This is a genomic window from Salipiger sp. D13, assembly GCF_003703915.1.
GTDB classification, from domain to species: domain Bacteria; phylum Pseudomonadota; class Alphaproteobacteria; order Rhodobacterales; family Rhodobacteraceae; genus Salipiger; species Salipiger profundus.
Window position 1 is genome coordinate 56,154 of the sequence record NZ_ML112590.1, and the last position, 113,437, is coordinate 169,590.

General features: G+C 66.2%; 104 protein-coding genes, 1 tRNA gene and 1 pseudogene (2 of these 106 only partly in view). 53 read left to right on the top strand and 53 right to left on the bottom strand.

The features are described 5' to 3' along the window. The 5 genes from D6860_RS00255 to D6860_RS00275 all read left to right on the top strand — a co-directional run. Nucleotides 1-70, top strand: partial view of an acyl-CoA dehydrogenase family protein gene (locus tag D6860_RS00255; RefSeq protein ID WP_017468924.1) — the 3' end only. Its footprint begins 1,118 nt before the window's first position; only the last 70 of its 1,188 coding nucleotides appear in the window; its start codon lies beyond the left edge, outside the window; the stop codon is at nt 68-70. Nucleotides 71-80: 10 nt separating this feature from the next. Beyond that, a complete protein-coding gene (locus D6860_RS00260) occupies nt 81-824 on the top strand; it encodes an SDR family NAD(P)-dependent oxidoreductase (RefSeq protein WP_076624649.1) in 744 nt (247 codons plus the stop codon). A gap of 12 nt (nt 825-836) precedes the next feature. Then, nucleotides 837-2,045, top strand: coding sequence for an acyl-CoA dehydrogenase family protein (locus D6860_RS00265; RefSeq protein WP_076624648.1), 1,209 nt, complete (start codon nt 837-839; stop codon nt 2,043-2,045). Beyond that, nucleotides 2,042-3,073 carry a phosphotransferase family protein gene (locus tag D6860_RS00270; RefSeq protein ID WP_076624647.1) on the top strand — a complete coding sequence of 344 codons (1,032 nt, stop codon included), beginning with the start codon at nt 2,042-2,044 and terminating at the stop codon, nt 3,071-3,073. The genes D6860_RS00265 and D6860_RS00270 overlap by 4 nt, the downstream gene beginning before the upstream one ends. Nucleotides 3,074-3,149: 76 nt before the next feature. Beyond that, nucleotides 3,150-3,788 (top strand): TetR/AcrR family transcriptional regulator, encoded by a 639-nt coding sequence (locus D6860_RS00275; protein ID WP_017469298.1) that lies wholly within the window; start codon nt 3,150-3,152, stop codon nt 3,786-3,788. Nucleotides 3,789-4,127: 339 nt separating this feature from the next. Here D6860_RS00275 and D6860_RS00280 read toward each other — a convergent pair whose 3' ends face one another. The 7 genes and pseudogenes from D6860_RS00280 to D6860_RS00305 all read right to left on the bottom strand — a co-directional run bounded on the left by D6860_RS00280 (nt 4,128) and on the right by D6860_RS00305 (nt 12,178). Continuing rightward, nucleotides 4,128-5,675 (bottom strand): sugar ABC transporter ATP-binding protein, encoded by a 1,548-nt coding sequence (locus D6860_RS00280; RefSeq protein WP_017466897.1) that lies wholly within the window; start codon nt 5,673-5,675, stop codon nt 4,128-4,130. Beyond that, nucleotides 5,672-6,754, bottom strand: coding sequence for an SMP-30/gluconolactonase/LRE family protein (locus D6860_RS00285; protein ID WP_017466898.1), 1,083 nt, complete (start codon nt 6,752-6,754; stop codon nt 5,672-5,674). The genes D6860_RS00280 and D6860_RS00285 overlap by 4 nt, the downstream gene beginning before the upstream one ends. Further along, nucleotides 6,754-8,862 (bottom strand): ABC transporter permease, encoded by a 2,109-nt coding sequence (locus D6860_RS00290; protein WP_017466899.1) that lies wholly within the window; start codon nt 8,860-8,862, stop codon nt 6,754-6,756. Before D6860_RS00290 ends, D6860_RS00285 begins: the two co-directional genes overlap by 1 nt. Before the next feature lie 15 nt (nt 8,863-8,877). Next, complete coding sequence (locus D6860_RS00295) at nt 8,878-9,876, bottom strand: sugar ABC transporter substrate-binding protein (protein WP_076624646.1); 999 nt, start codon at nt 9,874-9,876, stop codon at nt 8,878-8,880. 112 nt (nt 9,877-9,988) lie between these two features. Further along, nucleotides 9,989-10,480 (bottom strand): sugar ABC transporter substrate-binding protein, encoded by a 492-nt coding sequence (locus tag D6860_RS25935; protein WP_371683184.1) that lies wholly within the window; start codon nt 10,478-10,480, stop codon nt 9,989-9,991. 24 nt (nt 10,481-10,504) lie between these two features. Then, nucleotides 10,505-11,119, bottom strand: a pseudogene (locus D6860_RS25940) (sugar ABC transporter substrate-binding protein); the annotation flags it as partial. Nucleotides 11,120-11,170: 51 nt separating this feature from the next. Further along, complete coding sequence (locus tag D6860_RS00305; protein ID WP_076624644.1) at nt 11,171-12,178, bottom strand: ABC transporter permease; 1,008 nt, start codon at nt 12,176-12,178, stop codon at nt 11,171-11,173. Between the two features lie 202 nt (nt 12,179-12,380). Between D6860_RS00305 and D6860_RS00310 the strand changes: the two genes are divergently transcribed. The 3 genes from D6860_RS00310 to D6860_RS00320 are packed head-to-tail and all read left to right on the top strand — an operon-like array spanning nt 12,381 to nt 14,786. Further along, nucleotides 12,381-13,169, top strand: a complete 789-nt coding sequence (locus D6860_RS00310; RefSeq protein WP_076624643.1) for an SDR family NAD(P)-dependent oxidoreductase — start codon at nt 12,381-12,383, stop codon at nt 13,167-13,169. Beyond that, entirely contained in the window at nt 13,156-13,980 is an 825-nt protein-coding gene (locus tag D6860_RS00315) for a hotdog family protein (RefSeq protein WP_076624642.1), read from the top strand. The genes D6860_RS00310 and D6860_RS00315 overlap by 14 nt, the downstream gene beginning before the upstream one ends. Further along, nucleotides 13,977-14,786, top strand: coding sequence for a shikimate dehydrogenase family protein (locus tag D6860_RS00320; protein WP_076624641.1), 810 nt, complete (start codon nt 13,977-13,979; stop codon nt 14,784-14,786). Before D6860_RS00315 ends, D6860_RS00320 begins: the two co-directional genes overlap by 4 nt. Before the next feature lie 18 nt (nt 14,787-14,804). On the opposite strand, the gene D6860_RS00325 is transcribed toward D6860_RS00320, so the two are convergent. The 3 genes from D6860_RS00325 to D6860_RS00335 form a co-directional block, all read right to left on the bottom strand. Then, nucleotides 14,805-15,935 (bottom strand): zinc-binding dehydrogenase, encoded by a 1,131-nt coding sequence (locus tag D6860_RS00325; protein WP_017468283.1) that lies wholly within the window; start codon nt 15,933-15,935, stop codon nt 14,805-14,807. 65 nt (nt 15,936-16,000) lie between these two features. Then, entirely contained in the window at nt 16,001-16,768 is a 768-nt protein-coding gene (locus D6860_RS00330) for an SDR family NAD(P)-dependent oxidoreductase (protein WP_076624640.1), read from the bottom strand. 52 nt (nt 16,769-16,820) lie between these two features. Then, complete coding sequence (locus D6860_RS00335) at nt 16,821-17,951, bottom strand: C4-dicarboxylate TRAP transporter substrate-binding protein (protein WP_076624639.1); 1,131 nt, start codon at nt 17,949-17,951, stop codon at nt 16,821-16,823. Between the two features lie 418 nt (nt 17,952-18,369). Here D6860_RS00335 and D6860_RS00340 point away from each other — a divergent pair, with 418 nt between their 5' ends. The 5 genes from D6860_RS00340 (at nt 18,370) to D6860_RS00360 (ending at nt 23,565) form a co-directional block, all read left to right on the top strand. Further along, nucleotides 18,370-19,767, top strand: a complete 1,398-nt coding sequence (locus tag D6860_RS00340) for an MmgE/PrpD family protein (protein WP_076624638.1) — start codon at nt 18,370-18,372, stop codon at nt 19,765-19,767. Between the two features lie 32 nt (nt 19,768-19,799). Continuing rightward, entirely contained in the window at nt 19,800-20,966 is a 1,167-nt protein-coding gene (locus tag D6860_RS00345) for an NADH:flavin oxidoreductase/NADH oxidase (RefSeq protein ID WP_076624637.1), read from the top strand. A 12-nt stretch (nt 20,967-20,978) separates the two neighbouring features. After that, nucleotides 20,979-21,770: an SDR family NAD(P)-dependent oxidoreductase gene (locus D6860_RS00350; RefSeq protein ID WP_017467798.1), complete on the top strand. Its 792-nt coding sequence runs from the start codon at nt 20,979-20,981 to the stop codon at nt 21,768-21,770. 25 nt (nt 21,771-21,795) lie between these two features. Continuing rightward, nucleotides 21,796-22,521: an SDR family NAD(P)-dependent oxidoreductase gene (locus D6860_RS00355; RefSeq protein ID WP_076624636.1), complete on the top strand. Its 726-nt coding sequence runs from the start codon at nt 21,796-21,798 to the stop codon at nt 22,519-22,521. 99 nt (nt 22,522-22,620) lie between these two features. Further along, on the top strand, nt 22,621-23,565 hold the full coding sequence (locus tag D6860_RS00360) for an NADP-dependent oxidoreductase (protein WP_076624635.1): 945 nt from the start codon (nt 22,621-22,623) through the stop codon (nt 23,563-23,565). 74 nt (nt 23,566-23,639) lie between these two features. Here the strand turns inward: D6860_RS00360 and D6860_RS00365 are convergent, their stop codons facing one another. The 4 genes from D6860_RS00365 to D6860_RS00380 form a co-directional block, all read right to left on the bottom strand. Continuing rightward, entirely contained in the window at nt 23,640-25,019 is a 1,380-nt protein-coding gene (locus D6860_RS00365; RefSeq protein WP_083697874.1) for a hypothetical protein, read from the bottom strand. Further along, on the bottom strand, nt 25,016-25,750 hold the full coding sequence (locus tag D6860_RS00370) for an SDR family NAD(P)-dependent oxidoreductase (protein ID WP_076624634.1): 735 nt from the start codon (nt 25,748-25,750) through the stop codon (nt 25,016-25,018). Before D6860_RS00370 ends, D6860_RS00365 begins: the two co-directional genes overlap by 4 nt. Further along, nucleotides 25,747-26,505 (bottom strand): SDR family oxidoreductase, encoded by a 759-nt coding sequence (locus D6860_RS00375; RefSeq protein WP_076624633.1) that lies wholly within the window; start codon nt 26,503-26,505, stop codon nt 25,747-25,749. Before D6860_RS00375 ends, D6860_RS00370 begins: the two co-directional genes overlap by 4 nt. Nucleotides 26,506-26,620: 115 nt before the next feature. Beyond that, nucleotides 26,621-27,670, bottom strand: a complete 1,050-nt coding sequence (locus tag D6860_RS00380) for a LysR family transcriptional regulator (protein ID WP_017467939.1) — start codon at nt 27,668-27,670, stop codon at nt 26,621-26,623. Between the two features lie 463 nt (nt 27,671-28,133). Here D6860_RS00380 and dctP (D6860_RS00385) point away from each other — a divergent pair, with 463 nt between their 5' ends. The 9 genes from dctP (D6860_RS00385) (at nt 28,134) to D6860_RS00425 (ending at nt 37,463) form a co-directional block, all read left to right on the top strand. Continuing rightward, on the top strand, nt 28,134-29,162 hold the full coding sequence (gene dctP / locus D6860_RS00385) for a TRAP transporter substrate-binding protein (protein ID WP_076624632.1): 1,029 nt from the start codon (nt 28,134-28,136) through the stop codon (nt 29,160-29,162). A gap of 106 nt (nt 29,163-29,268) precedes the next feature. Beyond that, nucleotides 29,269-29,784 carry a TRAP transporter small permease gene (locus tag D6860_RS00390; RefSeq protein WP_017468836.1) on the top strand — a complete coding sequence of 172 codons (516 nt, stop codon included), beginning with the start codon at nt 29,269-29,271 and terminating at the stop codon, nt 29,782-29,784. Then, nucleotides 29,781-31,067: a TRAP transporter large permease gene (locus tag D6860_RS00395; RefSeq protein WP_076624631.1), complete on the top strand. Its 1,287-nt coding sequence runs from the start codon at nt 29,781-29,783 to the stop codon at nt 31,065-31,067. The genes D6860_RS00390 and D6860_RS00395 overlap by 4 nt, the downstream gene beginning before the upstream one ends. A gap of 178 nt (nt 31,068-31,245) precedes the next feature. After that, nucleotides 31,246-31,623, top strand: coding sequence for a DUF2255 family protein (locus D6860_RS00400; RefSeq protein WP_076624630.1), 378 nt, complete (start codon nt 31,246-31,248; stop codon nt 31,621-31,623). A gap of 51 nt (nt 31,624-31,674) precedes the next feature. Beyond that, entirely contained in the window at nt 31,675-32,445 is a 771-nt protein-coding gene (locus D6860_RS00405; RefSeq protein ID WP_076624629.1) for an SDR family NAD(P)-dependent oxidoreductase, read from the top strand. 224 nt (nt 32,446-32,669) lie between these two features. After that, on the top strand, nt 32,670-33,254 hold the full coding sequence (locus D6860_RS00410; protein WP_076624628.1) for a 2Fe-2S iron-sulfur cluster-binding protein: 585 nt from the start codon (nt 32,670-32,672) through the stop codon (nt 33,252-33,254). Next, complete coding sequence (locus tag D6860_RS00415; RefSeq protein ID WP_076624627.1) at nt 33,251-34,201, top strand: FAD binding domain-containing protein; 951 nt, start codon at nt 33,251-33,253, stop codon at nt 34,199-34,201. Before D6860_RS00410 ends, D6860_RS00415 begins: the two co-directional genes overlap by 4 nt. 1 nt (nt 34,202) lies before the next feature. After that, nucleotides 34,203-36,383, top strand: coding sequence for a xanthine dehydrogenase family protein molybdopterin-binding subunit (locus tag D6860_RS00420; protein ID WP_076624626.1), 2,181 nt, complete (start codon nt 34,203-34,205; stop codon nt 36,381-36,383). A gap of 219 nt (nt 36,384-36,602) precedes the next feature. Beyond that, nucleotides 36,603-37,463: an aldo/keto reductase gene (locus D6860_RS00425; RefSeq protein WP_076624625.1), complete on the top strand. Its 861-nt coding sequence runs from the start codon at nt 36,603-36,605 to the stop codon at nt 37,461-37,463. Nucleotides 37,464-37,548: 85 nt separating this feature from the next. Here D6860_RS00425 and D6860_RS00430 read toward each other — a convergent pair whose 3' ends face one another. The 9 genes from D6860_RS00430 to D6860_RS00470 all read right to left on the bottom strand — a co-directional run bounded on the left by D6860_RS00430 (nt 37,549) and on the right by D6860_RS00470 (nt 46,123). After that, the gene (locus D6860_RS00430) at nt 37,549-38,499 is read right to left on the bottom strand and encodes an SMP-30/gluconolactonase/LRE family protein (protein ID WP_076624624.1); all 951 of its coding nucleotides are present in this window, start codon (nt 38,497-38,499) and stop codon (nt 37,549-37,551) included. After that, on the bottom strand, nt 38,496-39,788 hold the full coding sequence (locus D6860_RS00435) for a TRAP transporter large permease (RefSeq protein WP_076624623.1): 1,293 nt from the start codon (nt 39,786-39,788) through the stop codon (nt 38,496-38,498). The genes D6860_RS00430 and D6860_RS00435 overlap by 4 nt, the downstream gene beginning before the upstream one ends. Further along, nucleotides 39,788-40,303 carry a TRAP transporter small permease gene (locus D6860_RS00440; protein WP_017467541.1) on the bottom strand — a complete coding sequence of 172 codons (516 nt, stop codon included), beginning with the start codon at nt 40,301-40,303 and terminating at the stop codon, nt 39,788-39,790. The genes D6860_RS00435 and D6860_RS00440 overlap by 1 nt, the downstream gene beginning before the upstream one ends. An 8-nt stretch (nt 40,304-40,311) precedes the next feature. After that, nucleotides 40,312-41,286 carry a TRAP transporter substrate-binding protein DctP gene (dctP, locus tag D6860_RS00445; RefSeq protein ID WP_017467542.1) on the bottom strand — a complete coding sequence of 325 codons (975 nt, stop codon included), beginning with the start codon at nt 41,284-41,286 and terminating at the stop codon, nt 40,312-40,314. 134 nt (nt 41,287-41,420) lie between these two features. Then, a complete protein-coding gene (locus D6860_RS00450; protein WP_076624622.1) occupies nt 41,421-42,926 on the bottom strand; it encodes a tripartite tricarboxylate transporter permease in 1,506 nt (501 codons plus the stop codon). A 7-nt stretch (nt 42,927-42,933) separates the two neighbouring features. After that, nucleotides 42,934-43,383, bottom strand: a complete 450-nt coding sequence (locus D6860_RS00455; RefSeq protein WP_076624621.1) for a tripartite tricarboxylate transporter TctB family protein — start codon at nt 43,381-43,383, stop codon at nt 42,934-42,936. A 61-nt stretch (nt 43,384-43,444) separates the two neighbouring features. Next, nucleotides 43,445-44,401, bottom strand: a complete 957-nt coding sequence (locus tag D6860_RS00460; protein WP_076624620.1) for a tripartite tricarboxylate transporter substrate binding protein — start codon at nt 44,399-44,401, stop codon at nt 43,445-43,447. A gap of 31 nt (nt 44,402-44,432) precedes the next feature. After that, entirely contained in the window at nt 44,433-45,119 is a 687-nt protein-coding gene (locus tag D6860_RS00465) for an RraA family protein (protein ID WP_017468839.1), read from the bottom strand. Next, nucleotides 45,116-46,123 carry a hydroxyacid dehydrogenase gene (locus D6860_RS00470; protein WP_076624619.1) on the bottom strand — a complete coding sequence of 336 codons (1,008 nt, stop codon included), beginning with the start codon at nt 46,121-46,123 and terminating at the stop codon, nt 45,116-45,118. The genes D6860_RS00465 and D6860_RS00470 overlap by 4 nt, the downstream gene beginning before the upstream one ends. A 189-nt stretch (nt 46,124-46,312) precedes the next feature. On the opposite strand from D6860_RS00470, the gene D6860_RS00475 reads away from it, so the two are divergent. Beyond that, nucleotides 46,313-47,200 (top strand): LysR family transcriptional regulator, encoded by an 888-nt coding sequence (locus tag D6860_RS00475; RefSeq protein WP_017468119.1) that lies wholly within the window; start codon nt 46,313-46,315, stop codon nt 47,198-47,200. Nucleotides 47,201-47,319: 119 nt separating this feature from the next. Here the strand turns inward: D6860_RS00475 and D6860_RS00480 are convergent, their stop codons facing one another. After that, nucleotides 47,320-48,504: a PQQ-dependent sugar dehydrogenase gene (locus D6860_RS00480; RefSeq protein WP_076624618.1), complete on the bottom strand. Its 1,185-nt coding sequence runs from the start codon at nt 48,502-48,504 to the stop codon at nt 47,320-47,322. Nucleotides 48,505-48,825: 321 nt separating this feature from the next. Between D6860_RS00480 and D6860_RS00485 the strand changes: the two genes are divergently transcribed. Further along, entirely contained in the window at nt 48,826-49,989 is a 1,164-nt protein-coding gene (locus D6860_RS00485; RefSeq protein WP_017468792.1) for a metallophosphoesterase, read from the top strand. Nucleotides 49,990-50,010: 21 nt separating this feature from the next. Here D6860_RS00485 and D6860_RS00490 read toward each other — a convergent pair whose 3' ends face one another. Beyond that, entirely contained in the window at nt 50,011-51,000 is a 990-nt protein-coding gene (locus D6860_RS00490; protein WP_076624617.1) for an NAD-dependent epimerase/dehydratase family protein, read from the bottom strand. A 249-nt stretch (nt 51,001-51,249) separates the two neighbouring features. On the opposite strand from D6860_RS00490, the gene D6860_RS25115 reads away from it, so the two are divergent. From D6860_RS25115 to D6860_RS00505, 4 genes are all read left to right on the top strand, one after another. Continuing rightward, nucleotides 51,250-51,588 (top strand): hypothetical protein, encoded by a 339-nt coding sequence (locus D6860_RS25115; protein WP_017467172.1) that lies wholly within the window; start codon nt 51,250-51,252, stop codon nt 51,586-51,588. Beyond that, a complete protein-coding gene (locus D6860_RS00495) occupies nt 51,588-52,169 on the top strand; it encodes a DedA family protein (protein WP_017467171.1) in 582 nt (193 codons plus the stop codon). The genes D6860_RS25115 and D6860_RS00495 overlap by 1 nt, the downstream gene beginning before the upstream one ends. A gap of 72 nt (nt 52,170-52,241) precedes the next feature. Further along, on the top strand, nt 52,242-52,679 hold the full coding sequence (gene aroQ, locus D6860_RS00500) for a type II 3-dehydroquinate dehydratase (protein WP_017467170.1): 438 nt from the start codon (nt 52,242-52,244) through the stop codon (nt 52,677-52,679). Nucleotides 52,680-52,682: 3 nt separating this feature from the next. After that, a complete protein-coding gene (locus D6860_RS00505) occupies nt 52,683-53,450 on the top strand; it encodes a helix-turn-helix transcriptional regulator (RefSeq protein WP_017467169.1) in 768 nt (255 codons plus the stop codon). Between the two features lie 485 nt (nt 53,451-53,935). Here the strand turns inward: D6860_RS00505 and tsf are convergent, their stop codons facing one another. Both tsf and rpsB read right to left on the bottom strand, forming a co-directional pair. Further along, nucleotides 53,936-54,811 carry a translation elongation factor Ts gene (gene tsf, locus D6860_RS00510; RefSeq protein WP_076624616.1) on the bottom strand — a complete coding sequence of 292 codons (876 nt, stop codon included), beginning with the start codon at nt 54,809-54,811 and terminating at the stop codon, nt 53,936-53,938. 96 nt (nt 54,812-54,907) lie between these two features. After that, nucleotides 54,908-55,675, bottom strand: a complete 768-nt coding sequence (rpsB, locus tag D6860_RS00515; RefSeq protein ID WP_076624615.1) for a 30S ribosomal protein S2 — start codon at nt 55,673-55,675, stop codon at nt 54,908-54,910. Between the two features lie 250 nt (nt 55,676-55,925). Here rpsB and D6860_RS00520 point away from each other — a divergent pair, with 250 nt between their 5' ends. After that, nucleotides 55,926-56,570, top strand: a complete 645-nt coding sequence (locus D6860_RS00520; RefSeq protein ID WP_076624614.1) for a helix-hairpin-helix domain-containing protein — start codon at nt 55,926-55,928, stop codon at nt 56,568-56,570. 82 nt (nt 56,571-56,652) lie between these two features. Here the strand turns inward: D6860_RS00520 and phoB are convergent, their stop codons facing one another. The 6 genes from phoB to D6860_RS00550 all read right to left on the bottom strand — a co-directional run bounded on the left by phoB (nt 56,653) and on the right by D6860_RS00550 (nt 62,862). After that, the gene (gene phoB, locus D6860_RS00525) at nt 56,653-57,342 is read right to left on the bottom strand and encodes a phosphate regulon transcriptional regulator PhoB (protein ID WP_076624613.1); all 690 of its coding nucleotides are present in this window, start codon (nt 57,340-57,342) and stop codon (nt 56,653-56,655) included. A 4-nt stretch (nt 57,343-57,346) separates the two neighbouring features. Beyond that, complete coding sequence (phoU, locus tag D6860_RS00530; RefSeq protein WP_076624612.1) at nt 57,347-58,081, bottom strand: phosphate signaling complex protein PhoU; 735 nt, start codon at nt 58,079-58,081, stop codon at nt 57,347-57,349. 5 nt (nt 58,082-58,086) lie between these two features. Beyond that, a complete protein-coding gene (gene pstB, locus D6860_RS00535; RefSeq protein ID WP_076624611.1) occupies nt 58,087-58,884 on the bottom strand; it encodes a phosphate ABC transporter ATP-binding protein PstB in 798 nt (265 codons plus the stop codon). A 37-nt stretch (nt 58,885-58,921) separates the two neighbouring features. Further along, nucleotides 58,922-60,253, bottom strand: a complete 1,332-nt coding sequence (gene pstA, locus D6860_RS00540) for a phosphate ABC transporter permease PstA (protein WP_017467232.1) — start codon at nt 60,251-60,253, stop codon at nt 58,922-58,924. After that, on the bottom strand, nt 60,250-61,722 hold the full coding sequence (gene pstC, locus D6860_RS00545; protein WP_076624610.1) for a phosphate ABC transporter permease subunit PstC: 1,473 nt from the start codon (nt 61,720-61,722) through the stop codon (nt 60,250-60,252). The genes pstA and pstC overlap by 4 nt, the downstream gene beginning before the upstream one ends. 90 nt (nt 61,723-61,812) lie before the next feature. Further along, nucleotides 61,813-62,862 carry a substrate-binding domain-containing protein gene (locus D6860_RS00550; RefSeq protein WP_076624609.1) on the bottom strand — a complete coding sequence of 350 codons (1,050 nt, stop codon included), beginning with the start codon at nt 62,860-62,862 and terminating at the stop codon, nt 61,813-61,815. Nucleotides 62,863-63,139: 277 nt separating this feature from the next. On the opposite strand from D6860_RS00550, the gene D6860_RS00555 reads away from it, so the two are divergent. Then, a complete protein-coding gene (locus D6860_RS00555; protein ID WP_017469197.1) occupies nt 63,140-63,799 on the top strand; it encodes a hypothetical protein in 660 nt (219 codons plus the stop codon). Nucleotides 63,800-63,808: 9 nt separating this feature from the next. Here the strand turns inward: D6860_RS00555 and D6860_RS00560 are convergent, their stop codons facing one another. The 4 genes from D6860_RS00560 to D6860_RS00575 all read right to left on the bottom strand — a co-directional run bounded on the left by D6860_RS00560 (nt 63,809) and on the right by D6860_RS00575 (nt 67,019). Then, a complete protein-coding gene (locus D6860_RS00560; RefSeq protein ID WP_076625433.1) occupies nt 63,809-64,849 on the bottom strand; it encodes a sensor histidine kinase in 1,041 nt (346 codons plus the stop codon). Between the two features lie 115 nt (nt 64,850-64,964). Beyond that, nucleotides 64,965-65,486, bottom strand: a complete 522-nt coding sequence (locus tag D6860_RS00565; protein ID WP_076624608.1) for a gamma carbonic anhydrase family protein — start codon at nt 65,484-65,486, stop codon at nt 64,965-64,967. Continuing rightward, complete coding sequence (gene gmk / locus D6860_RS00570; protein WP_076624607.1) at nt 65,483-66,124, bottom strand: guanylate kinase; 642 nt, start codon at nt 66,122-66,124, stop codon at nt 65,483-65,485. Before gmk ends, D6860_RS00565 begins: the two co-directional genes overlap by 4 nt. Before the next feature lie 4 nt (nt 66,125-66,128). Next, complete coding sequence (locus D6860_RS00575; RefSeq protein ID WP_076624606.1) at nt 66,129-67,019, bottom strand: YicC/YloC family endoribonuclease; 891 nt, start codon at nt 67,017-67,019, stop codon at nt 66,129-66,131. Nucleotides 67,020-67,261: 242 nt separating this feature from the next. Here D6860_RS00575 and D6860_RS00580 point away from each other — a divergent pair, with 242 nt between their 5' ends. After that, complete coding sequence (locus D6860_RS00580) at nt 67,262-67,969, top strand: PAS domain-containing protein (RefSeq protein ID WP_076624605.1); 708 nt, start codon at nt 67,262-67,264, stop codon at nt 67,967-67,969. 129 nt (nt 67,970-68,098) lie between these two features. Here the strand turns inward: D6860_RS00580 and D6860_RS00585 are convergent, their stop codons facing one another. Further along, complete coding sequence (locus D6860_RS00585) at nt 68,099-69,010, bottom strand: UTP--glucose-1-phosphate uridylyltransferase (protein WP_076624604.1); 912 nt, start codon at nt 69,008-69,010, stop codon at nt 68,099-68,101. 435 nt (nt 69,011-69,445) lie between these two features. On the opposite strand from D6860_RS00585, the gene D6860_RS00590 reads away from it, so the two are divergent. From D6860_RS00590 to ggpS, 3 genes are read left to right on the top strand one after another with little or no spacing between them, the layout of a single operon-like run. Beyond that, nucleotides 69,446-70,579, top strand: a complete 1,134-nt coding sequence (locus tag D6860_RS00590) for an NAD(P)H-dependent glycerol-3-phosphate dehydrogenase (protein WP_076624603.1) — start codon at nt 69,446-69,448, stop codon at nt 70,577-70,579. Next, the gene (locus D6860_RS00595; RefSeq protein WP_076624602.1) at nt 70,576-71,352 is read left to right on the top strand and encodes an HAD-IIB family hydrolase; all 777 of its coding nucleotides are present in this window, start codon (nt 70,576-70,578) and stop codon (nt 71,350-71,352) included. Before D6860_RS00590 ends, D6860_RS00595 begins: the two co-directional genes overlap by 4 nt. A 3-nt stretch (nt 71,353-71,355) precedes the next feature. Then, complete coding sequence (gene ggpS, locus D6860_RS00600; protein ID WP_076624601.1) at nt 71,356-72,858, top strand: glucosylglycerol-phosphate synthase; 1,503 nt, start codon at nt 71,356-71,358, stop codon at nt 72,856-72,858. A gap of 88 nt (nt 72,859-72,946) precedes the next feature. Here ggpS and D6860_RS00605 read toward each other — a convergent pair whose 3' ends face one another. Together D6860_RS00605 and D6860_RS00610 are read right to left on the bottom strand one after the other, a co-directional pair. After that, nucleotides 72,947-73,384, bottom strand: a complete 438-nt coding sequence (locus tag D6860_RS00605; RefSeq protein ID WP_017467596.1) for a DUF4174 domain-containing protein — start codon at nt 73,382-73,384, stop codon at nt 72,947-72,949. A 136-nt stretch (nt 73,385-73,520) separates the two neighbouring features. Further along, complete coding sequence (locus D6860_RS00610) at nt 73,521-74,891, bottom strand: class II 3-deoxy-7-phosphoheptulonate synthase (protein ID WP_076624600.1); 1,371 nt, start codon at nt 74,889-74,891, stop codon at nt 73,521-73,523. A gap of 210 nt (nt 74,892-75,101) precedes the next feature. Here D6860_RS00610 and D6860_RS00615 point away from each other — a divergent pair, with 210 nt between their 5' ends. The 7 genes from D6860_RS00615 (at nt 75,102) to D6860_RS00645 (ending at nt 81,976) form a co-directional block, all read left to right on the top strand. Further along, nucleotides 75,102-76,112 carry a GlxA family transcriptional regulator gene (locus D6860_RS00615; protein ID WP_188503335.1) on the top strand — a complete coding sequence of 337 codons (1,011 nt, stop codon included), beginning with the start codon at nt 75,102-75,104 and terminating at the stop codon, nt 76,110-76,112. Between the two features lie 127 nt (nt 76,113-76,239). Next, the gene (locus D6860_RS00620) at nt 76,240-77,427 is read left to right on the top strand and encodes an ABC transporter substrate-binding protein (protein ID WP_017467680.1); all 1,188 of its coding nucleotides are present in this window, start codon (nt 76,240-76,242) and stop codon (nt 77,425-77,427) included. A 99-nt stretch (nt 77,428-77,526) separates the two neighbouring features. Further along, nucleotides 77,527-78,306 (top strand): ABC transporter ATP-binding protein, encoded by a 780-nt coding sequence (locus tag D6860_RS00625; RefSeq protein WP_017467679.1) that lies wholly within the window; start codon nt 77,527-77,529, stop codon nt 78,304-78,306. A gap of 73 nt (nt 78,307-78,379) precedes the next feature. Next, nucleotides 78,380-79,204: an ABC transporter ATP-binding protein gene (locus D6860_RS00630; protein WP_076624599.1), complete on the top strand. Its 825-nt coding sequence runs from the start codon at nt 78,380-78,382 to the stop codon at nt 79,202-79,204. Between the two features lie 111 nt (nt 79,205-79,315). Next, nucleotides 79,316-80,326, top strand: coding sequence for a branched-chain amino acid ABC transporter permease (locus D6860_RS00635; RefSeq protein WP_076624598.1), 1,011 nt, complete (start codon nt 79,316-79,318; stop codon nt 80,324-80,326). Then, entirely contained in the window at nt 80,323-81,612 is a 1,290-nt protein-coding gene (locus tag D6860_RS00640) for a branched-chain amino acid ABC transporter permease (protein ID WP_076624597.1), read from the top strand. The genes D6860_RS00635 and D6860_RS00640 overlap by 4 nt, the downstream gene beginning before the upstream one ends. A 124-nt stretch (nt 81,613-81,736) precedes the next feature. Next, nucleotides 81,737-81,976, top strand: coding sequence for a hypothetical protein (locus tag D6860_RS00645; protein ID WP_076624596.1), 240 nt, complete (start codon nt 81,737-81,739; stop codon nt 81,974-81,976). A gap of 9 nt (nt 81,977-81,985) precedes the next feature. Here the strand turns inward: D6860_RS00645 and D6860_RS00650 are convergent, their stop codons facing one another. Further along, nucleotides 81,986-82,606 (bottom strand): helix-turn-helix domain-containing protein, encoded by a 621-nt coding sequence (locus tag D6860_RS00650; RefSeq protein ID WP_076624595.1) that lies wholly within the window; start codon nt 82,604-82,606, stop codon nt 81,986-81,988. Between the two features lie 65 nt (nt 82,607-82,671). Between D6860_RS00650 and D6860_RS00655 the strand changes: the two genes are divergently transcribed. Both D6860_RS00655 and D6860_RS00660 read left to right on the top strand, forming a co-directional pair. Continuing rightward, on the top strand, nt 82,672-84,183 hold the full coding sequence (locus tag D6860_RS00655) for a class I adenylate-forming enzyme family protein (RefSeq protein ID WP_017466985.1): 1,512 nt from the start codon (nt 82,672-82,674) through the stop codon (nt 84,181-84,183). 117 nt (nt 84,184-84,300) lie between these two features. After that, entirely contained in the window at nt 84,301-84,642 is a 342-nt protein-coding gene (locus tag D6860_RS00660) for a hypothetical protein (protein ID WP_017466984.1), read from the top strand. Nucleotides 84,643-84,695: 53 nt separating this feature from the next. Here the strand turns inward: D6860_RS00660 and D6860_RS00665 are convergent, their stop codons facing one another. The 5 genes from D6860_RS00665 to pdxH all read right to left on the bottom strand — a co-directional run bounded on the left by D6860_RS00665 (nt 84,696) and on the right by pdxH (nt 90,679). Continuing rightward, entirely contained in the window at nt 84,696-88,337 is a 3,642-nt protein-coding gene (locus D6860_RS00665) for a vitamin B12-dependent ribonucleotide reductase (protein ID WP_083697869.1), read from the bottom strand. A 522-nt stretch (nt 88,338-88,859) separates the two neighbouring features. Continuing rightward, nucleotides 88,860-88,936: transfer RNA gene (locus tag D6860_RS00670), tRNA-Pro, on the bottom strand. A 46-nt stretch (nt 88,937-88,982) separates the two neighbouring features. Then, nucleotides 88,983-89,450, bottom strand: a complete 468-nt coding sequence (locus tag D6860_RS00675) for a DUF192 domain-containing protein (protein ID WP_076624594.1) — start codon at nt 89,448-89,450, stop codon at nt 88,983-88,985. Then, nucleotides 89,423-89,965 carry a cold-shock protein gene (locus tag D6860_RS00680; RefSeq protein ID WP_017469226.1) on the bottom strand — a complete coding sequence of 181 codons (543 nt, stop codon included), beginning with the start codon at nt 89,963-89,965 and terminating at the stop codon, nt 89,423-89,425. The genes D6860_RS00675 and D6860_RS00680 overlap by 28 nt, the downstream gene beginning before the upstream one ends. Nucleotides 89,966-90,073: 108 nt before the next feature. Beyond that, nucleotides 90,074-90,679, bottom strand: coding sequence for a pyridoxamine 5'-phosphate oxidase (pdxH, locus tag D6860_RS00685; protein ID WP_076624593.1), 606 nt, complete (start codon nt 90,677-90,679; stop codon nt 90,074-90,076). 127 nt (nt 90,680-90,806) lie between these two features. Here pdxH and fabI point away from each other — a divergent pair, with 127 nt between their 5' ends. Together fabI and gpt are read left to right on the top strand one after the other, a co-directional pair. Beyond that, nucleotides 90,807-91,613, top strand: a complete 807-nt coding sequence (gene fabI, locus D6860_RS00690; protein ID WP_076624592.1) for an enoyl-ACP reductase FabI — start codon at nt 90,807-90,809, stop codon at nt 91,611-91,613. 18 nt (nt 91,614-91,631) lie between these two features. Continuing rightward, nucleotides 91,632-92,135: a xanthine phosphoribosyltransferase gene (gene gpt, locus D6860_RS00695; protein ID WP_017468222.1), complete on the top strand. Its 504-nt coding sequence runs from the start codon at nt 91,632-91,634 to the stop codon at nt 92,133-92,135. An 85-nt stretch (nt 92,136-92,220) separates the two neighbouring features. On the opposite strand, the gene D6860_RS00700 is transcribed toward gpt, so the two are convergent. Further along, entirely contained in the window at nt 92,221-93,084 is an 864-nt protein-coding gene (locus D6860_RS00700; RefSeq protein ID WP_076624591.1) for an SDR family oxidoreductase, read from the bottom strand. Between the two features lie 97 nt (nt 93,085-93,181). Here D6860_RS00700 and D6860_RS00705 point away from each other — a divergent pair, with 97 nt between their 5' ends. From D6860_RS00705 to trpE, 4 genes are read left to right on the top strand one after another with little or no spacing between them, the layout of a single operon-like run. Then, entirely contained in the window at nt 93,182-93,637 is a 456-nt protein-coding gene (locus D6860_RS00705) for a winged helix-turn-helix transcriptional regulator (protein WP_110688238.1), read from the top strand. 33 nt (nt 93,638-93,670) lie between these two features. Then, the gene (locus tag D6860_RS00710; RefSeq protein WP_076624590.1) at nt 93,671-94,873 is read left to right on the top strand and encodes an aminotransferase; all 1,203 of its coding nucleotides are present in this window, start codon (nt 93,671-93,673) and stop codon (nt 94,871-94,873) included. 37 nt (nt 94,874-94,910) lie between these two features. Next, nucleotides 94,911-96,758 (top strand): SurA N-terminal domain-containing protein, encoded by a 1,848-nt coding sequence (locus D6860_RS00715; RefSeq protein WP_076624589.1) that lies wholly within the window; start codon nt 94,911-94,913, stop codon nt 96,756-96,758. Between the two features lie 10 nt (nt 96,759-96,768). After that, entirely contained in the window at nt 96,769-98,283 is a 1,515-nt protein-coding gene (trpE, locus tag D6860_RS00720; protein WP_076624588.1) for an anthranilate synthase component I, read from the top strand. A gap of 210 nt (nt 98,284-98,493) precedes the next feature. On the opposite strand, the gene D6860_RS00725 is transcribed toward trpE, so the two are convergent. The 5 genes from D6860_RS00725 to D6860_RS00745 all read right to left on the bottom strand — a co-directional run bounded on the left by D6860_RS00725 (nt 98,494) and on the right by D6860_RS00745 (nt 108,188). Further along, nucleotides 98,494-100,587 (bottom strand): Ig-like domain-containing protein, encoded by a 2,094-nt coding sequence (locus D6860_RS00725; protein ID WP_076624587.1) that lies wholly within the window; start codon nt 100,585-100,587, stop codon nt 98,494-98,496. Nucleotides 100,588-101,282: 695 nt separating this feature from the next. Beyond that, nucleotides 101,283-103,016, bottom strand: coding sequence for a sugar phosphorylase (locus tag D6860_RS00730; RefSeq protein ID WP_076624586.1), 1,734 nt, complete (start codon nt 103,014-103,016; stop codon nt 101,283-101,285). Nucleotides 103,017-103,225: 209 nt separating this feature from the next. Beyond that, a complete protein-coding gene (locus D6860_RS00735) occupies nt 103,226-104,119 on the bottom strand; it encodes an endonuclease/exonuclease/phosphatase family protein (protein ID WP_076624585.1) in 894 nt (297 codons plus the stop codon). Nucleotides 104,120-104,137: 18 nt separating this feature from the next. After that, nucleotides 104,138-107,614 (bottom strand): transcription-repair coupling factor, encoded by a 3,477-nt coding sequence (gene mfd, locus D6860_RS00740; RefSeq protein ID WP_076624584.1) that lies wholly within the window; start codon nt 107,612-107,614, stop codon nt 104,138-104,140. A 46-nt stretch (nt 107,615-107,660) separates the two neighbouring features. Next, nucleotides 107,661-108,188, bottom strand: coding sequence for a hypothetical protein (locus D6860_RS00745; RefSeq protein ID WP_017466891.1), 528 nt, complete (start codon nt 108,186-108,188; stop codon nt 107,661-107,663). 216 nt (nt 108,189-108,404) lie between these two features. Here D6860_RS00745 and thpD point away from each other — a divergent pair, with 216 nt between their 5' ends. From thpD to D6860_RS00760, 3 genes are all read left to right on the top strand, one after another. Next, nucleotides 108,405-109,352, top strand: coding sequence for an ectoine hydroxylase (thpD, locus tag D6860_RS00750; RefSeq protein WP_017466890.1), 948 nt, complete (start codon nt 108,405-108,407; stop codon nt 109,350-109,352). Nucleotides 109,353-109,462: 110 nt separating this feature from the next. Then, on the top strand, nt 109,463-110,461 hold the full coding sequence (hemB, locus tag D6860_RS00755) for a porphobilinogen synthase (RefSeq protein ID WP_017466889.1): 999 nt from the start codon (nt 109,463-109,465) through the stop codon (nt 110,459-110,461). 122 nt (nt 110,462-110,583) lie between these two features. After that, nucleotides 110,584-111,138: a lipid-binding SYLF domain-containing protein gene (locus tag D6860_RS00760; RefSeq protein WP_017466888.1), complete on the top strand. Its 555-nt coding sequence runs from the start codon at nt 110,584-110,586 to the stop codon at nt 111,136-111,138. A 329-nt stretch (nt 111,139-111,467) separates the two neighbouring features. Here the strand turns inward: D6860_RS00760 and D6860_RS00765 are convergent, their stop codons facing one another. Further along, nucleotides 111,468-111,737, bottom strand: a complete 270-nt coding sequence (locus tag D6860_RS00765) for an usg protein (RefSeq protein ID WP_017466887.1) — start codon at nt 111,735-111,737, stop codon at nt 111,468-111,470. Nucleotides 111,738-111,968: 231 nt separating this feature from the next. Between D6860_RS00765 and gyrA the strand changes: the two genes are divergently transcribed. Further along, a protein-coding gene (gene gyrA, locus D6860_RS00770) for a DNA gyrase subunit A (protein WP_229743221.1) crosses the window boundary here: on the top strand, nt 111,969-113,437 show its 5' portion. It continues 1,243 nt past the right edge of the window; only the first 1,469 of its 2,712 coding nucleotides appear in the window; its start codon is at nt 111,969-111,971; the stop codon falls past the right edge of the window.

Here is a 113,437-nt window from a genome sequence, read left to right on the forward strand (position 1 = left end):
GCCGGTGACCCGCGAGATGATCATGTCCTTCATCGCCGAGCGCGTGCTCGAGCTTCCGAAATCCTACTGAGGAGGCGCCCATGACCGACCTGACCGGCAAGCGTGCCATCGTCACCGGGGCGTCCGGTGGCCTTGGCCTCCACTTCGCGAAGATCCTCGCGGCGGCGGGCGCTGAGGTGACCCTCGCCGCGCGGCGCAAGGAAAAGCTCGAGGCCGCCGTGGCCGAGATCGAGGGCGCGGGCGGAAAGGCCCATGCCGTCTCGCTCGACGTGACCGACCACGAGAGCGTTGCCGCGGCCTTTGGCGCCGAAGCCTACGACATCGTCATCAACAACGCCGGCGTGACCGTCGACGGGCCGGCCCTGAAGACCTCGGAAGAGGACTGGGGCCGCGTGATCGACACCGACCTGACCGGCGTCTTCCGGGTCGCGCAAGCCGCGGCGCGTGCGTTGACCGCTGCCGGCAAGGGTGGCAGCATCGTCAACATCGCCTCGATCCTAGGGCTGCGGGTGGCAGGCAACCTGGCCGCCTATGCCACCGCCAAGGCGGGCGTCGTGCAGATGTCGAAGAGCCTCGCTCTGGAGTGGGCGCGGCACGGCATCCGGGTCAACGCGCTGTGTCCCGGCTACATCGAGACCGACCTCAACCGCGACTTCTTCGCCTCCGACGCGGGACAGGCGCTCATCAAGCGCGTGCCGCAGCGGCGCCTCGGGCAGATGTCGGAACTCGACGGACCGCTGCTGCTGCTCGCCTCGGACGCCGGCAGCTTCATGACCGGCTCCGAGATCGCCGTCGACGGCGGCCATCTCGTTTCCTCGCTTTAAGGACAAAGACCCATGGACTTCACCATATCCCCGAAGATCGAGGACTACCGCGCCCGCATCGCGCGCTTCGTCGAGGACGAGCTTCTGCCACTCGAGGCGGACCGCGCGAACTACGACCCGCACGAGAACATCCGCAAGGACGTGCTGAACGAGATGCGGGCCAAGGCGAAAGCGCAGGGCCTGTGGTGCCTCCAGCTGAAAGAAGAGACCGGCGGGCAGGAACTCGGCATCCAGGGCATGGCCGTCTGCTACGAGGAGATGAACCGTTCGATCTTCGGCCCGGTCGTCTTCAACGCCGCGGCGCCCGATGACGGCAACATGCAGGTGCTCGAGAAGGTCGGCACGGAAAAGCAGAAGGAAGAGTGGCTGCAGCCCATCGTGCGCGGTGACGTGCAGTCGGCCTTCGTGATGACCGAACCGGCGCCGGGCTCGGGCTCGGACCCGGGCGGCATGATGCTGACCACCGCGAAGAAGGACGGCGACAAGTACGTCGTGCGCGGCCGCAAGTGGTTCATCACCGGGGCAGAGGAGTCCGAGCACTTCATCCTCATCGCGCGCACCTCGGACGATCCGCGCAAGGGGCTCTCGGCCTTTCTGCACAAGAAGGACACGCCCGGTTTCCGGATCGAGCGCCGCATCCCGATCATGGGCCCCGAGGAACACGGCGGTCACTGCGAGGTGGTCTACGAAGACATGGAAATCCCCGCCGAGAACCTGCTGATGAACGAGGGCGACGGGCTGAAGCTCACGCAGATCCGCCTTGGACCCGCGCGCCTGACGCACTGCATGCGCTGGCTGGGCCTGTCGAAGCGCTGCGTCGAGATCGCGAGCGAATACGCCCACAACCGTTTTGCCTTCGGCGAGCGGCTGTCGAAGCGCGAGAGCGTGCAGATGATGATGGGCGACATCGCGATGCAGATCGAGATCGGTCGCATGCTGGTGATGAAGGCCGCCTGGGCGCTCGACCAGGGCAGCTTCGCCCGCAAGGAAGTGTCGATGGCCAAGGTCCATGTCGCCAACGTGCTGCACAAGGCCGCCGACACCGCCATCCAGATCAACGGCGCCCGCGGCTACTCCAAGGACGCGCCGCTGGAATGGATCTACCGTTACGCCCGGCAGGCGCGTCTCGTGGACGGCGCCGACGAGGTTCACAAGATGGTCCTTCACCGCAACGTCGAGAAGGAAGGCCGCGACTTCTGGAAATGGGACGTGGGCGCATGAGTGGCGACATCGATTTCGACGCCGGGGCGCTGCGCCGGTTCCTCGACGACCGCTTCGGCCCGCAGGACAGCTTCGCGCTCGACCGGATCTCGGGCGGGCAGTCGAACCCGACCTACTTCGTGACCCACGGTTCGCGCGACATGGTGCTGCGCAAGCAGCCCAACGGTCCGATCCTGCGCGGTGCCCACGCGGTCGACCGCGAGTACCGGGTCCTCGACGCGCTGCACCCGACCGGTGTCCCGGTGCCGAAGCCGGTGCTCTATCACGAGGATGCGGCACTGCTCGGCACACCCTTCTACCTGATGGAGCGGGTCGAGGGCCGGGTCTTCGCCGATGGGGCTTTGCAGGATGCCGACCCCTCGGAGCGCCAAGCGCTCTGGATGGCGCTCGCCGATGCCATGGCACAGATGCACCAGGTGCGGCCCGACGCGGTGGGGCTCGGCGACTTCGGCAAGCCGGGCAACTACTTCGAACGGCAGATCGGTCGCTGGGGCCGCCAGTGGGAGGCCAGCGAGACCGGCGACATCCCCGAACTCGACCGCCTGCTCGCCTGGCTCAAGGACAACCTGCCGGAAGACGACGGCGCGGTGAGCCTCGCGCATGGCGACTACCGCATGGGCAACGTGCTGTTCCATCCGACCGAGCCGCGCGTGGTCGCGATCCTCGACTGGGAGCTGTCGACCCTCGGCCATCCGCTGGCGGACCTCGGCTACTGCTGCATGGCCTGGCACACCGCGCCCGAGGAATACGGCGGCATTCTTGGCCTCGACCTCGCCGCCGAGGGCCTTCCGGACGAGGAGACCTTCGTCGCCCGCTACATGGATAAGATGCCGGACAGCGCGCCGCTGCTGACCTTCCACAAGGCGTTCTCTCTCTTCCGCTTCGCGGTCATCTGGGTCGGCATCGCCGACAGGGCCCGCCAGGGCAACGCGGCCGGCAGCAGCGGGACCGACGCGGCCGCGCTCGCGCGCCGTTTCGCCATTCGCGGCGTCGAAGTGATCGAAGGGTCTCACGCCGCGTCGGCGTGACCCTGCAACGGAGGAGCGGGCGTTGACGAAAGCGCAGCCGGTGGCACAAATGGTTTCCGGGACGGGAGATCACTGCATGGAAGAACTCGAACGGCGCGTCGCGCGCATCCGGACCTCGATCTCCAAGGGGCGCGACGACCTTGTCGCGGACAACCGCCTGAAGATCGTCGAGACGGCGACGCGCCTGTTCCGCGCCGACGGCTATCACCGCACCGCCATCGGCGACATCGCCCGCGCCCTCGGCGTCAGCCAGGGCAACATCTACCAGTACGTCGAGAAGAAGGACGATATCCTCATCCTGATCCTCTACAGTGCGGTGGAGGACTACAAGAGCCAGCTCTTCGTGCTCGAGACCGAGCCGCTCGCGCCGCTCGACATGCTGCGGCGCGCCATCGAGACCTACTACGCGATCCTCGACCGGCACCACGAGAAGACCACGGTGATCTACCACCAGATCTTCCACCTCACCCGGGAGGACCGCAAGCTCTTCGGCCAGGTCGAGGCCGAGGTCACCGCGCTGTTCCAGCGGCTGCTGGACGCGGTCGTAGCCAGCGAGGATTGCATCGAGACAGATACCTTCGTGCTGGCCTACGACATCGTCTCGCTCGGCCACATGTGGGCCCTGAAATACCGGCGGTTCGATGGCCACACGACGCTGGAAGGCTACACGCGCACCCAGACCGATTTCATGCTCCGCATCCTCGGGCTGCACTGACTCCCGGCCGCCAGGCCTCTGCCTTGCAGGCCCGTCGCCGCGGCAACCGCGCCACGCCCGGCCCTTCTTCTCTTTGAAAATACCGCGGGGGAGCCGCAGGCGGGGGCAGAGCCCCCACCTCTGCCCTTGCCAGCAGCCGAAACGGTAGAACGCGTTGCTCGAGGGGGCCACACCCGCTGCCCGAACCTCCCGAAAAGGAAAACCGCCGGTCGGGCCCGCTCTCCGGAGGAGAGCCCGCGCGAGGGAGAAGACGCGCGGAGGGAGCGGGCCGTTCCGGCGGCCGACCCCGGCGCCCGGAGGAGTAGAGCGCGCCGGGGGTATCGCCGTGTACGTCGCCGCCTAGTGGACGGCGGCGTACATGATCTTGGCCTCGGTGGCGTCCGCGGCGCGCATCTCCTCGACGATCTGACCCTGCCGCGCGACGAGGATGCGATCAGAGACCGAGAGAATCTCGGGCAGGTAGCTCGAGATCATCGCCACGGTGATGCCGCTGTCGGCGAGCTGGTTGATGAAACCATGGATCTCGGCGATCGAGCCCACGTCGACCCCGCGCGTCGGCTCGTCCAGGATCACGAGGCGCGGCTTCTGCACGAGGCTCTTGGCGATCACCACCTTCTGCTGGTTGCCGCCCGACAGTTCGTTGACCTGCGCACCGGTGTCGATGGCGCGGATGTTGAGCGACGTCGTCCACTCCTCCGCGAGCTTGCGCATCCGGGACATCGACATGACGGTGAAGGGGTTGCGGCCCATCGCCAGGTCCCCGAGGTAGATGTTCTCGGCGATCGACATCGTGTCGAAGAAGCCGTCGGCCTTGCGATCCTCGGTGACGTAGACGATCCCGTCCATGACCGCCTGCCGCGGCACCCGGTAGCGCACCGGGCGACCTTCGAACTTGATCTCGCCGCCGTGGAAGATGTTGCGCTTGAAGGCGCCGGCGACGACCTTCATCATTTCCGTCCGACCGGCACCGACCAGGCCGAAAATTCCGGTCACCTGGCCCTCGTAGAGCGTGAACGACGTGTTGCGCACGGCCTCGCCCATCGACAGGTTCGACACGCTCAGGAGCTTGCGCCCGGCGTGACGGTTGTTCTCGGGTTTCGCGTGCTCGCCGCCGTAGAGTTCTTCGCTGAGACTGCGGCCGACCATGGCGTTCACGATGCTCTCGCGGGTGAAATCCGCGGCGGGGCCGTTCGCCACGAGCTCGCCGTCGCGCAGGACAGTGATCGTGTCGGCGTATTCCAGCGCCTCTTCCAGCGCGTGGCTGATGAAGAAGATCGCCGTGCCCTGCGCCTTGAGCCGCTCGAGCAGGCCGAAGAAATGGTGCTTCTCCTCGGGAGTCAGCGTCGCGGTCGGCTCGTCGAAGATGATGATCTTGGCCTTGTGGTGAACCGCGCGGGCGACCTCGACCATCTGTCGCTGCGCCGCGTTGAGCGAGCTGACGACCGCGCGCGGATCGATGCGGAAGTTCATCGACAGCAGGAACTGCTGCGCCTCGATGTAGAAGCCGCGCAGCCGGTTGAGCAGCTTTTCCTGCCCGAGGTAGATGTTCTGCGCCACGGTCATCGAGTTCACGAGGCTGGTTTCCTGGAACACCATGGCGATGCCCGCATCGAGCGCGTCGGCGGGCGAGTGCAGCACGATTTCCTCGCCGTCGAGGATGATCTTGCCGGAGGTGTAGGTGTGCACGCCTGCCAGCGCCTTCATCAACGTCGACTTGCCTGCGCCGTTCTCGCCCAGCAGCGCGTGAACCTGGCCACGGTCGATCGACAGGCTGACGTCACGGTTGGCCGGAACGCCCTTGAACTCCTTGGTCGCGTTGCGGATTTCCAGAAGGACCGGGTCCTTGCCCTTGTTCTCGGGCACCTTGATCTCGCTGAATTCGGTCATGCGAACATGTCTCCTTCCTCTGCGGGCAGGACAAGCGCCGCGCCGCCGCCGCGCGCGCCGACCAGCAGCGCGCCGTTCCATTGCGCCACCGAGGTGGTGCCGTGCATCTGCCCGTTGGCGCGGCTGTGCCACGAGAAGGCCGGAACGAGCTCGGGGCTCAGATGCGCCACGAGACCGTAGCTGCGGGCGGGCGACCAGGGCTTGAGGATGCCCATCTGGATCACGCCGCCACCCTGAAGCGGTTCGAGGAAGGACTGTCGGCTGCGCAGGCTCGGCGCCATCCAGTGCTCGGGGTCGATCTCGTTCATCATGCGTTTGCGGAAGCGGTTCTCCTGAAGGATGAACTCGAGCAGCTGGTTGCGCGGAGCGAAGAGCGACAGCAGGAAATCGCCCGATGCCATCCGCCGGATGCGGCAGGGATAGGCCGACAGGTCTGCAAGGGCCTCTGTTGGCGTGCCGCCCTCCGCCGGGATCGTGACCAGCCGGCACTTCCATGCCTCGCTGACCACCAGCGTGCCGTCTTCCTTGACCGCGACACCGGCGGGCCAGGCGAGTCCCGAGGCGAGGCACGCGCTCTTGCCCGAGACCACGTCGATGCGCCAGACACTGCCCGAGCGCCCCTTGCCGACAAGATCGTGCTTCCAGTCCGACGGCAGCCGGCTGTCGGATCCGACGGTCACCACCAGCGTCGTCGCGTCGGTGAAGACCGCGTCGGTCGGGCAGGCGAGCTCGCCGAAGGTCTTGCCGTGGTGGCTGCCGCCGACCAGTTCGATGCCCTTGCCCTCGAGCCCGACCGCGAGCGTGCCATCCGCCGCCGCCGCGAGGCAGGTGACGGGGGCGCTCATCTCGTGGGCGGGCAGGGGGCCCGTGTCCGATACGCGGTAGACCGTGCTGCCCGACGAGCAGTAGAGCCCGTCCGGCGCGGCACAGAGATTGTCGAGGTCCTCGAGCCGGAACCGGACCTCGGCTGTCTCGAGCAGCTCGTTCGGGTGCCAGGGTCCGTCCATCGACGGGACGGAGGTGCTGTACTGGTTGCGCCCGAAGAAGGCGTCCATCCTGTTGCGTACGAAGCCGAGCATCACGCGTTCCCCCAGTAGTCCTTCATCGCGGTCCAGTCGGGGTCGGCCCCCGGGATGCGATACTTGCCGATGCGGTTGTTGTGCACGCCACCGAGGTAGAGATACCCCTTGTGTTCGCGCATCGAGGTGATCGATGAGTGGTTGCGCCCCTCGGCGTCCCAGATCGTGTCCAGCACCTCGCCCTTCTCGTTGATCTTGATGACGCAGCCGACGTTGATGTTGGCGTAGAGGTAGTTGGCGGGCGACACCCGGAGTGTCATGCGGCGGCGCCACGCCGGTTCGGTCATCGCCATGTCGAGAAGCGGCGTGCGCATCCCGAAGAGCGCGACCCAGTAGTTGCCGTCGCTCGCGCGGTTGATGTTGTCGGGGTATCCCGGCAGGTTCTCGCAGACCGGCTCGACCGTGCCCTTCTTGGGGCCGTCGTAGTAGTAGCGCGAGATGCGGCAGGCCCAGGTCTCGTTGAAGAGCAGCGACTCCCCGTCCTTGAGACAGACGATGCCGTTCGGAAAGATGCGGTTGCGCAGAACGGTCTTCGTGGTCTTCGTCTTCGGGTCGTAGCAGATCAGGCGCCCGTTGCCGCGGCTCTCGATGGCATCCTGCGCCCAGCTGTCCATGCCGTAGCGCACCGTCGCCTCCGAGAAGAAGATCCTCCCGTCGGGGGCGATGTCCATGTCGTCGGGCAGGCGCAGATGGCTGTCGTCGATGATCGACAGCGGGTTGCGCGGCGTCTCGTCGGTCAGTTTCACGACCTCGCGCTCAGGCGTGACCATGTAGAGCCCCATGCCGCCCACGCAGCCGATGAGGTTGCCGTGCCGGTCAAAGTTGCAGCCGAGGAAATGCCCGCCGGTATGGGCGTAGACCTCCCAGGTCTTGTGATCCGGCCCGTGGAACTTGATGACGTCGCCGAAGCGGTTGCCCGCGTAGAGGTTGCCGTCGGCATCGAGGACCACGTCTTCCGGACCCTCGATCTCGCCCAGCCCGATGACCTCGACGTCCTTGAGCTTGTCGTTGATCTCGAAGGGCGAACCGGGTCCGACCTGGGGGCGCTTGCCCAGCTCGAACCAGGTGGGCGAGATGTAGGAGCTCTGCAGCAGCTTGTGGCGGTTCTTGACCCAGCGCACGTCGAGGAAGGCCGCAAGCAGCAGGATCAGGCCGAGGATCATCGCCGCGGTCGGGCCCTGCACGCCGCGCAGCAGCAGACCGTTCTGGACGATCAGCACGACGATGGCGCCCATCAGGGCCTTCGACACCGAGCCGCGCCCGCCGCCGAGCGTCACGCCGCCCATGATCGCCGCCGTGACGACGCCGAGTTCGAGCCCGACGCCGGTGTCGGAACCGACGGAGTTCATCCGGGCCCCGTAGAGCACCGCCGCGAGACCGGTCAGCACGCCCGAGGACACGTAGGCCAGGAACACCACGGTGCGCACCTTGATGCCGGCGTTGAAGGCCGAGCGGCGCCCGCCGCCCACCGCGGAAAGCTGCCAGCCGAAGCGCGAGCGCGACAGCACCACGTGCACGCCCAGCATGATGATGCCGGCGATCCAGATGGCGTAGGGCAGGCCGAGGAACGTGTTGAAGCTCAGCGCGTCCCAGATCGCGCTATCGGACATGCCCATGACGATGGCGGTGCCCAGCTGGGGAAAGATCAGCTCGTAGATCGAGCGGAAGATGATGAGGGTGACCAGCGTGGTCAGGAAGGCGCGCAGCCGCAGGAAGCCGATGAGCACCCCGTTGATGGCGCCGCAAAAGGCCCCGACGCCGGCGGTGGCCAGCACCGACGTGCCGAGTGGCCAGCCCAGCACGTTGAGGCAGGTCATGATCGTGAGGATGCACAGGGCGAAGATCGACCCGATCGCGAGGTCGATCCCGCCCGAGATCATCACGACCGTCAGAGCGACGACGAGCAGCCCGAACTCGGCCAGCTGCCGCGACAGGTCCACGAGCCCATAGGCCGAGAACATCGAGGGCTGGAGCGCCATGAAGGTGCCGAGGGTCGCGATAAGCGCGATGAAGGGCACCGCGTTGTCGATCCACGGCTTGGACAGCACCTCGCCGAAAAGGTGATCGGGGACATGCCGGTAACGGAGTTTGGTAAGACTGTTCGCCATCACTACTTCAATCGGTCAGAGGATGTCTTCGGGTTCCCAGCAGGAACCTTCGGTCATGTTTTCGCGGGTGATGATGCGGTTCGGCGTGAAGAACCGACGGGTCTCGGCGCCCGCCTCCATCGGCGACTGCAACGCGTCCGAGATCACGACGTTGAGCGCGGTGCCCTGAAGCCGTGCGTCCCAGGCGATTTCCATGTCCCAGATGCCTTCGCGGATCTTCTCGCAGGCGGTCGAGGCGCCGGCCCCGGAGGTCACCACGAAGACCTGGTCGGACTTGCCCGCTTCCTTGATCGCGGCGCCGGTGCCGGTGTCCATGCTGTCCCAGACGCCGAAGCTGCCGCAGAGGTCGGGGTGCTGCTGCAGCACCGAGGCGGTGATCGACCGCGCCTTGGTCGGGTCGTAGGCCGCCGCCTGCTGCGAGACGATCTCGATGCCGCCGACCTCGTCGAGTGCCTGCTTGAAGCCGTTGATGAGATACATGTCGAGCGCACTCGTCGGCACACCCATGACGAACTGCACCTTGTTCGACGGGCCTTCGCCCGGCTTGCAGCGTTTCGCGATCTCGCGCCCGGCGATGTAGCCGATGCCGATCCAGTCCGCGCCGACGTAGTAGTCGGACGGCGTCATCGACTCCATGTTCAGCTGCACGACCTTGATGCCCTGCGACGTCGCCTGCCTGATGAGCCGGGCGTAGGATTGCACGTCGGGGTTCTGCAGCACGATCAGGTCGGGCCGCTCCGAGATCGCCGCCGAGATCGCGCGGGCGCCCACCTCGGTGTTGTAGGCCGGATCGCGGGTCTCGACGCTGTAGCCGAGCTCCTCGGCCTGGTTCTCGATCGCCCGGGCCCAGGCCAGCGTCGCGTCGGAGGTCATGTTCATCGGAACGTAGACCACCTTCTTGCCTTCGAGTTCGCCGCGATACTCGTTGCGCGAGGGGTTCTCGACCCCGCCTTCCTGCGCCATCGCGGGCAGCGCGAGGAGCGCGGCACATGCCGCGGTCATCAGTCTGTTCATCAATCGTCCTCCCTGGTGTCCGGCATCCTCCCGCCGGACGGTTGCTCGCCGGCACCTGCGGCCGGCCAGTCCTCGATCCGGGCCCGTCACCGGGCCCGGAGGGTCATCTGGCTCAGAGGATGTCCTCGGGCTGCCAGCAGGAGCCCTCGGTCATGTTCTCGCGGGTGATGATCCGGTTCGGCGTGAAGAAGCGCCGGGTCTCGGCGCCCGCCTCGGTCTCGGACTGCAGCGCGTCCGAGATCACCACGTTCAGTGCGGTGCCCTGAAGCCGTGCATCCCAGGCGATCTCCATGTCCCACAGGCCCTCGCGGATCTTCTCGCAGGCCGTGGCCGCGCCAGCGCCGGACGTCACCACGAACACCTGATCTTCCTTGCCGGCTTCCTTGATCGCGGCACCGGTGCCGGTGTCCATGCTGTCCCAGACGCCGAAGCTGCCGCAGAGGTCGGGGTGCTGCTGAAGCACCGATGCGGTGATCGACCGCGCCTTGGTCGGGTCGTAGGCCGCCGCCTGCTGCGAGACGATCTCGATGCCGCCGACCTCGTCAAGCGCCTGCTTGAAGCCGTTGATCATGTAGAGGTCGAGAGCCGAGGTCGGCACACCCATGACGAACTGCACCTTGTTCGACGNCGCCGCCTGCTGCGAGACGATCTCGATGCCGCCGACCTCGTCAAGCGCCTGCTTGAAGCCGTTGATCATGTAGAGGTCGAGAGCCGAGGTCGGCACACCCATGACGAACTGCACCTTGTTCGACGGGCCTTCGCCCGGCTTGCAGCGCTTGGCGATCTCCTGGCCGGCGCGGTAGCCGATGCCCACCCAGTCGGCCCCGACGTAGTAATCCGACGGCGTCATCGACTCCATGTTGAGCTGCACGACCTTGATGCCGCGGGAATTGGCCTGCTTGATGAGCCGGGCATAGGACTGCACGTCGGGGTTCTGCAGCACGATCAGGTCGGGCTGCTCGGGAATGGCCGCGGTCAGCGCCCGGGCGCCCACCTCGGTGTTGAAGCCAGCGTCGCGGATGTCGACGGTATACCCCAGATCCTCGGCCTGGTTGCGGATGGCCGTCGCCCAGGCGATGTTGGCGTCCGCGGTCATCGTCATCGGCACGAAGACCACGCGCTTGCCCTCGAGGGTGCTGCGATACTCGTTGCGCGAGGGGTTCTCGACGCCGCCCTCCTGCGCCGTTGCCGAGGCGGCCAGGCCGGCGAGTGCGAGACCTGCTGCGATCAGTGTTTTCTTCATGATGTCCTCCCTTGAAACATGGTGCCCCGCCCCCCGCGAGGCCGGCGCGGATCAGATGTCGCCTTGCTGCGAGGTCTGCTCGTCGCGCGGGTTGATGAGCGTGTCGGCGATCAGGGCCGCCAGAAGCACCAGGCCCTTGACGAGGTTCTGCTGCGTGTAGGTCAGGTTCATGATGGTCATGCCGGTGAACAGCGTTCCGACCAGCAGCACCCCGAAGATCACGTTGCGCACGCCGCCCTTGCCGCCCGACAGGCCGATGCCGCCAAGCACCACGACGAGCAGAAGTTCGTAGACCAGCGTCGAGTTGTAGAGGCGGATGTTGATGCCCGAGTTCGACGCCACGATGGCAAGCCCGGCGAGATAGGCGATGAGCGCGCTGATCACGTATTGCGCCACGATGACCGGGCGTACCGGCAGGCCCGCGAGCCGTGCCGCCGCAGGGTTCTCGCCGATGGCGTAGACGGTGCGGCCGAAACGGGTCTTCTTCAGCAGCAGGTGCAGCGCCAGCGCCATCGCTCCGAAGAAGTAGATGACATTCGGAACGCCGAAGGTCGCTCCGTAGCCAAGTGCCTCGAGCCAGGTGTTGTCGGCCGGCGCGAGGTGCAGGTCGTTGGTGAACAGGTAGGTGTTGCCGAAACCGAAGATCACCGCGGCCATCGCCAGCGTGGTAAAGATCGCCGGAATCTCCGCAAAGGCGATGATCGCCCCGATCGCCAGCCCCGAGGCCAGCGCGAAGCCAAGGCCCATCAGCCAGGCCCAGCCAAAGGAAATATCGGTCTGGGATGTGATCCTAAGCGCCCAGGAGGCCCCCACCACAAGCGTCGCCACCATCGCGAGGTCGACGCCGCGCCCGATGACCACGAGGCACATGCCGAGCGAGAGCATCCCCAGCACGGCCACGCTGCGCAGCAGGTTGATCATGTTCCCCGTCGACAGGAAATTGTCGAGGATCACCGAAAAGAACACCAGCAGAAGCGCTGTCAGTGCCAGCACGATCTGCTCCTGAACGGTCAGGCCGAGCCTCTGCCAACGGCTCTTGATAAACGAATTCTGGGTCATGTCTCCTCCACCTTGAGAGGAGCATCGTCGCTGAATGGTCATTCAGTCAACGCCACTCTGCCCAAGGCGCGGCCTCCATAGGGCACGCCCGATGCCGGTCATAGGACAAAGCCCATAGCGCCGGGGGCAGGGGCCGCGCAGGTCTATCGGGCGTGCCGGAAACATGGCTTTTCCGCGGACGGGAAAGACGGGAGGACTTCACATGGACGATAGCGGCGACCTGCACGGCAAGGTGGCGCTGGTGCTGGGCAGCACCGCGGGCGTGGGGCTCCGGACGGCCGAGCGCCTCGCCCGGGGCGGCGCCCATGTCATGCTCAACGGGCGCTCGGCTGCGCGCGGCGCCGAGGCGCTCGCCGGCCTGCGCGCGACCGGGGCCGACTGCGACTTCGCCGCCGGTGACCTGACCGATCCGGCCGCCCTGCAGGAGGTCATCGACGCGGCGCAGACCCGCTTCGGCGGCATCGACATGCTGGTCAGCGCCGGTGCGGAAAGCCGCATCGGTGTCCGGCCGTTCTCCGAGATCGCGCCCGAGGACATCGGGCCGGGGCTGCTCGACCGCTTCCTGCCGCGCATCCTGCCGGTCCGCCTCGCGCTGCCCGCGCTGAAGGCCCGGGGCGCGGGCAGCGTGGTGCTTCTGACCTCGGACGCGGCGCGGCATCCCACGCCGGGGGAAAGCATCGTCGGCGCGGCGGCGGCCGGGGTGCTGCTGGCAACGAAAGTGCTCGCGCGGGAGCTGTCGCGCGACCGAATCCGGGTCAACGCCGTGGCGATGACGATCACCTCGGACACGCCGACATGGGACCGCATCTTCTCTGGGGACGACTTCACCCGGAAGCTGTTCGAAAAGGCGGTGGGGCGGTTCCCCTCGGGCGCAGCCCCGACCGCATCGGAGGTGGCAGAGGTCGCGGCGTTTCTTGCCTCGCCCGCGTCCGGTCAGGTCACGGGACAGACGATCAGCGTGAACGGAGGGCTGAGCTTTGGCGGATGGTGACCTGAGCACGACCCATGGCACGGCGACCCTGCACGGGCGCGCCGAGTCCTGGGAATGCGACTTCAACGGGCACTGGAACACCCGGTTCTACTGCCGGTCCTTCGACATTGCCGCGGGGGTGGGCGCCGCGCTCGGCGGACGGAGCTCCGCGCCGGTCCGGCAGCGCCACATCCGCTTTCACGGCGAAATGCACGCGGCCGACCCGTTCGAGATTCGCTCGGGCGAGATCGCGGGGGACAGGACCGGCCACGTGATGCGCACCCATGGAGGCCGCATAGCGGCAACCGCACTGGATGACGTGCCGGGCACCGGGCTGGGCGCTCTGGCCGAAACGGTGGCGGCGCAGGTGCTGCCGCGCGGCCTTGCTGCGCCGCCCGCCGCCTGGCGTCCGGATCCGGCCCGCGACGTGATCGTCGAGCTCGGCCCGGTCGCGGCCGACGAGATGGACGGCGACGCGCTGGCCTTCGAGCCCTGCGTGGCGCGCCTCGCGGCGGCGTCGCACCACCACGCGATGTCCATCGGCTATACGCATGATTTCACGCAGGAAAGCGGTATCGGCAGGATGCTCGTCGAGATGAGCTACCTCGCCCTGGGCCCGACCGCGCCGGGCACCCTGCTGCGCGGCTCGTCGCGACTGACCCGGGCGCAGGGAAAATCCTATGTCACCGCGCACCTGATCCACGACCACCGGGGAACTCCGGTGGCACTCTTCGAGCTTTGTACGCTGGCGGTCGACATGTCCGCCCGCCGCGCCACCACCCTGCCGGATTTCGTCCTGCAGGCCGTCATTGAAGGGGAGCAAACACCATGACCATCAATCTCAACGGCCGGACGCGGCTCTATCCGCTGCTCGGCGATCCGATCATCTACGCCCGTTCGCCGGACTGGCTGAGCCATCACATGGCCAAGCGCGGGATGAACATGATCTCGCTGCCGATGCAGGTGCCCGAGGGTCAGCTCAAGACCGTGCTCGACGGGCTGGCCGCGACGGGCAACGTCGACGGGCTGAGCCTGACGATGCCGCACAAGGTCACCGGTTTCCAGTATTGCGCCACGGTGACCGAGACCTCGCGGATGCTCGGCGTGGTCGCCGCGATCCGTCGCAACAAGGACGGGTCCTGGCACGGGCACACGACCGACGGCGATGCCTTCGTGAAGGCGCAGATCGACAACGGCGCCACCATCGACGGCGCGAAGGTTCTGGTGCTGGGGGCCGGTGGCGCAGGCAGTGCCATCGTCATCTCGATGCTCGAACAGGGCGCCGCCGAGGTCGGGGTGTGCGATACCGACGGCAGCCGGTCGGAGAAGATCGTGGGCCTGCTCAAGGACAAGTGGGGCGAAAAGGTCTACGTGGCCGACAACGACCCCACCGGCTTCGACGTGATCAGCAACGCCACGCCGATGGGCATGGAAGAGGGAGACCCGTTGCCGCTCGACACCTCCAGGCTGACCCCGGAAATGTTCGTGGGCGACGTGGTGGCGGGCCATGGGGAAACCGCCTGGATCGCTGCCGCCGAGGCCGCCGGGTGCCGCACCGCAGACGGCGATGCGATGGTGGTCGCGGTCCTCGACGTGATGTGCGACTTCCTTGAGGATGCCTGGCAGGCCCAGGGGTAGGCCCCCGGGCCGGCGGGGTCAGCCGTGCGGCAGCAGGATCTGCCGGATGACCTCGCCCCGGTCCAGCCGGTCGAAGCCCTCGTTGATCTGGTCGAAGCCGAACTCCGCGCTCTTCAGGCGGTTCAGCTGCAGCGCGCCGTCGAGATACATGCGCTCGTAGACAGGGATGTCGCGCATCGCGATCCCGCCGCCCATGATCGAGCCGCGGATGGTCTTCTCGGTGAAGATCATGGCGGTCGGATCGAGCGGCCAGGTCTGCCCGCCCTTGGGGAGGCCGACGACGATCACCTCGCCGGTCTTGGCGGTCAGGGACCACGCGGAGGTCAGCGCCGGCATCGCGCCGGACACCTCGATCGCGACATCTACGCCACCACCGGTCAGGTCCATGACCTTCTGCACCAGCTCGGGATCGTCTGCACGCAGGCAGTCGGTGCAGCCGAGTTCCCTGGCGAGGTCGAACTTGGAGTCCAGCAGGTCGATCCCGATGATGCGCGAGGCACCCGAGGCCTTCGCGCCCATCACCGCGCTGAGGCCGACACCGCCAAGCCCGAAGACCGCCACATGCTGGCCCGGTCGGACCTGCGCCGTGTTGAGCACCGCGCCCACCCCGGTCGCCACCGCGCAGCCGAAGATCGCGGCCACGTCCCAGGGCACTGCCTTGTCGATCTTCACGAGGCAGTCGGGTGTCAGCACCGCGTATTGCGCAAAGGCCGAGATGCCGAAGTAATGCTTCACCGGTTCCCCGTTCAGGCGCATCTTCATGGCACCGTTAGGCAAGCGCCCCTCGGCGCGGGTCTGGGTCGCCGCATCGCAGAGTTGCGGCTTGCCCTTCAGACAGAACCGGCACACGCCGCAGCTTCCGCCGATGGTCATCACCACGTGGTCGCCGGGTTTCAGGTGCTGGACACCGGCGCCCACCTCCTGAACGATGCCCGCGCCCTCGTGTCCACCGACAAAGGGCAGGGGCCGGGCACGCTCACCCGCCATCGTGGTCAGGTCGGAATGGCACAGGCCCGCCGAGCGGATCTCGACCAGGACCTCGCCGGGACCGGGCCCTTCGAGGTCCACCTCTTCGATCACGTAGGGGGTGCTTTCGGCATAGGGCTTCGGCAGCCCCTGCGCGTGCAGCACGGCGGCTTTCATCTTCATGGCATGTCTCCGGATAGCATTGGGCCCCGGCCGTCCGCGCGGCCGGGGCAGGTGCAGGGCTGGCCTCAGAACGAGGCGGCGCCTGCGGTGATGCCGCCGTCCACGGGCATCATGATGCCGGTGACGTAGCTCGCATCGTCACTGAGCAGGAAGGAAATCACCGCGGCGATCTCCTCGGGCTGACCCTCGCGGCCGATGGGATGGGCCTTGCGGATCTTCTCGAGATTCTCGGGATCGGCGCGCATGCCGGCTGTCATCGCCGTGGCGATCATGCCCGGCGCGATGCCGTTGCAGCGGATGCCGTGCTGCGCCATCTCGATGGCCACGCCACGCGTCAGACCCACCACGCCGTGCTTCGAGGTGACATAGGCGAGGCGGTTCGGAACGGCCTCGACACCTGCCTGGGACGAGATATTGACGATCGAACCGGGGCGGTTGTGTTCGCGGGCGTAGCGGCAGAACGCCTGGCTGGTGTTGAACGAGCCCTCGATGTTCACGTCCATGTTGAGGTCCCAGACACCGTGCTCGGTGTCGAGGATGTTGCCGACACCGCGCACGCCGGCGCAGTTCACGACACCGTCGAGCCCGCCGAAGGTGGCAACCCCCTGCGCGGTCATCTCGTCGACCTTCGACTCGTCCGACACGTCGACCCCGACGGCAATCGCCCGGCCCTTGTCGACTCCGAGGTCGTCCAGCGTCTTCTGTGCCGCGTCGGCATCCAGGTCGACGGCCACCACGTTGGCGCCATCCTCGATCAGGCGGGCGACGGTGGCGGCACCGATGCCGCTTCCGGCGCCGGTGACGATGTAACTGCGTCCTGCAAGCTTGCTCACTTTGGTCTCCTTGGTCTGCACCCCCGGGCCGGGATGGCCCGGGGGATCTCGGTCACTCGACGGCGTATTCGGCCGGATCGAGCGTGTTGTAGATGTTGTCCATAAGCATCGCCGTGAGGGCATCCTCGTCGAACTTGTCGTCCATGCCGCCGATCAGCTCCTCCCACTTGGTGACGTAGGGCTGGAAGCGGGCAAAGAGCGCCTCGGGGTCCTCGATGCCGTAGGTGTCGCGTGCGACGCCGGCCATGTCGCCGACGCCGTTCTCGACCCACTCGGTAACCGCGGTCTGGATGCTTTCACCGGGCTGAACGACGGTATGGCCGTGTTCGGCAACCGCCTGGTCGAAGGAAAGCTGCTGCTGGTCCTCGTAGAGGATCTGCAGCCGCGCCTGCGCGCGGGCAGCCAGTTCGAAGACGGTGGCGCGGTCCTCGGTGTCGAGATCGGACCAGAACTCCCGGTTGATGAGGAAGAGCGGCGAGTTGTAGCTGCCGGTCCATTTCATGTCGGTGCTGAACTTGGCGACCTCGGCAAGGCTGTTGTCGACCGTCAGGTAGGACGGGAAGATGCCGGCGCAGTCGATCTGACCGGTCTGCAGCGCCTGGTAGATCTCGGGGGCGGGAATGTTCACCGCTACGCCGCCGAGGTCCGAGACGAGCTTGCCGATCAGCCCGAGCGAGCGGACCTTGAGCCCTTCCATCTGCGACAGCTCGGTGATCGGCTCCTTGGTGTTGCAGATGATCGGATAGGTCGGCGTCGAGAAGCCGCCCATGGGCACCACGCCGTGCTCGAGGAATTCTTCCTTCTGTGCGTCGTCGTGCATGACGAAATCGGTCCAGGCCGCCCCGATGGTCACAGGGTCGGACGAGATGAAGCCGAAACCCGCCAGCGCATTGGCGATCGGCACGTCCGAGGGCGTGTAGCCCGAGGTGTGGAAGCCCAGCTGCACCACGCCGTCGCCGATGCCGGTCAGATGCGACTTCGGCGGCATCAGCGCACCCGAGGAAAACACCTCGAACGTGATGTCGCCGTCGGTCTTCTGTTCCAGCTGGTCGGTGAACCAGCGCATCACCACCACAGTGGACTCGTTGTCCGGCAGCCAGGACGAGGCGCGGTAGGTCTCGGCCATGGCCGCGCCGGGAAGCGCCAGCACGCCTGCCATGAGCAGGCCCTTTAGGGTGTTCATTGTCGTCTCCTCCCTGATCGCCGCCCCGTAATGGGACAGCCCCTTGCAAGCGGTATGGCAGGCGGGGTCGTCTCCACTCGATCCGGTGTCCTGCCACGCACGGGCCGTCTCGCCGTTCGTCCTCCTCCGACGTCGGGCGCGGGCCGAATGTGCCGCGGCGGGACGGGCCAGCCGTCACTCGCGTCCAAAGCGTAAGCCGCAACGATGGATTTCAGAAAGCGTCCGCGACGGAGCATCGCCGCAGGCTATGGCGTCCAGAGCCGCCCCCTCTTGTCGGCCCCCGACCCTATGGCGGCTCAAGGCGGCAGGCACGTTGCAGGGGAGCGTCGGCCCGGTAGGCTTTCTCCCGGCGCGCAGGACGCGCCATGGGAGCATGCGGAGGACCGGCCACGCCGGGCATGCCCCCGGAGGAGATGACATGACCAAGCCCCGCGACCTGTCACTGGCGCTCGCCGAGTTCGCCGTGACCACACCCCGCGCCGCCATTCCGGACGCTGCAGCCGAGAAGGCCCGGATGAGCCTGCTCGACACGCTCGGTGTCTGCCTGGCCGCATCCGGGCTGGAACCGGCGGCGCGGGGCATGAACGCCATCGTGACCGAGCATGGCGGCAAGCCCGATTGCACGTTGCTCGGCTTCGGCGGTCGCGCCCCGGCGATGATGGCGGCGATGAACAACGGCGCGCTGGCGCATTGCCTGGACTACGATGACCAGACACCGTGGGGTCAGCATTGCTCGTCCTCCATCGTGCCCGCCGTGCTGGCCGTGGCCGAGCGGCAGGGGGGCGTATCCGGCGACGCACTGATCACGGCCATTGCCATCGGTCAGGACATCTTTGCCCGGCTGCGCCGCAACGTGGCATGGAAGAAGGACTGGAACCTTTCGACCGTGCTGGCAATCTACGGTGCCACCGCCGCCTGCGGTCGGGTGATGGGGTTCGACCAGGCGAAGATGCTGGCCGCGTTTGCCGCCGCCAGCCAGTCCTCGGCCGGGGTGATGGAGCTGGTCTCGGGCACCGGCAGCGACCTGCGCGCGGTCTACGCGGGCTTTTCAGCCAAGGGCGCAGTGCTGGCCGCGCTGCTGGCCGAGCAGGGGGCAAGCGGCCTCGAGACACTGTTCGAGGGGCACAACGGGGTGCTCCCCACCTATTTCGCCGGCCACGACCGCGAGGGAATACTCGCCGGCCTCGGCGCCGAGTTCATGGGGGCGGCCACCCTTTACAAGCGCTGGCCGGCGGTCGGCACGTCGCACAGCCACATGAAGGCCGCCATCGACATCATGGCGCAGAACGCGCTGGTGCCCGCGCAGATCGCGCGCATCCGCCTGTTCGTGGGGGATTTCCACATGCTGGGCTGCGAGCCGCTGGACAAGCGTCGCGCCCCCGAGACGCTGGTGGACGCCAAGTTCGCCATGCCGTTCCTGGTCGCCGCGGCGATCCTGCGGGGCGGCCTGAGCGTCGCGAATTTCAGCCCCGACGGGCTGCGCGACCCCGACGTCCGGGCGCTGGCAGGGAAGATCGAGCCGGTCGCCGACCCCGATCTCGACTGGACGATGGAGATGCCTCCGGGCCGGGTCGAGATCACTCTCGATGACGGCCGCAGCTTTACCGCCACCGGCACCCGCGTGCCGGGAAACGCCGACGCACCTCTTGGCTGGGATGGCGTGATCGCGAAGTTCCGCGAGTGCTGCGCCGTCGCCCACACGCCGCCCGATCCCGCTACCGTCACCCGCGTCGCGGAGATGGCCCAAGACCTCGATGGGATGAGCGACGCCACCGAAATCCTGCGCGTGCTGACCCGCGCGCCCGCCTGCGCGTGAGCGCGCCCGAACCCAAAGGAAAGGCCGAAGACATGTCCAAGCTTGCCCAATCCCTGAGCCTCCGCGGCGTCACGCTGCCGAACCGCGTCATGGTCTCGCCCATGTGCACCTATGGCACCTCCGGAGACGGCGTTGCCACGGACTGGCATTTCGCACACTACGGCCGGCTCGCCATGGGCGGTGCCGGCATGGTTATGCTCGAGGCGACCTCCATCGACCCGGTGGGGCGCCACAGCTACGCCGACCTCGGAATCTGGACCGACGAGCAGGCGGAGGCGCTGGGGCGCATCGCGGGGTTCATCAAGGCGCAGGGATCGGTCGCCGCGATCCAGCTTCAGCACGCCGGCCGCAAGTCCAGCGCGCGCCGGCCGTGGCACGGCGGTGCGCCGCTGACCGAAGAGGACATCGAGCTGCGCGGCGAACACCCCTGGCAGGCAGTCGGCCCCAGCCCGGTGGCCGTGGGCGAGGGCAAGCCGGTGCCCGCCGAGCTTTCGGCCGAGGATCTGCCGCGCATCGTTCAGATGTGGGTGGACGCCGCGAAGCGCGCGGTCGACGCCGGCTTCGACATCATCGAGGTGCATTCGGCGCATGGCTACCTGCTGAACCAGTTCCTGTCGCCGATCGCAAACCGCCGCAACGATGCATACGGCGGTGAGCTGGAGAACCGCATGCGCTTCCCGCTCGAGGTGATCTCGGCCGTGCGCGCGGTGATCCCGGAGGACAAGCCGCTGCTCGTGCGGATCAGCGCGGTCGACGGTGTCGACGAGGGCTGGACGCTGGAGGAATCGGTGATCTACGGCCAACGCCTGCGCGAGATCGGCGTGGACGCCATCGACTGCTCATCAGGCGGCATCGGTGGTGCGGCGACGATGAACCGGCTCGCCCGTTTCCCCGGCTTCCAGCTTCCGCTGAGCCAGGCGGTGCGCGAGAGCTCGGGGCTGCCGACCGTCGGCGTCGGCCTGATCTTCAAGCCGCAGCAGGCCGAGGATGCGCTCGAAGCCGGGCAGGCGGACATCATCGCCATCGGTCGCGAATGCCTGAACAACCCCAACTGGCCGGACATGGCGCTTACCGAGCTCGATCCGGCCCGGAGCTACGCGCACTGGCAGCCCGGCATCGGCTGGTGGCTGGAGAAGCGCGAGAGCATCATCCGCACCTACGAGGAAGAAATGGCCGCAGCGGAACGCGAGTCGGCCTGAAGGGAAAGCACAATGAGCAGGTTTGCAGGCAAGGTCGCGCTGATCACGGGCGCGGCGAACGGGCAGGGCGCGGAAGAAGCGCGACGGTTCGCGGCCGAGGGCGCCTCGGTCGTCGTGACCGACATCGACGAAGCGAACGGACAGAAGGTCGTCGACACGATCACCGAAGCGGGCGGGAAGGCCGCGTGGTGCCGCCACGACGCCGGAAGCGAGGCGGACTGGCAGGCGGCCATCGCGCTCGCCCGAGACCGTTTTGGCGGGCTCAACATCCTCGTCAACAACGCGGGCATCGTTCCCCGCACGACGATCGAGGAAACCTCGCTCGGTGCCTGGGAAAAGGCGATGGCGATCAACCTGACCGGACCGATGCTGGGCATGAAGCTGGCCGCGCCGCTGATGCGGGACAGCGGCGGTGGCGCGATCGTCAACGTGTCCTCGGCGGCGGGTCTGATGGCCCACTACGACGCCGCCTACACGGCCAGCAAATGGGGGCTGCGCGGGTTGTCGAAGACGGCCTCGGTGGAATTCGCGCCCTGGGGCATCCGGGTGAACTCGATCCACCCGGGCCAGATCGAGGGCACCGCGCTGTTTTCCAGCGCCTCGCCCGCATTGGCGCAGTCGCTGCGCGCCAGCATTCCGATGGAACGGGCGGGGACGCCGACGGAATGCGCCGACCTGGTGCTCTTCCTTTCGTCCGACGAGAGCAGTTTCATTACCGGCGCCGAGATCGCGATCGACGGCGGCTACAGCGCCGGATCGACCACTTTCATGCGCCAGCAGATGAAGAAATCGCTCGGCAGCTGAGCCGGGCACGACGGGAGGAGCAAAAATGACCGAAGGAAAACGGCTCGCGGGCCGGAAGATCGTGATCACCGGGGCAGCCTCTGGGATCGGAAAGGCCGTTGCGGAGCTGTTCATGTCCGAGGGCGCCTCGGTGGGGCTGCTCGACCTGGACGCCACGGGGGCCGCGGCCACGCTCGGAGAGAATTCCGGGGCGTCCGCCGGCGTCGACGTGACCGACGAGCGCTCGGTCGAGACCGCCGTCGGCGAGGTGGCCGAGGCCATGGGCGGCATCGACGGTGTCGTCAACGCCGCCGGGATCATGCTCACCGGCAAGCTGCTCGACATGCCGGTCGATGCGTGGCGCAAGCAGATCGACGTGAACCTCGACGGCACCTACCTGGTGATCCGGGCTTGCCTGCCGCATCTCCAGAAGGCCGAGGCCGCGACCGTGGTCAACATCGCGTCGGCGCAGGGGCTGCTGCCGAACGCGCCGGGCCTGTCGAGCTATGCCGCATCGAAGGGCGCGGTGGTGGCCGTCAGCCGGTCGCTCGCCGCCGAGCTTGCGCCGGCGATCCGCGTCAACAGCGTGTGCCCCGGCCTTGTCGATACTCCGATGGGGGCGCCCTACATGCAGAACAGCGGAAACTACGCGCTCGGCCGGCCGGCCGACCCGACGGAGATCGCCGAGTCGATCCTCTGGCTCAGCAGCCCGGCGTCGAGCTACGTCACCGGCGCCGCCCTCGCCGTGGATGGCGGGCGCTCGTTCCACTGAGACACCAAGGGCGCGCCTATGGCCGGACACCGCGCGTTGTCCGGCCGCGTCGTGGCCCATACACCTGACAAAACGCCAACCCGGCAGCAGGAGAGACATATGAAAAGCGTAGCCTTCAACGAATTCGGGGACTCCTCGGTGCTCGAGGTCATCGACCGCGACATCCCGGTCCCCGGTGCCGGCGAAGTGGTCGTCAAGGTGACCGCCGCGCCGGTCAATCCGACCGATCTGTTGATGCGCGACGGCAAGCAGGCCGCGTTGATGACCGAGCTTCAGCCGCCCTACATTGCGGGCATGGAATTCTCGGGCCATGTTCACGCCTGCGGCGAGGGCGTGGAGCTGGCGGCCAGACTTCCGGTGATCGGTGTCACCAACCCGCGCCGCCCGGAGGGCGGCGCGCACACAGAGTATGTCTGCGTGCCGGCGGGGCAGGTGGCCGAAGTGCCCGAGGGCACCGACCTGGTGACCGCGGCGACCGTGCCGATGAACGCGCTGACCGCGATGCTCTCGCTCGAGTTGGTCGCGCTCGAGGCCGGGCAGGTGCTGCTCGTCACCGGCGGTGCCGGCATGCTCGGCGGCTCCGTGCTTCAACTGGCGCACCAGGCCGGTCTCAAGGTCGCCACCAACGCGGCGGAGGCGGATGCCGATCTGGTCCGGTCGCTCGGCGCCGACGTCGTGCTGCCACGAAGCGAGGGGCTCTCGGAGGCCTTCAAGGCGGAGTTCGGAGAAGCCGACGGCCTGATCGACGGGGCACTGATCGGCGATCACGTCGCGCATCTGGTCAAGCCCGGTGCCACGGCTGTCTCGCTTCGCAAGTCCAACCCCATCACCGACTCGCGCCTGAACTGCACCTACGTCTCGGTGCTCGACGGCATGGCGCGGCCCGAGATGGTCGCAGCGGTGGCCGAGCATATCGCGAAGGGAACGCTCAAGGGGCGTGTCGCCCCTGACGGCGTCTTCGCGTTCACCGATGCCCGCGCAGCCTTCGAGATGGCCGAGGCCAACAAGGCACGCGGCCGCGTGGTCCTGAGCTTCGCCGACTGACCCCGCAGCAGCTGACAGGCCAAGCCGATCGGACGCCGCCCCTCCCGCAGGGGCGACGTTCTTCGTTCTTCCAGTCAGGTGAGGACGTAGGCGTAGAGCAGGACCCAGGCCGACAGCAGCGCCATGGCGGCGCAGAAGAAGCCCCGGTTCCACACCCAGCCGACCTGCCATGCCTTGATGCCGCCGAAACGCGCGATCAGCAGTGTCGTGGCCGTGAAGGGCGAGGTGATCCCGGTCAGGATCCAGCCGCAGATCATCGACAGCGCCAGCGCCGAGGGGGCGATGCCGATCGCTTCGGGCGCCGGCAGCAACGGTCCGATCAGCGACAGCGACAGGATCGGGTTCGCGCCGATCTGCCCCATCAGCGGCAGGACCCAGAGCATGGTCAGCAGCACCACCCATGCGGGCAGCGAGGCAAGGTCGAGGTTCGCGGCCCGCATCCAGGGGCCCACCAGAACCGAGGCGGTGATGCCGATATAGCCGGCCGACATCAGCAGCAGGATCTCGTGCTTGTAGGAGTTGATCTCGACAACGGCGTAGTCGCGCAGGCGTTGACCGAAGCCCTCACGCCCCTGCATCCGTAGCCAGATCAGCGAAATCAGCGGGATCACGACCAGCACCACGCCGATGACACGGATGTGCAGCGCCAGTTCCACGGCCAGGATCGCGGCCAGCATGATGAGCAGCAGCAACCCCAGCGGCAGCAGGGCCGTCCAGCGTCCGGGGTCGAGCTGGACCGCCTTGCGTCCGCCCGACACCTTCGGCTTGAAGATCGTGTCCATCGCCCAGCCGGTGCCGAAGTAGAGAATGCCTGTCACGATCCCCGGCAGCAGCAGCTGCCCCCAGCTTGTGCCCGGAATGACCGAAACCGCGATGGCCACGGAAAACGACAGTGGCGACCATGGCAGGGAGGAGATGAAGCCGCGCTGGATCGCCAGCATCATGCGGCGGATGCGGATACGGCGGATCTCGGCGTCGGGCTCGGTCTTCGCGCTGGCAAGCGACAGCCCGCCCAGCAGCTGGATGGCCCCGTAGTTGAGGATCAGCGCGAAGACATGCGCTCCGACCGTCAGCGCCATGTAGCGCCGTCCCGGTGGCTGGCGGGCAAGATAGGTGCCCGCCCGTTCCATCGAGGGCGAGGATTGCGAGACATTGCGCAGCAGCGACAGCGAGCAGAAGAACGCCGCGTAAAATCCTGCAGTCTGGAGCGCCCGCAGGACGGTATCGGTCCAGTCGGGTGTCTGTCTCATCAGCCCCAGCGTCACCGCAGCGGCGACCGCGAGGAACAGCCAGCCCACGAGCCCCGCCTCGAGCGCGAGAAAGGGCACCAGCGCCAGGCCGAGCAGCGCCACCGGCGATTGCAGGACCTCAATGGCGGTCCATTCCACGACCGCCTGAAGCGCGATCAGCGCCAGTGTCACGGCGCTGAAGGCAAGCCTGACCGCCTGTGTCACTTCCGCCGCCCGGCGGTGTAGCCGCCGTCGACCGGCACCACCGCGCCCGTCACGTAGCGTGCCAGATCCGACGCGAGAAAGGCGATGACCTCGGCCACTTCCTCGGGGGCGCCGGCACGGCCGAGCGGATAGGCCCGGCGCAACCGGTCGCTCATGTCGGGGTCCGAGAAATACATCTCGGTCATCGGCGTGCGGATCACCCCGGGCGCCACGGCGTTCACCCGGATGCCCAGCGGCCCGAGATCGAGCGACAGCTGCTTGGTCAGACCCACGACGCCATGCTTGGCCGAGACGTAAGCCGCGCGCCCCTCCGAGGCGAGCAGCCCCGAGGTCGAGGCAACATTGACGATCGCCCCGGACCGGCCGGTATCGCGCAGTCTCCTGGCCACGCCTTGCGCCACGTTGAAGGTGCCGTTGAGGTTGACGTTGAGGATACGCAGCCAGTCAGCCTCGGCAATTTCCAGCGGGTCGGCGAATTCACGCATCCCCGCGGAGTTCACGAGGATGTCCGGCAACCACCCTTCGGCTGCGAGCCTGTCCAGCAGGTCCGTGACGGCCTCGGCGTCGGTCACGTCGAGCCTCTCGGCGCGGCCGCCTTCGGGCGGCGCGCCTTCGCCGAGGTCGGCGACGACGACGCGGGCTCCGCGCGCGCTCATCAGGGCGGCGCTCGCGGCGCCGATGCCGCTTGCACCGCCGGTGATGAGAGCCGTTCTGTTCTCGAGCCCGCTCACAGCAACGCCCGGGTCATGCCGCCATCGAACTGGATCGTCTCGCCGGTGATGAAGCCCGCGTGCTCAGACGACAGGAACGCCACCGTCGCACCGAGCTCCTCGCCCTTGCCGGGACGCTTGAGCGGGATCGCAGCGACCCGCGCATCGAGGTTATGGTAGTTGGCAAAGGTGGGGGTGATGACCGTGGCCGGGGCGACGGCATTCACCGTCACGCCGTCGGGGCCGAGTTCGTCGACAAGGTGCTTGAGCGCGGCGTGCACGCCGGCGCGGAAGATCGAGCTGACCGCGTGGCGTGGCATCGGCTGCTTCACGCTGGCCGAGGTGATGGCCACGAGCCGCCCCCATCCCTTGCCTCGCAGAAGCGGCGCAAGATGCCGGAGCACGAAAAGGGCGCTTTCAAGCTGGTTGTGATAGGCGACCTGCCAGCGCTCGTCCTCGGTCTCGTCGAAGAAGTCCCGCATCGGGCTCGGCGGGCGCGGCGTGTTCAGGATGAGGATGTCGATGCCACCGGAGGCTTCGACCTCGGCGCGCATGCGCTTCACGTCGTCCTGCTTCGTCACGTCTCCGGCATAGCTCTCGGCGGTGATGCCATGCTCGCCGGCAAGCCGTTCCGTAACCTCGGCCAGAGTGTCGGTGTTGCGCGCAGAAAGCGCCAGGTTGACCCCTTCTGCGGCCAGCGCCTCGGCGCTTGCCAGGCCCAGCCCCGACGTGCCGCCAATCACCAGCGCGCGCTTTCCCGCGATCCCCAGATCCATCCGTTCCGCCCTCCCTGCGGTCATTGTCCTCAGGGCAAAATCATAGGCGAAACGGGCCGTTGTGAAACACGCTGCGCGCGGCCATAGGGCACGCCTTGAGAGGGCATACGACCCGTCAGGCCACCCGGTCGCGGGCCGCCGGGGGCAGGTCGGCCTCGGCCGCCTTTTCGGCGGCGGCCTTGCTCAGATCCTCGGCCACGATGGCACGCAGCTTGTAGCGATCGACCATCTCGGCGATGATTTCGAGGATGAAGCTCTCCACCGCCGTGCGGGCCCGGGTGACGGGTCGCACACGCGACCGCGCGAGATAGGCGGTGCGGCGAATCGTCGGCTCCTTGATCGGGACCATCGCGAGCGTGCCAGCGGCCACCTGCTTCATCACCGCGCCATGCGACAGCAACGTATAGGCGCTGGCACGGCTGACCATCTCGACGATGTGCGGCAGAGAATCGATCTCGGCGATGACGTTGAGATCGACGCCGATGGTGCGGGCGAATTTCTCCTGCAGTTTGCGCGCGCCGTGGGTCTGGCTCGTCAGCACCAGCGGCAGCTCCGAGAGCTGCGCCGCGCTGATCGGCTCAAGGGCCACGCCGTCCTCGCCCAGCTCGCCGGGCCAGTTGTCGACCGCGGTGACAAGGAACATCTCTTCGGTCAGGATCGGTTGCAGCGCGTAGCTGATGTTGTCGGGCGCCTCGTAGACGCAGCCGAGGTCGATCCGGTCGGTGTTGAGCCACTCGATGATGTCGCCGGACATTGCCTCGGCGATGTGCAGCTTGATCTGCGGGAACTCGTAGTGGATCGTCTCGAGAAGCGGCACGCTGAGCAGGATGCTCAGCGACGGCGGCAGGCCGATGCTGAGCGTGCCGCGCGGCTCGCCGCCAATCTGGCGGATCTCCTCGATCATGGTTCCCACGTCGTTCAGGATTTCCTGTCCGCGCTTGGCAAGCGCGACGCCGGCCTCGGTCATCTGGACGCCCCGGGCGCCACGGATCGCGAGCTTGGTGCCGAGCTCGTCCTCGAGCTTGGCGATATTCTCGGACAACGACGGCTGGGCCATGTTCAGCGCGTTCGCCGCAGCCGAGATGGAGCCGTGTTCCGCCAGTGCAAGGAAATACGAGAGCCGTTTGAAGTTCAGGTTGCTCCCGGGCTTTTCATGCCTGCTCATGTCAATCCCTCCCAAGTCGACAAAGCACATGCCTGTTCGGCAATAGGCAGACGCTATAGTTCCGGGGCTTCCATGTCCAGAGTAATCCTTTCCCTGGTCCTTGAGCGGGGGAGAATCCGCCCATTGGCAGCTGATAGCGCGAACGATCGCTGAACGCGGCGCTTCGCCAGATCGCGAAATCAGACGTTGTTTCATACCTTTGAAGCGCCATACGAAACTCGCATCGGAGGAACCGATACCCGCAGCCAGCCTTCGCGACGACGGTCGAAAAGTAGTTCTATTGATGGAACTTCATCGTGAAGCGCGACGGCCCGTTAGTGGCTTTGCCTATGTAGCGCCAAGGCGCGGCATCGCCCCCCAGGGCAGGGCAATTGACCGCTGCGCGGCGCGAAACCTAGTCTTTGGCACCGGATGGACTTGGCCCGCTCCGGGGTATGGATCGGGTCTGAAGGGAGGAAAAATCATGTTCAAGACAACCGTAAAGGCGATCTCGCTCGGGGCCGTGTCGGCACTCGCGCTCAGCGGGCCCGCCGCAGCCATCGATCCGCGGACCTTCCGCGTGACGCAGGTGTTTCCGAGCACCCACTGGCACATGACCGAGGGCATCCAAGGCTTCGCCGACAAGGTCAAGGAAGCCACTGACGGCGCGATCGATTTCGAGATCTACCACGCCGGCCAGCTGGGCAAGGAAAGCACCACCGTCGTCACCTCCGGGCTTGCCGACATGGGGCTGCTGGTCCCCGGCTACGAGGTCGAAAAGCTTCCCCTGACCTCGGTCGCGGAGCTGCCCGGTTATTACGACACCGCCTGCGAGGGCACCCGTCAGTTCTGGGAACTCGCGCAGCCCGGCGGCGCGATCTACGAGGCGGAGTACAAGCCGCTCGGGATCCGGCCGCTCTACGTCATGACGCTGCGCCCCTATGAGGTTCAGACCAACGAGGAGATCGTCGAAAGCGTCGAGGACATGAAGGGCCTCAAGCTGCGCGCCAACGGTGCGATGGCCAAGACCGTGGCCGCCGTGGGCGGCACCCCGGTGCAGGTGACCTCGAACGAATTCTACGATGCGCTCGCGCGCGGCACCGTCGACGGCGGCATGTGGATTTCGGGCTCGACCAAGCTCGTCGGCCTCGAGAACGTGCTGAACCACACCGTCACCGGCACCCGGATGGGCGCGGGCAGCACCTTCTTCGCCATCTCCGAGCGGGTCTACCAGTCGCTCGATCCCGAGTTGCAGGAGATCCTCACCAAGGCCGGCGAGGAAATGACGATGCACATGTGCGAGTACCTGCAGAACGCCGACGAGACCGGCGAGGCCGAGCTGGTCGAGGAAGGCAAGCTGACCGTCCACCCGCTGTCCGACGAAGAGGCCGCGCGCTGGAACGAGATGCTCCTGCCGGTGGCACAGCAGTGGGCCGACGAGATGGACCGCTCGGGCCGTCCGGGGACCGAGATCCTGAACGCCTACAAGGAGGCGGCGGACGCCATCGAGTGATCCGGCACCAGCCACAGCCGGGGCCGCGCGGATCGACCGACGCGGCCCTTTTCACACCCGTCGCAAGACCGGGGTCCAAGGAGAGGCATAAAGGGGAGATGCGATAATGGGGCTGGTCCTCAAACGTCTCGAACAGGCTGCGATGCTGATCGCGATGGTGTCGATCACGCTGATCATGCTGATCGTGAGTTTCGACGCGATCCTGCGCTACGTGTTCAACGCGCCGCTGCAGTGGTCCTACGAGCTGGTGGGCTACTACCTGATGGTGGTGGGTATCTACTTCGCGCTGTCGGGCACCTTCACATCGGGCGACCACGTCAACATCACGCTGGTGCGTGACATGCTGCCGAAGCGGTTTCTGGCCTGGATCGACGTGGTCTGGTGCCTCGTCTCGGCCGGGATCTTCGCACTGCTGACACTGGGCACATGGCGCAACGTCGCCGACGCCTGGACACATAACGAGTTCATTCCCGGCTACATTTCATGGCCGTCCTGGCTGTCGCACCTGTGGATTCCGCTTGGCGCGGCCCTGCTGGTGGTGCGGCTGCTCTACCATGTCGTGATCCTCGCCACGCGCGGCCACGACGACGATGTCGAAGACCACGGGGAGCCGATGGAATGATCCCACTGACCGGAATACTCATCCTTTTCGCGATGCTGCTCGTCGGCGCGCCGATCAGTTTCGCGATGATCGTCGCCGGGGCGGCGGGGCTCTACATGATCGGTGGCGAGATGCCGATGATGGCCATCCTGTCCTCGTTCCCGCGCGAGACGGCGATTACCCGCGAATTCATCACCGTGCCGATGTTCCTGCTGATGGCAGAGCTCGTGCTGAAGTCGGGCATCGCCGACGATCTCTTCCGCACCGCGGCGGCCTGGTTCGGCCGCGTGCGCGGCGGCCTCGGGATCGCCACGGCGCTGGCGGGTGCAGGCTTCGGCGCGATCTGCGGGTCGTCGACCGCGGCGGCCGCCACCCTGTCCTCGACCTCGCTTCCGGCGATGACGAAATACAACTACGAGCGACCGATGGCGGCTGGTGTCGTTGCGATCTCCGGCACCCTGTCGATGCTGATCCCGCCGAGCGTGGCGATGATCGTCTACGGGCTGCTCGCGGATGTGTCGATCGCCCAGATGCTCGTGGCCGGTGTCGTGCCCGGCATGCTCGTGACCTTCACCATCGGCTTCACCGTATGGTTCCTCGCCTGGCAGAAGCCCGAGCGTGCGCCGATCTCCGAGAAGGTGCCGCTGCGCGAGAAGATCTACCTGCTGCGTCTCATCGGCCCGATGCTGCTGCTGATGCTGGCCGTCACCGGCGCCATCTACGGCGGCGTGGCGACGCCCTCCGAAGCCTCGGCGCTGGGAGCCTTCGGCGCGGCGATCCTGTATTTCGCCCGCGCCCGCCGCAGCTGGCCCGAGATTTACGAGGTGTTTTCCAAGGCCGCCCGCACGTCCTGCATGATCGCGCTGATCGTGATGTCGGCACATGTCTTCTCGACGTTCTTCGCCATGACCCAGACGACGCAGGGCCTCGTGCGCTGGGTCGGGGATCTGCCGCTTCCGTCCTGGGGCGTCATCATCGTCCTCGTGCTGATCTACATCCTGCTCGGGACGTTCCTGGACCAGATGGCGATCCTCGTGCTGACAGTGCCGATCGTGGTGCCGATGGTCATCAACCTCGGATACGATCCGATCTGGTGGGGCGTGATCGTCATCGTGACCGCCGAGCTCGGAATGGTGACACCACCATTGGGCCTGAACGCCTTCGTGGTCTCGCGATACTCGGGCACGCCGGTCGGCGAGGTGTTCCGCGGGATCTGGCCGCACTTCATCGCCCATATCATCGCCATCGGAATCCTGCTGCTGTTCCCGGCCCTGTCGCTGTGGCTTCCGCATCAGATGAACTGAGGTTTCCTCCCTGCCGCACCTCTCTGGCGGCAACTGTGGCCCCGGACCCAAGGTCCGGGGCCTTTTTCATGTGCGAAGGTTCCATGAGGTCCGCTCATGAATGGGGTGATCTCCGCGGCACTTATGCGCCGATCTCAAAGCCCCACATCCTTGGACACAGACGGATCGGAGGCATCACATGGGTTGGACGAAGCAGGAACTGGACACGATCGAAGACGCCGATGACTTTCGCATCGCACCGCTGCGCGAGGACGGCGTGACGACCGGAACGCCCACCTTCATCTGGTCGGTGGTGGCCGAGGGCGCGCTATACGTCCGTGCCTACAGCGGCACCGAATCGAGCTGGTATCGCGCCGCGCTGCGCGAGCGTGCAGGCCGGATCAGCGTGGCCGGCATGACCCGCGAGGTCACCTTCTCGCCGGCAGAGCCCGAGCTGAACGACCGCATCGATGCCGCCTATCGCGCCAAGTACGTCTCCAGCCGATACCTCGCGCCGATGGTTTCGGACCGCGCCCGGGCCGCCACCGTGCGGGTGGATGCTGACGACAACGACTGAAGGGCAGGGCGGTTCGTCCCGAACCCTGACCGAAACTGAAAGGAAAGCAGGATGAAACAGCTTCTCACCGGAAAGACAGCCATCGTCACGGGCGCGAGCAAGGGCATCGGCCTCGCCATCGCCGAGCTCTTTGCCGAGGAAGGCGCCAATGTCGTGCTGACCGCGCGTGGCAAGGAAGCGCTCGACGCGGCCGTTGACGGCATCAACGCCAAGGCCGGGGGCCGGGCGCGCGGCATCATTGCCGACAGTGCCGATCCGGATGCGCCCGCGCAGGTCTTCGCGGATGCCATCGAGGCCTTCGGGCAGGTCGACATCCTCGTCAACAACGCCGGTGTCGGAGAAATGTATGCCATCGAGAAGACCTCGACCGAGCACTTCGACAAGATCATGCAGATCAACCTTGCCGGGCCGTTCCGCTTCTGCCGCGAGGCGGTGAACCACATGATGCCGCGCGACGAGGGCCGGATCATCAACGTCAGCTCGGTGAATGGCACGACACCGATCTGCGGCGTCGCCTACACCACGACCAAGGGCGGGCTGAACACCATGACGCTCAACATCGCCATGCGCCTGTCAGGCACGAATATCCGCTGCAACGCCATCGCGCCCGGCGTGACCGATACCGACGCAGCCCGCGCCTGGGCGGCCGGCGAACAGGAGGGCGGCGGCGAGATGCTGGAGTTCTCCGACAAGTACACCAACACCTCCGTGCCCGGCACGGAACCGATCGACCAGGCCTATGCGGCGCTCTATCTCGCCTCGGACATGGGCCGGGCCGTCACCGGTCAGGTGATCCAGGTGGACAACGGCCAGTTCCTCTGAGCGCACACGGCTGACAACCCGTCGACCCGCGCCCGGCCCCCGGGGGCGGGTCGACCGCGTGAATCCGATACCTCCAATGGATTAATGAGCTTGGCCAATAGGTGCTATGTGGTCTGCCGCAATAGTCACGATCTGGCCGCGCAATAGCTTTCTCCGAAACAATCGCCCGAGCCCGTTTGCCACCGGTTCGAGGCTTCTCCCGCAACGACAGGAAGGACCTCGCAATGAGCCCACCCATCGACTTCAGGATCCGCCGCCGCACGCTGCTTCAGGGGGGCGCCGCCGTTGCGGCCTTTGGCGCAGCCTCCAACGGCAACTCCGCGCAGGCGCAGTCGCAATCCCAGGACGCCGCACCCGCTGGCTCCGAGACCACGACCGTTTCGCTGACCGTCAACGGCGAGCAGCGTGAGCTGACCGTGGACAACCGCGTGACGCTGCTGGACGCGCTGCGCGAGCACATGCAGCTGACCGGCACCAAGAAAGGGTGCGATCACGGCCAGTGCGGCGCCTGCACCTGCACCGTGAACGGCGAGCGCATCAATTCCTGCCTCAGCCTCGCTGTCATGCACGACGGAGACGAGGTCGAGACCATCGAGGGCATCGGCACGCCCCAGACGATGGACCCGATGCAGACGGCCTTCGTCGAGAACGACGGCTTCCAGTGCGGCTACTGCACGCCGGGCCAGATCCAGTCGGCTCGCAAGGTGATCGAAGAGATCCGCGAGCGCATGTCGGGCAACATCTGCCGCTGCGGCGCCTACGCGAACATCCTCGCCGCCATCACCCAGGTCGCGGAGGATCAGGCATGAGGGCATTCAGCTACGAGAAACCGACCGACGCGGCGGCAGCCGCGACCGCCGCGGCAGAGACGCCGGGGGCGAAGTTCCTTGCAGGCGGCACCAACCTCCTCGACCTGATGAAGCTCGAGATCGAGACCCCCGTGCACGTCATCGACGTCAACGGGCTGGGGCTCGACGAGATCACCGAGACCGAGGACGGCGGCCTGCGCATCGGCACGCTGGTGACCAACACCGCGTTGTCTGCCGACACCCGCATCCGGCGGGACTACCCAGTGCTGACGCGCGCCATCGCGGCGGGCGCCACGGGGCAGCTGCGCAACAAGGCCACCACGGGCGGCAACCTGCTGCAGAGAACGCGGTGCCCGTATTTCTACGACACCAACATGCCGTGCAACAAGCGCGCGCCCGGGTCCGGCTGCGCCGCGCTCACCGAGGGTGCCTTCAGCCGGCAGCTCGGCGTCATCGGCACCTCGGACTCCTGCATCGCGACGCATCCGAGCGACATGGCCGTTGCAATGCGTGTTCTCGACGCGGTGGTCGAGACGGTCACGCCGAACGGGATGAGCCGCGAAATCGCGCTCGAAGACCTGCACCTGCTGCCGGGCGACACGCCCGAGGAAGAAACCGCGCTGATGCCGGGCGAGCTCATCACCCACGTGCGCCTGCCCGCGCCGGTCGGCGGAACGCAGAGCTATCACAAGGTGCGCGACCGGGCGTCCTATGCCTTTGCACTGGTCTCCGTGGCGCTGATCCGGCAGCCGGACGGCTCCGGACGGGTGGCGCTTGGTGGCGTCGCGCCGAAACCGTGGCGCCGCGCCGAAGCGGACGCAGAGCTGCCCAACGGGGCATCCGCGGTAATGTCGGTGTTGCTCGACGGCGCACGGCCGACCGAGGAGAACGCCTTCAAACTCACCCTCGCCGAGCGCACGCTCGCAGCCATGCTGAAGGAGGCCTGAGATGGACTTCAACGAACCCGCAGGCAGCAATGTCTTCGACGACGAGCGCGTCGTCGGCCAGCGTTTCACACGCTACGATGGCCCACCCAAGGTCACCGGCACCGCGCCTTATGCCTACGAGCGCAATGACGCCGCGCCGGATGCACTCTATGGCTATCCGCTCGGCGCCGGCATCGGGCATGGGCGGATCGTGTCCATGAACGCAGACGAGGCCCGCAATGCCCCCGGCGTGCGCGCGGTTGTCACGACGCTCGACATCGACCCCCTCGAAAAGGGCATGAACAACGTCGCGCGGCTCTTCGGCGGTGCCGATGTGATGCACTACCATCAGGCCATCGCCGTGGTGGTCGCCGAGACCTTCGAGCAGGCGCGTGCTGCGGCCGCGATGATCTCGGTGGAATACGAGGAAGGCGAGCCCGCCGATCTCGATCTCGATGCCGCCTTCGAGCGGGTGCAGGGCACCGGCGAGCCCGACACGCTGGTGGGCGACGTCGAGGCGGCCTTTGCCGATGCGGCGCATGTGATCGACAACATGTATCACACGCCCGGCGAGAGCCACACGATGATGGAGCCGCACAGCTCCACGGTCGACTGGTCCGACGGCGAGGACATGACCGTCTGGACCTCGAACCAGATGATCAACTGGAACCACCAGTCCATCGCGACGACCTTCGGCATCGAGCCCGAACGCATCCGGGTCGAAAGCCCCTACGTCGGCGGCGGCTTTGGCGCCAAGCTCTGGCTGCGGGCCGACGCGGTGCTGGCGGCGCTCGGCAGCCGCGCGGCGGGGGCACCGGTGAAGCTGGCGCTGCCCCGGCCGATGGTGATGAACAACACCACCCACCGCTCGGCGACGGTCCAGCGCATCAGGCTCGCGGCCGACGGCGAGGGTCGGCTCAAGGGCATCTGGCACGAAGCGGCCTCCTATTGCCTGCCCGGAGGACGTGGCGAGAACGCCACCGCCCAGACACCGCTGTTCTATGCCGGCGAAACCCGCCGCGTGAAGAACCACGTGGTGGACATGCCGCTGCCTGAAACCGCGGACATGCGTGCTCCGGGCGAGGCATCGGGCCTCATGGCGCTGGAAATCGCCATGGACGAGATGGCCGAAGCGGTCGGAATGGACCCTGTGGAATTCCGCGTCGTCAACGACACGCAGGTGAACCCGTCGAACCCGGAGATTCCGTTCAGCGAACGCCACTACGTCGAGTGCCTGCGCCGCGGCGCCGAGGCCTTCGGCTGGGCGGACCGCAACACGACGCCCGGCGGCACACGCGACGGCGACTGGCTCATCGGCCACGGTGTGGCAGGGGCCTATCGCGGACATCTCGTGCTTCCCTCGGGCGCGCGCGCGATCCTCGACGGAGGCAAGCTGGTCATCGAGACCGACATGACCGACATCGGAACCGGCTCCTACACGATCCTCGCGCAGACCGCGGCCGAGACCATGGGGCTGCCCTACGAGGCCGTCGAGATGCGCATGGCGAACAGCGCCTACCCGGTATCCTCGGGGTCGGGCGGGCAGTTCGGGGCGCCGAGCTCGACCTCCGGCGTCTACGCCGCCTGCATGGCACTGCGCGCGCGCATCGCCGAAACCCTCGGGATCGAGGAGGCCGACTTTGCCGATGGCCGCGTCACCGGGGGTGATGTCGACATGGCCTTGTCGGAGATCAGCGAAGAGGTCTCGGCCGAGGATGCCATCGCCTGGGGCGACTTCCAGCAGAACTATGCCATGGGCACCTTCGGCGCGCATTTCGTCGAGGTCGGCGTCCACGCCTACACCGGCGAGACACGCGTGCGGCGGATGCTCGCGGTATGTGACTCGGGGCGCATCCTCAACCCGATCACCGCGCGCAGCCAGGTGATCGGCGGCATGGTCATGGGTGTCGGTGCGGCGCTTTCGGAGGACATGGCGCTCGACCGGGCCCGTGGCTTCTTCGCCAACCACGACATGGCGAGCTACGAGGTCGCGGTCCATGCCGACATCCCCGAGCAGGAAGTGATCTTCCTCGACACGCTCGATGCCGCGGCTAGCCCGCTCAAGGCCAAGGGCGTGGGCGAGTTGGGTCTCTGCGGTGTCGCGGCAGCCGTCGCCAACGGGCTCTACAACGCCACCGGCGTCAGGGTTCGCGACTACCCGCTGACCATGGACAAGTTCATCGACCGCCTGCCGGCGGTCTGAGCGGCCTGTCATGAAGAGCCTTGGGGGCGTGCCGCGAGGTGCGTCCCCTTGCGTTCGACGCGCTGGACGATTGATGAGCGCGCGTCATGACTGGCTGTATTGTGGCGTCGATTATCAACCGCCCCGGCGGAGACTACATCGTTCGTCACAAGGGCAGCGAAGACGCTGTCTTCGAACCGAAACGGCCCGGATCGGGCCAGAGAAGAAAGGAGCCTCCCGATGATGCTTCAGGAAACCCAGACCCTCCCGAATGGTGTCGCAATCCCCAAACTCGCGCTCGGCACGTGGATGATCGACGATGACAAGGTCGCCGAGGCCGTCAAGGCCGCCGTGAGCCTTGGCTATCGCCACATCGACACCGCGCAGGCCTATGGCAACGAGCGTGGCGTGGGCGAGGGCATCCGCGAATGCGGCGTGCCGCGCGAAGAGCTCTTCGTGCAGACCAAGCTTGCCGCCGAGGTCAAGGACTACGAGGGCGCGAAGGCTGCCATCGACGAGTCGCTTAAGACCCTCGGCCTCGATTACATCGACCTCTTCATCATCCACAGCCCGCAGCCGTGGGCCGACTGGGCCAGTGATGACCGCTTCTTCGAGGGCAACCTCGCCGCGTGGAAGGCCATGGAAGAGGCGCTCGAGGCCGGCAAGCTGCGCGCCATCGGCGTGTCGAACTTCCAGAAGGAAGACCTCGACAACCTGCTGGAGAACGCGACCGTCAAGCCGATGATCGACCAGGTCCTGGCGCACGTGGGTAACACGCCCTTCGAGCTGATCGAGCACGCCAAATCGAACGGCATGCTGGTCGAGGCCTATTCGCCCATCGGCCACGGCAAGATCCTCGAGAATGCCGAGATCGGCGAGATGGCCAAGAAATACGGCGTGAGCGTCCCGCAGCTCTGCATCCGCTACGTGCTGCAACTCGACCTGCTGGCGCTGCCGAAGACGGCAAACCCGGATCACATGAAGACCAACGCCGACGTCGATTTCGAGATTTCGGACGAGGACATGGAAACGCTCAAGTCGGTGACCGCCAAGGACTACGGCGACGCGACGGCCTTCCCGGTCTACAGCGGTCAGCAGTAACCACGGTTTCGGAAGAAATTCCCCGAAATGATGACGGGGCCGCCCATGGGGCGGCCCCGTTTGCTTTTCTGCGTGACCGCAAAGGTCAGGCGTGGGCGAACATCGGTGCCCCCGAGACCCCGAGCGTGGCCGGGAGCTCTGCCTTGAGGATGCTGCCGGAGTCGCTTTCGGTGATGAACAGCGTCCGCCCCTCCGGGCCTCCGAACGCGCAATTGGTGGTCCCGAGGCCCCGGGGCGAGCGGACCACCGCGATTGGCTGGCCGAGCGCGTTGTGGATCCACACCAGCCCCATGCCGGTCTGGCAGACCACCACGCCGCCCTGGTCGGTGAGCGCAAGCCCGTCCGGCCCCGCGCGCCCACCCGAGAACTGGATGAACAGACCGGCCTTGTTGACGCGCCCGCTCGCCGCCATCGGCAGTCGCCAGACGGCGTTGGCCCGGGTCACCGCCAGGAAGAGCACATGCTCGGCAAGGTCGAGCACCAGCCCGTTGGGGCTGGGCACCTTGTCGATCAGGCAGGACAGCTCTCCGGACTCCGGGCGCCAGCGCCAGACGCGTCCCGACGGGTCCTGCAGGCCGGTCTGGCCCTGATCGGTGAAATAAAGCGCGCCGTCCCGCCCGAAGTGGAGGTCGTTGCACCCCTTGAACCCTTCGGTGTCCGCATCGCCCAGCGCTGTCGTGACATCACCTGTTGCCGGGTCGAGCAGCATGATCCCGTTCTGGTAATCGGCAAGGAAGATGCGCCCGTCCGCGTGGATCTTGAGCCCGTTGGGCTGCCCCTCGTACTCGGCGACCTGGGTCACCTCGCCGGCTGGATCCGCGCGGAACACCCGGCCAAAGGGGATGTCCACGAAATACAGGTTTCCCTCGCGGTCGAAGGACGGACCCTCGATGAAGCTGTCCACCGGCTGCCCGCGCCGGTTCTTCTCGGCCCAGTAGGAGGAGACCCCGGGCCGTCGAAGGGCGGCGGGCAGCTCGGTGAACACGGTCGCGTCGATGACGACGGGATCGGGGAAAGGGTAGGTGGGAATGGTCATCCGAACGTGAACTCCGGCAGGAACAGCGCGATTTGCGGAAAGGCGATCAGCAGCAGCATGAACGCGAGGATGATGATGAAGAAGGGCAGGGTGCCCATGATCACGTCCTCGACCCGCACCTTGTCGGACGAGCTTGCGACGACGAAGAGGATCACGCCCAGCGGTGGGGTAAGCTGGCCCAGCTCGACGAGGATCACGACGAAGACACCGAACCAGATCGGGTCCACATCGAGCGCGAGCAGCGCCGGGAAGATCACCGGCACGATGATCGCGATCATTCCGAGGCCCTCCATGAAGCAGCCGAGGATGGCGAAGACCACCATGATGATCAGCAGGAACGCCGTGCGCGAGACGTTGGCCTCCTCGAGCATGCCGACGAGGTCCTCTCCGACGCCCGACAGCGCGGTTGCATAGGCGAAGATCATCGAGGTGAAGACGATGAACAGGATGTTCCCGCTCATCCGGACAGTGCGGGACAACGCGCTTCCGAGCAGCGACAGACTGAACTTCCCGTAGAGCGCCGCGATGGCGATGGCACCGACGGTGCCGACCGCACCGGCCTCGGTCGGCGTGGCGAAGCCACCGTAGATGCTGCCGAGCACGATAACGATCAGCAGCAGGAAGGGCACGATGTCCAGCAGGGCGCGGCCGAGGTCCCCGAACGACGTCTTCTCGTCGGATTTCGGGGCAAGCCCGGGGTTCACCAGAACGCGCGCGATGATGAAGGCCATGTAGAGCAGGGCAAGCACGATCCCCGGCACCAGACCCGCCGCGAAGAGCCGTGCGATCGAGGTTTCGGTGAAGGTCGCGTAGATGATCATGGTGATCGATGGCGGAATGAGGATGCCCAGCGTGCCGCCCGCCGCCAGCGAGCCCGCGACGAGCCGCTTGTTGTAGCCGCGCCTGGTAAGCTCCGGCAAGGCGACTGTAGACATCGCGGCGGCGGTCGGCGCGGAGCCGCCCGAGATCGCGGCGAAGATGCCGCTGCCGGCGATGTTGGTGTGCATGAGCCCGCCCGGAAGCCGGCGCATGAAGGGTGCCACCCCGTTGTAGAGACGGCCCGCAAGGCCCGATCCCAGCAGGATCTCGGCCATCAGAACGAACAGGGGAATGGCGGCAAGGGTGAAGCTGTTGGACGCGCCCCAGCTGACCATGCCGAGGGCACGGAACCCGCCGAAGCCGTTCAGCATCCAGATGTAGAAAAGCCCGGCACCGGCCACGGCAAACTGCACCCACATGCCACCGAGAATGAGGCCGATGAGAACACCGAAGGCGAGAATGGCTTCCATCAGTTGGTCTCCTTCCGGCGGAACGTGAGCAGGAACTGCTCGATGAGGAAGATGCAGATGACCGTGAAGCCGAGCGGCGGGATCATCTGCGGTATCCACAGCGGCGTGCGCAGCACGGTCGCCGCGAAGCGGTTGCGCGAGAACGAGCTAAGCGTCAGGTCCTTGGCCTTCCACGCGAGGATCACGCAGACGATCAGTGCAACGATGACGAAGACCCGCTGCACCCAGGTGCGAACTGCCGGCGAATACTTGTCGAACAGGAAATGCACCTGGAAGAGGGAGCCCGCCCGCAGGGCGAGCGCGGCTCCGAAGAAGGTGAGCAGGACGACGCAATAGCCGGTGAGTTCCTCGGCGAAACCGAGCGAGTAGTTGAAGGCACCGCGCAGGACCGCCTCGAGGCAGACCAGCCCGACGAGCGCCGCCAGGACGGCACCGCTGAGCACCCGGGTGACCAGCGCCGCCGCGTCGAAGACGGGACCGGCAGAAGCCGGTCCGCTGTTACGTTCGTCCATCATTCAGTTGCTCACTTTCCGATCGCGTCGCGCACGGTCTGGAGTGCCTCGACGTATTCCGGGCCGTTCTGCTCGGCCCACTCCTCCCAGAACGGGGCCAGCCGCTCGCGCGCCATGTCGGCGTCGCCCTCGGCTTCCTCGACGAGGGTCATGCCCGCCTCGGACTGGGATGCCTTCTGGGCCTCCTCGTCCTCGAGAAACGCCGCGGTGGTGGCCGGGCCTTCCTCTGCCACGATGGCGCGCAGCGTCTCCTGGGTTTCCGGCGACAGCGCCTCGAAGGAGTCCGCGTTGGCGATGATCATCGAGTTTCCGTAGTTCACCGCGAACCGGTAGTTGTAGGGCAGGAATTCGTGCCAGTTCTTCGCGCCGCCCGCGCTCGCGGTCAGCACGCCCTCGATGACGCCGCGCTCCAGCGAGGTCGGAACCTCCGAGCCCGAAAGCGTGATCGCGGCCCCGCCGAACTCTTCGATGAAGTGGCCCTGTTCGGGCGACGTCACCCGGATCTTGTGGCCTTCGAGATCCGACAGTTCGTCGATCTCGAAAGTGGTGAAGATCGTCTGCTCGGGGTAACGGTAGCCGCCAAGCAGGACGACGTTCTGCTCGGCGAAGGCCTCCACCAGCACGGGCTCGATGGCGGCGTAGGCCTTGTCCCACTCCTCGTCGTTCTCGATCAGCATGGGAAGGTTCAGCACCCGCGCGATCGGCACGTTGCCAGAGAAGAAGAAGTCGGCAGCCATATCGACGATGCCGTCGCCCACCGCCTGGGTGATGTCGGCCGAGGCGATCTGCAGGGTCTTGCCGAGATGCAGGGTGATGTCGAGGTCGCCATCGGTCTCCTCTGCGGCGCGATCGGCGATGCGGTTCATGCCCTTGACCGCCGATGTCGTCGACACCGAGGAGTAGGTGTAGGCGGTCCAGTTGTCCGCATGTGCCACGGCCGTCGAGGCCATCAGGAGCGCCGAGGCGCCAAGTGTCGTCAGTTTCATCGCTTTTCCTCCTTTACACCGTGACGGTGCCTCTTGCGAAAATCTGGCGTCGGGCCGCTCAGCGGAACGCGCCGGTGTCTGTGTCCGGGGGGCCGTATCTATCGGTCCGGCCGCCCGGGGCTTGTCCGGGGCCGTCACATGCCGCTCTGCTTGCGACGGTCGGTGAGCCTGCGCTTGACGATCGGGCCGACCACCACCGCGACGGTGAGCGCCACGAGGACCAGGCTCGTCGTGTTCTGGAACAGCACGCCCCAGTCGCCACGACCGATCCGGAGAGCGAGCCGGAGGTTCTCTTCGGCGAAGCCACCTAGGATCAGACCCAGCACCACCGGCGGCAGCGGGAACTTCAGCTTGTCCATCACCCAGCCGATGGCACCGAACCCTAGCATAAGGTAGACGTCGAACATCCGGCCGTGGATCGAGTAGACCCCGATCAGCATCAGCACGATGATCACCGATCCAAGCAGCGGACGCGGCAGGATGAGAAGTCGCGCGAAGCTGTTGGTGGCAAGGCTGCCGCCAAGCAGGATCAGCAGGATCGCCCCGAACAGGAACTGCCACATGAAGCCGAAGACGATGCCGGGGTTCTCGCGGAACAGCATCGGTCCCGGTTGCAGGCCATGGACCAGCAGGCCACCCAGCATCACCGCGGCAACGGCGGTTCCCGGGATGCCCAGCGTCAGCGCCGGGATCAGGGCCGAGGCCGTGTCGGCGTTGTTCGCGGTCTCCGAGGCGGCGACGCCCTCGGGCTCGCCTTCGCCCCATCTCTCGGGATGCTTCGAATTGCGACGGGCCTCGTTGTAGGACATGAACGCCGCCATCGAGCCGCCCGCGCCGGGCAGGATGCCGATCCAGATGCCAAAGACCGACGAGCGCAGCCAAGTCTTCCAGAAGCCCTTCATGCGGGGAATGGCCTTCCAGATCGGCTCCGTGCCGAGCTGCGAGCTTTCGATGCCGTCGGTCTTGAGCGGCGTCTCGAGCAGGTCGATCACCGGCGGCAGGGCGTAGAGACCCACGAGGAGGATCACGATGCTGATGCCGTCGAGCATTTCGAGCTGGCCGAAGGTGAAACGGTCGTTCCCGTAGATCGGATCCGACCCGATGACGGAGACGAAGACCCCGAAGCAGGCCGAGATCAGGCCCTTCACCGGGTTGCCGCCCAGCAGGAAGATGATCGAGGCCAGGCCGAACACGGCGACCCAGAAGACCTCGGACGGGCCGAACAGCAGCGTGACCTTGGAGAGCGGCGGGGCGAGCAGCATCAGCGCGAAGGCAGAGGCGATGCCGCCAATGGCCGAGGAGACGACCGCGACCTGCAGGGCGAAGCCGCCCTCGCCCTTTTGCGCCATCGGGTAGCCGTCAAAGGTGGTGGCCACGGCGGCAGGCGTGCCGGGGATGCGCAACAGCACCGCCGGGATCGCGCCGCCATACATGGCGCCGTTGTAGATGCCGGCCATCAGCCCGAGCGCGACGAGCGGTTCGAGACCGAAGGTGAAGGGCACGAGCACCGAGATGGCCATCGTCGCGCTCAGGCCGGGCATGGCGCCGACCACGATGCCGGCGAGCACCCCGATCACCACGGCGGCGAAATTGCTGAAGCCGACTACGGCGGGAAGTGCCTGGAGAAGATCCGAGTACATGGCGACCTCATTCGGTCCAGAGACGGCCGGCAGGGAAATCCTGCGACATGCCGAAATCGAAGATCAGCCAGATCGTCCCGACAACGATGGCCGTGGCGAGGGCAAGTCCGAGCGGGTTGCGAAATCCGAAGAGGAACGCGGTCAGCGGCACAGCTACAACCGTGCTCACGTAGAACCCGATGAAATCGGTGGCGAGGGCATATGCGACGATCAGCGCGAAGGCTCCGACGACGCGCGCCGGCGACTTCGTCATGGGCTGGGCGGGTGTGCCGGCAGCGGCCTTGCGCTGATCCATCATCAGCAGGATCGCGGAAAGAATGATCAGCCCGACGAGCATGGCCACAGGCAGCAATGCCGAAATCGGCCGCAGCGCGGTGGCCGGAACGAGGAAGCCGGCGGCGACCACGATGATGCCCAGGGCCGTCAGGGTCTCGGGGCGGGACAGGCGGTTTGACATGAGACTGGCTCCGGAAGCAGGGGAAGGATGGCGCGGGGAGTATGCCCCGCGCCGCGATGCCTCAGTTCCAGGGCGTTTCTTCCCACACCCCCCTTGCAAGGTCGTAGAGATCGCCGGTCAGCGCCTTGAACGCGTCGCCGGTGACGACCTCGACCGGGTTCGCGGTGGCCTTCATGGCCTCCTGGAACTCCGCGTCGCCCTCGAGCTGCTCGAAGGCATCGAGCAGTTTCGCGCGCACGTCCTCGGGAAGACCCGCCGGAGCGACGAAGCCGCGCATCGAACCGTTGATCAGGTCGACGCCCTGTTCCTTGAAGGTCGGCAGGTCGGGGGCGAAGTCCGAACGCTCCTCGGTTGCGACGCCGAGCACGTTGAGCTCTTCCTGGAACTCGGCCACTTCCGAGATGTTCAGGATGCCCATGGCGACATGCCCGCCCATCAGCGCGGTCCGCGCCGGTGCCGAGCCCTTGAAGGGAACGATGGTGAACTCGGCGCCGGTGAGCTGCTGCAGCTTGATCAGCATGAAGTGATCGTCGCCGCCGAGGCTCGACATGCCGACGGTGACCGCACCGGGGTTGGCCTTTGCTTCCTCGATCAGCTTGTCGATGCTGTCGAGCCCGCCGCCCTTGGTCGTGACAATCACGTTGGGATCGTTCACCACGTTCGCGAGATAGGTGAAGCTGTCCTGGTCGTAGTCGGCTTCGCGGTCGATGGTCCGTGCCATCATGCCGGGCAGGTTGAAGGTGCCGAGCGTGTAGCCGTCGGGGTCGGCCGTCGCGACCTCGGTGACACCGATCTGGCCGCTGGCCCCCGGCATGTTCTTGACCACGATGCTGGCACCGTCACCGAGGTATTTCTCGATGAAGGGCGCGGTGGTGCGGGCCATCACGTCGGTGCCGCCGCCGGCCGAGTAGCCGACGATCACCTCGATCGGCTTGTCCGGGTGGTCCTGGGCAAAGGCGGCGCCGGCCGCAAGGGCGACGCTGCCCGCGATCGTGATCGTCCTGATGAAATGCAGCATGTGTTCTCCTCCTGTTTACATGCGTGTGGGGTCAGTCGGCCGGAAAGGCGCAACCACGGTCCCTGAGAGCGCGGTCGACCCAGCTCCGGTCGTTCGTTCCGGCCTCGATGGCCGCCATCTGGCGGATCTCGGCGTCGGATTTGGCCTGCGTCTTCGCGAGGATCTCCTCGGCCTCGTCGATCGGCACGCAGAGCACGCCGTCGCTGTCGCCGATCATGATGTCGCCGGGATGGATCACCATGCCGTCGATGGCGACGGGCACGTTGATCTCGCCGGGGCCGTCCTTGTAGGGGCCGCGGTGGGTGATGCCTGCGGCAAAGGTCGGCAGGTTGGTCTCGACGAAGTTGTCCGCGTCGCGGATCGCACCGTTCAGCACGAAGCCCACGACACCTTTCTTGATCGCGTATGCCAGCATGAGCTCGCCCATCAGCGCGTTGGCGAGATCGCCACCGGCATCGACGACGATGACATCGCCGGGCACCGCCATGTCGATGGCCTTGTGCAGCATCAGGTTGTCGCCGGGGCGCGCCTTCACGGTCAGCGCCACGCCCGCCATGCCGCCGGACGCATGCATGGGGCGCAGGCCCGGTCCCGCGGCGGTCATCCGGGACATGCTGTCCGAGACGTTGGCCACCGGCAGCTTGGCGAAGGCCTCGACCAGCTCTTTCGAGGCCACACGCTCGCGGTTCAGGATGCGGAAACCGATGGTCATCTTCATTTCTCCACGTTTTCTAGGGCAGGGGCATCGGCAAGCAGCTTGCGGTTGGCGATCCGCGCCTGCGGCACCTCCTGCCCCTCGATGATCTGGATGATGCCGCGGACCGCCTCGACCCCCACCCGGGCGCCGGCCTCGCGCGTCACCCCGCCGATATGCGGCGTCAGCACGATGGCGGGTTCGTCGAAGAAGACGTGGTCGGCGGCCGGCGGCTCGGAGGCAAAGGTATCGAGACCCGCGCCGGCGAGCTGGCCGGAACGGACCGCATCGACGAGGGCGGCCTCGTCGATGAGGCCTCCGCGGGCGGTGTTCACGACGTAGGCCCCCTTCGGCATCTTCGCGATGGCCTCGGCATTCAGCATCTCGCGGGTGTCGGGGGTCAGCGGACAATGGAGGCTCAGCACCTCGGACTGCGCGAGAAGCTCGTCCACCGAGGCGCAGCGCGTGGCGCCGAGCTCTTCGAAGGCACTGTCGGGGGCGAAGGGATCGTAGCCGACCAGCTTCAGGCCGAGCCCCTGCGCCATCCGTCCGGTGGCGCGCGCGATGGCGCCCATGCCCATCAACCCCATGGTCGCCCCGGCAAGCTCGCGCCCGGCGAACCCGGGCTTTTCCCAGCGCCCTGCTCGAAGGCCCTCGTCGAGCGGCAGCACACGCTTCACCGCAGCGAGCAGCAGCGCGATCGCATGCTCGGCAACCGAAACCGCGTTGGCGCCGGTCGCCACCAGCACCGGGATCCCGCGGCTGGCGGCGGCGGCGAGGTCGATGTTGTCGACGCCGACACCATGCTTCGAGATCACCCGGAGCTGCGGCGCTGCATCCATCACCTCGGCGTCGATCCGCCCCATCCGCGAAACGATCCCGACCGCGCCGCTCTTCACGAGATGTTCGGAAATCACCTGGCTTTCGGCATAGGCGGGCGTATGGACGAGGTCGAACCCGTGCTCCGTCGCCAGCGCCACTGCCGCGGGGTCGAGGTCGGGGCCCGTTACGAGGATGGTCTTGCTCATCGCGCATGTCTCCTGGGCGGTCCCGAAGGTCGCCGGGAACGCGGGGTTGAATCTGAATGTTTCGTGAAGCGCGCACCCTGCCTCCCAGCCGGGTACGGCGTTCCTCCTGGCCAATATGGATAGAGGGAAATATTTCTTCACGAAAGCGCGTAATTCTGGTTATTACATTAAGCAAAACTGGATCTGATGATGGACACCCGCCAGCTCAAGACCCTTGTTGCCATCGACACGCATGGCACCTTCGCCCACGCGGCCGACGTGGTTCGGCTGACCCCATCGGCGGTCAGCCAGCAGATTCAGGCGTTGGAACAGGAACTTGGCATTACCATCTTCGACCGCACCGCGCGGCCGCCGAAGCTGACCCCGCAGGGGTCGCAGGTGCTCGAAATGGCCAAGGACATCCTGCGCCGGGAGGAGGACACCAAGGCCGCGCTGCGGGGCGACCAGATCGCCGGAACGCTGATGCTCGGGTCGGTGCGCTCAAGCGCGCTCAACCTCCTGCCGCAGGCAATCGTCCGGATGCGCACCCAGTATCCGGCCCTCAAGACGAGCCTGCGGGTGTCGCTTTCGTCGACGCTGATCGCCGACGTGGCCGCCGGACGGCTCGACGCGGCGGTCGTTGCCGAACACGTGGGGTTTCCGCAAGCCCTGCGCTGGAGCCCGTTCCTGCGCGAGCCGCTCTGGTTGATCGCGCCCCGTGGAACGCCCGAGCGCGAGCCGACCGAGCTGATGCGGACCCTCCCGTACGTGAGGTTTCGCAGCGCGGTGCCGCTCGCGAACATGATCGACACCGAGATTTCACGGCTCGGCGTGGTGACACAGGATATCGCCGAGATCGACACCATCGGGTCGATCGTGACCTGCGTCCGGCAGGGGCTCGGCATCTCGGTGGTTCCGCATGTCGCGCTGCAGGAGCCCGAAGACCTGAACCTGCTTCGGCTTCCCTTCGGCAGCCCCCAGATCAAGCGCCAGATCGGGTTGGTGGAGCGCACCGTGTCACCGCGCGAAGAAATCATCGCCCGTCTGCATGCGGTCCTCGCGGATCTCTGTCGCGAGCACGGTCTCCCACGCGATTGACAAGGCGAGGGCAGGGCGCCTGGCTCGGAACGCCCGTCCACCTTCGTTGCCGCCTTGTCAGTAACATTGCATGGCAGAGACAATACGCCGGCAGCGCAAGGTCACCGCCGGCGCGCGCGTCACTCCTGAGGTGTCAGCCGCAGCAGCGCGCCGTTGGCGGAGTCGGTCAGGATCATGACCGCGCCGTCATCTGCCACGGCGACGTCCCGCACGCGTCCCTGGCCCTGAAGATAGCGGGCCTCGCCGGTTACGCGGTCGTCCTCGAGCTCGAGCCGCACAAGGGCCTGTCCGGCCAGCCCGCCGACCAGAATGCTGCCCTGCCAGTCCGGGAACAGATCCCCCTCGTAGAAGGCCATGCCGCTCGGGGCGATCACCGGGTCCCAGTAGTAGACGGGCTGCTCCATCCCCTCGGTCGAAGTGGTGCCGTCACCGATCGGACGACCGCTGTAATCCTCACCGTAGGTGATAACCGGCCAGCCGTAGTTGCGGCCCGGAAGGACATGGTTCAGCTCGTCGCCGCCGCGCGCGCCATGCTCGATGGCCCAGAGGTCGCCGTCGGGCCCCAGCGCCGCCGCCTGGACATTGCGGTGCCCGTAGGACCAGATTTCGGGCAGGCCGCCCTCGATCTCGGGGTTGCCCTCGGCCGCACCGCCCATGGGCGCGATGCGCACCACCTTGCCGATATGCGTCGAGACGTCCTGCGCAAGCTGGCGTGGTTCGGGAAGCGAACGCTCGCCGAGCGTGACGAAAAGCGCGCCGTCGGGCCCCCAGACGAGCCGCGACCCGAAATGCGCCGTCGAGGCCCAGGCAGGCTCCTGGCGAAAGATCACCTCGGTCTGCTCCATCGTGCTGCCATCCTCCGAGAGGATGCCCGTCGCCACCGACGTGCCGTTGGTTCCGTCACCGCGGGGTTCCGCGTAGCTCCACCAGACGCGGCGGGTGTCTGCGAAATCGCTCGCCACGAGCACGTCGAGTAGCCCGCCCTGACGGCGCGCATCGACCTCGGGCAGACCGGACACCGGGTCGGACAGCGTCCCGTCGGGCGACACGATCCGCAGCCGGCCGGGCCGCTCCGTAACGAGCCAGCCACCGCTCGGAAGTTGGTCCATGCCCCAGGGGTTTTCGAGGCCCTGCACCACCACTTCGCGCGACAGCGACAGGGTGTCCTCGATGACCGGCGCGCGGGTCTGTTCGGCGAAGGCCGGTCGCTGGTCCGGGGCGTTGGGCGGGGCGTCGTTGAAGGACTGGGCACTGGCGCAGGAGGCAAGGGCAATGGTGGCGGCGGCAAGGCTTGGGATCTGCATGGTCAATCGTCCTGAAAATGGTCTCGGAACCATCGAGGGGCGCTCGATGCGTGGTGGTCACTCACTGTCTGAGAGTAGCGCCGCTGCGCGGACTTCGAGCCCCTCGCGCGCCCGGCGATCATCACGATCCGGTCAGCCGGGCGTGTGGCCGGGCTGCAAAAGGGCAGGAGACAGGGATCGCGCTGGCCGCCGCACCGGACCGCTCTACTTATGCGGCTCGCTCATGAGCGTGATCGAAATACCGCCAGCGACACTCGAACCGCCCTCACTTAGTTTCGCAGGATCGTCCGGCCAGAAAACCCGCAACAGGAGAAACGAAACATGTTTGCCGCCGTCATGGGCATCATCGGGGCCTATGTCGCCCTGCGGGTCGTGCCGCCGCTGGGCATTCCGCTCTGGGGAAAGATCCTGCTCGCCATCGTCATCCTGCTGCTGGCTGAAAACCACCTCCTGACGCGCCTGGCCTATGGGAACATGTTCTCGCTCGAGCTTCCCCGCATGATGGTCATCGCGGTGAACCTTGGCTTCGGAACGATCCTGCTGACCGCCGCACTGCATCTCGTGCTGGACATCGTGTCGCTCGGCCGGTCGCTTCTGCTCTGGGACTGGCGCCCGCTGGCACCGGGATGGAGCGCAGGCGCGGTGCTTTTCGCGCTGGCGCTCTCTGCGTTCGGTGTCTTCAACGCGGTCCGGCAGCCGTCGCAGAAGGACCTCGCGATCGAGATCGCCGACCTGCCGGCCGCGTTCGACGGCTACGAGGTCGTGCACCTTACCGACCTCCACCTCAGTCGTCTCTTCCATCGGCCTTTCGCCGAGAGGCTGGTCGCGCGCGTCAACGCGCTCGAACCCGACATCATATTGATCAGCGGCGATCTCATCGACGGATACCTCGATGTCCGCCGACAGGATGTCGCGCCGCTCTCCGGCCTGTCAGCAACGGATGGAGTCTTCGTCAGCCCCGGCAACCACGAATACTACTTCGAATTCGACAGCTGGTGGCAGACCTACCGGCAACTCGGCATGCGCCTGCTTGCGAACGCGCACGAGACCATCGAGCGCGAGGGCGCGGCGCTGGTGGTGGCCGGCGTCACCGACCTGAGGGCCGGGCGCTTCGGACTGCCGATCCCCGACGTCGACCGCGCGCTTCATGGTGCCCCGGAGGACGCGCCGGTACTGTTGCTCAATCACCAGCCGAGACAGGCGCACCAGATGGCGGAGCGTGGCGTCGATCTTCACCTCGCAGGCCACACCCATGGCGGCATGGTGGTGGGCCTCGCGTCGCTGATCGCGCGGTTCAACGCCGGTTTCGTCTCGGGGCACTACACGGTCGGCGACATGCAACTCTACGTCAGCAACGGCACGGCGCTCTGGCCGGGGTTCGCGCTGCGGCTCGGCGTGCCGTCGGAGCTCACCCGGATCACGCTGCGCCCGCGCGCAGGAGAGCGTGACCGCGAGAGCGCCGGCGCGGCCCGGGCGGGAAGCTGAACCGCGCAGGGCAGGGTGCCATCACCCGAACGGCCGGCTCTTCAGCCAGTCGCAGGTCTCGGCGATCACCGACGGGATGTCTCGCATCGCGACGCCCAGGCTGTCCCGCCGCGTGAAATCGAAGCGGGTCGGCTCTTCGGGCGGTCCGTCGAGCGGCGCGGGCATGATAGACGCGGGCACATGCTTTCCGAGTTCGGCGTATAGATCCCGCCACGGCACGCTGTCGTAGACCGCGAAGAACCGGCCGCGCGCGCCTTGTTCGTAAGCCGCGAGAAAGAGCTTCGCGACATCGCCGATGTGGCTCACCGACATCGACCCGGCGGGCACCTTGTCATGGCGTGTCCTGCCATCGCGCACTGCGCTGGTGACGAAGCCGGCGCTGTCGCCCTCGAGATGTTGCGGCAGGATCACCGGACCGAGCATCATCGTCGGCAGGAAGATCGCCAGCCGCATGTTGTGGTGCACGCAGAAGTCACGGGCAGCGGTTTCCATGACGATCTTCTCGGCCGAGGTGAACTTGCCTTCGCTCATCTGGAATTCGGCGTCCGAGACGGCATTGGTCTCGGTCTTGATCGCCACACCCTCGGGCGGGTTCGTGGAGGAGGTCGACGAACACAGCATCACGTGCGCGATCCCGGCCCGACGCGCAGCTTCGAGAACGTTAAGGCAGCCGTTGCGCACCGGCGCCACGATCTCGGCATAGCCGCGCACCCGGTCGAGTTCCTTGGCCGGCGTTCCGTCCTCGGCTTTGTAGATCGGCGGGAAGCAGGCGATGAACACCGCGTCCGCACCGGACAGGGCGGCGTCAAAGCCTGAGCCGTCATCTGCATTGGCGGAATGAAGCGTGAGCCGGTCCGCGGCGCCTGGAAGCGCCATGAGCCACTTCGTCTTGGACTCGTCGGACGCGTCGCGCAGGGTGCCGCGCACCGTGTAGCCACGTTCGAGCGCTTCCTTGACGATGTTCGAACCCACGAGGCCCGAAGCCCCGGCGACGGCAATCGTGCTGGTCATCTGTTATCCTTTTCTTCGGAGTATTCCTGGAAGGTCGACAGGCGACATAGCACGTTGCCGCTCTTGGCAAGGACTGCGGCAGGTGGGCGTTCGACCGAGCGAGGCGCTCGCGGGCCCACGTCCGAGCTTCCGGGGCCCCCGTAAGCCTCAAACCAGGTATCGTATAATCAGTATTATGTAAATCAAGCAATCACTCCGGGATGGGCCCGAGATTTTGACCTTTGGCTGAATTCGCGCCAACCTTCCACGATGAAGCATCGCCTCCCTCGCAAGGTCCTTGTCGTCATACTGCTGATCGCGCTCATGGGCGCTGGCTTCTTCACGCTCAACTCCGTCCGGCGCGCAGTCTACTGGGCGGATCCTGCCCATCGCGACCAGGCACCCGAGGCATGGATGACGCTCGGCTACATCGAGCGTTCGCACCGCCTGCCGCCGCGCAGTCTCGGGCCGATGCTCGGCATCGAGCACGCCGGCCACCAGAGCCTGAAGCAGATCGCCGCGGCCCGTGGCCAGGATCTCGACAGCCTGCTGGCCGAGATCACCGCACAGCTGGCGGCGCTCGATCCGCCGCCGTCGGATCCTCGCTGATGAGCGAGACGCTGCTTGCCGCTCTTCCGTCGCTCGGTCTGCCGGTGATGTCGCTGGTCATCGCACTGGGTGCGCTTGGCGTGCCGATGATGCCGGCCTCGCTGATGCTGCTGGTTTCGGGCACGCTCGTGGCCGCCGGCGATCTGCCGCTGATTGGCGCTGCGCTTACCGCGCTGCTGACCGCGACCTTCGCCGACAACCTCGGATACGCTCTGGGACGGTTCTCTCGCGGTCGCTTCATCAGCCAGCACAACGCCGGCCTGAACCATGCCAAGGCGCTGCTTTACAAGCGCGGCGGCATGGCGGTCTTTCTGACCCGATGGCTGCTGGCACCGCTCGGTCCGCCGATGAACCTCGTAGCCGGTGCCGCCGGAATGCGCTGGCGTCGCTTCTTCGCCTGGGATCTTGCCGGCGAAATCGTCTGGGTCACCGGATACATGACCCTTGGCGCCGGATTCGCGCCATTCGTGCCGCAGATTTCGGACATGGCCGGTAACCTCACGGCACTGCTTGCCTGTCTGACGATCGCATGGTTCGCGTGGATGTTGCTGCGGAGAAACCAGCGCGACCGGAAACGCTGAGCGCAAAGGCTCGGTTCTGGACAAGCCAGAGTGCCGCAGGGTAAGTATTGCGCCGATTATTGGAGACGACAGATGCACGGTATTCTCATCCTGAACGGGCCGAATCTGAACCTGCTCGGGACGCGCCAGCCAGAGGTTTACGGGCGCACGACATTGTCCGATATCGAGGCCATGTGCCGTGCCCACGGCGAGCGGATCGGCGTCGACGTTTCCTTCATGCAGAGCAACCACGAAGGCGCGCTCATCGACGCCATCCACGAGGCGCGCGGAGAACGCGACGGGCTGATCCTCAACGCGGGCGCCTACACCCACACCTCGGTGGCCCTGATGGACGCCATCAGCTCGGCCGAGATACCCGCAATCGAATTGCACCTGTCGAACGTTCATGCGCGCGAGTCCTTCCGGCACACGAGCTACATCGCCAAGGTCGCCGTCGGCGTGATCTGCGGCTTCGGTGCGCGTGGCTACACCCTGGCGATGGACGCCATGAAGAGCCATCTGGAGAGCTGATCCATGAGCCTCGAACCGGACATCCGCGCACATCTCACGGCAATGACGAACGCTGACAGCGTCGAAGAGCTCTGGGCGATGCATCTCGAGCGGATGGCGGGCTACGGGTTCGACCGGCTCATGTATGGCTTCACCCGCTACCGCACGACGACCTCGCTCGGCGATCCCAACGATTTCGTGCTGCTGACCAACCATCAGGCCGATTACACCGACCGCTTCGTCGGCGACGGGCTCTATCATCATGCCCCGATGGTCCGCTGGGCGCTCGAACACGAGGGCGCCTGTTCGTGGCGGGCAATCGGCGACATGCTGGCCCAGGGCAACGTCAGCGACGCCGAGCGCCGGGTGATCGAGTTCAACCTTGGCATGAACGTGGTGGCCGGCTATTCGATCAGCTTCAAGTCGGTCTCGAGCCGCGCCAAGGGCGCCATCGCGCTCACGGCGAAGCCCGGCATTCATCAGCACCAGGTCGATGCCATGTGGCAGACGCACGGCGATGACATCATCCTGATGAACAACGTCCTGCACCTGAAGATCCTCACCCTGCCCTACATCCCGCCGAACCAGTCGCTGACCAAGCGTCAGCGCGAGGCACTGGAGTGGGTCGGCGACGGCAAGACCATGCAGGACATCGCGGCGATCATGGGGCTGACACAAGCCACGGTCGAAAAGCACCTGCGGCTTGCACGCGAGGCACTCAACGTCGAGACCACCGCCCAGGCCGTGGCCAAGGCGGCGTTCCAGAACCAGATGTTCATCATCGACATCTAAAGACGCCTCTCGCACCAAAGTGAACTGGTGGGTCGAGTCGTTTTTTAGGCTACCTTCCAGTTGCTTGAACCCCGTCTCGGCAGCGCTCATTTCGAATTCCTTTCGAACCGATTTCAAGGATCGAAATAGAGGCACCCTGCCCCCGGGAATTTTTCGTGAAAAAACTGTCAGCGCGGAATACCCGACTTTATCGGCGCTTCGGAAATTGCCATTCTGACAATGTTCCGTGAGTGGTGGCATTGGCCATGGGACAATGAGGGGCTCATCCTTCGCGATTTCGAAGGCCCTGGGTTCTTCCCGGTAGACTCCGGAGCCGGGTCGGTGGCGCTATAGTCGCGCAGCCGGCCTGGCACCCTAACCCGCCCCAGTCTCATCCCCAATCCAGGCTGGGTCCGGGAAAGGAAACGGAGCCGTCCCTTTCGGGGCGGCTCCGTCACTTCTGGATAAAGGGGGTACTGTGCGCGCCCCCGAAGATGATCCGCAGATCAGCCCTGAGCGGCCTTGGCCACCTCGGCTGCGAAATCCTCTTCCTTCTTCTCGATGCCTTCGCCGACCTGCATGCGGACGTAGCCCACGATGGTCGCGCCGGCTTCCTCGGCCGCCTTCTCGACGGTCAGGTCGGGGTTGATGACGAACTGCTGGCCCAGCAGCGTCACCTCGGCGAGGAACTTGCGCATGCGGCCTTCGATCATCTTCTCGATGACCTGCTCCGGCTTGCCGGACTCGCGTGCGATGTCGATCTGAACCTGACGCTCCTTCTCGACCACGGCCGGGTCGAGATCGTCGGTCGACAGCGAGGCGGGGTTCGCGGCGGCGATGTGCATCGCGACCTGCTTGCCGAACTCCTCGGTGCCGCCGTTCAGGGCGACGAGCACACCGATCTGGCCCATGCCGGGCGCAGCCACGTTGTGCACGTAGGTCGCAACGGTCTCACCCTCGACCTTGGCCATCCGGCGCAGGGTCATGTTCTCGCCGATCTTGGCGATCTTGTCGGTGATGACCTCGGAGACCTTCTTGCCGTTCAGCTCCGCGTCGGCCAGTGCCTCGACGGTGTCGACGCCGGTCGCGGCCTTGGCGATGCCACCGACCATTTCCTGGAACTCGGCGTTCTTGGCGACGAAGTCGGTCTCGGCGTTGATCTCGACGGCGACGCCGGTGCCACCGTTCACCTCGACGGCCACGAGGCCCTCGGCGGCGGTGCGGCCCGATTTCTTGGCGGCCTTGGCGAGACCCTTGGTGCGCAGCCAGTCGACGGCGGCATCCATGTCGCCATCGGTCTCGGTCAGCGCCTTCTTGGCATCCATCATGCCTGCGCCGGTCATCTCGCGCAGTTCTTTCACCTGTGCAGCAGTGATCGCCATTTTATCGGCTCCCTCTCGAATAATCTAAGGCGGCCGGCCCGGTGGGCCTTGCCGCTCATGTCATGTCTGCGTGACGCTTTCGCGACAGTGGCCGGTTCAGCTGTTCTGCGCGCCGGCGAGCAGTTCCTCGGCGGGCGCATCCTCGAGCGCACCGAGGTCGACGCCTGCGGCTTCCATCTGGCCGGTCATGCCGTCGAGAGCGGCACGGCTCACGAGGTCGCAGTAGAGCGCGATGGCGCGGGCCGCGTCATCGTTGCCGGGGATGATGTAGTCGACGCCGTCGGGCGAGCAGTTGGTGTCGACAACGGCCACGACCGGGATACCCAGCTTCTTGGCTTCGGCGATGGCGAGCTGCTCTTTCTTCACGTCGATGATGAAGAGAAGATCCGGCAGGCCGCCCATCTCGCGGATACCGCCCAGCGACGCCTGCAGTTTGGTCTGCTCGCGCTCCATGCCGAGACGCTCTTTCTTGGTCAGGCCCTCGGCGCCGGCTTCCATCTGCTCGTCGATCGACTTCAGGCGGTTGATCGACTGCGAAACGGTCTGCCAGTTGGTGAGCGTGCCGCCCAGCCAGCGGTGGTTCATGTAGAACTGCGCGCATTTCTCTGCGGCTTCCGCGATCGGCTGCGACGCTTGGCGCTTGGTGCCGACGAAGAGCACGCTACCGCCCTTGGCGACGGTCTCGCGGATCACGTTCAGTGCCGCGTCGAGCATCGGCACGGTCTGCGTCAGGTCGAAGATGTGGATGCCGTTACGCGCACCGTAGATGAACTCGCCCATGCGGGGGTTCCAGCGCTGCGTCTGGTGGCCGAAGTGCACGCCTGCTTCAAGCAGCTGGCGCATGGAGAACTCGGGAAGAGCCATGTCCTATATCCTTTCCGGTTTCATATCCTCGGCGGGGGCTTGACCCAAATGGGGCAACCGGTGGACGTATCGCGGATGTCTCCCGCAACAGCCCGACCCCGCCTGCGGGGTTCGTGAGCCGGGCCTATAAGGTCAAATTCGGAGGAACGCAACCCTGCCCGGCGGGTTGGACTGGACAAAACGCGCGGCCTCCCCGCATCCTGCCGCGATACACTGTGATTGTGACACCAAGGAAAAGACGGAGACACCGGTGACAGACCTGACCAAGCTCATGGGCGTCGGCCCAGCGATGGCATTGAAGCTCGACGAGATGGGCGTGAGCACGCTCGAGGACATGGCCAGGGCAGATGCCGCGAAGATTGCTGAACTGCCCCGGGTCACCACCGCGCGCGCGCAGGACTGGATCGACAGCGCCTCCCGGCTGACGGCCCCTGCCCCCGATGCCGATGTTCCGGCCGCCGTCGCCTCCGATGTGCCGCGCACCGCCGACACCGAGGCGATGCCGGCCCCCGGCACGCCCGGCGATGACAAGCTCGACGCCGCGCCCGAGCCCGAGGAAGCGCCGCGTCTCGCCCCGGAGCCCGATCCCGACAGCCCGCTTGCCGTCAATGATCCACTGCCCGAGCCGCCCGAGGAGGACATCGAGCCTGCCGGTTCCGGCAAGCGCAAGGCGCCGACCAAGCCCGCGGAAAAGGGTAAGAAGAAGAACAAGAACGGGAAAACGGCGGAAAAGAAGAAGTCCGCCGGGAAGAAGGCTGCCGACGAGGCTGTGTCGAAGAAGAAAGCGAAGAAAAAGGCCAAGAAGGCCGCTGAGGCCGACAAGAAAGCCCTGAAGAAAGCGGACAAGAAAAAGGCGGACAAACCCAAGAAGAACAAGAAGAACAAGAAGAAATGACCCCTTCCCGTCCAGGATGGGTCAAACCTGTTGCACCGTCACTCGGCGTGGACGCCGGGGCCAGTGGCCCCGGTGCAGGATATCACCCCAGCGCGTAGCCGGCCCCGCGGACGGTGCGCAGCGGATCGTTCCCGCCATGCACGCCGAGCGCCTTGCGCAGCCGGCCGATGTGCACGTCGACCGTGCGCGTGTCGACGTAGATGTCGCGGCCCCAGACCCGGTCGAGCAACTGCTCGCGCGACCAGACCCGGCCGGGTTTCTCCATGAACGTCGACAGCAGTCGGAACTCGGTCGGCCCGAGTTTCAGCTCGCGGCCCTCGCGTGTGACGCGATGGGTCTCGGCGTCGAGGATGATGTCCTCGTATTCGAGCCGCAGGCCCGCCGCCGCCGGACGGGCGCGGCGCAGCTGGGCCCGCACCCGCGCCATCAGTTCCTTGAGCGAATAGGGCTTCACCACGTAGTCGTCGGCACCGGTCTCTAGTCCGCGAACCCGATCGATCTCTTCGGACCGGGCCGACAGCATGATGACCGGCGTGCCGCGCGTCTCGTTGCGGGTCTTGATCTGGCGGCAGACCTCGATCCCCGAGAGGTTCGGCAGCATCCAGTCGAGTACGATGACGTCGGGCGCCTCTTCCTCGAGCATCAGCAGCGCCTCTTCGCCGTTCCCGGCCGCGGCGACGTTGAAACCCTCGGCTTCCAGGTTGTAGCGCAGCACCTCGCGCTGCGCCGCTTCGTCCTCGACCACCAGGACGGTGGGCTGATCGGCCGGCATCGTCCTACTCCAGCTCGATGTTGGCGCTCAGCGCGGGATCGGACGCCGTGCGGTCCTGCTTGATCCGCGCATCCTCCGGCTTTTCGCCGGTGGCGAGGAACACGACCTGCTCGGCGATGGCGGTGACATGGTCACCCATCCGCTCGATGTTCTTGGCGATGAAATGCAGGTGCATGCAGGACGTGATGTTGCGCGGGTCCTCGAGCATGAAGGTCAGGAACTCGCGGAACAGCGTGTTGTACATCTGGTCGACGTCGGCGTCGCGCTCGATCACGTCGAGCGCCAGCGCCTCGTCGCGCTTGATGTAGGCGTCGAGCGCGTCCTTGAGCATGCTCTCGACATCGCGGGCCATGCGACGCAGCGCGGCGGTCGAGCCGTTGATCTGCGTCATCTGCGCAAGAACCGTCGTCCGCTTCGCCATGTTCTTGCTGAGATCGCCGATCCGCTCGAGGTTCGCCGACATCCGCATGACCGACAGCACCACGCGCAGATCCGACGCCGTGGGCGCGCGCAGCGCGATGACGCGGGCGGCTTCCTCGTTGAGGCTTTCGTCGAGCGCGTCGATGACCTTGTCACCGCTGCGCACCTTCTCGGCAAGCTCTTCGTCCCGGCTTTCAAGTGCCTTGGCCGCGTCGTGGATCGCCGCTTCGACAAGCCCGCCCATCTTCAGGATCTGCGCCTGGATGCCCTCGAGATCGCGATCGAAGGCGGTCGAGATATGTTGTTTCAGATCGCTCATGGCTCTTATCCGATCCGTCCGGTGATGTAGGATTCCGTGCGGGTGTCCACGGGGTTGGTGAAAATCTGGCTGGTCTCGCCGTATTCCACCAGGTTGCCGAGGTGGAAGAAGGCGGTCTTCTGGCTGACCCGGGCGGCCTGCTGCATCGAGTGCGTGACGATCACCACCGAGTACTGCTCGCGCAGCTCGTCGATGAGCTCCTCGACCTGAGCGGTGGCGATGGGGTCGAGCGCCGAGCAGGGCTCGTCCATCAGCAGCACCTCGGGCTCGGTCGCAACCGCGCGGGCGATGCAGAGACGCTGCTGCTGGCCGCCCGAAAGGCCGGTGCCCGGCGCGTGCAGCCGGTCCTTGACCTCGTCCCAGATGGCGCCGCGACGCAGCGCGCGCTCGACGATCTCGTCGAGCTCGGCCTTGTTCTTGGCCAGCCCGTGGATCTTGGGACCATAGGCCACGTTGTCGTAGATCGACTTCGGGAACGGGTTCGGCTTCTGGAACACCATGCCGACCTTGGCGCGCAGCTGCACCGGGTCGACGCGCTTGTCGTAGATGTCCTCGCCGTCGAGCTCGATCTTGCCCTCGACCCGGCAGATGTCGATGGTGTCGTTCATCCGGTTCAGGCAGCGCAGGAAGGTCGACTTGCCGCAGCCCGACGGCCCGATGAAGGCGGTGACGGTCTTGTCGAGAATCTCGACCGAGACGTCCTTGATGGCGTGGTTCTCGCCGTAATAGACCTGAACGTCCCTGGCGGCGATCTTGGTTTCTTGCGCGTCCACAGCGGATTTCCTCAACGGTGCGTCGTACATGGGTTCTTCCCCCTTATCGATCCTGGCGTCCATCCTGTCACCACCTGCGTTCGAACTTGCGGCGCAGGATGATGGCGATGACGTTCATGGCGAGCAGGAAGATCAGCAGGATGATGATGCCTCCCCATGCCTTTTCATAGAAGCTGGCGTCGGCGCGGGCCGCCCAGGTGTAGATCTGCGCCGGCATCGCCGAGTTGGGCTCGGTGAAGCCGCCGACGAAGCCGTCGGGGTAGCCGCGGGCCACGAAGCCGACCATGCCGATCAGCAGCAGCGGCGCAGTCTCGCCGAGCGCCTGCGCAAGGCCGATGATCGTGCCGGTCAGGATGCCGGGCATGGCGAGCGGCAGCACGTGGTGGAACACCGCCTGCATCTTGCTCGCGCCGACGCCGAGCGCCGCGTCGCGGATCGACGGCGGCACCGACTTCAGCGAGGCGCGCGTCGAGATGATGATCGTCGGCAGGGTCATCAGCGTCAGCACCAGGCCGCCCACCACCGGGGCCGACTGCGGCAGGTGCATGAACTGGATGAACACCGCGAGGCCGAGGATACCGAAGACGATCGACGGCACCGCGGCGAGGTTCGAGATGTTCACCTCGATCAGGTCGGTGAACTTGTTCTGTGGCGCGAATTCCTCGAGGTAGATCGAGGCCGCGACGCCGATGGGCAGTGCCAGCACCAGCACCACCAGCATCATGAAGAACGAGCCCACGACCGAGGCGCCGATGCCCGCGCCGCCGGGGTTGTCCACGCCCGAGTCCGCGCCGGTGATGAAGGTCCAGTTGAAGCCCTGCCGGATCACGCCGCTTTCGGCCAGCGCGTCGACGAGGTCGAGGTCGGACTGCTGCAGGAAGCGGCTGTCCTGGAGCGCGTCGCGGGTGACGCGGCCGTTGAAGTAGCCGTCGACGCGCGACGAGGCCGGAAGCTGGAACGACACCGGCTCTCCAAGCTGGCCCTCGTTCGCGGTGTAGAACTCGCGCAGCGTGCCGCCGACCTTGCCGAGCAGGCGTTCGATGGCGGCGGCGTCGAACTCGAGCTCGACGCCGTCGTCGCGCAGCGTGTCGCGCAACTGGGCCACGAAGAGGTCGGAATAGGCCTTGGTCTTGAAGAGCGTCGACTCCGCTTCCTCGTATTCGGCCTGCGACAGGGTGAATTCAACGTCGACCACCGTCTTGGTGAAGGCCGGCGCGCCGGATCGCACGATCGAGACCGCCAGCACCACGAGGAAGAACAGGCCGATCAGGATGGCGGTGATGCCATAGGCCTTGAACCGCTTCTCCGAGGCGTTGCGCTTGCGGGTGCGGGCGTCGATCTCGTGGATCGACGATCCCTTGCGCGGGGCCGCCGCGCCTTCCATGCTCGCGTCGGTCATTCGTACTGCTCCCGGTATTTGCGCACGATGTAGAGAGCCAGGACGTTCAGCCCCAGCGTGATGACGAAAAGGGTCATGCCCAGGGCGAAGGCCACCAGCGCCTCGGGCGAGGAGAAGTCCGCATCGCCGGTCAGCTGGCTGACGATCTTCGCGGTCACGGTGGTCATCGCCTCGAACGGGTTGAGGCTGAGCTTGGCCGCGGCCCCTGCCCCGAGCACCACGATCATGGTCTCGCCGATGGCGCGGCTCGCGGCGAGCAGGATGGCACCCACGATGCCCGGCAGCGCCGCCGGCATGACAACCTGCTTGATGGTCTCGGACCGCGTCGCGCCCAGCCCGTAGGAGCCGTCACGCATGGCCTGCGGCACGGCGTTGATGATGTCGTCGGACAGCGAGCTGACGAAGGGGATCAGCATGATCCCCATCACGAGGCCCGCGGTCATCACGGCGGTGCCGGCCTGCATCCAGCCAAGCCCGTCGTCTCCGAACACCTTCAGCAGCAGCGGGCCGACGGTCAGCAGCGCGAACAGGCCGTAGACGATGGTCGGGATGCCGGCGAGGATCTCGAGCATCGGCTTGGCGATGGCGCGCACGCGCGGGGTCGCGTATTCCGACAGGTAGATCGCCGAGAACAGGCCGATCGGCACCGCGACGGCAAGCGCCACGATCGAGATGTAGAAGGTGCCCCACAGCAGCGGGATCACGCCCAGCTCGGACGAGCCGCCCCGGCCCGAGAAGCTCGGCGACCAGGTGGTGCCGAAGAAGAAGTCGGTCGCCGGGTAGAGACGGAAGAACTCGACCGTGTTGAAGATCAGCGACAGGATGATCCCGACCGTCGTCAGGATGGCGATCGAGGCGGCGGCGATCAACAGTGCCCGGACGCTCCGCTCCACGGTGTTGCGGGCGCGGAAGTCCTTCTGCGATTCCCGCAGCCCCCACAGCAGGCCCGCCACCGCGAGCAGCAGCACCACCGCCGACATGATCATGTTGCCGGTGGCATACATCGTCCGGTAGTCCTGCGCCGCGACCAGCATCGTCGGCGTGAGCTCGGAGGTGACGATCTGGCCGGCATCCTGAAGTTGCTGGGTCACTGCCTCGATGTCGCTGTCCGCACCGATGGTCGTGTCCGCAGGCATCACCCCGCCGGCAATGGCGTTGTCGATACCCTCGGCGGTGCGCCGCACCTCGGACATCATCAGCCCGAGCGAGGAATTCTCGCGCACGGCACTTTCGGGAATGGTGCCGGAGATGACGGTATTGATGACGAGCGGCTGCACGACGAGCCAGACCAGCATGACCAGCATCGCCGGCACGATCACCTTGATCGCGACGTTGTTGCCATAATACGCCGGCAACGAATGCAGGTGCCGGGCGTCCCCACCGGCGCTGCGCATGGCACGGCCGCGACCGAGCACGAAGCCCGCAGCGGCGATCGCCAGCACGATCAGGATGAGCCAGAGTAAAGGCATGTGCCCCCCGTTCGTCTCTTTTCAAAAGGTCCTAAAAGAGCAAGGGGGCGGCAAAATACACCGCCCCCGGAAATCAGGCGCAGGGCCTGATTACATGCTTTCGCCCATGGTCACTTCGTCGGCAACCTTTTGCTGGGTCTCTGCCAGCTCGGGGTCGGACACGAGGCCGTAGTTGGCGAGCGGGCCGCTCGGGCCGGCAAGCTCGTCGGCGACGAAGAACTGTGCGTATTCCTTGAGGCCGGGGATCACGCCGATGTGGGCCTTCTTCACGTAGAAGAACAGCGGGCGCGACACGGGGTACTCGCCCGACGCGATGGTCTCGGTCGAGGGCTCGACGCCGGACATGGTGGCGACCTTCAGCTTGTCCTGGTTGTTCTCGTAGAACGCCAGCCCGAACACGCCGACGCCGTTCGCGTTCGCGTCGATGCGGGCGAGGGTCTCGGTGTAGTCGCCGTCGATGTCGACCGAGTGGCCGCCGTCGGTACGCACGTCGAGGCAGGCGTCCTCGGCGTCGTCTTCCGACATGCCGCCGTCGACCATCGCCTGCATGGCGCCGGTGTCTTCGCAGCCCTTCAGCAGGACCTTGTCTTCGAAGACTTCACGGGTGCCGTGCTTGGTGCCCGGGATGAACATCGCGATCTCGGCATCCGGCAGGTCGGAGTTGAACTCGGACCAGTTGGCATAGTCGTTGTCGACCAGCTCGCCGTCCTTCATCACCTTGGCGCCGATGGCGTTGTAGATGTCCGCCGGCTCGAAGGCGTCGAACGCGGGACCGCTCTGCTGGCTGGCGAAGACGATGCCGTCATAACCGATGCGCACTTCGATGATGTCGGTCACGCCGTTCTCGGCGCAGGCATCGATTTCCTTCTGACGGATGGCGCGCGACGCGTTGGCCACGTCGATGGTGTTCTCGCCGACGCCTTCGCAGAAGCGCTTGAGGCCAGCCGAGGAGCCGCCGGATTCCACGACCGGGGTCGGGTAATCGGTGTTCTCGCCAAAGGCTTCGGCCACGATCGAGGCGTAGGGCAGAACGGTCGAAGACCCGGCCACCTGGATGTTGTCGCGCGACTGGGCCGCGGCGGCAGTGGCGGAAACGGCAGCGATCGCCAGAGCCGAAGCGGTGAGTTTCACGGATTGCATGTCGTATGCTCCTGTCATTTGTGAGCGATCCCCTTCCCCTCGGAGATCTTGCGGGCACCCCTAGAGCCACGCCGCAATGCTTTTGTGACACTGACGTAACAGTTTAATGACAGCGTACATGATTTGTCGGAAACTTCGGATTGCCGGGCTGCTGATTGAGGTAAACGGCACGTTCTTGCCGACCTTGCGGCGGACGTCGACACGCGGCGGAGATTTTCGAGGAAGGAGCAAGACTCTGAAACAACGGGACTTTATAGCCGCATCCGCCGACCAGAACGTGATCTGGGTCGATCCGCTCTCGATCACGCGGCAACTTGGCAGCAAATGGCCAGTCGGCCAGGAAAAGCTTGCGCGGCTGCGGCGGCTGCTGCCCGGGCCGGTGGTGAATCTCGTCCGCTCGCCGATCAAGCGCGCAGAGCCCTTCGAGATTCCGCGGCGGTTCCTCGATCGAACGATGAGGGTCGAGGACACCCGGCGGCACCAAAGGCTCGAGAACCTGCTTGCGACCCGCGACGGCCCGCGCCGGAGCCTCTGGTTCACCGAGCTGACCGGCGACCTGCAGAGGAAGGGCGTCGCGTATTACAAGACCCGCCCGTTGCGCAGCGAGGCCGAGATCGACGCCTTCCTGCACCAGATGATCGCGCTTGCGGATGCGCTCGCGACGCGGGGGTTCGACCCACGTGCGACAGGTTACGAGTCTACCGCGGTCATCGACGCGGACGGGATGCTGGTCAAGACCGGCTCGGGCAATCACCGCTTCTGCCTTGCGCGCCTCGTCGGGCTCAGGCGCTTCCCGGTGCAGATCGTCGGGGCCCACGAGGACTGGCTACGCGCAAATGTTGCCGCCCCGGTGACGGTCGAGGCGGTCATCGACTGCCTGCCCGCCGTCGCCGCCCGTCATGCCGCCCCGGAACAGCCGCAGGAGGCCTGCGCCTGAGGCGCGGCCTCAGACCCGGCTTGGAAGCACCACGCGGAAGGTGGTGCCCTGCCCCGGCGCGCTCTCGATCCGCAGCCGCCCGCGGTGCCGATTGACGATGTGCTTGACGATGGCGAGCCCCAGCCCGGTGCCGCCCATCTCGCGCGAGCGGTGGTTGTCGACGCGGTAGAACCGCTCGGTCAGCCGCGGGATGTGGATGGGGTCGATGCCAGGCCCGCTGTCGGTCACGGTCAACTCGACACCCTCGCCCCGCAGACGCGGCTGGTAGGCCGGCTGACTGACCGCAAGGCGCACCTCGGAGCCGGTCCCCGAGTATTTCACACCGTTCTCGACAAGGTTGACGATGACCTGCCGCAGCTGGTCCGGGTCGCCGGGGATCTCCGGGGAGACCTCGGGAAGGTCCAGCGCGAGCGTTACGCCTGCCTCCTGCGCGAGCGGCGAGAGACCGTTCAGCACCGAGCGCAGCAGCGCGCCGAAGTCTACCATATCGGTCGGGCGCACGCGCTCTTCCGCCTCGACCCGGCTCAGCGACAGCAGGTCGCCCACGAGACGCTCCATCCGGCCGGCCTCGGCCTCCATGATGCCGAGGAACCTGTCACGGGCAGCGGCGTCGTCGCGCGCCGGCCCCTTGAGGGTCTCGATGAAGCCAAGCAGAGCCGTCAGCGGCGTGCGCAGCTCATGGCTCACGTTGGCGACGAAATCGCGGCGCATCTGGCCGGCCTGCTCGAGGTGCGTGACATCCTGAAAGGTCAGAAGCACACCGGGGCCGGATTCCAGGTCGACTGCGCGGCACGACACCTCGTAGGCCGTATCCTGGCGGCCGTCGCTCGTCAGGTAGCGCGGCAGGCGCGGCGCACCGTCCCGGAACGTGCCCTCGATGGCGTCGAGCAGCGTCGGCTGGCGCAGCGCGGTTATGAAATGGCGCCCCGCGAGATCCTTGCCCAAGAGGGCTTCGGCCTCGGCATTGCCGGCCGCGATCCGCTCGTCCCAGCGGATCAGCACCGCCGGCAACGGAATCGCGGCGACGAGCTGTCGCGCATCCGCTTTCATCATCACTCTCCCGCGCTGAGCGGCGGGCGCACTCGTCACAGGGGGGTTCCCCGAACCAAGGCCCGACCGACGGACCCCATGCAGACTGAATGTAACGTCTTCATGACGCGGTCGCCTAAAGCGCCTCGAGACCGGCGGCATACCGCCGGGCGTTGTCCTGATAGTGCTTCGCGGACTGGCGCAGGCCCTCGATGGCGGCATCGTCGAGCTGGCGGACTACCTTGCCCGGCATCCCCATCACGAGGCTGCCGTCGGGGATCTCCTTGCCCTCGGTCACCAGCGCGCCGGCGCCGATCAGGCAGTTCCGGCCGATCTTCGCGCCGTTGAGGATCGTCGCTCCCATCCCGATCAGGGAGTTCTCGCCGATGGTGCAGCCGTGCAGCATGACCTTGTGACCGATGGTGCAGCCGGCACCGATCACCAGCGGAAAGCCCATGTCGGTGTGGCACACGACGTTCTCCTGAACGTTCGAGCCGGCGCCCACGCGGATTTCCTCGTTGTCGCCGCGCAGCGTCGAGCCGAACCACACCGAGGCGGCCTCCTCGAGCACCACCTTGCCGATCAGGTTCGCGTCGGGCGCCACCCATGCGTTGTCCGCGATCTCGGGGCGCATCCCGTCGAGCCGATAGATGGTCATTCCTCGCCCTCCTCGAATTCCGCCTGCAGCCGGCGCACGTGGTCCAGCAACTGCGGCTGCTGCGTGCGGCGCAGGCGCGCCGCCGTCACGATACTCTTCAGCCGTTTCTCGGTCGCGTCCAGATCCTCGTTCACCAGCACGAAGTCATAGGAGCCCCAGTGCGAGATCTCGTCCCAGCTTTTCTGCATCCGCCGGTCGATCACGTCGGCGCCGTCCTGCCCGCGCATCTCGAGCCGCCGCTTCAGCTCGGCAATCGAAGGCGGCAGCAGGAAGATCGACAGCGTGTGCAGCGCCAGCTCGGAGTTGGTCATCTGCTGCGCGCCCTGCCAGTCGACGTCGAAGAGCACATCCTTGCCACCGATGATGGCATCACGCACCGGCCCCTTTGGCGAGCCGTAGAAGTTGCCGAAGACATGTGCGTGTTCGAGCATCTCGCCGTTGTTCACCGCGCGCTTGAAATTGGCCTCGGACATGAAGTGGTAGTCCTCGCCGTCCACTTCCCCCGGACGCGGCGCACGGGTCGTGGCCGAGACCGAGAAGATGATCGACGGATCCCATTCGCGCAGCCTGCGCGCCAGCGTCGACTTGCCGGCCCCGGAGGGCGACGACAGTATGATCAGAAGACCTCTACGGTTCATGGGGTTACTCCACGTTCTGGACCTGCTCGCGCATCTGGTCGATCACCGTCTTGAGCGCGAGACCGACCTGCGTCAATGCCGAAGATCCCGACTTCGAGCAGAGCGTGTTGGCCTCGCGGTTGAATTCCTGCATCAGGAAGTCGAGCTTGCGACCCACCGGGCCGGGCTCGGCCAGCAGCGCATGGGCCGCGGTCACATGTGCGCCCAGCCGGTCGAGCTCTTCGGTCACGTCGGATTTCACGGCGATCAGGGCAAGCTCCTGCGCGATGCGGCCCTCGTCGGCGCCGTCCACGTTTTCCATCACCCGCGCCAGCGCCGCGCGCATCCTGTCGGCCTGCTCGTCGCGGCGGGTCTCGACCACGCGGGCGGCCTCGGCCACCAATGTCTCGATCTCGGAAAGCTGGCCCGCGAGCACCTCGGCGAGCGCCGCGCCCTCGGTGCCGCGCATCGCGACGAAGTCGGCAAGCGCCGCGTCGAAGGTCTCCATCAGCGCGTTGCGCAGCGCCGCGATGTCGCGCTCGGTCCGGCCGGCGGCCATGACCCCGCGCAGCGCGACGATCTCGGCTGCGCTCGACGGCTCGAGCGCCAGGCCGCGCCGACCTGCCGCCGCCTCGATCCGCGCCATGGCGTCGAGCACGCGGCCAAGCGCGGCCTCGTCGAGATCGGCCGCCGCGTCGTCTTCCGCGCCCGCGATGCGCAGCGAGACCTGCACGTTGCCGCGCGCAAGCCGCTTGCCCGCGGCGGTGCGCACCAGCGGTTCGAGCCCCTCGATCCAGTCGGGCAGCCTGAGCCGCAGGTCGAGACCCTTGCCGTTGACGCCGCGCAGTTCCCACGTCCAGCGCAGCCCCTCGCCGTCCGCGCTCCGCGATGCAAACCCGGTCATCGACTGCCGCATTTCCGTCTCCTTCCGTCTGGATCGGCGCCGGATCACACCGGCGCGATGTCGCAACGGCCTACAGCCTGGCCCCGGGCAAGGCAAGCAAGGGCCGTGCGCCTGCGCCGTTAACCTTTTGGTCACAATTGGGGCGCAAATCCGCCGCATTTGAAGTAAGTTGAGTCTCGAGCCGAAAGGAATAGGTAGCTAGTTGGAACGGGGGCTCCGACCGCGCCGCGCAGAACTTGGAAGGAGTGCGGAAGATGTTCGGAAACGACCGAACCGGAACGGAAGTGGTGTCCATGACGGATCTCGAGAAACAGAAGCGCCTGGCACCGCTCCGGCTGCTCGAAACCTACTGGCGCAGCCTCGCCGACGAGACCGGAGAGATCCCGCTGCGGAGCCAGATCGACCCTCGCGGCATCGAAAGCGCTCTTGAATACGCTTTTCTTGCTGAACGTATCACCCCGAGCCTTGCCAAGCTTCGGGTGTCGGGCACGCATCTCAACGATCTCATGGGGATGGAAACCAGCGGGATGCCACTTTCGACGCTGTTCACCCCCGAGGCGCGCGACGCGCTCGGCGATGCGGTCGCCCGGGTGTTTTCCGAAGGCGCGATCGTCCGCATGAGACTCGATGCCGAGGAAGGCTTCGGAAAGGGCGCGCTCGACGCACATATGACACTGCTGCCGTTACGATCGGACATGGGCGACCTGACGCGGATGATCGGCGCGCTGGCCACGACCGGGCGGATCGGGCGGACCCCGCGTCGTTTCAGCATCGCCGAAACCGAGTTCCTCCCCGCATTTGGAGCGGGCCGGCCTGCGGCCCCCAACTATCGACAGGACGAGCGCCCCACCCCGGAGTTGTCGGAACCGCCAGCAGCGTTCCAGGCCGAACCGCCGCGAACTGCGCCCGACAGCCCGTCACGCAAGCATCCTCACCTTCGACTGATCGTCGACAACGACTGAACCTCGGCGGCAGGACACGGCACACGCTCACTCTCGAAGCGCGGTAACGCAAAAGACCCCCACCGTCCGGCACGGTGGGGGTCTTTTTTAACTTCACGATGAATCACTGCCGCCAAAGCGGAATGACTATCACTCTGCCGCGAGCGGGAGCTTGCGCTCTTCCTGCAGAACGCTGTCGAACTCGCTGCGCTGACCGGCATATGCAAGCGTCGCGCGCAGCATGCCTGCCTTCGAGCCGCAATCGTAGCGCTGACCGCTGAAGCGGAAGCCGCAGAGGCCGACGCGCTCGACGCCCTTTGCAATGGAGTCGGTGAGCTGAATCTCGCCACCCATTCCCGGCTCTTGCGTTTCGAGATCGTCGAAGATCGACGCATCGAGCACGTAGCGCCCCACCACCGCATGAAGGGAAGGCGCGACCTCCGGCTCGGGCTTCTCGACCATGCCGCTCGCGTTGACGCAGTTGCCGACCGGCTCGTCGATCGGGTCCAGAACGCCGTAGGCGCTTACCTCGTCACGGGCGACTTCCATGGTCGCAACCATGTGGCCCGCGTCCATCTTCTCGTAGGCTTCGATCATCTCGCTGATGCAACCCTTTTTGCCCATGATCAGATCATCGGGCAGGATCACCGCGACCGGCCCCGGCAGGACCTCGTCCTTGGCGCAGAGGATCGCGTGACCCAAGCCGAGCGGCTCGGGCTGCATGACGAAATGCGCCTGCTCCGAGGACGGGTCGATGGCATGATCGTCAAGGGTGTCGGCAATGCTGTCCTTGCCTTTCGCGCGGAGCGTCTTGCACAGCTCCTCGTCCTGATGGACGTAACGCTCGATGGCGGATTTCGAGGGGTGGGACACGAACACCATGCGTTCGATCCCTGCCTCGCGCGCCTCGTCGATCGCGAACTGCAGCAGCGGCCGATCGACGACGGGCAGAAGCTCTTTCGGGGTCGCCTTCGTGGCCGGCAGGAAACGCGTTCCGAGACCCGCCACCGGGAAGATTGCAGTGCGCACTTTCTGAGTGGACGTCGGGTTTCCGGTTGTCACGTTGTCATCTCCTTTGACTGTCGCACGCCGCAACGCGGCAATTGCGTAAGAGCTTATGCCCTTTTGGTTGATCTTCAAAAGAACGACTCTCGGCAAAATTTGGTTCCATCACGAAATCATTGTTTTTCGGTAGCTTACCTTTCGATTTCGATATGTAACACGACATTTTTTCGCCAAAAGTCATGTTGCAGCGCAGCGAAAAATCGAGTTTTTCCGGCATTTTCAATGTCAAACTGTCGCAACATGCGGCGATGCGGCGAAAAACGCGCACAACTATTGAGCAATTCTTGACCGGGGCATCTTCCGTGCCGAAAATCGGCTCCGAAACTTGGTGAGACGGAACCCAATGACTAGTATGACGTTAGACATCAAGCACAACACGGAGTGAGCCTTCTGCCGGCACACCCCTTATTCGAGGGACCACGGCACATTGTTATGGACGGACTGAACTTGGACATCCCGCCCGCACGCGGAACCGGCGACACGCCGCGACGCGCCGAACCTTACGCCCGCCTTGCCGTCATCGGCATGGGAAGCTGGGGCACCGCACTTGCCGCTGTCGCGGCATCTGCCGGCTGCGAAACCCGGCTATGGGGACGCCGAGAGAGCCTTGCGAAGGCGATGGCTGAAACACGGCAGAACCCCGAGCACCTTCCCGGTATCGACTTGCCCGCGACCCTGCATCCGACATCGGATCTGGCCGAAGCGCTCGACGGCGCCGAAGCGGTGCTCCTCGTCACACCGTCGCACACGCTGCGCGACATGGCGCGGGCGATGAAGCCGCACCTTCCCGAAGGCATCCCGATCGCGCTCTGCTGCAAGGGCATCGAGCGCGGCACCGGCTTCCTGCTAAGTCACGTCATCGAGGACGAGCTGCCAGGCCATCCGGTCGGCGCCCTGTCGGGCCCGACCTTCGCGAAGGAGACGGCGCTCGGACATCCCACGGCCGCGACGGTCGCCTTCCCCTTCCGCCACCATGACCGGATCGCGCCCGAGCGTGCCCCGGCGGCGCGCCTGGCGCTGACGATGCAGACCCAGAACTTCCGCCCCTACGTCTCCGACGACATCGTCGGCGTGGAAGTCGGCGGTGCGGTGAAGAACGTGATCGCGATCGCCTGCGGCATGATGACAGGCGCCGGTTTTGCCGAGAACACCCGCGCGGCGCTCATCACGCGCGGCATGGACGAGATGAAGTTGCTCGCGGAAGCCCTTGGCGGAAAACGCGAAACCGTGACCGGCCTTGCTGGCGCGGGGGACCTGACGCTGACCTGTTCGTCGACCACGTCGCGCAACATGTCGCTGGGCACCCAGCTCGGCCAGGGCATTGCGCGCGACGAATGTTTCGGCGGCAAGCCGACCGTGGTCGAAGGCGAGGTGAACGCCATCTCGGTGGTCGATCTTGCGCGTCGCGTCGGCGTCGAGATGCCGATCTGCGAGGCCGTCCACGCCATCCTGCACGAAGGCGCCCCGCTCGCCGAAACCTTCCGCGACCTCTGGGCCCGTCCCATCGAGGGCGAGCCCCGCGCGCTCGACATCACGCTTCACCCTCACGAGGGAGACCCCGCATGAGCTTCGATCATCCCCACAACCGCGACATCGCCGGCTGCCGGTTCGTTCTTGCAACGGATCTCGACGGCACCTTCCTTGGTGGCTCCGAGGAAGACAGGGCGCGTCTTTATGACTGGATCGAAGCCAACCGCGAGACCATCGGCCTCATCTTCGTGACCGGGCGCGACCCGAAGTTCATCGGCGAGCTCTGCGACGGCGGCGTGCCGTGGCCGGAATATGTCGTGGGCGACGTCGGCACCACCATCGCCCGGGTCGAGGATGGCAAGATCCACCCGATCGAGCCGCTTGAGGTGGAAATCGCCGAAACATGGGGTGACGCCGGCGACGCCGTGCGCGACCGCCTGCACGGGCACCCGGGCCTTACCCTTCAACCGACCGATTTCCGCTACCGCGTGAGCTATGATCTCGATCACGCGAATTTCGATGATAGCGCTCACGATATCGTCCGAGAGATGGGTCACGATCCTCTGGTTTCGGACAACCGCTATTTCGACGTGCTGCCGCGCGGCATCTCGAAGGGCCCGTCGCTGCGGCGCCTCGTGACCCACCTCGGGATCGAGGAAGGCCGCGTGCTGGCCGCCGGCGATACGCTCAATGACCTGTCCATGCTGCAATGCGGCCTGCAAGCCGTCGCCGTCGGTGGCTCCGAGGCCGCGTTGCTCGAGAGGGTGTCGGGGCTTCCGCATGTCCATACCGCCGAGGCCATCGGCGCCGCGGGCATTCTGGAGGCCGTCGAGGCCTTCAACCTCCACCCCCTTCCGAAAGGAGCATAAGTCATGCCCAGCGAACTGGTGATCGTCTATCATCGTCAGCCCTATGAAGAGGTCGAGGTCGACGGCAAGATCGAGTATCGCGCCAACAAGAGCCCGAACGGCATCGTCCCCACGCTCAAGAGCTTTTTCGGCAAGGTCGAGAATGCGGCCTGGGTCGCGTGGAAAGAAGCCGAGGACACGACGAACCCCGGGTTCGAGCGCGTCATCCAGATCGAGGACAGCTTCGGGAAATACACCGTCTCGCGGCTGCCGCTGACAGCGGCGCAGGTGAAGAGCTTCTACCACGTCACCTCGAAAGAGGCGTTCTGGCCGATCCTTCACGGCTTCAAGGAAAAGTACAACTACGACCCGGTCGACTGGCCGACCTTCAAGGAGGTCAACTGGGCCTTCGCCGAGGCCGCCGCCTCCGAGGCCGCAGAGGGCGCGAGCGTCTGGGTGCACGACTACAACCTGTGGCTCGTGCCCGGCTACCTGCGGCAGATGCGTCCCGACGTGCGGATCTCGTTCTACCACCACACGCCCTTCCCGCCTGCCGACATGTTCAACGTGCTGCCGTGGCGTGGCGAGATCATCGACTCGCTTCTGGCCTGCGACGTGGTCGGCTTCCACATCCCGCGCTACGCCTCGAACTTCGTGAGCTGCGTGCGTTCGCTGCGTGATGTCGGCAGCGTGCCGCGGATCAAGGTCGAGGACGACATGATGTCCGAGGGGTCCGCCCTGTCGGACCGCACCGTGCCGACCGAGATCCACTGCGACGATCACAAGGTGCAGCTTGGCGTGACGCCGGTCGGGGTCGACGTTGACTACATCAAGAGCCTCGCGGCGTCGGAAGAGACCGACAAGATGGCGGACCGCTTCCGCGAAGAGATCGGCCACACCCGCGTGCTGCTCTCGGTCGGTCGGACCGATTATACCAAGGGCGGCGCGGACCAGTTGCTGGCGTTCGAGCGTCTGCTCGAACGGCGGCCGGATCTTCGCGGCGTGGTGCGGCTGCTGCACGTGTCGGTGCCCGCAACCCGCGGCATGACCGTCTACGAGCCGATCCAGAAAGAGCTGGAAGAGATCGCGGGGCGCATCAACGGTCGTTTCGGCAGCTTCACTTTCCAGCCGGTCGCGCTCATCTCGCGCGCGGTGCCCTTCACCGAGCTGGTCGCCTGGTATCAGGTTGCCGACGTCGCTTGGATCACCCCGCTGGCCGACGGCATGAACCTTGTCTGCAAGGAATACGTGGCGGCGCGCAAGGACGGCGACGGCGTGCTCGTGCTGTCGGAATTCGCCGGGGCCGCGGTCGAACTGGGTGCAGCCGTTCTGGCCAACCCGTTCTCCAGCCGCGCGATGGATTTCGCCATCGACATGGCGCTCGACATGCCCGAGGCCGAGCGCCGCGCCCGGATGGAACTGCTGCGTGCCTCGGTCGAGAAGCGCGATACCCGCCACTGGGCGAAGGATCAGCTGACCCTGCTGTCGCCCGGCGATTTCGGCGGTGACGCCTCCGAGGCCGCCTGACCGCACGACACACGGAACCATGAAACGAGAACGGGCTGCAATTTGCGGCCCGTTTCTTTTTCAGTTTTCATCTGAATGACCTAGCCCGTCAGTTGGCCATCTCGTTACGACGCATGGGCATGCCGTCGATCAGCGAGAACAGCGTTTCGGGATCGAGCACCTCCTCCTGCTCCAGCTTGATGCCTCCATCCTTGCCGACGAGAACGATCCTGAAACCACCGGGCTGGAACCCCTGCCGCAGCGGCGACGGCGTGTCGGCGTCCAGATCGCTCAGGACCACGATGTCCCGCTCGGCCAGCGCATCGACCTGTGCGCGTAAAAGTTCCATCTGACGGCTGTAGGCGGGATCATCGCGCGAGGGTGCAAAGATCAGCACCGGGCGCTTTTCCCAGCGCAGGTCATTCAGATCGCGCGCGTCACCGGGCAGGTCCCGGAAAAGGTCTGGCGACGCGTTAGCGGCGCTGGCGGCAAGTGCACCGGCCATCACGGCGACCCCGAGTTTCGTCCTCATGCGGACACGGCCCATCGCGGTTCTCCATCTGTTGCGAGGCATCGCAGTCCTACGCGCAGACGCACGGACGGTTCCCGGCGGCCCCATCACGAAAAAGAACGGCGCCCCGTGAGGCGCCGTTCGAAAGACTTCCGCGTGCGGAAAACCGGGCTCAGCCGGCCGCGACCGCTGCCTGCCGCTGATGCAGCGCCGTGAGTTCCTCGGCCACGAGGAACGCCAGCTCGAGCGACTGCGAAGCATTAAGGCGCGGATCGCAGGCGGTGTGGTAGCGGTCGGAAAGGTTGTCCTCGGAGATCGCGTAGACGCCGCCGGTGCATTCGGTCACGTCGTCGCCGGTCATCTCGAAGTGCACACCGCCCGGGATCGTGCCCTGGTCCTTGTGGACGGCGAAGAACTCGCGCACCTCGCGCAGCACCGCGTCAAACGGGCGGGTCTTGAAGCCCGAGCCCGACTTGATGGTGTTGCCGTGCATCGGATCGCAGACCCACAGCACGTTGGCGCCTTCGCTGCGCACCGTCTCGATCAGGCGCGGCAGGTGCTCGGCGACCTTGCCCGCACCGAAGCGGGTGATCAGCGTGAGCCGGCCCGGATCGTTCTGCGGGTTGAGCTTGGCCATCAGCACCTTGAGGTCTTCGGGCGTCATCGAGGGGCCGCACTTGAGCCCGATCGGGTTCATCACGCCGCGCGCGTATTCGACATGCGCGCCGTCGGGCTGACGGGTGCGATCGCCGATCCAGATCATGTGGCCGGAGCCCGCGAGCCATTTGCCCGAGGTCGAGTCGACGCGGGTCAGCGCCTCTTCGTATTCCAGCAGCAGCGATTCATGGCTGGTGTAGAAGTTCACCTGGTGCAGCGCCGCCGAGCGGTTGCTGTCGACACCGGCCGCCTTCATGAAGTCGAGCGTGTCGCTGATCCGGCCCGCCATCTCGCGGTAGCGCGCGGCCTTCTGGCCCTCGGTGAAGCCGAGCGTCCACTGGTGCACCTGGTGCACGTCGGCGTAACCGCCCGTCGAGAAGGCGCGGATCAGGTTCAGCGTCGCCGCCGCCTGCGTGTAGGCCTGCAACATCTTCTGCGGGTTCGGGATACGCGCCTCGGGCGTGAAGGCCAGCTCGTTGATGATGTCACCGCGGAAGCTGGGCAGCTCGACGCCGTCGACGGTCTCCGTCGGGGCCGAGCGCGGCTTGGCGAACTGGCCCGCCATCCGGCCGACCTTCACCACCGGCACCTTGGCGCCGTAGGTCAGGACCATCGCCATCTGCAGCATCACCTTGAAGGTGTCGCGGATCGCGTTGGCGCTGAACTGGTCGAACGCCTCGGCGCAGTCACCGCCCTGCAGCAGGAAGGCCTCGCCACGCGACGCCTTGCCGAGTTCGTCACGCAGCCGGCGGACTTCGCCCGCAAAAACCAGCGGCGGATACTTCGAAAGCTGAGCCTCGACGGCTTCAAGCGCCGCCTGATCCTGATACTCCGGCATCTGGATCCGGGGCATGTTTCTCCAGCTCGATTTGCTCCACTCGCTCATGGCTTCCTCTCCCAAGGGGTCCTCGTTGGCGAAAACGTCTTGCGCCTATACATAATCGAAAGCTCGATGGCCATAGGAAATGGCCATCATCTCTTGACGCGTTTTCCGTTCTCTGCCCATGTGATTGAACCGCGTTTGGCGGGCATGCCCACCCATGCAGTCGAACGCCCTGAGAGAATTGAAGAAACAGCAAGTCGAGACGAGGTCGGAATGCCTTTGCCGCGCAACTCTTCCGAGGGGGCCCCGCAGGCGCGACCGCGCCGCTTCGTCTTTGTCCTTCTGCCCGAGTTCACGCTGCTGAGTTTCGCCGCCGCGCTCGAGGCGCTGCGGATCGCCAACCGCATGGCCGGCCGGCAGGTCTACGACTGGCTTCTCACCGGCGACGGCGGCGGCATGACGCGCTGCTCGGCGGGCACCGAGTTCATGCTCGACGGCGACCTGCCCGAGCTTACGCGTGACGACACCGTCCTCGTCTGCGGCGGTATCGATGTCGCGGCCGGCACCACGAAACGTCTCATGAACTGGCTGCGCCGCGCGGCCCGTCGCGGGGTCACCATGGGCGGGCTCTGCACCGCCGCCTGGACACTGGCCGAGGCCGGGCTGCTCGACGGCAAGCGCGCCACCATCCACTGGGAGAACCACGACGGCTTCGGGGAGGAATTCCCCGAAGTCACGCTGACCAAGTCGGTCTTCGTGGTCGACGGCAACCGGATGTCGACCGCCGGCGGCACGTCCTCGATCGACCTGATGCTCAAGATCATCGCCGACGACCACGGCGAAGAGCTTGCCAACGCCGTCGCCGACCAGCTGATCTACTCGTCGATCCGCACCGACCAGGACACGCAGCGCCTGTCCACCCCGACCCGCATCGGGGTGCGCCACCCCAAGCTCGGCGAGGTCATCAAGCGGATGGAGGCCAACATCGAGGAGCCGATCTCGCCCGCGCTGCTCGCCAAGGAAGTCGGCATGTCCACCCGTCAGCTCGAACGGCTGTTCCGGCGCTACCTGAACCGCTCGCCCAAGCGCTACTACATGGAGCTTCGGCTTCAGAAGGCGCGCAACCTGCTGATGCAGACCGACATGAGCGTGATCAACGTGGCGCTGGCCTGCGGTTTCGCGAGTCCGTCGCATTTCTCGAAATGCTATCGCGGACACTACCAGACCACCCCCTACCGCGAGCGCGGAACGCAGGGTGGAAAGTCGCCCCAACCCGACGGATGAGCCCGTCCGCAGCCCCGGTGCCGCAGATGTGCGACCCTACGGAACCCGCGGCCCGGCACTCTTTTCTTTTCGCAAGGGCGCGCATAGTCTGCGGCCCGAACAACAAACCGACAAGGGAGAACCTGACATGAAGAAGTGGCTTCTGGCTTCGGCCGCGACCACCCTGCTCGCCGCGGGCGCCGCTCACGCCCAAGAGGCGAAGATCGGGGTAATCCTCGGCTTCACGGGTCCGATTGAATCGCTGACCCCGGCCATGGGCGACAGCGCCGAACTCGCGCTTTCGGAAGTCAACGATGCCGGCACCTTCCTCGAGGGTGTCACGCTGACGCCGGTCCGTGCGGACTCGACCTGCATCGACAGCGCCGCGGCCACCGCCGCCGCCGAACGCCTGATCACCACCGACGGTGTGCTCGCCATCATGGGCGCGGACTGCTCGGGCGTGACCGGCGCGATCCTGTCGAATGCCGCCGTGCCCAACGGCGTGCCGATGATCTCGCCCTCGGCCACCTCGCCGGCGCTGTCGAACGCCGACGACAACGGCCTGTTCTTCCGCACCGCGCCGTCCGACGCCCGCCAGGGCGAGGTGCTCGCCAGCATCCTCGGCGAGCGTGACATCTCCTCGGTCGCGGTGACCTACACCAACAACGACTACGGAAAGGGCTTCGCCGACAGCTTCGCGGCGGCCTTCGAGGAGACCGGCGGCGAGATCACCCTCTCGGCCCCGCACGAGGACGGCAAGGGCGACTACTCGGCCGAGATCGGCGCGCTGGCCTCGGCGGGCGGCGACGTCCTCGTGGTGCTTGGCTACTCGGACCAGGGCGGCAAGGGCATGATCCAGGCGGCGCTCGACACCGGCGCCTTCGACACCTTCGCCATGGGTGACGGCATGTACTCCGACGCCCTGCTCGAGGATCTCGGCAGCGCCCTCGAGGGCAGCTTCGGCTCGGTGCCCTGGGCCCAGGGCGAAGGCACCGAGGCCTTCACCAAGATCGCGACCGACGCCGGCATCAATGCCGAGGGCTCCTACACCCGCGAAAGCTACGACGCCGCGGCGCTGATCGCGCTCGCGATGATGAAGGGCGGCGAGGCCTCCTCGGCGGCAGTTGCAGCGAACGTCATGGACGTCGCCAACGCGCCGGGCGAAGAGATCCTGCCGGGCGAACTCGGCAAGGCGATGGAAATCCTCGCCGACGGCGGTGACATCGACTACGTCGGCGCCACCAACGTCGAGCTCGTGGGCGAAGGCGAAGCGGCAGGCACCTACCGCTACTACGAGATCGAGGACGGTGAATTCACCACCGTGTCGTTCAAGTAAACACGCCACAGCACTGATCACGGGCAGCCCGGGGTATGATCCCCGGGCTGTTTCAACTAGAGAACAGGCACCGCAAAAGGGGCCGATGGGGATGGGACATTGATCCGGGTCGAAAACCTGCACCGCCATTTCGGCGGATTCCGCGCCGTCGACGGCGCGACGCTCGAGATCGCCGACGGCTCGATCACCGGGCTGGTCGGCCCGAACGGCGCCGGCAAGTCGACGCTGTTCAACGTGATCGCCGGGGCGCTGCCGCCCACGAGCGGCACCGTCATCATGGATGGCGAGGACATCACGGGACTGCCGCCGCACACGCTGTTCCACAAGGGCCTGCTGCGCACCTTCCAGATCGCGCACGAGTTTTCCTCGATGACCTGCCGCGAGAACCTGATGATGGTGCCCGGCCGGCAGGCGGGCGAGAGCCTCTGGAACGCGTGGTTCGGCCGCGGACGGATCGCGCAGGAGGAAGAGGCGCTTCTGAAGAAAGCCGACGAGGTTCTTGATTTCCTGACGATTTCGCACCTCAAGGACGAGAAGGCGGGAAACCTGTCCGGCGGTCAGAAGAAGCTGCTGGAGCTCGGCCGCACGATGATGGTCGACGCCAAGATCGTGTTTCTCGACGAGGTCGGCGCGGGCGTGAACCGGACGCTGCTGAACACCATCGCGGACACCATCGTCCGGCTCAACCGGGAGCGCGGCTACACCTTCTGCGTGATCGAACACGACATGGATTTCATCGGCCGCATCTGCGACCCGGTCATCGTCATGGCCGAGGGCAAGAAGCTGGCCGAGGGCACGCTCGACCAGATCAAGGCCGACGAGGCGGTGATCGAGGCCTACCTGGGCACCGGGCTCAAGAACAAGGAGGCGGCGGGATGAGACCTGCGCGTCGCGGTGGGGGCGCTGCCCCCACACCCCCGAGGTATTTTCAAAGAGAAGAAGAGGCGGGCGCATGAGCAGCGGCGTTTACGATGATCGCGGCAATCGCGACCGCTCGATCGCCAACGCGGACGGCATGGGCAGCGCGATGCCGGTGAACGAGGGCGGCAAGGCGCATCCGGCGCCGGCGGGTCCGTTCCTGATCGGTGAGGCGATGACCGGCGGCTACGGTCGGGGCGCGGACATCCTGCACGCCTGCACGATCGCCGTCGACCGCGGCGAGATCGCGGTGATCGTCGGTCCCAACGGGGCCGGCAAATCGACCGCGATGAAGGCGGTCTTCGGCATGCTGTCGCTGCGCGAGGGCGCGGTGCGGCTCGACGGAGAGGACATCACCGAGCTCACGCCGCAGGCGCGCGTGCGCAAGGGCATGGGCTTCGTGCCGCAGACGCACAACATCTTCACGTCGATGACCGTCGAGGAGAACCTCGAGATGGGGGCCTTCATCCGCGACGACGATTTCCGGAGCACGATGGACCAGGTCTACGAGCTGTTCCCGATCCTGAAGGAAAAGCGCCGGCAGGCGGCGGGCGAGCTGTCGGGCGGGCAGCGCCAGCAGGTGGCCGTGGGCCGCGCGCTGATGACCCAGCCCAAGGTGCTGATGCTCGACGAGCCCACCGCCGGCGTGAGCCCCATCGTCATGGACGAGCTCTTCGACCGGATCATCGAGGTCGCCCGCACCGGGCTGCCGGTGCTGATGGTCGAGCAGAACGCGCGCCAGGCGCTGGAGATCGCCGACAAGGGCTACGTGCTGGTCCAGGGCCGTAACGCCCACACCGGCACCGGCAAGGAGCTGCTGGCCGACGCCGAGGTGCGCCGCAGCTTCCTTGGCGGCTGAGCGAGGAGGCCCCGACGAGATGTATTCCGAGATGACAACGACCTTTGGTCCGGCCTGCCGCCGGCTCGCGGACGACCCGCGCGGCAGCGGACCCTGCGGAGGGCGGCCCTGATGGACTTCCTCAACGCCCTCGTGGCGCTTTCGAACTTCGTGCTGATCCCAGCGATCGCCTACGGCAGCCAGCTTGCGCTCGGCGCGCTCGGGGTGACGCTGATCTACGGCATCCTGCGGTTCTCCAACTTCGCCCATGGCGACACGATGGCGATCGGCACCATGGTGACGATCCTCGCGACATGGGGGTTGCAGGCCATGGGCGTGAGCCTCGGGCCGCTGCCGACCGCCCTGCTCGCCATTCCCGCCGGCATCGCCGGGGCGGCGCTGCTGGTGCTGCTCACCGACCGCTTCGTCTACCGCTTCTACCGCGAGCAGAAGGCCAAGCCGGTGATCCTCGTGATCGTGTCGATGGGCGTGATGTTCATCTACAACGGCGTGACGCGCTTCATCATCGGCCCCGACGACCAGCGTTTCGCCGATGGTGAGCGCTTCATCATCAATGCCCGGCAGTTCAAGGAGATGACCGGCCTCGACGAGGGGCTCGCCCTGAAGTCGACGCAGGGCATCACGCTGATCACCGCGGTGATCGTCGTGGCGCTGCTGTTCTGGTTCCTCAACCACACCCGCACCGGCAAATCCATGCGCGCCTATTCCGACAACGAGGACCTGGCGCTGCTTTCCGGCATCAACCCGGAACGCGTGGTGATGGTGACCTGGCTGATCGTCGCGGCGCTGGCGACCGTCGCCGGCACGCTCTACGGGCTCGACAAGAGCTTCAAGCCGTTCACCTACTTCCAGCTGCTGCTGCCGATCTTCGCAAGCGCCATCGTCGGCGGCCTGGGCAGCCCTCTGGGCGCCATCGCGGGCGGCTTCATCATCGCCTTCTCGGAGGTCGGCATCACCTACGCGTGGAAGAAGGTGCTGTCCTACATGCTGCCCGAAAGCCTCGAGCCGTCGGGACTCGTGCAGCTCATGTCCACCGACTACAAGTTCGCCGTCAGCTTCGTGATCCTGATCATCGTGCTGCTGTTCCGGCCCACGGGTCTCTTCAAGGGGAAATCGGTATGAGGACGCTCGGTCTCTTCGCCCTCGTCGCCGTGCTGATCCTCGGCACCGGCTTCATGCAGAGCTGGAACTCTGCGCTGATCATCCTGAACATGGGGCTGGTGAGCGCGATCATGGCGCTGGGGGTCAACCTGCAATGGGGCCTCGCTGGGCTGTTCAACGTGGGCGTCATGGGCTTCGTGGCGCTCGGCGGGCTTGCCGTGGTGCTGACCTCGGAGACGCCGGTGCCCGCCGCCTGGTCCGCCGGCGGCTGGCGTGTGCTGGGCGCGCTGCTCTTCGGGCTCGCCGCCATCGCCGCCTGCGTGGCCGCCTGGAAACGCCTGCGGCGGGGGCGCCGCGGCTGGGCCGTGGCGGCGATCGCCATCGCGGGGTTCTTCGTCTACCGCGCCATCCTCGACCCCGGCGTCGAGGCGGTCGAGGCCGTGGACCCTGCCGCGACCGGCTTCCTCGGCGGGCTCGGCCTGCCGGTGCTGCTGGCCTGGCCGGTGGGCGGCCTGCTCGCCGCGGGCGTGGCCTGGGTGATCGGCAAGACCGCGCTGGGGCTGCGATCGGACTACCTCGCCATCGCCACGCTGGGCATCGCCGAGATCATCATCGCGGTGCTGAAGAACGAGGACTGGCTGTCGCGCGGCGTGAAGAACGTGATCGGCCTGCCGCGCCCGGTGCCCTACGAGATCGACCTGCAGAACGACCCCGGCTTCGTCGAGAGCGCGGCGGGGCTCGGGCTCGATCCGACGACTGCCTCGACCCTCTACGTCAAGCTCGGCTACTCGGTGCTGTTCACCGTGGTTCTCGTGGTGCTTCTGGTGCTGGCTCAGCTTGCGCTGAAATCGCCCTGGGGCCGCATGATGCGCGCGATCCGCGACAACGAGGAAGCCGCCGAGGCGATGGGCAAGGATGTCACCGCGCGGCACCTGCAGGTGTTCATCCTTGGCTCGGTGCTCTGCGGCATCGCCGGCGCGATGATGACCACGCTCGACGGACAGCTCACGCCTTCGAGCTACCAGCCGCTGCGCTACACCTTCCTGATCTGGGTGATGGTGATCGTCGGCGGGTCGGGCAACAACCTTGGCGCGGTGCTGGGCGGCTTCCTGATCTGGTTCCTCTGGGTGCAGGTCGAGCCGATGGGCCAGTGGCTGATGAGCGTCGTCACCTCGGGCATGGCCGATGGTTCGGCCATCAAGGCGCATCTTCTGGGCAGCGTGCAGCACATGCGGCTGCTGACCATGGGGGTGATCCTGCTGGTGGTGCTGCGGTTCGCCCCGCGCGGGCTTTTGCCCGAGCGCTGATAAGGCGACCTTAAGACTTCACAACGCATTCTGCCGCGGGGCCCCGGCCCCGCGGCTTTTTTGCGGGTTTCCGCTTCCGGTCCAGACAACCGGAACGGAGGGACGCGACATGCGTTGCGAAGGTATGAGCTATATGGATTGGAACCGCATCACCCGGAACTGGAACCGCGCGTCGCAGCGGTTGCAGGACCGTTTCCCCGACACCGACCCTGACATCCTGTCAGCGCCGCCGCCCGATCTCGATCACGTGGCACGGCATGTAGCAGAGCGGCATGATCTGACCTACGCGGAAGCGCTGGTCGAGGTTCAGGACCTGTTCTTTGCCGAAAGCCTGCCCGAGCCGGTCCGACAGAAGGTCGCCTGAAACAGGCGTTCAGCCCAGCGAGGTAACCCAGAGGATCGTCGCATCCTCGGGGCTGACCGAGACGACGTTGTGGCCCATGCTCGCGTCGTAATAGGCGCTGTCGCCTCGTTTCATCTCGATGGGTTCGTAAAACTCCGTGTAGAGCCGGATGACCCCGGTGAGGACGTAGAGGAACTCCTCGCCGTCGTGGCGGACCCAACCGTCGAACTCTTCCATGCTCCGTGCCCGCACGCGCGCGCGGTAGGGAAGCATCTTCTTCTTCGTCAGGCTTTCGGCCAACAGCTCGTGCTCGTAGGTCACCGTCGCCTGATGAAGCCCTTCGCCGTCGCGGGTGTGAACCATGCGCCCCGACACCTGGTCCTTTTTGGGGGGCGTAAACAGCTGCGGCACGCCGATACCGAGCCCCACGGCGAGCTTCTTGAGCGCGTCGAAGGTCGGAGACATCTGACCATTTTCGATTTTCGACAGCGTGCTGCGCGCAAGCCCCGCCTGCTTTGCCGCCTGCTCGAGCGTCCAATCGCGCGCCTTGCGCAGTTCCCGCACCCGCGCTCCCAGATCAAGCGGTTCGGCCGAGGCATCCTCGCCGGTTTCCCGGGCCAGCCGGATCAGGGTTTTGGGGTCGCGCGACATGCGCAATCCTATAGGACCGGGGTCCCGGGCTTGCAACAGCGCCCGCGCGGACCTAATCCCTTTGCATGATCTCGGAATTCGACGAAGGGCCGTTCGCGCCCTGCCCCCAGCCCTTCAACCTCGCCGCTCACGTCCTTGCAGCCGGTGAGGCGACGCCTGACAAGATCGCCCTGTCGGTCGTGAAGCCGACCGGCGCCGCGCGCTGGTCCTATGGACGGCTGACCGCGGCCGTACGCGGGACCGCCACGGGGCTTCTGCAGGCGGGGCTGGAGCCCGGGGATAGCGTCCTCTTGCGGCTTGGCAACACCGTCGACTTTCCCATTGCCTACCTCGGTGCCATCGCTGCCGGAATGGTGCCGGTTCCGACATCCTCGCAGCTCACCGCGCGCGAGGTCGCGCCCATGATCGCGCATCTCGGCCCCAAGGCAATTCTGCGCGGTGACGATATTGCGTGCCCAGAAACCGACCTGCCCGTTTTCGGCTCGGCGGATTTCGAAAGCTGGCACGATCTGCCGCCCGCTGAATATGACATGGGCGATCCAGGGCGGCTTGCCTACATCATCTATACCTCCGGCACTTCGGGAACGCCGCGCGCGGTCGGTCATGCGCATCGCGCCATATGGGCGCGACAGATGATGATGCAGGGCTGGTACGGCCTGCGCCCGAGCGACCGCCTGCTGCACGCGGGTGCTTTCAACTGGACCTATACGCTGGGCACCGGTCTGATGGACCCTTGGACGATGGGCGCGACCGCGTTGATCCCCGCCGCCGGCACCGACCCGGCACAGATCCCGCTGCTTCTGAAGCGTAACGACGCGACCATTTTTGCAGCGGCTCCGGGTGTTTACAGGCAACTCCTGAAGTATCCCGTGCCGCCGATGCCGAAGCTGCGCCACGGCCTTGCCGCCGGCGAGAAGCTGGCCGCACCGATCCGCGAGGCTTGGCGCGAGGCCACGAGCACCGAGATCTACGAGGCCTTCGGCATGTCCGAATGCTCGACCTTCGTGTCGTCTTCGCCCGATCATCCGGTCACGCCCGGCACGCTTGGTCGTCCGCAAACCGGACGTCGCGTCGCCATCCTCGGCGAAGATCACCTGCCGGTCGAGCGAGGCACACCCGGCATGATCGCCGTTCACCGCTCCGACCCCGGCCTCATGCTGGGCTACATCGGCGCGCCCGAGGAGACCGCTGCCCGCTTTGCCGGTGACTGGTTCCTGACGGGGGATCAAGGCGCGATGGATGACACGGGCGAGATCACCTATCTCGGCCGTGGGGATGACATGATGAACGCCGGCGGCTACCGGGTCTCTCCGCTCGAGGTAGAGGCGGCGCTTGCCGACCTGCCGGGCATCGTCGAGATCGGCGTCACCGACATCGCGATCAAGGAGGGCGTCAGCATCATCGCCGCCTTCTACGTGGCCGAGTCAGAGCTCGATGAGGATGCGCTGAAGGCCGCCGCCGCCGACCGGCTGGCGCGCTACAAGCAACCGAGGGCCTTCGTGCGCGTCGATGCCCTGCCCCGCAACCCCAATGGAAAAGTGACCCGCAAGGCGCTGAAGGATCAGGCTATTTCTTGATTTCGTACGCTGATCAAACGGTTTCTTAGGGTCTTGACCAGGCGCGTGGATGCGTGGGATTTTAGAGGCACTTCCAAACAAGTCTTTTCTTCATCCACATCCCCGAAAGCGTTTCTCATGCGTCTTGTTCTTCTGCTCCTCGGCGGCCTTCTCGCCGCGTCCTCCGCCTCTGCCGCCTGCTCAGAAATCCGCTTCGCGCCGGGCGCATCTGCCGGTGAGGTCAAAGGCCAGGTCATCGACGGTGAGCCCCGTTGCTTCACCTTCGGCGCCGGTTCCGGCCAAAGCGCGCGCCTGCAGATCTTCGGTAGCGACAACACCTGCTTTACGGTCCCCGGCATCGCGGACTGCCGCGACGAGCTGACCTTCGGCACCGATCGCCGCGATTATCAGGTCAACGTCTTCCAGCTGTTCCGGAAGCCGAGCCACGATCCCTTCACGTTGCGCCTGACCATCAAATGAAAAAGGGCCCCGCGTCCGGGGACCTTTCTGCATCATCTTGCTTTGCGAGTGGCTCAGCTGCAGCCCGAGGTCGACCCGCAGGTGTTGCACTTCATGCAGGTGCCGTTGCGCACCAGCGTGTAGTTGCCGCATTCGCCGCAGGCCTCGCCTTCGTAGCCCTGCATCCGGGCTTTGGCACGGGCATCCATCGCCATGGCCGAGCCCGACGACGACAGCGTCGCCACCGTGCTCTGCGCGGCACCGGCGGTCTGTGCAGCGCCAGACCCGTGGGTGCCGGTCTGCGCACCGCCCTGAAGCACCACGAGTTCCTGCGGCAGCCGCTTGCGCAGGTAACCGGTGGACGAGATCTGCTTGAGCATCTCGATCGACCGGGCCGCCGTGGTCTCGGACAGCTCGGAGACGTTCGACACGCCCTCTTCCTCGCCGCGGCCGAGGTCGTCGAAGGTCGCCCCCGACGGTTTCACATGCGCAAGGTCTGTCCGGTCGAGATAGCTGACCGCCAGCTCGCGGAAGATGTAGTCGAGGATCGAGGTGGCGTTCTTGATGCTGTCGTTGCCCTGCACCATGCCCGCGGGCTCGAACTTGGTGAAGGTGAAGGCGTCGACGAACTCCTCGAGCGGCACGCCGTATTGCAGACCGACCGACACCGCGATGGCGAAGTTGTTCATCATCGCCCGGAAGCCCGCGCCTTCCTTGTGCATGTCGATGAAGATCTCGCCAAGCGCGCCGTCCTCGTATTCGCCGGTGCGCAGGTAGACCTTGTGGCCTCCGACAACCGCCTTCTGGGTGTAGCCCTTGCGGCGCTCGGGCATCTTGGTCCGACCGGCCCGCACAACCTCCTTGATGACCACCTCTTCGACGATCTTCTCGGCGATGACCTGCGCCTTCTCCTGCGGCGAGCCGCTCTCGAGCACTTCGAGCGCGTCGTCGTCATCCTCGATCAGCGCCGAGGCGAGCGGCTGGCTCAGCTTCGAGCCGTCGCGGTAGAGCGCGTTCGCCTTGACCCCCAGCGACCACGACAGCTCGTAGGCGGCCTGGCAGTCCTCGACGGTGGCGGCGTTCGGCATGTTGATCGTCTTCGAGATCGCGCCCGAGATGAAGCTCTGCGCGGCGGCCATCATGTGGATGTGGCTTTCCACCGAGAGGTAACGCTTGCCCTTCTTGCCGCAGGGGTTGGCGCAGTCGAAGACCGACAGGTGCTCGTCCCGGAGGTGCGGTGCGCCCTCGAGGGTCATGGTGCCGCAGACGTGGTCGTTGGCGGCCTCGATGTCCTGCTTCGAAAAGCCAAGGTGGCGCAGCAGGTCGAAGGTCGGGTCGATGAGTTTTTCCGCCGGGATGCCGAGCACCTCCTGGCAGAACTCCTCGCCCAGCGTCCACTGGTTGAAGACGAAGCGGATGTCGAAGGCGGTGGCGAGCGCGGATTCGACCTTTTCGATCTGCGCGGGCCCGAAGCCGTGGCCGATCAGCGCCGTGTGGTTGATGCCGGGCGCGTTGCCGAGCGATCCGTGACCCACAGCGTAGGCGACGATCTCCTCGATCTCGGCCGAGCTGTAGCCGAGCTTTTCCAGCGCGCCGGGCACCGAGCGGTTGATGATCTTGAAGTAACCGCCGCCCGCGAGCTTCTTGAACTTTACCAGCGCGAAGTCCGGCTCGATGCCCGTGGTGTCGCAGTCCATGACAAGCCCGATGGTGCCCGTCGGCGCGATCACCGAGACCTGCGCGTTGCGGTAGCCGTTCTGCTCACCGAGCCGCAGCGCTTCGTCCCACGACGATTTCGCCAGCGCCACAAGCGCCGCATCGGGGCAGTTGCCGTGATCGAGCGCGACCGGCTTCACCGCGAGGCCGTCGTAGCCATCGGTCTTGCCGTAGGCGGCGGTGCGGTGGTTGCGGATGACGCGCAGCATGTGATCGGCGTTGCGCTCGTAGCCCGGGAAGGTACCCACCTCGCCCGCGATCTCGGCCGAGGTCGCGTAGGACACGCCGGTCATGATCGCGGTGAGCGCGCCGCAAAGCGCCCGGCCCTCGTCGCTGTCATAGCTGTAGCCCATGTTCATCAGCAGGCCGCCGATGTTGGCATAGCCAAGACCCAGCGTGCGGAAATCATAGGACCGCTGCGCGATTTCCTTGGACGGGAACTGCGCCATCAGAACCGAGATTTCCAGCGTCAGGGTCCACAGGCGCGTGGCGTGCATGTAGGTCTCGGCGTCGAAGCGGCCGTCCTTCAGGAAGGTCAGCAGGTTCATCGACGCGAGGTTGCAGGCCGTGTCGTCGAGGAACATGTATTCCGAACACGGGTTCGAGCCACGGATCTCCCCGTCTTCCGGGCAGGTGTGCCAGGCGTTGACGGTGTCGTGGAACTGGATGCCCGGGTCGGCGCAGGCCCAGGCCGCGTGGCCGATCTGCTCCCACAGTTCGCGGGCGTCGACGGTCTTGGCGACCGTGCCGTCGGTGCGGCGGATCAGCTCCCACGGCTTGCCTTCGCGGACGGCTTCGAGGAAGGCGTCGGTCACGCGGATCGAGTTGTTCGAGTTCTGGCCCGAAACCGTGGCATAGGCCTCGGAGTCCCAGTCGGTGTCATAGGTGGGGAACTCGATCGAGGCGTAGCCCTGCCGTGCGTAGTCGAGCACGCGCTTGATGTAGGTCTCGGGGATCGCGACCTTTTTCGCCTCGCGGATCGCCTTCTTCAGGCCGAGGTTGGCGTTGGCCTCGTAGGCGTCGGCCTCGAGCCCGTCCCAGTTGCGGATCGCGGCGAAAATGCCGTTGAGCATCTGCTCGTGCATCTTCGAGCCGGCGACGATGCTCGCGACCTTCTGCTCTTCCTTGACCTTCCAGTTGATGAAGTCCTCGATGTCCGGGTGGTCAGCATCGCAGATCACCATCTTGGCCGCGCGGCGCGTGGTGCCGCCCGACTTGATCGAGCCCGCGGCGCGGTCACCGATCTTGAGGAAGCCCATGAGACCCGACGACCTGCCGCCGCCCGAGAGGCTCTCGCCCTCGGCGCGCAGGCTCGAGAAGTTGGTGCCGGTGCCGGAGCCATACTTGAAGAGCCGCGCCTCGCGCACCCACAGGTCCATGATGCCGCCCTCGTTCACGAGGTCGTCGCTCACGGACTGGATGAAGCAGGCGTGCGGCTGCGGGTGCTCGTAGGCCGACTTCGACTTGGTGAGCTTCCCGGTCACGTGGTCGACGTAGTAGTGACCCTGCCCCGGACCGTCGATGCCGTAGGCCCAGTGCAGGCCGGTGTTGAACCACTGCGGCGAGTTGGGCGCTGCGGTCTGGCTGGCCAGCATGTGGCGCATCTCGTCGTAGTAGGCCTGCGCGTCGGCCTCGGTCGAGAAGTAGCCGCCTTTCCAGCCCCAGTAGGCCCAGGCACCGGCGAGTCGGTCGAAGACCTGCTTGGCAGAGGTTTCACCGGTGCGGGGCGTGTCCTTGGAGGCCGGGGCCGAGCGCCAGAGGAACTCGGGCACGTCGTCTTCGGCGACCTTCCTGAGCTCGGTCGGAACGCCGGCCTTGCGGAAGTATTTCTGCGCGATGACGTCCGACGCGACCTGGCTCCACTTCGCGGGAACCTCGAGCGTGTCGAGCTTGAAGACCGTGCTGCCGTCGGGATTGCGGATTTCCGAGCTCGTGGTGACGAACTCGATGCCCGCATATGCGTCCTGGCCTGCCGTGGTGTATTTCCTGTCGATCTTCATCGCTGCCTCTGCCTTCAGCTGTGCCAAAATCCGTGCCGGCCACAGGGAAAGACAGACCGTTCGGCGACGGTTGATACCCGTCTCCGTGACTCGCGCTGATGCTGTCGCTTCTGACTGTCCCCGCCGATGGCCACTACATGTTGTGCGCTCTCGTCCGGCCCCCACAACCTGACGCAAAAGCGCCGGGACGGTCAACGCTTTTCTGGACGGCTCCCGCACATAATTGGGAGGTCAGACTTCGCCGCATACCAAGTGTATGGAATGTTCGAATTTCATCCACATGGTGATCCACCGGCCGCTTTCGCAGAGACGTCACGTAACCGCTCTTTGCGTCGGGCTTATCCACAGTCTCCTTCCGCGCGTGCTGCAAGGCTGGGGACATGTCGGAAAAGGCAGTGCGCCCTTGCTGCAACACCCTGTTTCGCCGGGATAATGCCGAAAAACGGCGTATCGGACGCGACTCGGGGCTCCGGCAACGCCTGCGCCGCTGCGGGTCACATCAATATCTTGTGGAAGGTGGGTTGGTCGGGGCGGCGAGATTCGAACTCACGACCTTCTGTACCCAAAACAGACGCGCTACCAGGCTGCGCTACGCCCCGACACGGGACCGCATACAAGCGGAACCGAGATTTGAAAAGTGCGAAATCACCCGCAGGGCCAGGCGGCGGCCTCGATCGCGGGATGCTTCATTTCGCTGCCGACCTCGATGCCGAGGGTCGACGCGAGACCGCCGTTGATCTCGAGCACGTATTGCGACGGTGCGCCGCTCGGGATCGGGGTCTCGTCGTGCGGGATGGCGTTCTCGTGGATCGCGACCACCCTGCCCTCGGCGTCGGCGAAGATCATGTCGAGCGGGATCAGCGTATTCTTCATCCAGAAGGACACCGGACGCTCGCGGTCGTAGACGAAGAGCATGCCCGCAGCCGCCGGCATCTTCTCGACGTTCATCAGCCCCTGCGCGCGCTCGCCGGCATCATCGGCGACCGCCACGTTGAACCGCGCCGTGCCCCAGTCGCCACGCAGCCAGAGCGTGTCGTCGCGGCATGCGCTCGCGGCGGGGCCTGCCACAAGCGCGGCGGCAGAGATCAGGACTGCGTAAGTGCGGCTTCCCATGCACATACCTCGGTGGCCATGAGCCCGCGCTTGCCGTCGATCTTGCGGATTCCGAGCGCCTCGCCCGGCTGCAGATCGGCGAGACCTGAGCGACGCAGGACCTCGATGTGGATGAACACGTCTTCGGGCTTGCCGAAGACATTGGCAAAGCCGAAACCCTTTGCTTTGTCGAACCATTTGACCCGGGCCGGCTCGAGCGGTGCGGCGCGCATGACGTCGGGGTCGATGCCCTCGAAGTCGGCAAGCGGCGCTCCGGTCGGCATTTCGGGTGGTTCTATACTGAGAACTTCGGTGGCCTGGATGCCGCGTTCTGTCCTCTGTACCACAACCTCTACGTGAGCGCCGTCCGCGACGGAACTCTGGCCGAAATTGCGCAGGACGTTGGCATGCAGCAGGATGTCGGGACCGCCTTCATCGGCGATCACGAATCCAAATCCCTTCACGGGATCGAACCACTTCACCTTCCCGAGGACCTTCTGTCCCTCGTCGTCATGCTGTTTCAACTGCGTTTCCATTGATCTTCTAACGTATCCCTCACTCCTCTCTTTCGACGAGCGGAGGTGGGAATGCAAGCCTCAGAACCCTTTATTTTGTGACCACATGCAATTCACGCGACGTGAAATTCACGGGTTGAGGCGCGTGACGACCCATGCATCGGCGGGGTTCCGCCGGCGCCAGACAAATCGGTCGTGCAACCGGAAGGCGCCATCGGCCCAGAACTCGATCTCGACAGGCGTGATCCGGAAGCCCCCCCAGAACGGCGGTCGCTTCGGCGACGGTCCCTGCGTTGCGGTTACCTTGGCGACCTCTGCCATCAATGCAGCCCTAGAGGCGAGTGGCTGCGACTGTTGCGACGCCCAAGCCCCCAGTCGCGACTTCAGCGAACGCGAGTTGTAGTAGGCATCGGCCTGCGGCCCGTCCTCGCGCTCAACCATACCGCGAACGCGGATCTGGCGCCGCAGGGATTTCCAATGCATCACAAAGGCGGCCTTGCCGCTCTCAGCGATTTCCTGCCCCTTGGCGCTGTCGTAGTTGGTGTAGAAGACAAAGGCATCGTCCTCGATCTCCTTCAACAGCACCATGCGGGCGTTCGGCAGGCCGTCCGCGTCCACGGTCGACAGTGCGATGGCGTTGGGATCGTTCGGCTCGTGGGTTTCGGCCTCGGCAAGCCAGCTGCGCGCGATCGCGAAGGGATCGTCGCCCGCAAATATACCGGTCCGGTCGGACATGACTGCTTTCTCCTTAGTGAGGCCCGGCAGTCGCAGTCGAGAGGCGCTGGCGGGCGCGAACCCTTGAAGCCCCCACGGGCTTGCCCTAAAGGGTTGCGGAAACAGAAATGCCGGTTGGGGGAAGGGAATGTCAAACACTCTGATGGCGGGCAAGCGCGGTCTCATCATGGGCCTCGCCAACGACAAGTCGATTGCCTGGGGCATTGCAAAGGCCCTGCGGGACGCGGGCGCCGAGCTTGCCTTCTCCTACCAGGGCGAGGCGCTAAAGAAGCGCGTCGGCCCGCTGGCCGAGCAACTCGGCTCGGACATCGTGCTGCCCTGCGACGTCGGCGACGAAGCCTCGATCGACGCGCTCTTCGAAGGTCTCGGCGAGCGTTGGGACGGGCTGGACTTCATCGTCCACGCCATCGGCTTCTCGGACAAGTCCGAGCTGCGCGGCCGCTACGTCGACACCTCGCGCGACAACTTCGCGATGACGATGGACATATCGGTCTACTCCTTCACGGCCGTCATGCAGCGCGCCGAGAAGATGATGAGCAACGGTGGTGCCGCGCTCACGCTGACCTACTACGGCGCCGAGCGGATCATGCCGCACTACAACGTGATGGGCGTCGCCAAGGCCGCGCTCGAGGCCTCCGTGCGCTATCTCGCCGAGGACCTCGGCAAGGACGGCATCCGCGTCAACGCGATCTCGGCCGGCCCGATCAAGACGCTGGCGGCAAGCGGCATCGGCGATTTCCGCTACATCATGAAGTGGAACGAATACAACTCGCCGCTACGGCGCAACGTGACCATCGAGGACGTGGGCGGCTCCGCGCTCTACCTTCTCTCGGATCTCGGGTCCGGCGTGACGGGCGAGACTCACCACGTGGACGCGGGCTATCATGTCGTGGGCATGAAGGCGGTCGACGCGCCCGACATAACCAAGGCCTGAGCGAGAGGACGCAGGAACATGGACCGGTTGCCGCACGAGAAAGGGTTCCACGTCAGCTGGGACCAGCTTCACCGAGACGCACGTGCGCTGGCGTGGCGCATGCAGGGGCACGGTCCCGACGACGGCGGCTGGAAGGCGGTCGTGGCGATCACCCGCGGCGGCATGGCCCCGGCGATGATCATCGCGCGCGAGCTCGACATCCGGCTCGTCGACACGATCTCGGTCAAGAGCTACAACCACCAGACGCAGGCTGAACCCCGGGTCATCAAGTTCCCGGACATGGAAGTGATGGGCGACGGCACCGGTGTCCTGATCATCGACGACCTGGTCGACACCGGCCGCACGCTCGAAGTGGTGCGCGAGCATCTGCCAAAGGCCCACGTGGCCACGGTCTACGCCAAGCCGAAGGGCAAGCCGATGGTCGACAGCTACATCACCGAGGTCAGCCAGGACACCTGGATCTTCTTCCCGTGGGACATGGCGCTGCAATACGTCAAACCCTATCGGGGCACCTCGGACTGACACAATGCACAGAGCCGTACGTAGGGCTCTCCCAAGGCACGACGGAATATCGGGGCGCGGTTGATCACCGCGCCCCGTCTTCGTTTCAGAGCCCCGCTTTCAGCGTCTCGCGCCAAGGGGTCGTCGCGCGTCCGATGAGCGTGGACAGCGTCTTGTCATCGCTGAAGAGCCCGCCTTCGGAGGCGCCGCGATCGCTGTCCGCGAGCATCTCCGCCACCGGCCCGGGCAGCCCGGCGCCGGTCAGCGCGGCGGCATACTCTGCCTCGGACATGTTCACGTAGGGCACGGTCTTGCCGGCGGCTTCGGACAGCGCGGCTGCGAATTCCGCAAGCGTGTAGCTGTCATCGCCCGCAAGCTCGTAAATCGTGCCGCTTTCGGGCAGATCGCCGGTCAGAACGGCGGTGGCAGCCTCGGCATAGTCCTTGCGCGCGGCCGAACTGATACGCCCCTCTCCGGCGGCGCCGATGAGCGCGCCATGCTCCAGTGCCGCACCCGCACCCATCACGTAGTTCTCGGTATACCAGCCGTTGCGGAGCAAGGCGTAGGACAGACCGGAAGCCGCGAGCGCCGTCTCGGTGGCAACATGTTCGACCGGAAGGACCTTGAGCGGCGAGCTGTCCGCGTTGAGGATCGAGGTGTAGGCGATAAAGCCAACGCCAGCGGTCTTCGCTGCCTCGATGACCCTGCCATGCTGTGCCGCGCGCTGGCCCACCTCGCTGGAAGAAATCAGCAGCAGCCGCTCCACTCCGGCGAACGCCGTCTCGAGCGCCGCCGCATCGTCATAGGAGGCGATGCGCACCGAGACGCCCTTGGCCTCGAGCGGCGCGGCCGCTTCGCTGCGGCGCACCAGGGCGCCGATCTCTTCCGCCGGTACACGCGCGAGGAGCGCATCGATCACGAGCGCGCCCAGCTGACCCGACGCGCCTGTCACGAGATACTTGATGGTCATGGTGTTGTCCTTTCCGAACTGCCGAATTTGGGCTATGTTTGCAACATGGTCTCAAATGTAGACCGCCATTCAAAGCCGGTAAAGGAGGCACTTTTCGATGACCAGGGAACATGCAGGTAACCCACCCGTGCCGGAAGCGCTCGTGCCCTTCCTGCAGTTCGAGGGCGCCCCGGAGGATGCCGCTGCCTGCCCGGTCCGCGATGTGCTGGACCGCGTTGGTCAGAAGTGGACGCTTCTGCTGCTCATCGCGCTGATCCCGGGGCCCCGGCGCTTTTCGGCGTTGCAGCGACAGGTGGGCGACATCTCGAAGAGGATGCTGACGCAGTCGCTGCGCCAGCTGGAACGCGACGGGCTCGTCGCCCGCGAGGTGTTCGCCACCAAACCGCCGTCGGTCGAATACCGTCTGACCGAGCTCGGCCGCTCGGCGCTGGACCCGATCGCGGCGCTCACCGACTGGGCAGACCGCAACCATGACCGCATCCGCGCCGCCCGTTCGGCCTATGATGCGTCGGAAGATGGGGCGGCTCTTTCCCTTGCCCGGACGGGCTGTTAGCGTGCCGCGACATTTAATCCGGACCATGTGACCATGCCCCAGCCCAGCCGCACGCAATCGACCTTTACCCCGCCCGTTCCCGAGGCCAAACGCTGGATCGAGGGGGTGAGCTTTCCCGCCGACCGTCCGCTCGTGAACGTGAGCCAGGCGGCGCCGGTCGACCCGCCGCCCGCGGCCCTGCGGCGCGCGATGGCCGAGGCGATGGAACGGCCCGAGACGCATCTCTACGGACCGGTGCTCGGCCTGCCGGCCCTGCGGGAAGCACTCGCGCGGCACTGGAGCGCACATTACGACGCCACCGTCCGCGCTGATAACATCGCGATCACTGCCGGCTGCAATCAGGCCTTTGCAGCGACGCTTGCGGCCATTGCCGGAGAAGGGGATGAAGTTCTTCTTCCAACACCATGGTATTTCAACCATAAAATGTGGCTCGACATGCAGGGCGTCCGCAGCATCCCGCTGCCCACAGACGACCGGCTTCTGCCCCGTGCCGAGACCGCGCGGGCGCTCATCACCGAGCGCACCCGCGCCATCGTGCTGGTGTCGCCCAACAACCCCGGCGGCGTGGAATACCCCGCGGAAACGCTGGCCGAGCTTTACGATCTCGCCCGCCAGCATGGGCTGAAGCTGATCGTCGACGAGACCTACAAGGACTTCGACAGCCGCAGCGGCGCCCCCCACGACCTGCTGTCGCGCGAGGGGCACGAAGAGACGCTGATCCAGCTCTACAGCTTCTCCAAGGCCTACCGTCTCACAGGGCATCGCGTCGGCGCCATCGTCGCCGCGCCCTCGCTGCTTCAGGAGATCGAGAAGTTCCAGGATACGGTCGCGATCTGCGCGCCGCAGCTCGGCCAGATCGCCGCGCTATGGGGGCTCGAGAATCTCGCGCAATGGGTGGCCGGCGAACGGGACGAGATCCTTGCCCGCGGACGCGCGATCTCCGAGCAGTTCCCGAAGCTTGCGGCAAAGGGCTGGAAGCTCAAGGGCCTTGGCGCCTACTTCGCCTATGTCGAGCATCCGTTTGCCGAAAGCTCGGACGTGCTCGGGCGGCGGCTGGTCCACGAGGCGGGCGTGCTCGCCCTGCCCGGCACCATGTTCATGCCCGAGGATGACGCGGACGGCGCGCGCCATTTCCGCTTTGCCTTCGCGAACCTGGATGCCGCCGGGATCACGACACTGTTCGACCGGCTTTCCGCGCTGGACTGGCCCCTTGCGGGGGCGGACGCCCCGGCGTAGACACGGGCGCCAGAAACCATCGGGGAAGAGGCAGCACATGGCGCGCGGCAAAGGCGGCATCACGAAATATATCGTCTGGGCGATCCTCATCGCCTCCTTCGTGGGCTTCGGCGCCTTCGGGACGGTCAACTTCAGCGGCGGCGTCGGCGAAATCGGCCGCGTCGGCGACACCGAGATCACCACGGCAGAATACACGCGGGCGCTGCAAAGCGAGATGCGCTCGATGGAGGCCCAGACCGGCCAGCCCATGACCGTCGAGCAGGCCCGCCAGCAGGGCGTCACCAACCGCGTCCTGTCGCAGGTCGTCACCAACGCCGCGCTCGAGGACGAGACCAAGCGCATGGGCCTCTCGGTCGGCGACGAGCGTGTCGCCGAGGCGCTGCGCAACATCGACGCGTTCAGCGGCTCGGACGGCAGCTTCGACCGCGACGCCTATGCCTACGCGCTGCGCAACGCCGGGCTGAACGAGGGCGAATTCGAAGAGAACCTGCGCCGCGACAGCGCCCGCTCGATCCTGCAGGGCGCGGTGCTTTCCGGCGTCTCGCTGCCCGACACCTACGTCGACACGCTGCTGTCCTACGTGGGCGAGACCCGTGCCTTCACCTGGGCGACGCTCGGCCGCGACGCGCTGAACACCGGCCTGCCGGTCGCCGACGAGGACACGCTGCGCGCGTTCTACGAGGACAACATCGAGCAGTTCACCCTGCCCGAGACCAAGGCGATCACCTACGCGTGGATCACCCCGGAAATGATCGTCGACACCGTCGAGATCGACGAGGACACGCTGCGCGCCGCCTACGAAGAGCGTCACGACGAGTTCAACATGCCCGAACGGCGCCTTGTCGAACGTCTCGTGTTCTCGGACGAGAGCGAAGCGCAGGCGGCGATGGACCGCATTTCCTCGGGCGACGCGGACTTCGAGACCATCGTCGAGGACCGCGGCCTCGTTCTGGCCGACACCGACATGGGCGACGTCACCCGTGCCTCGCTTAACGAGGCCGGCGAGCCGGTTTTCTCCGCCGAGGTTGGAGATGTGGTCGGCCCGGCGCCCTCGCCGCTCGGGCCCGCACTCTACCGCGTGAACGGCGTTCTGGCGGCGCAGGAGACTTCCTTCGAGGACGCGGTGCCCGATCTGCGCGACGCGCTGGTCTTCGACCGCGCCCGCCGCGTGATCGAGGGCATGGCGCAGGACATCGACGACGAGCTCGCCGGTGGCGCCACGCTCGAGGAACTGGCGAGCGACACCGAGATGGAGCTTGGACAGATCGACTGGACCGCCGAGAGCGACAGCGGCATCGCCGGCTACGAGACCTTCCGCGAGGCGGCGCAGGCGGTGACCCGCGACGATTACCCGGCCATCGAAACGCTGGGCGACGGAGGCATCTTCGCGCTTCGGCTAGACGAACTGCGCGAACCCGCCCCCGCTCCCTTCGAGGACGTGCGCGATCGCGTCGAGACACTCTGGGAGCAGGAACAGGCACAGGAGGCCCTTGTCGCTCAGGCGCAGGATCTGGTTCCGGCACTCTCCGGCGACGGCTCCTTCGAGGAATCGGGGCTGGACCCGGTCGAGGAAACCGGCCTGACCCGCAACGCCCAGATCGATGGCCTGCCGCGTGCGGTGCTCGAGGCGGCCTTCGACATGGACCCCGCCGAGGTGCGCGTGGTGCCCGGCGCGGGCGAGGCGCTTGTCGTGCGTCTCGACACGATCACGCCGGTGAACGCCGACGAGCCGCAGGTCGCACAGCTTGGCAACCTGCTGCGGGATCGTGCCGCGAACAGCGTGTCGCAGGACCTCTTCAACGCGCTCAACGCCGACATCCAGAGCCGCGCGGGCGTCACCATCGACCAGTCGGCGATCAACGCCGTGCTCAGCAACTTCCGGTAAGGCGTCAGACATGGCCACGCTCGTTCCCGCGTTCGACGATTTCGCCGCCGCCTACGAGGCCGGCCGCAACCAGGTGGTCTACGCCCGGCTTGCGGCCGATCTCGACACGCCGGTGTCGCTGATGCTCAAGCTCACCGGCGCCCAGAAGGACGCTTTCATGCTCGAGTCGGTGACCGGCGGCGAGGTGCGCGGGCGCTACTCGATCATCGGGATGAAGCCCGACGTGGTCTGGAAGTGCCACGGCGAAACGGCCGCGCTGAACCGGCAGGCGCGCTTCGATCCCGACGCCTTCGAGGAGGTCGAGACCGATCCGCTGACCGCGTTGCGGGCGCTGATCGAGGAAAGCCGCATCGAGCTGCCCGAGGATCTGCCGCAGTCGTCCGCCGGGCTCTTCGGCTACCTCGGCTACGACATGATCCGGCTTGTCGAGAAGCTGCCCGACGTGAACCCCGATCCGCTCGGCCTGCCCGACGGGCTGATGCTGCGGCCCTCCGTGGTCGCGGTGCTCGACGGCGTCAAGGGCGAGGTTACCGTGGTCGCGCCGGCCTGGGTGCAGGACGGTGTTTCGGCCCGGGCGGCCTATGCCCGCGCCGCCGAGCGCGTGATGGACGCGGTGCGCGACCTCGAGCGTGCGCTTCCGCAGGCCAGCCGCGATCTCGGCGAGGCGCATGAGGCCGGCGAGCCGGTTTCGAACTTCACGCGCGAGAGCTACAAGGCCGCCGTGGAGACGGCCAAGGACTACATCCGCAAGGGCGACATCTTCCAGGTGGTGCCGGCGCAGCGCTGGACCCAGCCCTTTCCGCTGCCGCCCTTCGCGCTCTACCGCAGCCTGCGGCGCACCAACCCGTCGCCGTTCATGTTCTACTTCAACTTCGGCGGCTTCCAGGTGATCGGCGCGAGCCCCGAGATCCTCGTGCGGGTTTTCGGGCGCGAGGTCACGATCCGCCCGATCGCCGGCACGCGGCCCCGGGGCGCCACTCCCGAGGAGGACCGAGCGCTCGAAGCCGATCTTCTGGCCGACAAGAAGGAACTGGCCGAGCACCTCATGCTGCTGGACCTCGGCCGCAACGATACCGGCAAGGTGTCGAAGATCGGCACCGTGAGACCGACCGAGAAGTTCATCATCGAGCGCTACAGCCACGTGATGCACATCGTCTCGAACGTCGTGGGCGAGCTTGCCGACGATCAGGACGCGCTGTCGGCCTTTTTCGCGGGGATGCCCGCCGGCACGGTTTCCGGTGCGCCCAAGGTCCGCGCGATGGAGATCATCGACGAATTGGAGCCGGAAAAGCGCGGCGTCTACGGCGGTGGTGTGGGCTACTTCTCGGCGGGCGGCGACATGGACATGTGCATCGCCCTGCGCACCGCCATCGTGAAGGACGAGAAGCTCTACATCCAGGCCGGTGGCGGCGTCGTCTACGACAGCGACCCCGAGGCCGAGTACATGGAGACCGTTCACAAGTCGAACGCCATCCGCCGCGCGGCCGCGGACGCGGCGCGCTTCACCGGCTCCGGCAACAGCTGACCTATTGCCGGCTGCCCGCCCCGTCGCTGAAGTGGCGCGGGCGGGCTCCGGACATGCGTCCGATAACGCCACGCGCCACAAGCCGTCTCAAGAAATCCGGCAGACAATGGAAAAACGGGGCCGCCTGCGCCGCCCCGTTTCCCATGGTCGTTCCAAGTGCAGGGTCGAGGTGCACCGGAACGAGCTGCATATTCGTTCCGGAACATGGTCTCAGCTGGTCAGAAGCTGTGCCTCGTGCTTCTTCAGAGAGCGACGCGCCGAGCCGTAGGCCTTGAGACCCTCGGCATGCTCCAGCTCGGGGAAGAGCTCGAAGATCTCCTGACGCTGTTCCTCGCCGATGCCGCGCAGCGACAGGTCGCCCGGCTGGAAGCTTTCGCTCCAAGCGCCGTTCGACAGCACGACCTCGTGGGCGTCGAACATCATGTGGATGTAGGTCACGCCGAGCGTGTCGACCTCGTCCACGCCTTCGAGCCCGGTAAGATGCTTCGCCGCGGCGAGAACTTCGCGCTCTTCGAAGTAGAGCGTCGTCTTGTCGTTGGCGACGAGCACCCGGTGGTTCGGCGATACGAGAAGGTCGTGCTCGGGCAGGTTCTTGCCAAGCGCGCCCTGCTGGATCAGCACAGGCCTCAGGTGCGGCTTGCGCGCCAGCTGGTGGCCGGTCAGCTCCTTGCGGCCGATCCAGCGGATCTCCTGGATGCCGTTGTCGCGGGTGATGACCCGGTCGCCGACCTCGAGATCCTCGACGAGGCGCTCGCCCTGCGGCGTCGCGATGAGCGTGCCCGGCGTGAAGCAGGGCAGCACCTCCACGTTGACATAGGCGCTGTCTTCGCCGCCGTTGCCGTCGGTGATCGTGTAGGTGAAGCTGTCGTAGCCGGTGAAGCCCTCGTCCGCGACGAAGGTCACGGTGCCATCCTCGTTCAGCGTGACCTCGCCGTTGGGCGCATCGCCGACCGAGGTGATGGTCAGCGGATCGCCGTCCGGATCGGTGTCGTTCAGCGTCGGGTCGAAGGTGGCCGGAGAAACGCCGGTGGTGCTGTAGATGTCATCCACCGCATCGGGCGGGGTGTTGCCGGTCGGAGGAACGGTGTCGTCGCCCACGGTCACGATGATGTCGGCCGTGTCGGTGCCGCCGTTGCCGTCGTCGACGGTGTAGGTGATCGTGTCCTCGCCGGTGAAGCCCTCGTCGGGGGTGTAGGTCACGGTGCCGTCTTCGTTGATGACGGCGGTGCCGTTGCCCGGCTCGGTCACGTCGGTCACGGTCAGCGGGTCGCCGTCGACGTCGGTGTCGTTCGTGGTCGGATCCAGCGTCACCGCCACGCCCACGTCGGTGCCGACCGTGTCATCGGTCGCGACGGGCGCGTCGTTCACCGGCTCGACGGTCACGTCGACGTTGCCGGTCGCGGTGTTCCCGTCGGGATCCTCGACGGTGTAGACGATTTCGGCCGGGCCGTTGTAGTCGGCATCGGGCGTGAAGGTCAGCGTGTTGTCGTTGTTGATCGTCACGGTGCCGTTGGTCGCGGTGGCCGAGGTCACGGTGAGCGCCTGCCCCTCCGGATCGCTGTCGTTGGCAAGCACGTCGATGGTGACGGCCACGTCCTCGTCGGTGGTGGCGGTGTCGTCCTCGGCGATCGGGCCCATGTCACCGTAGTCGGTGGTCGAGAAGGACACGTCCGAGACGAGCACGCCCTGGGTGGCGTTGCCGCCGTTGGCGTAGACGATCTCGATCGAACTCACCGGCCCCGCGATGGAGACTTGCAGCGTGCCGTCCTGCTCGGCGAAGTCGGTGGTGCCGCTGCCGGTGGCAGTGTCGCCCGAGACCGAGGTTGCCCCACCGAGAACGTTCATGGTTACGTCGACGGCGTTGCCCTCGGCGTCATAGGCGAGGATGGTGACGTTGTCCTGCCAGTCAGACTCGACCGTGCCACCGCCGTTGTACTCGGCGAGGTCGGCAAGGTCGCCGCCCGTGCCGCTGTCGACGTCGTTGAGGATGAACGAGACGTTCTGGACCTCGTCGCCATAGGCATCATCCGTGGCGCTGAAGTCGAGCACGGTGGTCGAGGTCGAGGACACCGAGCCGCCGCCGTCACCGCCGGCGCCGAAAAGCTTCAGGTGCGAGTTGGGGTCGGTGTCCGATCCCTCGGGCACGTAGCCGTCATAGGTGACGGTGAAGGCCTGTGCCTCCGCATCCTGCGGTGTGAACGTGATACCGACGGCGACGCCGCCGGCATCCACCGTGGTCGTCGTCCCGTCGAGATTGGTGCCGTAGGCGCCAAGCGCACTCCAGTCCAGAACCAGATCAGCCATAATTTTCGACCCTTATACCTTCAAACCGGGGCCAAGCCCCAAGCCGCGTGGACGGCAACGACGCCGGAGCGGTGCCGCCGATGAAATCGCTCGTCATGCCTGCAAGCTGTGCGTCGGAATGGCCGCCTCTGCCCACATTCCTGACGCGGACGAAGAGTTGCCGTTGGCAGGGGACCAGCATCCCACTGCTCTCAACGCATTCTCGCGAATGCCTGACAATTCAACGGCCGCCCCCGTGGCCAATCGTCTTCACCCCCCAGTCGGGCTTGGGAAATTAATACTCCTGCGTCTGAGACCGCTCAAAGGGAAAAGTGGCAGGGCGGCGGCACACCACGCTCCGGAAGCCGCCAACGGAGGGCCCGAGTTCCTCGGGGTTTTCAAAACCTTGGCGTGTATTGTTTCCGTATGAGAACCACCCTGAGTGGTGACCTCCACCGGAAATCAAGGGAAATTACGACACTTCCGCCAGATGTCGCGTGGTCAATTGTCACGAATATGGAAACAAAAGTCGTGAATATCGCCGCGAGAAATATTTTAAGCGGCTGTTAAGAATTTTGGCCGAGGTTGTTCCTGCGTGGTGTTCAATTCCCGTAAAGCGGGTGGATTGATTAGGCCACCCACGAAAGGGAGGTAAATGGATCGCGAATCATTTGATACGAATAGGTATCTTCTAGATCCACGCGCATCGCCTTCAATCAGGCGCGGTTTGTGATCCACCGACACTGGTACGGCGCCATCTCGACGGGGCCGGCTTGGATCTCCTCACCGCTGAGCAGGTCCACCCAGGTTTCATCCGCGATCAGGTTCAGCTCGCCGTTCGGGATCTCGACGGTTTCGCCACTGACGTTGTGCAGGGTGAAGATCGACTGCGCCCGGTCCAGAGACTGCCGCCAGAGCCCGAAGATCCGCTGATCGAGGTTGAGCGTGAACTGCGTGGCGTTGGGATGGAAGCCGGGCTGCTCCGCCCGCAGCTTGAGGCGGTCCGAGAGCATCTTGAGCACCCGCGCATGAACGCTGTCGGGATCGGCAAGCTTTTCCTGCAGCTCGGGGTAATCCCAGCGGTGCCGGTTGATGGCGCGGTTCATGCCGCGCCGCTCGACCGCCTCGACATCGTTGGGCGTGGCAAGCATTGAATGGATATAGAACGCCGGGATGCCCTCGAGCGACATGGGGATCGTCTGCGAACACAGGAAGCGCTCGATGTGGAAGTCGTCGGCCCCGGCAAAGGTCCGGCCCGTCGCCTCGAAGTAGGTGCAGTTTAGCTCGTAGGGCGCCTCGCCCCCGCCGGGCAGCGACCGCATGGAGACCTTTCCGCCGATCTCGTGGATGGTGTCGATGATCTGGCCGATCTCCGGCGGCGGCAGCAGCCCCTCGGCGGGGCGCATCCCGATGCCGTCGTGGCTGGCGGTAAAGTTGAGGTAGGCACAACCAAGCGGCGCCGGCGGCATCGTGCGCTGCCAGTCGATCAGGTATTTCGCCGAGCCCGACATCATCGCATGCAGCACCAGCGGCGGCAGCGGGAAGTTGTAGACCACATGCGCCTCGTTGCGGTGGCCGAAGTAGCTGAGGTTCTCGGCCTTGGGCACGTTGGTCTCGGTCAGCAGGATGACCGTCTCGGTGGTGTAATCCATCAGCAGGCGCAGCAGCTGGATCACCGCGTGGGTCTGCGGCAGGTGGATGCAGGCGGTGCCGATCTCCTTCCAGAGGAAGGCCACGGCGTCGAGCCGGATGATGCGCACGCCCCGGTCGATGTGCAGCCGGATGATCCGCAGGATCTCGAGCAGCACATCGGGGTTGCGGTAGTCGAGGTCGATCTGGTCGTGGCTGAAGGTGCACCAGACATGGCGGGTGCCGTTGGCGGTCTCGACCTCCTGCAGAAGCGACGTGGTGCGCGGCCGCACCACCATCGACACGTCGTCCGACGGGTCGGCCTCGAAGAAGAACTTGTCGTAGGGCTTCTGGCCCTGCCGGTAGGCGTTGAACCACACGCCCTGGCTCGAGACGTGGTTCAGCACGAGATCCGACATCAGGTGGAATTCCGAGCCGATCCGCGTGATGTCCGACCATTCCCCGAGCTGCGGGTTCACCTTGCGGTAGTCGGTGACGGCGAAACCGTCGTCGGAGGTGAAGGGAAAGAACGGCAGGATGTGCACGCCGTTCACCACGCCCTTCATGTGGTTGACGAGAAAGTCATGCATCAGGTCGAGCGGCTTGTGATGGCCGTCGATCAGCGTGTCGCCGTAGGTGATGAGCACCGCGTCGTGCTGGGTCCAGAGGTTGTTGCCCGGCTTGCGCGGCTTCTTCCGACGGTGCGTGTCCTCCGGCCAGAAGGCATCGAGAACCTGCGACGTGAGGATATCCTCGTTGAGGTCGGGGTAGATGAAATGGAGCAGTTCGGACAATCTGGAGCTGAATGAGCGTTCGGTCATGGAAATGTCTGATCCCCTCGTCTGGTCTGGACCGCGCGGCGCAAAGGAACGGGCGTATCCCGGTCCGGGGCCGGTTGCGACATGACGACAGTTCCATCGGTTAAGACGTTCAAACCGCTTTCACAAGAAAAAAGCTCTTTTGCGCGGGCCCGGTAGCGCCAACCGGACCGTGGCGCGAAAAGCTGTGGCATCGGCGGCTCCGCTCACCGTCAGAGGCCCGGCAGATCGAGCACGAGCGCCGCGTGATCGCTGGCGTGTGGGCGGTGCAACCCGACGCGCTCGAGCCGGGCACCCTGCCCCGGCCCGGCCTCATGTCCAAGCCCCCGGCGCAGGATCTCGGGCACCGCCTCGGGGAAGCGCGCCGCCAGCGCCGGCGAGGCGATCATCCGGTCGGGCCGCTGGTGCCGGTCTCTGTGCGGGTCGTAATAAGTCCAGCGCGCGGCCTCGGGCAGGCGCAGGCCGAGATCCACGCCTGCTGCCTCGAGCGGCGCGATGGCCCGCTCTTCGCCTTGTTCCGGGTCGTTCAGGTCGCCGGCCACCAGCCAGAGCGCATCGGGCCCGCGCGGCAGCAGGCGGACCACCGCCTCGGCCTCGAGCCGGCGCAGCGCGCGGGCGCGCTCCGGGTCGGGGGCCGGTGCCTTGAAATGGACCACGAAGAGCGTGAGCGCGCCGAAGCGGAGCTCGAGACAATCGCGGCGAAAAATCGGCTGGTCGGGTGGCATCCCCTCGGGCCGGTCCAGCCCGAGATCGCGCGGTGTCAGCTGCGCGTGGCTCTGCGCCGCGTCCCACCGTCGCCGTGCCATCACCGCCACGTCGAGCCCGCGCCCATCGTTTCCCGGCAGGCAGAGACGGTGCGGGTAGACGCGGCCCAGCGGCGCGAGGCAGCGGTCGTGGAAGGCGTCGAGGCTTTCGGCGTCGAACACCTCCTGCAGCGCGACGATGTCGGCATCGGTCGCGGCGATCAACTGGGCGGTCAGTCGGCGATCGGCAGCGTCATGGGAGGGGCTCGCGGCCTCGTCGCGGTCACGCGCGCCGTGCAGGTGGCCGCCGCCCGTATCGGGCAGCAGCCGCAGGTTCTGCACGTTGAGCGAGGCGATCCGCATCCGCCCCCTTCCCGGCCCTCAGGCCTCCTTGCGGCGCTTCACGGTCCCGGCCCGCTCGGCGAGGTCGAGCGCGATGGCGAAGGCACCCTTGATCTTGTCGCTGTCCTTCTTCCAGTCGCGACGCACGACGATCTTGTTGTCCTTGATCTTCGCCAACCCGTTCTGCGCCTGGATGAAGGCCACAAGCCCCTCGGGCGAGGCGAACTTGTCGTTGTGGAACTGGATCGTCGCCCCCTTCGGCCCGCCGTCGAGCTTCGAGATGCCGGCCTTCTTGCACATCGCCTTGATGCGCACGACGAGCATCAGCGTGTTCACCTCCTTCGGCAGCTTGCCGAACCGGTCGATGAGTTCGGCGGCGAAGCCTTCGAGCTCGACCTTGGTCGACAACTCGCTGAGCCGCCGGTAGAGACCGAGCCGCACGTCAAGATCGGGCACGTAGTCCTCGGGGATCAGCACCGGCACGCCGAGATTGATCTGTGGCGCCCACTGGCCGTCGTCCTCGAGGATGCCCTCGGTCTCGCCCGACTTGATCTTGGCAATCGCCTCTTCCAGCATCGACTGGTAAAGCTCGTAGCCCACGTCGCGCATCTGGCCCGACTGTTCCTCGCCCAGCAGGTTGCCGGCGCCACGAATGTCGAGATCCTGGCTTGCCAGCGTGAAGCCCGCGCCGAGCGTGTCGAGCGAGCCCAGCACCCGCAGGCGCTTCTGCGCGGCGTCGGTGAGCTTCGCGCGCGGCTTCGTCGTCAGGTAGGCATAGGCCCGGGTCTTGGAGCGGCCGACGCGGCCGCGGATCTGGTAGAGCTGGCTCAGGCCGAACATGTCCGACCGGTGCACCACCATCGTGTTCGCGGTGGGAATATCGAGGCCCGACTCCACGATCGTCGTGGCCAGCAGCACGTCGAACTTGCCGTCGTAGAAGGCGTTCATCTTGTCGTCGAGCTCGCCCGCCGGCATCTGGCCATGCGCCACCACGAAGGAGACCTCGGGCACCTGCTCGCGCAGGAATTCCTCGATCTCGGGCAGGTCGGTGATGCGCGGCACCACGTAGAAGCTCTGTCCGCCACGGTAGTGCTCGCGCAGCAGCGCTTCGCGGATGGTGACCGCGTCGAACTCGGAGACATAGGTGCGGATCGACAGGCGGTCGACCGGCGGCGTGCCGATGATCGACAGGTCCCGTACGCCCGACAGCGACAGCTGCAGCGTCCTCGGGATCGGCGTCGCGGTCAGCGTAAGAACGTGGATGTCCGAGCGCAGCTGTTTCAGCCGTTCCTTGTGGCCGACGCCGAAATGCTGTTCTTCGTCGATGATCAGCAGCCCGAGGTTCTGGAACCGGATGTTCTTGGCCAGCAGCGCGTGGGTGCCGACGGCGATGTCGACGGTGCCTTTCGAGATGCCCTCGCGCGTCTTGGCGGCCTGCGACGAGGACACGAACCGCGACAGCGGCGCCACGTTGAGCGGGAAGCCCCGAAACCGTTCGGCAAAGCTCTTGTAGTGCTGCCGGGCAAGCAGGGTTGTCGGCGCGATGACCGCGACCTGCACCCCGGACATGGCCGCGACGAAGGCCGCGCGCATCGCGACCTCGGTCTTGCCGAAGCCCACGTCGCCGCAGATCAGCCGGTCCATCGGGTTGCCGCTGGTCATGTCCGACAGCGTGTCCTCGATGGCATGCAGCTGGTCGTCGGTCTCGGTGTAGGGGAACCGCGCGCAGAAGCTCTCCCACGCGCCGGGCGGCGGGTCGATGACCGGCGCCTTGCGCAGCGCGCGTTCGGCAGCGACGCGGATGAGCTTGTCCGCCATCTCGCGGATGCGCTCCTTGAGCTTCGCCTTCTTGGCCTGCCAGGCACCGCCACCCAGACGGTCGAGCAGCCCCTCGTCATGCCCGTAGCGCGACAGCAGCTCGATGTTCTCGACCGGCAGGTAGAGCCGCGCACCCTCGGCGTATTCCAGCAGCAGGCATTCATGCGCGGCGCCCGCGGCGGTGATGACCTCCATGCCGTGATAGCGCCCGATGCCGTGGTCGACGTGAACAACCAGATCGCCCGGGCTGAGCGACTGCGCCTCGGTCAGGAAGTTCTCGGCCTTGCGCTTTTTCTTGGGCGCGCGGATCAGCCGGTCGCCGAGCACGTCCTGCTCCGAGATCACCGTGATCCGCTGGCGGTTCTTCGGGTCGCCCCAGGGCGCCTCGAAGCCGGTTTCCAGCGCCCAGACCGCAAGGTGCAGGCCGCGCTTGCCGATGCGGGTGCCGTTCGCCACCGGGATCGCCTCGGCCAGCCCCTCGTCTTCGATCAGGCCGGTCAGTCGCTCGCGGGCGCCCTCGGACCACGACGCGATGAGCACCGGGCCGCCCTGCATCTTTGCCTTAACATGATCTGCCAAGGCGCCGAAAAGGCTCAGGCTTTCCTGTTGGCGCTCGGGCGCGAAGTTGCGCCCGATCCGGCCGCCCGCGTCGACGACGCCGGGCCCGCTGGCCTGCGCGAGCGGATGGAACTGCACCGCGCGCCGCCCGTCGAGCGCCGCCTCCCAGGCGGCGTCGTCAAGGTAGAGCTGGCCCGGCGGCACCGGCTTGTAGACGGAATCGAGCCGCCCCTTCTGGGTCATCGCGTGCCGGCGCGACTCGTATTGGTCCTCGATGCTCTCCCACCGCGCCAGCCGCGCGGGGGTAAGCTGGTCGTCCATCAGCACCGGCGCATCGGGCAGGTAATCGAACAGGGTCTCAAGCCGCTCGTGGAAGAACGGCAGCCAGTGCTCCATGCCCTGCTGCTTGCGCCCCGCGCTCACCGCCTCGTAGAGCGGGTCGTCCGAGGTGCCGGCGCCGAACTCGATGCGGTAGTTCTGGCGAAAGCGCGTAATGGCGGCCTCGTCGAGGATGACCTCGGAGACCGGCGCCAGTTCGACCACGTCGAGCTTCTCGGTGGTCCGCTGCGTGGCGGCATCGAACCGGCGCGCCCCGTCCAGCACGTCACCGAACAGGTCGAGTCGCACCGGCCCGCCCTCGCCCGGCGGAAAGACGTCGATGATGCCGCCCCGGATCGCGTAGTCGCCGGGCTCGGTCACCGTCGGCGCCTGGCTGAACCCCATCCGCACGAGGAAGGCCCGCAGCGCCGCCTCGTCGATGCGGTCACCGACGCGGGCGGAAAACGCCGCCTCGCGCAGGATGTCGCGGGCCGGGATGAACTGCATCGCCGCCGAAAGCGTCGTCAGCAGCACGAAGCGCTGCGGCATCCCGTGCACGAGCCCCGCCAGCGTCGCCATGCGCGCGGCCGAGATGTCGGGGTTCGGCGACACCCGGTCATAGGGCAGGCAGTCCCAGGCGGGAAAGCGCACCACGGGCATGTCGGGCGAGAAGAACGCCAGCGCATCGGCCATCGCCACCATGCGCTTGTCGTCGCGGGCGATGTGGATGACGGGACCGCCGGCCTTGTCGGCCTCGGCCAGGACGAGGCGCGCGTCGAACCCTTCGGGCGCGCCGCCCATGGTAATACGTGTCTGTGACATGGGAATGGGATTTGGCGCGCCGACACGCCGGCGTCAACCGCCCTCTTCAGCCGCCGAGCGCGGTGTAGGACATGTTCTGGTACATTCCCCACAGCGCGGTGACGAAGATCGAGACCATCCCGATCACCTGCGTCCAGAAGCGATGGCGCGAAAGGCGGGCGCACAGGTCCTCTCCGGCAAGCGCCTCGTTCCGGATGCGCGCTGCTGTGACCACGTTCATCCATGCCACCAGCGACATCGGGAAGGCCAGCAGGAACAGCGCCTGCGCGAGCTCCATGCCGTAGACGAACCCCGCGACCGCGAGGCCGCTCAGCAGCGCCGAGCCGAAGCCGACGATCCAGAGCCCCGCCTCCTCGGCGATGTAGAGGATCCGGGTCACGGTGATGCGCACCATGTCCTCGAGATCCCGGCCGGCCTGACCGCCGCTGCGGCGCGCCCGCGCCACCATGTCGAACGGCACGCCCAGCACCCAGTGACTGGCGGTGGACCAGACCACCGCGAGCGCGATCCAGAACCAGAGGTTCGAGAAGGACCGCATGTCGATGGTTTCCAGGACGATCTGATACCAGTCCACGCCGTGCCTCTTCCGTCGCTTGCGTTCCAGGCGTTCTAGACCGACCCGGTCCGATTGCCCAGAGCGCAAACCGCAACAATCCATCGCCGCTGTGGGCGACGCCGCACCAAGCTTGGCCGCTCAACCCCAAAGAGAAAATTTGGAACCTCCAACGACCGGGGGGACTTGTGGGAGTACAGCACAGCCTGTTTCCAAACAGCACAGCAAGGAGGCATCATGCCACTGGAATATGCACCCCGCGACACCCGAGACACCCTCGAGGCGGATGCGTACCCCACACGGACCCCCGAGCCGGAGCGCTGGATCGAGCGCGTCGACCCGGTGGTCTGGCAGGACTGGACCGAGAAGGCCCCGATCTCGCAGGCAGAGGCCGAGCGTTTCGACCGCGACGGTTTTCTGGTGCTCAAGGATCTCTTTTCGCCCGAAGAGGTCCGCGCGCTGGTTGATCGCGCAGCGGCGCTGCGGGCCGACGGTGATGCGCTCGCCGGCGAGGATGTGGTAACCGAACCGGGTTCGAACGAAGTGCGCACGATCTTCCGACTCGAGGCGCAGGACGAGATGATGTCGAAGCTCGCCCGCGACCGGCGGCTCGCAGGCATCGCACGCTTCCTGCTCGGCGACGAGGTCTACGTCCACCAGTCGCGCCTGAACTACAAGCCCGGCTTCACCGGCAAGGAATTCTACTGGCACTCCGATTTCGAGACATGGCACGCCGAAGACGGCATGCCGCGGATGCGCGCGCTCTCGGCCTCGCTGCTGCTCACCGACAACCGGGCCCACAACGGCGCACTGATGCTGATGCCCGGATCGCACAAGGTCTTCGTGAGCTGCCAGGGCGAGACGCCCGAGGACAACCACAAGAGCTCGCTGCAGAAGCAGGAAATCGGCACACCGTCGCCCGAAAGCCTCGCGGATCTCGCGAAGATGCATGGCATTGCCGACGCCGAGGGTCCGGCCGGGACGCTGTTCCTGTTCGACTGCAACACGATCCACGGCTCGAACGGCAACATCACGCCCGACCCCCGTTCGAACGCGTTCTTCGTCTACAACGCCGTTTCGAACCGCCTTCAGGCCCCGTTCGCGGCCAGCAAGAACCGCCCCGACTTCCTCGCCAACCTCGGCGATCCGGAGCCGCTCGAGCTGCACGAAGGCCGCTTCGACTGAAGCCCGGCGCGCCCCGCGACAGTCCGTCCCCGCCGCCGGGGGTGGACAACCTGCATGGCGCGGGTGCATGTCCCTCGGATCACCGCATCTTGTCAGCCAAGGATCCGGCCATGCACCCGACCCAAGCCGCCTTTCCCGCAACCCGCCTGCGCCGCCTGCGCAAGTCGCCCGCGATCCGGTCGCTGGTGACCCAGAACGTGCTCACGCCCGCCGATTTCATCTGGCCGGTCTTCGTGCGCGAGGGCGAAGGCATCGTGGAACCGGTGGCGTCGATGCCCGGCGTGAACCGGCTTTCGGTGGACAAGGTGGTCGACGCCGCCCGCGAGGCACACGCGCTGGGCATCCCGGCGATCTGCCTCTTCCCCTTCACGCCGGCGGAGAAGAAGACCGAAGATTGCGCCGAGGCGTGGAACCCTGACAACCTGTCGAACCGCGCCACCCGCGCCATCAAGGACGCGGTGCCGGACATCGCGGTGATGACCGACGTGGCCCTCGACCCCTACAACAGCAAGGGCCACGATGGCTTCGAGGCCAATGGCGAGATCGTCAACGACGAGACCGTCGAGGCGCTGGTGAAGCAGGCGCTGAGCCAGGCCCGCGCCGGCTGCGACATCATCGGCCCCTCCGACATGATGGACGGCCGCATCGGCGCGATCCGCCGCGAGCTCGAGCGCGAGGGCTTCCGCAACACCCTGCTGATGAGCTACTCGGCGAAATACGCCTCGGCCTTCTATGGCCCCTTCCGCGACGCCGTCGGCGCATCGGGCGCACTCAAGGGCGACAAGACCACCTACCAGATGCAGCCCGGCAACGCCGACGAGGCGATGCGCCTCGTGGCCCGCGACCTCTCCGAGGGCGCCGACATGGTGATGGTGAAACCCGGGATGCCCTATCTCGACATCTGTCGTCGCGCCAAGGACAGCTTCGGCGTGCCGGTCTTCGCCTACCAGGTCTCGGGCGAATACGCGATGCTCGCCGGCGCCTCCGAGCGCGGGTGGCTCGACGGAGACCGGGTCATGCTCGAGAGCCTCACCGCCTTCAAGCGCGCGGGCTGCGACGGCGTGCTGACCTACTTCGCCCCGGCGGCCGCCCGCCTGCTCAACGGCTAAGGCGGATTGCCGCGCACCGGCGCTTGACGCGTGACTTTGCTGCCACAGGAAGCTAAGCTCGCCGCAACCCGGCGGGACAGCCGGGGCGAGGCTTTGGCAAGGACAGGACACAGAGCAGACCCATGGACATCACCCGACGCAGCTTCACCTTCGGACTGGGGGCGACGGCCCTTCTCGCAGCCTGTGGCAACGGCATCGGCAGCCCCGGTGCCGCCACCATCGACGCCCGCGTGGATTCGACCCTGAGCCAGATGTATTCGCAATTTCCGGGCACGGTCGATCTCGGCAACAAGGCGACCGGCATGCTGGTCATGCCGCTGGTCACCGAAGCCGGCCTCGGTCTCGGCGGCGCCTACGGCCGCGGCGCGCTGCGCGTCGGCGGGGCTACGGTCGACTACTACTCGATGGTGCGCGGCTCCGGCGGCCTGCAGATCGGCGCGCAGCAATATGCCCATGTGCTGTTCTTCATGACCGACGAAGCGCTGATGAACTTCCGCCGCTCGCCGGGCTGGGCCGCCGCCGCCAACATCGAGTACGCCACGCCGGAAAAGGGCGAGACTCTCGCGGCAGAGACGACCACCTCGATGGCCCCCGTCATCGCGGTGATCTTCGGCCAGTCCGGCCTGCGCGTCGGCGCCACGCTCGAAGGCACGAAATACACCCGCATCATCCCCTGAGACCGGGCAGCACCTGGGGCAAGGGCGCAAGGGGGCTGTCTGCCCCCTCTTCGCGTTCCGCGAATTCACCCCCGAAGGGTATTTTCGAACCAGAGAAGAAACGGTTCGTTAACCTTAATGAGCCATAACCGGATCTGCGGTACAGGCGGAGGCGCCGATGACCGCAACCGGAGAAGCCCCTCGCCCCGCGCGGCGAGGGGTGGACCGGACCGCCTTCTCACGACACGCTTCTGATTTTCTCCGGTTCGAAAATACCCTCGGGGTGAATGCGGCGCAGCCGCAGAGGGGCAGAGCCCCTGAAGTCCCGACGCGCGCCGCAGGCAAGGTCATCAGTGATAGGTGATTTCGCCGACCACGTTGCGCCACTCCCCCGATGACAGCATCTTGCGATGCGTGTAGCGGATCGAATGCAGCGGCCCCTCGATCTCGTCCTGCCAGAACTCGATGAACCTGAAGAGCCTCGGGTGATCCGGTGCGAGATCGTACTCCTGCCAAACGAAGGTATTGAGGACGTTCCGATAATCCGGCATCCGGTAGAAGATCTCGGCGGTGGTGAGGCCATAGCCCTTGAGCATCAGTTCCGTCGGCGTTTCCTGCATCGCTTTACCTCGTCATGTTTCCATGTCAGGTAGCTTGCAGTGAGAAATTCATTCCATCAATGAAAACAGATTGTTAGCAGGCTCCAAGAGCGGCTGCCAGAAATGTCTGCCGCCCGCCATTGCGCCCCATATCCTGTCTCTGATATAAGCGATTTCAACAAGATATAGCATAAGAACGGACAGGCGAGCATCGTGACCGACACGCCGGAACCCCCTGAAAACGGTGAAGAAATGGGCGGACCCGAGCGCCCGAGCTACAGCGGCCCCGCCATCTCGATCATCGACGAGATGAAGTCGAGCTATCTCGATTACGCGATGAGCGTGATCGTGAGCCGCGCCATTCCCGACCTGCGCGACGGGTTGAAGCCGGTGCACCGGCGCATTCTCTACACGCTGTGGGAGAACGGGCAGACCAAGTCGAAGCCCTACCGCAAGTGCGCCACCGCGGTCGGCGACGTCATGGGCCGGTATCACCCCCACGGCGACTCGGCCGTCTACGACGCGCTGGTGCGGATGGCGCAGGACTTCTCCATGTCGCTGCCGCTGATCGACGGCCAGGGCAATTTCGGCTCGATGGACGGCGACCCGCCGGCCGCCTACCGGTACACCGAGTCTCGTCTCGAGCGAACCGCCGAAGCACTGCTCGAGGACATCGACAAGGACACCGTCGACTTCGTCCCGAACTACGCCAACGAGCGCAACGAGCCGCTGGTGCTGCCGGCGCGCTATCCCAACATCCTGGTGAACGGATCCGAGGGCATCGCCGTCGGCATGGCGACGCGCATCCCGCCGCACAACCTCGGCGAGGTCATCGACGCGACGCTGGCGCTCATCGAGGAGCCCGACCTCAGCTCCGAGCAGCTGATCGAGTATATCCCCGCCCCCGACTTCCCGACCGGCGGCGTGATCCTCGGACGGTCCGGCGCGCGCAAGGCCTATCTCGAAGGGCGCGGCTCGGTCATCATCCGGGCCAAGACCCGGATCGAGGAGATCAAGCGCGACCGTTACGCCATCGTCATCGACGAGATTCCCTACCAGGTGAACAAGTCGAACATGATCGAGAAGATCGCCGAGTCGGTGCGCGACAAGAAGATCGAGGGCATCAGCCACGTTCAGGACGAATCCGACCGCTCCGGCGTGCGCGTGGTGATCGAGCTCAAGCGCGACGCCACCGCCGAGGTCGTGCTGAACCAGCTCTACCGCTTCACGCCGATGCAGGTCAGCTTCGGCTGCAACATGCTGGCGCTGAACGGCGGCCGTCCCGAGCAGCTCACGCTGCGGGCATTCCTCACCGCCTTCGTCGACTTCCGCGAGGATGTCGTGGCCCGGCGCACCGCCTACCTGCTGCGCAAGGCGCGCGAACGCAGTCATATCCTGTGCGGTCTCGCCGTGGCGGTCAGCAACGTCGACGAGGTTGTCGCGACCATCCGCGCCTCGCAGGATGCCGCCGAGGCGCGCGAGAAGCTGATGACGCGGCGCTGGCCGGCGCATGACATCGCACCCTACATCCAGCTGATCGACGATCCTACCCACAAGATGAACGAGGACGGCACCTATAACCTGAGCGAAAGCCAGGCGCGGGCGATCCTCGAGCTGCGGCTGCAGCGCCTCACCCAGCTCGGCGTCAAGGAAGTCACCGACGAGCTCGAGGAGCTGGCGAAGAAGATCAAGGAATACCTCGAGATCCTCGGGTCGCGCGA

Coding starts and splice junctions, on each gene's coding strand:
- D6860_RS00260 (WP_076624649.1), top strand. CDS start 81: ATGACCGACCTGACCGGCAAGCGTGCCATCGTCACCGGGGCGTCCGGT.
- D6860_RS00265 (WP_076624648.1), top strand. CDS start 837: ATGGACTTCACCATATCCCCGAAGATCGAGGACTACCGCGCCCGCATC.
- D6860_RS00270 (WP_076624647.1), top strand. CDS start 2,042: ATGAGTGGCGACATCGATTTCGACGCCGGGGCGCTGCGCCGGTTCCTC.
- D6860_RS00275 (WP_017469298.1), top strand. CDS start 3,150: ATGGAAGAACTCGAACGGCGCGTCGCGCGCATCCGGACCTCGATCTCC.
- D6860_RS00280 (WP_017466897.1), bottom strand. CDS start 5,675: ATGACCGAATTCAGCGAGATCAAGGTGCCCGAGAACAAGGGCAAGGAC.
- D6860_RS00285 (WP_017466898.1), bottom strand. CDS start 6,754: ATGCTCGGCTTCGTACGCAACAGGATGGACGCCTTCTTCGGGCGCAAC.
- D6860_RS00290 (WP_017466899.1), bottom strand. CDS start 8,862: ATGGCGAACAGTCTTACCAAACTCCGTTACCGGCATGTCCCCGATCAC.
- D6860_RS00295 (WP_076624646.1), bottom strand. CDS start 9,876: ATGAACAGACTGATGACCGCGGCATGTGCCGCGCTCCTCGCGCTGCCC.
- D6860_RS25935 (WP_371683184.1), bottom strand. CDS start 10,480: ATGGGTGTGCCGACCTCGGCTCTCGACCTCTACATGATCAACGGCTTC.
- D6860_RS00305 (WP_076624644.1), bottom strand. CDS start 12,178: ATGACCCAGAATTCGTTTATCAAGAGCCGTTGGCAGAGGCTCGGCCTG.
- D6860_RS00310 (WP_076624643.1), top strand. CDS start 12,381: ATGGACGATAGCGGCGACCTGCACGGCAAGGTGGCGCTGGTGCTGGGC.
- D6860_RS00320 (WP_076624641.1), top strand. CDS start 13,977: ATGACCATCAATCTCAACGGCCGGACGCGGCTCTATCCGCTGCTCGGC.
- D6860_RS00325 (WP_017468283.1), bottom strand. CDS start 15,935: ATGAAGATGAAAGCCGCCGTGCTGCACGCGCAGGGGCTGCCGAAGCCC.
- D6860_RS00335 (WP_076624639.1), bottom strand. CDS start 17,951: ATGAACACCCTAAAGGGCCTGCTCATGGCAGGCGTGCTGGCGCTTCCC.
- D6860_RS00340 (WP_076624638.1), top strand. CDS start 18,370: ATGACCAAGCCCCGCGACCTGTCACTGGCGCTCGCCGAGTTCGCCGTG.
- D6860_RS00345 (WP_076624637.1), top strand. CDS start 19,800: ATGTCCAAGCTTGCCCAATCCCTGAGCCTCCGCGGCGTCACGCTGCCG.
- D6860_RS00350 (WP_017467798.1), top strand. CDS start 20,979: ATGAGCAGGTTTGCAGGCAAGGTCGCGCTGATCACGGGCGCGGCGAAC.
- D6860_RS00355 (WP_076624636.1), top strand. CDS start 21,796: ATGACCGAAGGAAAACGGCTCGCGGGCCGGAAGATCGTGATCACCGGG.
- D6860_RS00360 (WP_076624635.1), top strand. CDS start 22,621: ATGAAAAGCGTAGCCTTCAACGAATTCGGGGACTCCTCGGTGCTCGAG.
- D6860_RS00375 (WP_076624633.1), bottom strand. CDS start 26,505: ATGGATCTGGGGATCGCGGGAAAGCGCGCGCTGGTGATTGGCGGCACG.
- D6860_RS00380 (WP_017467939.1), bottom strand. CDS start 27,670: ATGAGCAGGCATGAAAAGCCCGGGAGCAACCTGAACTTCAAACGGCTC.
- dctP (WP_076624632.1), top strand. CDS start 28,134: ATGTTCAAGACAACCGTAAAGGCGATCTCGCTCGGGGCCGTGTCGGCA.
- D6860_RS00390 (WP_017468836.1), top strand. CDS start 29,269: ATGGGGCTGGTCCTCAAACGTCTCGAACAGGCTGCGATGCTGATCGCG.
- D6860_RS00395 (WP_076624631.1), top strand. CDS start 29,781: ATGATCCCACTGACCGGAATACTCATCCTTTTCGCGATGCTGCTCGTC.
- D6860_RS00400 (WP_076624630.1), top strand. CDS start 31,246: ATGGGTTGGACGAAGCAGGAACTGGACACGATCGAAGACGCCGATGAC.
- D6860_RS00405 (WP_076624629.1), top strand. CDS start 31,675: ATGAAACAGCTTCTCACCGGAAAGACAGCCATCGTCACGGGCGCGAGC.
- D6860_RS00410 (WP_076624628.1), top strand. CDS start 32,670: ATGAGCCCACCCATCGACTTCAGGATCCGCCGCCGCACGCTGCTTCAG.
- D6860_RS00415 (WP_076624627.1), top strand. CDS start 33,251: ATGAGGGCATTCAGCTACGAGAAACCGACCGACGCGGCGGCAGCCGCG.
- D6860_RS00420 (WP_076624626.1), top strand. CDS start 34,203: ATGGACTTCAACGAACCCGCAGGCAGCAATGTCTTCGACGACGAGCGC.
- D6860_RS00425 (WP_076624625.1), top strand. CDS start 36,603: ATGATGCTTCAGGAAACCCAGACCCTCCCGAATGGTGTCGCAATCCCC.
- D6860_RS00430 (WP_076624624.1), bottom strand. CDS start 38,499: ATGACCATTCCCACCTACCCTTTCCCCGATCCCGTCGTCATCGACGCG.
- D6860_RS00435 (WP_076624623.1), bottom strand. CDS start 39,788: ATGGAAGCCATTCTCGCCTTCGGTGTTCTCATCGGCCTCATTCTCGGT.
- D6860_RS00440 (WP_017467541.1), bottom strand. CDS start 40,303: ATGATGGACGAACGTAACAGCGGACCGGCTTCTGCCGGTCCCGTCTTC.
- dctP (WP_017467542.1), bottom strand. CDS start 41,286: ATGAAACTGACGACACTTGGCGCCTCGGCGCTCCTGATGGCCTCGACG.
- D6860_RS00450 (WP_076624622.1), bottom strand. CDS start 42,926: ATGTACTCGGATCTTCTCCAGGCACTTCCCGCCGTAGTCGGCTTCAGC.
- D6860_RS00455 (WP_076624621.1), bottom strand. CDS start 43,383: ATGTCAAACCGCCTGTCCCGCCCCGAGACCCTGACGGCCCTGGGCATC.
- D6860_RS00460 (WP_076624620.1), bottom strand. CDS start 44,401: ATGCTGCATTTCATCAGGACGATCACGATCGCGGGCAGCGTCGCCCTT.
- D6860_RS00465 (WP_017468839.1), bottom strand. CDS start 45,119: ATGAAGATGACCATCGGTTTCCGCATCCTGAACCGCGAGCGTGTGGCC.
- D6860_RS00470 (WP_076624619.1), bottom strand. CDS start 46,123: ATGAGCAAGACCATCCTCGTAACGGGCCCCGACCTCGACCCCGCGGCA.
- D6860_RS00475 (WP_017468119.1), top strand. CDS start 46,313: ATGGACACCCGCCAGCTCAAGACCCTTGTTGCCATCGACACGCATGGC.
- D6860_RS00480 (WP_076624618.1), bottom strand. CDS start 48,504: ATGCAGATCCCAAGCCTTGCCGCCGCCACCATTGCCCTTGCCTCCTGC.
- D6860_RS00485 (WP_017468792.1), top strand. CDS start 48,826: ATGTTTGCCGCCGTCATGGGCATCATCGGGGCCTATGTCGCCCTGCGG.
- D6860_RS00490 (WP_076624617.1), bottom strand. CDS start 51,000: ATGACCAGCACGATTGCCGTCGCCGGGGCTTCGGGCCTCGTGGGTTCG.
- D6860_RS25115 (WP_017467172.1), top strand. CDS start 51,250: ATGAAGCATCGCCTCCCTCGCAAGGTCCTTGTCGTCATACTGCTGATC.
- D6860_RS00495 (WP_017467171.1), top strand. CDS start 51,588: ATGAGCGAGACGCTGCTTGCCGCTCTTCCGTCGCTCGGTCTGCCGGTG.
- aroQ (WP_017467170.1), top strand. CDS start 52,242: ATGCACGGTATTCTCATCCTGAACGGGCCGAATCTGAACCTGCTCGGG.
- D6860_RS00505 (WP_017467169.1), top strand. CDS start 52,683: ATGAGCCTCGAACCGGACATCCGCGCACATCTCACGGCAATGACGAAC.
- tsf (WP_076624616.1), bottom strand. CDS start 54,811: ATGGCGATCACTGCTGCACAGGTGAAAGAACTGCGCGAGATGACCGGC.
- rpsB (WP_076624615.1), bottom strand. CDS start 55,675: ATGGCTCTTCCCGAGTTCTCCATGCGCCAGCTGCTTGAAGCAGGCGTG.
- phoB (WP_076624613.1), bottom strand. CDS start 57,342: ATGCCGGCCGATCAGCCCACCGTCCTGGTGGTCGAGGACGAAGCGGCG.
- phoU (WP_076624612.1), bottom strand. CDS start 58,081: ATGAGCGATCTGAAACAACATATCTCGACCGCCTTCGATCGCGATCTC.
- pstB (WP_076624611.1), bottom strand. CDS start 58,884: ATGTACGACGCACCGTTGAGGAAATCCGCTGTGGACGCGCAAGAAACC.
- pstA (WP_017467232.1), bottom strand. CDS start 60,253: ATGACCGACGCGAGCATGGAAGGCGCGGCGGCCCCGCGCAAGGGATCG.
- pstC (WP_076624610.1), bottom strand. CDS start 61,722: ATGCCTTTACTCTGGCTCATCCTGATCGTGCTGGCGATCGCCGCTGCG.
- D6860_RS00550 (WP_076624609.1), bottom strand. CDS start 62,862: ATGCAATCCGTGAAACTCACCGCTTCGGCTCTGGCGATCGCTGCCGTT.
- D6860_RS00560 (WP_076625433.1), bottom strand. CDS start 64,849: ATGAAAGCGGATGCGCGACAGCTCGTCGCCGCGATTCCGTTGCCGGCG.
- D6860_RS00565 (WP_076624608.1), bottom strand. CDS start 65,486: ATGACCATCTATCGGCTCGACGGGATGCGCCCCGAGATCGCGGACAAC.
- gmk (WP_076624607.1), bottom strand. CDS start 66,124: ATGAACCGTAGAGGTCTTCTGATCATACTGTCGTCGCCCTCCGGGGCC.
- D6860_RS00575 (WP_076624606.1), bottom strand. CDS start 67,019: ATGCGGCAGTCGATGACCGGGTTTGCATCGCGGAGCGCGGACGGCGAG.
- D6860_RS00580 (WP_076624605.1), top strand. CDS start 67,262: ATGTTCGGAAACGACCGAACCGGAACGGAAGTGGTGTCCATGACGGAT.
- D6860_RS00590 (WP_076624603.1), top strand. CDS start 69,446: ATGGACGGACTGAACTTGGACATCCCGCCCGCACGCGGAACCGGCGAC.
- D6860_RS00595 (WP_076624602.1), top strand. CDS start 70,576: ATGAGCTTCGATCATCCCCACAACCGCGACATCGCCGGCTGCCGGTTC.
- ggpS (WP_076624601.1), top strand. CDS start 71,356: ATGCCCAGCGAACTGGTGATCGTCTATCATCGTCAGCCCTATGAAGAG.
- D6860_RS00605 (WP_017467596.1), bottom strand. CDS start 73,384: ATGGGCCGTGTCCGCATGAGGACGAAACTCGGGGTCGCCGTGATGGCC.
- D6860_RS00610 (WP_076624600.1), bottom strand. CDS start 74,891: ATGAGCGAGTGGAGCAAATCGAGCTGGAGAAACATGCCCCGGATCCAG.
- D6860_RS00615 (WP_188503335.1), top strand. CDS start 75,102: ATGCCTTTGCCGCGCAACTCTTCCGAGGGGGCCCCGCAGGCGCGACCG.
- D6860_RS00620 (WP_017467680.1), top strand. CDS start 76,240: ATGAAGAAGTGGCTTCTGGCTTCGGCCGCGACCACCCTGCTCGCCGCG.
- D6860_RS00630 (WP_076624599.1), top strand. CDS start 78,380: ATGAGCAGCGGCGTTTACGATGATCGCGGCAATCGCGACCGCTCGATC.
- D6860_RS00635 (WP_076624598.1), top strand. CDS start 79,316: ATGGACTTCCTCAACGCCCTCGTGGCGCTTTCGAACTTCGTGCTGATC.
- D6860_RS00640 (WP_076624597.1), top strand. CDS start 80,323: ATGAGGACGCTCGGTCTCTTCGCCCTCGTCGCCGTGCTGATCCTCGGC.
- D6860_RS00645 (WP_076624596.1), top strand. CDS start 81,737: ATGAGCTATATGGATTGGAACCGCATCACCCGGAACTGGAACCGCGCG.
- D6860_RS00650 (WP_076624595.1), bottom strand. CDS start 82,606: ATGTCGCGCGACCCCAAAACCCTGATCCGGCTGGCCCGGGAAACCGGC.
- D6860_RS00655 (WP_017466985.1), top strand. CDS start 82,672: ATGATCTCGGAATTCGACGAAGGGCCGTTCGCGCCCTGCCCCCAGCCC.
- D6860_RS00660 (WP_017466984.1), top strand. CDS start 84,301: ATGCGTCTTGTTCTTCTGCTCCTCGGCGGCCTTCTCGCCGCGTCCTCC.
- D6860_RS00665 (WP_083697869.1), bottom strand. CDS start 88,337: ATGAAGATCGACAGGAAATACACCACGGCAGGCCAGGACGCATATGCG.
- D6860_RS00675 (WP_076624594.1), bottom strand. CDS start 89,450: ATGGGAAGCCGCACTTACGCAGTCCTGATCTCTGCCGCCGCGCTTGTG.
- D6860_RS00680 (WP_017469226.1), bottom strand. CDS start 89,965: ATGGAAACGCAGTTGAAACAGCATGACGACGAGGGACAGAAGGTCCTC.
- pdxH (WP_076624593.1), bottom strand. CDS start 90,679: ATGTCCGACCGGACCGGTATATTTGCGGGCGACGATCCCTTCGCGATC.
- fabI (WP_076624592.1), top strand. CDS start 90,807: ATGTCAAACACTCTGATGGCGGGCAAGCGCGGTCTCATCATGGGCCTC.
- gpt (WP_017468222.1), top strand. CDS start 91,632: ATGGACCGGTTGCCGCACGAGAAAGGGTTCCACGTCAGCTGGGACCAG.
- D6860_RS00700 (WP_076624591.1), bottom strand. CDS start 93,084: ATGACCATCAAGTATCTCGTGACAGGCGCGTCGGGTCAGCTGGGCGCG.
- D6860_RS00705 (WP_110688238.1), top strand. CDS start 93,182: ATGACCAGGGAACATGCAGGTAACCCACCCGTGCCGGAAGCGCTCGTG.
- D6860_RS00710 (WP_076624590.1), top strand. CDS start 93,671: ATGCCCCAGCCCAGCCGCACGCAATCGACCTTTACCCCGCCCGTTCCC.
- D6860_RS00715 (WP_076624589.1), top strand. CDS start 94,911: ATGGCGCGCGGCAAAGGCGGCATCACGAAATATATCGTCTGGGCGATC.
- trpE (WP_076624588.1), top strand. CDS start 96,769: ATGGCCACGCTCGTTCCCGCGTTCGACGATTTCGCCGCCGCCTACGAG.
- D6860_RS00725 (WP_076624587.1), bottom strand. CDS start 100,587: ATGGCTGATCTGGTTCTGGACTGGAGTGCGCTTGGCGCCTACGGCACC.
- D6860_RS00730 (WP_076624586.1), bottom strand. CDS start 103,016: ATGACCGAACGCTCATTCAGCTCCAGATTGTCCGAACTGCTCCATTTC.
- D6860_RS00735 (WP_076624585.1), bottom strand. CDS start 104,119: ATGCGGATCGCCTCGCTCAACGTGCAGAACCTGCGGCTGCTGCCCGAT.
- mfd (WP_076624584.1), bottom strand. CDS start 107,614: ATGTCACAGACACGTATTACCATGGGCGGCGCGCCCGAAGGGTTCGAC.
- thpD (WP_017466890.1), top strand. CDS start 108,405: ATGCCACTGGAATATGCACCCCGCGACACCCGAGACACCCTCGAGGCG.
- hemB (WP_017466889.1), top strand. CDS start 109,463: ATGCACCCGACCCAAGCCGCCTTTCCCGCAACCCGCCTGCGCCGCCTG.
- D6860_RS00760 (WP_017466888.1), top strand. CDS start 110,584: ATGGACATCACCCGACGCAGCTTCACCTTCGGACTGGGGGCGACGGCC.
- D6860_RS00765 (WP_017466887.1), bottom strand. CDS start 111,737: ATGCAGGAAACGCCGACGGAACTGATGCTCAAGGGCTATGGCCTCACC.